Origin of the sequence: Aerococcus viridans, assembly GCF_002083135.2 — a bacterium.
GTDB lineage: Bacteria > Bacillota > Bacilli > Lactobacillales > Aerococcaceae > Aerococcus > Aerococcus viridans_C.
The window spans coordinates 519,041-634,383 of the sequence record NZ_NBTM02000001.1 but is presented as its reverse complement, the minus strand read 5'-3'; the positions used below and the strand labels follow the sequence as shown (position 1 = coordinate 634,383).

The 115,343-nt window shown below is 41.2% G+C and carries 106 protein-coding genes, 6 rRNA genes, 2 pseudogenes and 1 riboswitch (2 of these 115 running past the window's edge); of the genes and pseudogenes, 98 read left to right on the top strand and 16 right to left on the bottom strand.

All coding sequences use genetic code 11. The features are described 5' to 3' along the window. The 10 genes from A6J77_RS03195 to A6J77_RS03150 all read left to right on the top strand — a co-directional run. Positions 1–883, top strand: partial view of a UDP-N-acetylmuramoyl-tripeptide--D-alanyl-D-alanine ligase gene (locus A6J77_RS03195; protein WP_083068155.1) — the 3' portion only. Its footprint begins 518 nt before the window's first position; 883 of the gene's 1,401 nt are visible here — the last part of the coding sequence; the start codon falls outside the window, past its left edge; it ends in the stop codon at positions 881–883. A 259-nt stretch (positions 884–1,142) separates the two neighbouring features. Then, positions 1,143–2,672: a DEAD/DEAH box helicase gene (locus A6J77_RS03190; protein WP_083068153.1), complete on the top strand. Its 1,530-nt coding sequence runs from the start codon at positions 1,143–1,145 to the stop codon at positions 2,670–2,672. A 302-nt stretch (positions 2,673–2,974) separates the two neighbouring features. Continuing rightward, entirely contained in the window at positions 2,975–3,331 is a 357-nt protein-coding gene (gene acpS, locus A6J77_RS03185; protein ID WP_083068151.1) for a holo-ACP synthase, read from the top strand. A gap of 302 nt (positions 3,332–3,633) precedes the next feature. After that, positions 3,634–4,854, top strand: coding sequence for an ABC transporter ATP-binding protein (locus A6J77_RS03180; RefSeq protein ID WP_083068149.1), 1,221 nt, complete (start codon positions 3,634–3,636; stop codon positions 4,852–4,854). Further along, positions 4,854–5,504, top strand: a complete 651-nt coding sequence (locus A6J77_RS03175; protein ID WP_083068147.1) for an ABC transporter permease — start codon at positions 4,854–4,856, stop codon at positions 5,502–5,504. The genes A6J77_RS03180 and A6J77_RS03175 overlap by 1 nt, the downstream gene beginning before the upstream one ends. Next, on the top strand, positions 5,488–6,471 hold the full coding sequence (locus A6J77_RS03170; RefSeq protein WP_083068146.1) for an osmoprotectant ABC transporter substrate-binding protein: 984 nt from the start codon (positions 5,488–5,490) through the stop codon (positions 6,469–6,471). The genes A6J77_RS03175 and A6J77_RS03170 overlap by 17 nt, the downstream gene beginning before the upstream one ends. Further along, positions 6,471–7,136, top strand: a complete 666-nt coding sequence (locus A6J77_RS03165) for an ABC transporter permease (RefSeq protein ID WP_083068144.1) — start codon at positions 6,471–6,473, stop codon at positions 7,134–7,136. The genes A6J77_RS03170 and A6J77_RS03165 overlap by 1 nt, the downstream gene beginning before the upstream one ends. Positions 7,137–7,163: 27 nt before the next feature. After that, positions 7,164–7,793, top strand: coding sequence for a DUF2179 domain-containing protein (locus A6J77_RS03160; protein ID WP_227645109.1), 630 nt, complete (start codon positions 7,164–7,166; stop codon positions 7,791–7,793). A gap of 223 nt (positions 7,794–8,016) precedes the next feature. Continuing rightward, positions 8,017–8,511: a QueT transporter family protein gene (locus tag A6J77_RS03155; RefSeq protein WP_083068142.1), complete on the top strand. Its 495-nt coding sequence runs from the start codon at positions 8,017–8,019 to the stop codon at positions 8,509–8,511. Positions 8,512–8,595: 84 nt separating this feature from the next. Next, positions 8,596–9,201: an MBL fold metallo-hydrolase gene (locus A6J77_RS03150; RefSeq protein ID WP_083068141.1), complete on the top strand. Its 606-nt coding sequence runs from the start codon at positions 8,596–8,598 to the stop codon at positions 9,199–9,201. 97 nt (positions 9,202–9,298) lie between these two features. Here the strand turns inward: A6J77_RS03150 and cbpA are convergent, their stop codons facing one another. Continuing rightward, on the bottom strand, positions 9,299–9,946 hold the full coding sequence (cbpA, locus tag A6J77_RS03145) for a cyclic di-AMP binding protein CbpA (RefSeq protein ID WP_083068139.1): 648 nt from the start codon (positions 9,944–9,946) through the stop codon (positions 9,299–9,301). Positions 9,947–10,586: 640 nt separating this feature from the next. Between cbpA and A6J77_RS03140 the strand changes: the two genes are divergently transcribed. From A6J77_RS03140 to rrf (A6J77_RS03105), 8 genes are all read left to right on the top strand, one after another. Continuing rightward, a complete protein-coding gene (locus A6J77_RS03140; RefSeq protein ID WP_083068137.1) occupies positions 10,587–11,930 on the top strand; it encodes a hemolysin family protein in 1,344 nt (447 codons plus the stop codon). Between the two features lie 52 nt (positions 11,931–11,982). Next, the gene (locus tag A6J77_RS03135; RefSeq protein WP_083068135.1) at positions 11,983–12,726 is read left to right on the top strand and encodes an O-methyltransferase; all 744 of its coding nucleotides are present in this window, start codon (positions 11,983–11,985) and stop codon (positions 12,724–12,726) included. Positions 12,727–13,286: 560 nt separating this feature from the next. Continuing rightward, a 16S ribosomal RNA gene (locus A6J77_RS03130) occupies positions 13,287–14,836 on the top strand. A 236-nt stretch (positions 14,837–15,072) separates the two neighbouring features. After that, positions 15,073–17,976, top strand: a 23S ribosomal RNA gene (locus A6J77_RS03125). An 80-nt stretch (positions 17,977–18,056) separates the two neighbouring features. After that, positions 18,057–18,172, top strand: a 5S ribosomal RNA gene (gene rrf, locus A6J77_RS03120). Between the two features lie 803 nt (positions 18,173–18,975). Then, positions 18,976–20,525, top strand: a 16S ribosomal RNA gene (locus tag A6J77_RS03115). A gap of 236 nt (positions 20,526–20,761) precedes the next feature. Continuing rightward, a 23S ribosomal RNA gene (locus tag A6J77_RS03110) occupies positions 20,762–23,665 on the top strand. An 80-nt stretch (positions 23,666–23,745) separates the two neighbouring features. After that, positions 23,746–23,861 (top strand): 5S ribosomal RNA (gene rrf / locus A6J77_RS03105). Together the 16S, 23S and 5S rRNA genes form the textbook arrangement of a ribosomal RNA operon. 66 nt (positions 23,862–23,927) lie before the next feature. Here the strand turns inward: rrf (A6J77_RS03105) and A6J77_RS03100 are convergent. Beyond that, a complete protein-coding gene (locus A6J77_RS03100; protein ID WP_083068133.1) occupies positions 23,928–24,752 on the bottom strand; it encodes a metallophosphoesterase in 825 nt (274 codons plus the stop codon). 125 nt (positions 24,753–24,877) lie between these two features. Between A6J77_RS03100 and A6J77_RS03095 the strand changes: the two genes are divergently transcribed. Further along, the gene (locus A6J77_RS03095; protein ID WP_083068132.1) at positions 24,878–25,258 is read left to right on the top strand and encodes a bacterocin transport accessory protein; all 381 of its coding nucleotides are present in this window, start codon (positions 24,878–24,880) and stop codon (positions 25,256–25,258) included. 130 nt (positions 25,259–25,388) lie between these two features. After that, positions 25,389–26,027, top strand: coding sequence for a hypothetical protein (locus A6J77_RS03090; protein WP_083068130.1), 639 nt, complete (start codon positions 25,389–25,391; stop codon positions 26,025–26,027). A gap of 83 nt (positions 26,028–26,110) precedes the next feature. On the opposite strand, the gene A6J77_RS03085 is transcribed toward A6J77_RS03090, so the two are convergent. Next, a complete protein-coding gene (locus A6J77_RS03085; protein WP_083068128.1) occupies positions 26,111–27,574 on the bottom strand; it encodes a phosphate:AMP phosphotransferase in 1,464 nt (487 codons plus the stop codon). 195 nt (positions 27,575–27,769) lie between these two features. On the opposite strand from A6J77_RS03085, the gene A6J77_RS03080 reads away from it, so the two are divergent. The 8 genes from A6J77_RS03080 (at position 27,770) to A6J77_RS03045 (ending at position 34,657) form a co-directional block, all read left to right on the top strand. Next, on the top strand, positions 27,770–28,393 hold the full coding sequence (locus tag A6J77_RS03080) for a carbonic anhydrase (RefSeq protein WP_083068127.1): 624 nt from the start codon (positions 27,770–27,772) through the stop codon (positions 28,391–28,393). 75 nt (positions 28,394–28,468) lie between these two features. Continuing rightward, complete coding sequence (locus tag A6J77_RS03075) at positions 28,469–29,047, top strand: ribonuclease domain-containing protein (protein WP_083068125.1); 579 nt, start codon at positions 28,469–28,471, stop codon at positions 29,045–29,047. Between the two features lie 18 nt (positions 29,048–29,065). Further along, positions 29,066–29,335: a barstar family protein gene (locus A6J77_RS03070; RefSeq protein WP_083068123.1), complete on the top strand. Its 270-nt coding sequence runs from the start codon at positions 29,066–29,068 to the stop codon at positions 29,333–29,335. 55 nt (positions 29,336–29,390) lie between these two features. After that, on the top strand, positions 29,391–30,203 hold the full coding sequence (locus A6J77_RS03065; RefSeq protein WP_083068121.1) for a hypothetical protein: 813 nt from the start codon (positions 29,391–29,393) through the stop codon (positions 30,201–30,203). Between the two features lie 303 nt (positions 30,204–30,506). Further along, entirely contained in the window at positions 30,507–31,256 is a 750-nt protein-coding gene (locus A6J77_RS03060; protein ID WP_083068119.1) for a TIGR02206 family membrane protein, read from the top strand. A 173-nt stretch (positions 31,257–31,429) separates the two neighbouring features. Then, positions 31,430–32,629, top strand: a complete 1,200-nt coding sequence (locus A6J77_RS03055; RefSeq protein WP_083068116.1) for an alpha/beta hydrolase — start codon at positions 31,430–31,432, stop codon at positions 32,627–32,629. Between the two features lie 122 nt (positions 32,630–32,751). Then, complete coding sequence (locus A6J77_RS03050) at positions 32,752–34,464, top strand: DUF975 family protein (protein ID WP_083068114.1); 1,713 nt, start codon at positions 32,752–32,754, stop codon at positions 34,462–34,464. A gap of 64 nt (positions 34,465–34,528) precedes the next feature. Next, positions 34,529–34,657, top strand: a complete 129-nt coding sequence (locus A6J77_RS03045; protein ID WP_003143129.1) for a YvrJ family protein — start codon at positions 34,529–34,531, stop codon at positions 34,655–34,657. 52 nt (positions 34,658–34,709) lie between these two features. Here the strand turns inward: A6J77_RS03045 and uvrC are convergent, their stop codons facing one another. Then, a complete protein-coding gene (gene uvrC / locus A6J77_RS03040) occupies positions 34,710–36,605 on the bottom strand; it encodes an excinuclease ABC subunit UvrC (protein WP_083068113.1) in 1,896 nt (631 codons plus the stop codon). A 694-nt stretch (positions 36,606–37,299) separates the two neighbouring features. Between uvrC and A6J77_RS03035 the strand changes: the two genes are divergently transcribed. The 5 genes from A6J77_RS03035 (at position 37,300) to A6J77_RS03015 (ending at position 43,888) form a co-directional block, all read left to right on the top strand. Further along, positions 37,300–38,664 carry a metallophosphoesterase gene (locus A6J77_RS03035; protein WP_083068111.1) on the top strand — a complete coding sequence of 455 codons (1,365 nt, stop codon included), beginning with the start codon at positions 37,300–37,302 and terminating at the stop codon, positions 38,662–38,664. Between the two features lie 102 nt (positions 38,665–38,766). Next, complete coding sequence (locus tag A6J77_RS03030) at positions 38,767–40,128, top strand: DEAD/DEAH box helicase (RefSeq protein WP_083068109.1); 1,362 nt, start codon at positions 38,767–38,769, stop codon at positions 40,126–40,128. 102 nt (positions 40,129–40,230) lie between these two features. Next, positions 40,231–41,610 (top strand): bifunctional UDP-N-acetylglucosamine diphosphorylase/glucosamine-1-phosphate N-acetyltransferase GlmU, encoded by a 1,380-nt coding sequence (gene glmU / locus A6J77_RS03025; RefSeq protein ID WP_083068107.1) that lies wholly within the window; start codon positions 40,231–40,233, stop codon positions 41,608–41,610. 125 nt (positions 41,611–41,735) lie between these two features. Beyond that, positions 41,736–42,731: a ribose-phosphate diphosphokinase gene (locus tag A6J77_RS03020; protein WP_083068106.1), complete on the top strand. Its 996-nt coding sequence runs from the start codon at positions 41,736–41,738 to the stop codon at positions 42,729–42,731. Positions 42,732–42,946: 215 nt separating this feature from the next. Further along, entirely contained in the window at positions 42,947–43,888 is a 942-nt protein-coding gene (locus tag A6J77_RS03015; protein ID WP_083068104.1) for an AEC family transporter, read from the top strand. Between the two features lie 88 nt (positions 43,889–43,976). Here the strand turns inward: A6J77_RS03015 and A6J77_RS03010 are convergent, their stop codons facing one another. After that, positions 43,977–44,933: an L-lactate dehydrogenase gene (locus A6J77_RS03010; RefSeq protein ID WP_083068103.1), complete on the bottom strand. Its 957-nt coding sequence runs from the start codon at positions 44,931–44,933 to the stop codon at positions 43,977–43,979. 1,039 nt (positions 44,934–45,972) lie between these two features. On the opposite strand from A6J77_RS03010, the gene pth reads away from it, so the two are divergent. The 21 genes from pth to A6J77_RS02905 all read left to right on the top strand — a co-directional run bounded on the left by pth (position 45,973) and on the right by A6J77_RS02905 (position 71,051). Next, on the top strand, positions 45,973–46,536 hold the full coding sequence (pth, locus tag A6J77_RS03005; RefSeq protein ID WP_083068098.1) for an aminoacyl-tRNA hydrolase: 564 nt from the start codon (positions 45,973–45,975) through the stop codon (positions 46,534–46,536). A gap of 22 nt (positions 46,537–46,558) precedes the next feature. Continuing rightward, entirely contained in the window at positions 46,559–50,260 is a 3,702-nt protein-coding gene (mfd, locus tag A6J77_RS03000) for a transcription-repair coupling factor (RefSeq protein ID WP_083068096.1), read from the top strand. After that, complete coding sequence (locus tag A6J77_RS02995; RefSeq protein ID WP_083068094.1) at positions 50,261–51,925, top strand: polysaccharide biosynthesis protein; 1,665 nt, start codon at positions 50,261–50,263, stop codon at positions 51,923–51,925. A 317-nt stretch (positions 51,926–52,242) separates the two neighbouring features. Beyond that, positions 52,243–52,521: an RNA-binding S4 domain-containing protein gene (locus A6J77_RS02990; protein ID WP_083068089.1), complete on the top strand. Its 279-nt coding sequence runs from the start codon at positions 52,243–52,245 to the stop codon at positions 52,519–52,521. Between the two features lie 95 nt (positions 52,522–52,616). Continuing rightward, positions 52,617–53,060, top strand: a complete 444-nt coding sequence (locus A6J77_RS02985) for an FtsB family cell division protein (RefSeq protein WP_050774109.1) — start codon at positions 52,617–52,619, stop codon at positions 53,058–53,060. 95 nt (positions 53,061–53,155) lie between these two features. Beyond that, complete coding sequence (locus A6J77_RS02980) at positions 53,156–53,716, top strand: S1 domain-containing RNA-binding protein (RefSeq protein ID WP_083068088.1); 561 nt, start codon at positions 53,156–53,158, stop codon at positions 53,714–53,716. A 179-nt stretch (positions 53,717–53,895) separates the two neighbouring features. Further along, complete coding sequence (gene tilS / locus A6J77_RS02975; protein ID WP_227645108.1) at positions 53,896–55,347, top strand: tRNA lysidine(34) synthetase TilS; 1,452 nt, start codon at positions 53,896–53,898, stop codon at positions 55,345–55,347. A 196-nt stretch (positions 55,348–55,543) separates the two neighbouring features. After that, positions 55,544–56,095: a hypoxanthine phosphoribosyltransferase gene (hpt, locus tag A6J77_RS02970; protein WP_083068086.1), complete on the top strand. Its 552-nt coding sequence runs from the start codon at positions 55,544–55,546 to the stop codon at positions 56,093–56,095. Positions 56,096–56,176: 81 nt separating this feature from the next. Then, on the top strand, positions 56,177–58,342 hold the full coding sequence (gene ftsH / locus A6J77_RS02965; RefSeq protein ID WP_083068085.1) for an ATP-dependent zinc metalloprotease FtsH: 2,166 nt from the start codon (positions 56,177–56,179) through the stop codon (positions 58,340–58,342). 342 nt (positions 58,343–58,684) lie between these two features. Then, positions 58,685–59,560: an Hsp33 family molecular chaperone HslO gene (hslO, locus tag A6J77_RS02960; RefSeq protein WP_083068083.1), complete on the top strand. Its 876-nt coding sequence runs from the start codon at positions 58,685–58,687 to the stop codon at positions 59,558–59,560. A 93-nt stretch (positions 59,561–59,653) separates the two neighbouring features. Then, positions 59,654–60,565, top strand: a complete 912-nt coding sequence (locus A6J77_RS02955) for a PLP-dependent cysteine synthase family protein (protein ID WP_227645107.1) — start codon at positions 59,654–59,656, stop codon at positions 60,563–60,565. Between the two features lie 49 nt (positions 60,566–60,614). Beyond that, positions 60,615–60,950 carry an ArsR/SmtB family transcription factor gene (locus A6J77_RS02950; protein WP_083068080.1) on the top strand — a complete coding sequence of 112 codons (336 nt, stop codon included), beginning with the start codon at positions 60,615–60,617 and terminating at the stop codon, positions 60,948–60,950. Positions 60,951–61,177: 227 nt separating this feature from the next. Then, entirely contained in the window at positions 61,178–62,704 is a 1,527-nt protein-coding gene (lysS, locus tag A6J77_RS02945) for a lysine--tRNA ligase (RefSeq protein WP_083068079.1), read from the top strand. A 312-nt stretch (positions 62,705–63,016) separates the two neighbouring features. Continuing rightward, the gene (gene rpsL, locus A6J77_RS02940; RefSeq protein WP_059135282.1) at positions 63,017–63,427 is read left to right on the top strand and encodes a 30S ribosomal protein S12; all 411 of its coding nucleotides are present in this window, start codon (positions 63,017–63,019) and stop codon (positions 63,425–63,427) included. A 25-nt stretch (positions 63,428–63,452) separates the two neighbouring features. Beyond that, the gene (rpsG, locus tag A6J77_RS02935) at positions 63,453–63,923 is read left to right on the top strand and encodes a 30S ribosomal protein S7 (RefSeq protein ID WP_016896550.1); all 471 of its coding nucleotides are present in this window, start codon (positions 63,453–63,455) and stop codon (positions 63,921–63,923) included. 110 nt (positions 63,924–64,033) lie between these two features. Next, positions 64,034–66,127 carry an elongation factor G gene (gene fusA / locus A6J77_RS02930; RefSeq protein WP_083068078.1) on the top strand — a complete coding sequence of 698 codons (2,094 nt, stop codon included), beginning with the start codon at positions 64,034–64,036 and terminating at the stop codon, positions 66,125–66,127. 168 nt (positions 66,128–66,295) lie between these two features. Then, positions 66,296–67,483 carry an elongation factor Tu gene (gene tuf, locus A6J77_RS02925; RefSeq protein WP_016896552.1) on the top strand — a complete coding sequence of 396 codons (1,188 nt, stop codon included), beginning with the start codon at positions 66,296–66,298 and terminating at the stop codon, positions 67,481–67,483. 221 nt (positions 67,484–67,704) lie between these two features. Continuing rightward, positions 67,705–68,535 carry a hypothetical protein gene (locus A6J77_RS02920; protein ID WP_083068077.1) on the top strand — a complete coding sequence of 277 codons (831 nt, stop codon included), beginning with the start codon at positions 67,705–67,707 and terminating at the stop codon, positions 68,533–68,535. 550 nt (positions 68,536–69,085) lie between these two features. Then, positions 69,086–69,649, top strand: a complete 564-nt coding sequence (locus A6J77_RS02915) for a HEAT repeat domain-containing protein (RefSeq protein ID WP_083068076.1) — start codon at positions 69,086–69,088, stop codon at positions 69,647–69,649. Beyond that, positions 69,639–70,697, top strand: coding sequence for a glycosyltransferase family 2 protein (locus A6J77_RS02910; protein WP_083068074.1), 1,059 nt, complete (start codon positions 69,639–69,641; stop codon positions 70,695–70,697). The genes A6J77_RS02915 and A6J77_RS02910 overlap by 11 nt, the downstream gene beginning before the upstream one ends. A gap of 87 nt (positions 70,698–70,784) precedes the next feature. Then, positions 70,785–71,051: a hypothetical protein gene (locus A6J77_RS02905; RefSeq protein WP_127885812.1), complete on the top strand. Its 267-nt coding sequence runs from the start codon at positions 70,785–70,787 to the stop codon at positions 71,049–71,051. Positions 71,052–71,139: 88 nt separating this feature from the next. Here the strand turns inward: A6J77_RS02905 and A6J77_RS02900 are convergent, their stop codons facing one another. From A6J77_RS02900 to A6J77_RS02885, 4 genes are all read right to left on the bottom strand, one after another. Further along, a complete protein-coding gene (locus tag A6J77_RS02900; protein WP_083068071.1) occupies positions 71,140–71,979 on the bottom strand; it encodes an energy-coupling factor transporter transmembrane component T family protein in 840 nt (279 codons plus the stop codon). Further along, a complete protein-coding gene (locus tag A6J77_RS02895) occupies positions 71,969–73,768 on the bottom strand; it encodes an ABC transporter ATP-binding protein (RefSeq protein ID WP_083068068.1) in 1,800 nt (599 codons plus the stop codon). Before A6J77_RS02895 ends, A6J77_RS02900 begins: the two co-directional genes overlap by 11 nt. 14 nt (positions 73,769–73,782) lie before the next feature. Next, entirely contained in the window at positions 73,783–74,337 is a 555-nt protein-coding gene (locus A6J77_RS02890; protein ID WP_083068065.1) for an ECF-type riboflavin transporter substrate-binding protein, read from the bottom strand. A gap of 70 nt (positions 74,338–74,407) precedes the next feature. After that, complete coding sequence (locus A6J77_RS02885; RefSeq protein WP_083068063.1) at positions 74,408–75,250, bottom strand: S-adenosyl-l-methionine hydroxide adenosyltransferase family protein; 843 nt, start codon at positions 75,248–75,250, stop codon at positions 74,408–74,410. Positions 75,251–75,611: 361 nt separating this feature from the next. On the opposite strand from A6J77_RS02885, the gene A6J77_RS02880 reads away from it, so the two are divergent. The 38 genes from A6J77_RS02880 (at position 75,612) to fabV (ending at position 99,350) form a co-directional block, all read left to right on the top strand. Beyond that, complete coding sequence (locus tag A6J77_RS02880; RefSeq protein WP_083068059.1) at positions 75,612–76,019, top strand: SseB family protein; 408 nt, start codon at positions 75,612–75,614, stop codon at positions 76,017–76,019. Between the two features lie 369 nt (positions 76,020–76,388). Then, complete coding sequence (gene rpsJ, locus A6J77_RS02875) at positions 76,389–76,697, top strand: 30S ribosomal protein S10 (RefSeq protein ID WP_016896561.1); 309 nt, start codon at positions 76,389–76,391, stop codon at positions 76,695–76,697. A 67-nt stretch (positions 76,698–76,764) separates the two neighbouring features. Next, entirely contained in the window at positions 76,765–77,400 is a 636-nt protein-coding gene (gene rplC, locus A6J77_RS02870; RefSeq protein ID WP_083068057.1) for a 50S ribosomal protein L3, read from the top strand. A gap of 23 nt (positions 77,401–77,423) precedes the next feature. Next, a complete protein-coding gene (rplD, locus tag A6J77_RS02865; protein ID WP_083068054.1) occupies positions 77,424–78,047 on the top strand; it encodes a 50S ribosomal protein L4 in 624 nt (207 codons plus the stop codon). Next, complete coding sequence (gene rplW / locus A6J77_RS02860; RefSeq protein ID WP_004262545.1) at positions 78,047–78,337, top strand: 50S ribosomal protein L23; 291 nt, start codon at positions 78,047–78,049, stop codon at positions 78,335–78,337. The genes rplD and rplW overlap by 1 nt, the downstream gene beginning before the upstream one ends. A 21-nt stretch (positions 78,338–78,358) precedes the next feature. Beyond that, complete coding sequence (rplB, locus tag A6J77_RS02855; protein WP_083068052.1) at positions 78,359–79,192, top strand: 50S ribosomal protein L2; 834 nt, start codon at positions 78,359–78,361, stop codon at positions 79,190–79,192. A 37-nt stretch (positions 79,193–79,229) separates the two neighbouring features. After that, the gene (rpsS, locus tag A6J77_RS02850) at positions 79,230–79,508 is read left to right on the top strand and encodes a 30S ribosomal protein S19 (protein WP_004262557.1); all 279 of its coding nucleotides are present in this window, start codon (positions 79,230–79,232) and stop codon (positions 79,506–79,508) included. Between the two features lie 21 nt (positions 79,509–79,529). After that, entirely contained in the window at positions 79,530–79,886 is a 357-nt protein-coding gene (rplV, locus tag A6J77_RS02845) for a 50S ribosomal protein L22 (protein WP_004262560.1), read from the top strand. Between the two features lie 3 nt (positions 79,887–79,889). After that, positions 79,890–80,540, top strand: a complete 651-nt coding sequence (rpsC, locus tag A6J77_RS02840) for a 30S ribosomal protein S3 (protein WP_004262563.1) — start codon at positions 79,890–79,892, stop codon at positions 80,538–80,540. Between the two features lie 3 nt (positions 80,541–80,543). Further along, entirely contained in the window at positions 80,544–80,972 is a 429-nt protein-coding gene (gene rplP / locus A6J77_RS02835) for a 50S ribosomal protein L16 (protein ID WP_004262566.1), read from the top strand. After that, positions 80,965–81,156, top strand: a complete 192-nt coding sequence (rpmC, locus tag A6J77_RS02830; RefSeq protein ID WP_004262569.1) for a 50S ribosomal protein L29 — start codon at positions 80,965–80,967, stop codon at positions 81,154–81,156. Before rplP ends, rpmC begins: the two co-directional genes overlap by 8 nt. 29 nt (positions 81,157–81,185) lie before the next feature. Continuing rightward, a complete protein-coding gene (rpsQ, locus tag A6J77_RS02825; protein WP_004262572.1) occupies positions 81,186–81,449 on the top strand; it encodes a 30S ribosomal protein S17 in 264 nt (87 codons plus the stop codon). A gap of 27 nt (positions 81,450–81,476) precedes the next feature. Continuing rightward, positions 81,477–81,845 carry a 50S ribosomal protein L14 gene (gene rplN, locus A6J77_RS02820; protein ID WP_004262575.1) on the top strand — a complete coding sequence of 123 codons (369 nt, stop codon included), beginning with the start codon at positions 81,477–81,479 and terminating at the stop codon, positions 81,843–81,845. 32 nt (positions 81,846–81,877) lie between these two features. Beyond that, entirely contained in the window at positions 81,878–82,216 is a 339-nt protein-coding gene (rplX, locus tag A6J77_RS02815) for a 50S ribosomal protein L24 (RefSeq protein WP_004262586.1), read from the top strand. Then, entirely contained in the window at positions 82,216–82,758 is a 543-nt protein-coding gene (rplE, locus tag A6J77_RS02810; RefSeq protein ID WP_004262589.1) for a 50S ribosomal protein L5, read from the top strand. The genes rplX and rplE overlap by 1 nt, the downstream gene beginning before the upstream one ends. A 27-nt stretch (positions 82,759–82,785) precedes the next feature. After that, on the top strand, positions 82,786–82,971 hold the full coding sequence (locus A6J77_RS02805; RefSeq protein WP_004262592.1) for a type Z 30S ribosomal protein S14: 186 nt from the start codon (positions 82,786–82,788) through the stop codon (positions 82,969–82,971). Between the two features lie 36 nt (positions 82,972–83,007). Continuing rightward, a complete protein-coding gene (gene rpsH, locus A6J77_RS02800; RefSeq protein WP_016896566.1) occupies positions 83,008–83,406 on the top strand; it encodes a 30S ribosomal protein S8 in 399 nt (132 codons plus the stop codon). A 49-nt stretch (positions 83,407–83,455) separates the two neighbouring features. Next, positions 83,456–83,992, top strand: a complete 537-nt coding sequence (rplF, locus tag A6J77_RS02795) for a 50S ribosomal protein L6 (protein WP_083068050.1) — start codon at positions 83,456–83,458, stop codon at positions 83,990–83,992. 92 nt (positions 83,993–84,084) lie between these two features. Then, on the top strand, positions 84,085–84,450 hold the full coding sequence (gene rplR, locus A6J77_RS02790; protein ID WP_004262598.1) for a 50S ribosomal protein L18: 366 nt from the start codon (positions 84,085–84,087) through the stop codon (positions 84,448–84,450). 21 nt (positions 84,451–84,471) lie between these two features. Continuing rightward, entirely contained in the window at positions 84,472–84,984 is a 513-nt protein-coding gene (gene rpsE / locus A6J77_RS02785; RefSeq protein ID WP_016896569.1) for a 30S ribosomal protein S5, read from the top strand. A gap of 13 nt (positions 84,985–84,997) precedes the next feature. Continuing rightward, positions 84,998–85,177 (top strand): 50S ribosomal protein L30, encoded by a 180-nt coding sequence (gene rpmD, locus A6J77_RS02780; protein ID WP_004262600.1) that lies wholly within the window; start codon positions 84,998–85,000, stop codon positions 85,175–85,177. A 25-nt stretch (positions 85,178–85,202) separates the two neighbouring features. Then, positions 85,203–85,643 carry a 50S ribosomal protein L15 gene (gene rplO, locus A6J77_RS02775; RefSeq protein WP_004262601.1) on the top strand — a complete coding sequence of 147 codons (441 nt, stop codon included), beginning with the start codon at positions 85,203–85,205 and terminating at the stop codon, positions 85,641–85,643. Next, the gene (gene secY, locus A6J77_RS02770; protein WP_083068049.1) at positions 85,643–86,950 is read left to right on the top strand and encodes a preprotein translocase subunit SecY; all 1,308 of its coding nucleotides are present in this window, start codon (positions 85,643–85,645) and stop codon (positions 86,948–86,950) included. The genes rplO and secY overlap by 1 nt, the downstream gene beginning before the upstream one ends. Before the next feature lie 27 nt (positions 86,951–86,977). Further along, entirely contained in the window at positions 86,978–87,625 is a 648-nt protein-coding gene (locus tag A6J77_RS02765; RefSeq protein ID WP_083068047.1) for an adenylate kinase, read from the top strand. Positions 87,626–87,744: 119 nt separating this feature from the next. Next, complete coding sequence (infA, locus tag A6J77_RS02760; RefSeq protein ID WP_004262604.1) at positions 87,745–87,963, top strand: translation initiation factor IF-1; 219 nt, start codon at positions 87,745–87,747, stop codon at positions 87,961–87,963. A 31-nt stretch (positions 87,964–87,994) separates the two neighbouring features. Continuing rightward, the gene (gene rpmJ / locus A6J77_RS02755; protein ID WP_004262605.1) at positions 87,995–88,108 is read left to right on the top strand and encodes a 50S ribosomal protein L36; all 114 of its coding nucleotides are present in this window, start codon (positions 87,995–87,997) and stop codon (positions 88,106–88,108) included. 32 nt (positions 88,109–88,140) lie between these two features. Then, a complete protein-coding gene (gene rpsM, locus A6J77_RS02750) occupies positions 88,141–88,506 on the top strand; it encodes a 30S ribosomal protein S13 (protein ID WP_004262607.1) in 366 nt (121 codons plus the stop codon). Positions 88,507–88,529: 23 nt separating this feature from the next. After that, entirely contained in the window at positions 88,530–88,919 is a 390-nt protein-coding gene (rpsK, locus tag A6J77_RS02745) for a 30S ribosomal protein S11 (protein ID WP_004262610.1), read from the top strand. A gap of 66 nt (positions 88,920–88,985) precedes the next feature. Beyond that, complete coding sequence (locus A6J77_RS02740) at positions 88,986–89,930, top strand: DNA-directed RNA polymerase subunit alpha (protein ID WP_004262612.1); 945 nt, start codon at positions 88,986–88,988, stop codon at positions 89,928–89,930. Positions 89,931–89,955: 25 nt separating this feature from the next. Next, positions 89,956–90,336 (top strand): 50S ribosomal protein L17, encoded by a 381-nt coding sequence (gene rplQ / locus A6J77_RS02735; protein ID WP_004262615.1) that lies wholly within the window; start codon positions 89,956–89,958, stop codon positions 90,334–90,336. Between the two features lie 420 nt (positions 90,337–90,756). Beyond that, positions 90,757–92,667, top strand: coding sequence for an acyltransferase family protein (locus A6J77_RS02730; RefSeq protein WP_227645106.1), 1,911 nt, complete (start codon positions 90,757–90,759; stop codon positions 92,665–92,667). 115 nt (positions 92,668–92,782) lie between these two features. Further along, a complete protein-coding gene (locus A6J77_RS09400; RefSeq protein WP_227645105.1) occupies positions 92,783–92,959 on the top strand; it encodes a hypothetical protein in 177 nt (58 codons plus the stop codon). A gap of 354 nt (positions 92,960–93,313) precedes the next feature. Next, positions 93,314–93,439: riboswitch (FMN riboswitch) on the top strand. Between the two features lie 121 nt (positions 93,440–93,560). After that, entirely contained in the window at positions 93,561–94,403 is an 843-nt protein-coding gene (locus A6J77_RS02720; RefSeq protein ID WP_083068043.1) for an energy-coupling factor ABC transporter ATP-binding protein, read from the top strand. Then, positions 94,379–95,308: an energy-coupling factor ABC transporter ATP-binding protein gene (locus tag A6J77_RS02715; RefSeq protein ID WP_083070234.1), complete on the top strand. Its 930-nt coding sequence runs from the start codon at positions 94,379–94,381 to the stop codon at positions 95,306–95,308. The genes A6J77_RS02720 and A6J77_RS02715 overlap by 25 nt, the downstream gene beginning before the upstream one ends. 3 nt (positions 95,309–95,311) lie before the next feature. After that, complete coding sequence (locus tag A6J77_RS02710; protein WP_083068041.1) at positions 95,312–96,100, top strand: energy-coupling factor transporter transmembrane component T family protein; 789 nt, start codon at positions 95,312–95,314, stop codon at positions 96,098–96,100. 21 nt (positions 96,101–96,121) lie between these two features. Then, positions 96,122–96,979 carry a tRNA pseudouridine(38-40) synthase TruA gene (gene truA / locus A6J77_RS02705; protein ID WP_083068038.1) on the top strand — a complete coding sequence of 286 codons (858 nt, stop codon included), beginning with the start codon at positions 96,122–96,124 and terminating at the stop codon, positions 96,977–96,979. Between the two features lie 158 nt (positions 96,980–97,137). Continuing rightward, positions 97,138–97,920 carry a type I 3-dehydroquinate dehydratase gene (aroD, locus tag A6J77_RS02700; protein WP_083068036.1) on the top strand — a complete coding sequence of 261 codons (783 nt, stop codon included), beginning with the start codon at positions 97,138–97,140 and terminating at the stop codon, positions 97,918–97,920. A gap of 230 nt (positions 97,921–98,150) precedes the next feature. Then, a complete protein-coding gene (fabV, locus tag A6J77_RS02695; RefSeq protein WP_083068034.1) occupies positions 98,151–99,350 on the top strand; it encodes an enoyl-ACP reductase FabV in 1,200 nt (399 codons plus the stop codon). Between the two features lie 124 nt (positions 99,351–99,474). On the opposite strand, the gene A6J77_RS02690 is transcribed toward fabV, so the two are convergent. After that, the gene (locus A6J77_RS02690; protein ID WP_083070233.1) at positions 99,475–100,365 is read right to left on the bottom strand and encodes a fructose bisphosphate aldolase; all 891 of its coding nucleotides are present in this window, start codon (positions 100,363–100,365) and stop codon (positions 99,475–99,477) included. A gap of 199 nt (positions 100,366–100,564) precedes the next feature. Here A6J77_RS02690 and pepF point away from each other — a divergent pair, with 199 nt between their 5' ends. Further along, a complete protein-coding gene (gene pepF, locus A6J77_RS02685; RefSeq protein WP_083068032.1) occupies positions 100,565–102,376 on the top strand; it encodes an oligoendopeptidase F in 1,812 nt (603 codons plus the stop codon). Positions 102,377–103,052: 676 nt separating this feature from the next. On the opposite strand, the gene A6J77_RS02675 is transcribed toward pepF, so the two are convergent. Next, on the bottom strand, positions 103,053–104,231 hold the full coding sequence (locus A6J77_RS02675; RefSeq protein WP_083068029.1) for a 5-methyltetrahydropteroyltriglutamate--homocysteine methyltransferase: 1,179 nt from the start codon (positions 104,229–104,231) through the stop codon (positions 103,053–103,055). Positions 104,232–104,359: 128 nt separating this feature from the next. Here A6J77_RS02675 and A6J77_RS02670 point away from each other — a divergent pair, with 128 nt between their 5' ends. Further along, positions 104,360–104,812, top strand: a complete 453-nt coding sequence (locus tag A6J77_RS02670; RefSeq protein ID WP_227645104.1) for a LysR family transcriptional regulator — start codon at positions 104,360–104,362, stop codon at positions 104,810–104,812. A 159-nt stretch (positions 104,813–104,971) separates the two neighbouring features. Here A6J77_RS02670 and metF read toward each other — a convergent pair whose 3' ends face one another. Beyond that, positions 104,972–105,853: a methylenetetrahydrofolate reductase [NAD(P)H] gene (metF, locus tag A6J77_RS02665; protein WP_083068022.1), complete on the bottom strand. Its 882-nt coding sequence runs from the start codon at positions 105,851–105,853 to the stop codon at positions 104,972–104,974. Positions 105,854–105,856: 3 nt separating this feature from the next. Next, positions 105,857–108,109, bottom strand: a complete 2,253-nt coding sequence (gene metE, locus A6J77_RS02660) for a 5-methyltetrahydropteroyltriglutamate--homocysteine S-methyltransferase (RefSeq protein WP_083068021.1) — start codon at positions 108,107–108,109, stop codon at positions 105,857–105,859. Positions 108,110–108,593: 484 nt separating this feature from the next. On the opposite strand from metE, the pseudogene A6J77_RS02655 reads away from it, so the two are divergent. From A6J77_RS02655 to rpsI, 3 genes and pseudogenes are all read left to right on the top strand, one after another. Continuing rightward, positions 108,594–109,512 (top strand): annotated as a pseudogene (locus tag A6J77_RS02655) (LysR family transcriptional regulator). A gap of 152 nt (positions 109,513–109,664) precedes the next feature. Beyond that, the gene (gene rplM / locus A6J77_RS02650) at positions 109,665–110,108 is read left to right on the top strand and encodes a 50S ribosomal protein L13 (RefSeq protein ID WP_004262667.1); all 444 of its coding nucleotides are present in this window, start codon (positions 109,665–109,667) and stop codon (positions 110,106–110,108) included. Positions 110,109–110,122: 14 nt separating this feature from the next. Beyond that, on the top strand, positions 110,123–110,515 hold the full coding sequence (rpsI, locus tag A6J77_RS02645; RefSeq protein WP_004262670.1) for a 30S ribosomal protein S9: 393 nt from the start codon (positions 110,123–110,125) through the stop codon (positions 110,513–110,515). Positions 110,516–110,537: 22 nt separating this feature from the next. Here the strand turns inward: rpsI and xerC are convergent, their stop codons facing one another. The 3 genes and pseudogenes from xerC to A6J77_RS02630 all read right to left on the bottom strand — a co-directional run bounded on the left by xerC (position 110,538) and on the right by A6J77_RS02630 (position 113,050). Continuing rightward, the gene (xerC, locus tag A6J77_RS02640; RefSeq protein ID WP_083068019.1) at positions 110,538–111,833 is read right to left on the bottom strand and encodes a tyrosine recombinase XerC; all 1,296 of its coding nucleotides are present in this window, start codon (positions 111,831–111,833) and stop codon (positions 110,538–110,540) included. A gap of 158 nt (positions 111,834–111,991) precedes the next feature. Beyond that, positions 111,992–112,174, bottom strand: a complete 183-nt coding sequence (locus A6J77_RS02635) for a hypothetical protein (protein WP_396122150.1) — start codon at positions 112,172–112,174, stop codon at positions 111,992–111,994. Between the two features lie 34 nt (positions 112,175–112,208). Next, positions 112,209–113,050, bottom strand: a pseudogene (locus tag A6J77_RS02630) (Rep protein). A gap of 581 nt (positions 113,051–113,631) precedes the next feature. Between A6J77_RS02630 and A6J77_RS02620 the strand changes: the two are divergent. After that, positions 113,632–115,343, top strand: partial view of an AAA family ATPase gene (locus tag A6J77_RS02620; protein WP_083068018.1) — the 5' portion only. 823 nt of this gene lie beyond the right edge of the window; only the first 1,712 of its 2,535 coding nucleotides appear in the window; its start codon is at positions 113,632–113,634; the stop codon falls past the right edge of the window.

The window sequence follows — 115,343 nt, the reverse complement described above, 5'->3', positions numbered from 1 at the left end:
CTTCTTGAGTAAATTGGCGGAACCGGATGTTGTGGTTATTACCATGATTGGGGAAAACCACATCGAATTCCTAGGGTCACGGGAAAATATCGCCAAGGCTAAATTGGAAATTTTAGATGGCTTGAAAGAAGAAGGGACCTTTATTTACCCAGGCGACGAGCCTTTAATTGTCGACCAAATGCCGGCCGATTTATCGCAATCGACCTTAACAATTGGCTTAAATGAGGATCAAGATATCTTTGCCTTTGACGTAATGATGGACCAGTTCCAATCGACTTTCTTCACCAATTTATCACCAGAATTGAAGATGGAAATTCCTTTATCAGGTGGTTATAACGTACAAAACGCCTTATATGCCTTAGGCGTTGCCTACTCATTTGGTTTATCCATGGAGCAAGTCCAACCTCATTTAGCTGAGTTTTCAATTACAGCCGACCGGGGTTCATGGGAACGTGGGATTTTAGATACGCAGATTTTGAACGATACCTATAATGCCAGTCCTTCAGCCATGAAAGCTGTCATCCGTAACTTCTCAGCTATTTCCTCAAAAGGCATGTCGCAAAAGATTTTAGTCTTGGGAGATATGTTGGAGTTGGGTGCTTTCTCTGATGAATTGCATAAAGAGATTGCTACCGTTATTGGCCTGAATACCTTTAAGCATGTCTTTTTATACGGACCGCGCATCCACCCACTAGTAGATGCTTTAGTTGATAAAGGGATGCATCCAGATTTAATTACTTATATTGAGTCAGACAAGGAAGCCTTGATTGAAGAAGTTAAAGCCATTTTACAACCGGAAGACAAGGTATTGGTGAAGGCAAGTAATGGGATGGGATTAATTGAGGTAGTAGAAGCGTTAAGAATCGCTTCACCGGAAGAATAGTAGGCCTTGAATCCTGTTAGTGTTTGAATTAAACTCTAGCGAGATTTGTGCTTTTCGTTTGTATCTCGCCTTTAGATGTGCTATATTATATTAGCTTGAGTATGTTTAGAGGAGTAGCGGAAATTCTGCTACTAAAGTAATCAATATCAGTTGGAAATAGTCGAGCCTGATGCATTTGGCATACTCGGCTATTTTTGTTATGTGAAAAGCTTTTTCACAGAGATAAATAGTTCACTCAAGTAGAAAAAGGAGAGACTAGATGAAATTTAATGAAATGAATCTATCAAAGCCACTGCTTCGCGCGATCGAAGAGATGGGTTTTGAGGAAGCAACACCCATCCAAGCACAAACAATCCCGATGGCACTTGAGGGGAAAGATGTCTTTGGACAAGCCCAAACAGGTACCGGTAAAACAGCCGCTTTTGGTTTGCCGTTACTAGAAAAAGTACATGAAACTGGTGGCGTACAAGCCCTAATTATTGAACCAACTCGTGAATTAGCTGTGCAAACAGGTGAAGAATTATACCGCCTTGGTAAATTCAAAGGTATCCATACCACAACCGTATATGGTGGTGCATCAATTGGACACCAAATCAAATTATTGAAGAAGAACCCACCAGTTGTGATTGGTACACCAGGTCGCATCTTAGACTTAATTAAACGTGGTGTGTTGAAATTAAATGCTGTGGAAACATTAGTATTAGATGAAGCAGATGAAATGTTGAAGATGGGCTTTGTTGAAGATATCGAATCAATTATTCGTGAATTACCAACAGAGCGTCAAACACTACTTTTCTCTGCAACAGTACCGCAAGAAATCAAACGTATTGCAGATAACTTCATGAAAGACCCAGTAACTGTTCATATCAAAACAAAACAAATGACTGCGGACTTAATTGATCAATACTATACACGTTGTAAAGACTACGAAAAATTTGATTTATTAACACGTTTTGTTGACGTACATAATCCTGAATTGTCAATCGTTTTCGCCCGTACAAAACGTCGCGTTGATGAAGTGGCACGTGGATTAATTGAACGTGGCTATTCAGCTGAAGGTATCCACGGTGACTTAAGTCAAGAAAAACGTTTAGGCGTTTTACGTAACTTTAAAAACGGTAAATTAGATATCTTAGTAGCAACAGATGTTGCTGCACGTGGTTTGGATATTTCAGGTGTAACACATGTTTACAACTTCGATATTCCACAAGACCCTGAATCATACGTTCACCGTATTGGTCGTACGGGACGTGCTGGTAAAGAAGGTATGTCAGTAACATTTGTTACAGGTAACGAAATGTCATACCTACGTACGATTGAAGACTTAACCAAGAAGCAAATGTCTGCCCTACGTCCACCTACGACACAAGAAGCCTTCCGTGGCCAGTTAGCTAACGTAGTTGAAGTAGTAAAAGAGTTAACTGAAGTTGAAAATACAGATATGTATCAAGACGCTATCACTTACTTGTCAGAAAACTACACAGAAGACGAAATTGCATTAGCATTAGTTCGTTCATTAGTGAAAGATCCATCTTCTGTAAAAGTAGAAATCACACCGGAACGTCCATTACCTAACCGTAACAAACGTAACTTCCACCGTAATGCGTCAAACCGCAATGCTGGCGGAAACCGTGATCGTAACGGTAAAGGCGGCGGCTACAAAGGCGACCGTAAAGGTGGCTACAAAGGTAACGCTAAAGACAAAAACCGCAACAACTACGACCGTAAAAAGTCAAACGGTGGTAACAAACAATCAAAAGGCAAATCAGCAGAATTTAAAATTCGTTAGTAAGGTGTAACAATAGTCGTTTAGACTTGTACCGCGCTGCAACAAGAGTCGAATAAACACTATAAGCGTTTAGCGTATTTTGCGAAGTGTCGGCCAAGTCTGGCTTTTGAAGCCCTATTACAGTGCAAAGTTTAAAAGGCTAACATCCAAACCCTTATAGACTTTCGACCCAATCAAACAGGTAAGTGAGGTAAAGTACTTCATTTGCCTGTTTTTTTGCGTAGGCATAAAGGTGCAGATTTGAAATAAATGCGTTAAAATATATATAAACAATATCGTAATAGATGATAGGAAGAGGCCCCATGATTATTGGTTTAGGAACAGATTTAGTTGAAACAGCACGAATTAAGGAGGCGATTGCCGGGAATTCACGCTTCGTCGGTAAATTACTCACAGATAAAGAACTCAGCACTTATCAAGAGATTTATAATGAAAAACGGCAGATAGAGTTTGTTGCTGGTCGTTGGGCTGCCAAAGAAGCCTTCGCCAAAGCTTATGGAACAGGTATTTCAAGTCAGCTACATTTTCACGATATTGAAGTCTCTAACGATGACCAACGTAAACCCATCATTATTTGCAATAAGATCACAAGTCCGATTCATATCACCATCAGTCACACTGACCATTATGCTACTGCAACGGTTATTATTGAGGACTAAGAGTTTAATTAAGAGTAACTAGTCTAGCTTTGATATTATAAATCTTGTAGCTATCAGTTTTCAAAGTTTTTACATTTAAAGTGTACAATTATTGTATATTCAAAAATTTAAATTTTAGCCATAAAAAGGCGACCAATTCCTTATAACTTATACAATGTTAATTGCTAAGTTAATTTCTTTAAAAAGCGGATTTGTCGCCTTTTTAGCTAAATCAACTGTTATAAATTTGGTCATTTTTTCAAATTTTGATAGAGTTATAAGAGACTTTTTCTATAAAAGGCAAAAATTAGGAGGACTAAGTAATGATAGAGTTCAAGAATGTCGAAAAGGTATATCCAGGGGGAACTGCCGCTGTTAAAGACGCCTCTTTGACAATTGATGATGGTGAGTTTGTATGTTTTATTGGGACATCCGGTTCTGGTAAAACAACAGCGCTTCGGATGATTAACCGCATGCATGATCCATCAAGAGGTGAAATTCTGATTGATGGTGAACCAACAACATCAAAAGATCCGGTCGCATTACGTCGCGGTATTGGGTATGTAATCCAACAAACAGGCTTAATGCCACATATGACCGTATATGATAACATTGTAACAGTACCTCGCTTACTAAAGTGGGATGAAAAGAAAAATAGAGAAACTGCAGAACGTTTAATGGAACGCGTGGAGTTACCACTTGAATATTTAGACCGCTATCCAAGTGAGTTATCAGGCGGGCAACAACAACGTATCGGTGTTATTCGGGCCTTAGCAGCCAATCCAAAAATCGTTTTGATGGATGAGCCATTTGGTGCCTTAGACCCTATTACACGTGATGCTTTACAAGAATTAGTAAAAGAACTACAAGTGGAATTTGGTTCAACCTTTGTGTTCGTAACCCATGATATGGATGAGGCTTTAAACTTAGCTGACCGTATCGCAGTATGGCATGAAGGTGACTTAATCCAATATGATACGCCAAACGAAATTTTACGTAATCCAGCTAACGAGCATGTACGTGGTTTCTTAGGTGAAGAACGCTTAATGCAAGCGCAAACTGATTTCATTACAGTAAAAGAGATCATGTTAACCACACCATTAACTGCCACCTTAGGGATGTCTTTAGCTAAGGCGATTACAATCATGCGTGATAACCATGTCGATTCGCTATTCGTTATCGATGATGACAACCATCTAAAAGGGCTATTGACCTTAAATGATGTGGCTTCACGTACAGCAAACTCAAGTTTATCTGTTGCAGATGTGATGCATACGAAAATTCGTCCTGTATTTGAGGATGCTTTAGTACAAGACACAACTACGCAAATACTAAAAGGACGTATTCCTAATATGCCAGTGGTTGACCGTGAAGGCCGTTTAACTGGTCTGGTTACCCGTTCAGCATTGGTAAACCTTGTTTACAACTCAATTTGGGGTGACGAGGAAGAAATTGACAAATTAACTGATGAACCCCTATTCGAGAATGCAGAAACAACAGCAGTTCACCCAATTGAAGCGCCTACTGAAGGAGCTGATAAATAATGCAAGAGTTTATTGCCAGCCAAGGTAGTGAGGTTATTCGCCTACTTTGGGAGCATATCTATGTGTCACTAATCTCCCTAGGTCTCGGGGTTATTGTGGCTGTGCCACTAGGAATCTTATTGTCACAAGTACCCAAAGTAGCCAATGTCGTGATTTCTATCGTATCAGTGTTACAAACAATTCCAACGTTAGCACTTTTAGCTTTAATGATTCCCTTCCTAGGCGTTGGTAAGGTGCCGGCAATTGTCGCCTTATTTATCTACTCGCTATTACCGATTCTCCGTAATACTTACTTAGGGATGTCGAACGTAAACCCAGATTTACTTGACGCTGCTAAGGGGATGGGGTTGAAACGGATGCAAATTATTCGCCAAGTACAACTACCACTCGCAGTACCAGTTATTATGGCGGGTATTCGTCTTTCAACAGTCTATGTTATCGCCTGGACAACACTTGCCTCATATATCGGTGGTGGTGGCCTAGGGGATATGATCTTTAACGGATTGAACCTATTTAGACCAGACTTAATTTTAGGTGGTACGATTCCTGTAACCATCCTTGCGGTCATTGTTGACTTGGTGATGGCGCGTATAGAGGATTGGGTTACACCAACAACCTCTTCTAAGAAAGGAGATGAATCACTTGCGTAAAATGAAATATCTTAAGACATCGATTGTTGCTGTCTTATCGACAATTATTTTAACAGCTTGTTCATTACCTGGATTAGGGGGATCATCTGAAAATGGTATTTCCATTGTTTCCGGATCAACAACTGAACGACAAATCTTAGGGCATATTGTTGAGGGGATGGTGCAACATTACATTGATGCACCAACAAACATTATTCCAAACTTGGGCTCATCAACCATGAACCACCAGGCCTTAGAAACAGGGGACGCCAACGTATCAGCAGTAAACTATACCGGGACTTCACTAACAGGTGAGTTGGGTATGGAAGCTGAAACAGATCCAGAAGTGGCCTTAGAAACAGTTATTTCAGAATTTGATTCGCAATATGATATGCATTGGTACACACCAGGTTATGGTTTTGCCAACACTTATGCCTTCATGGTTCGCCGTGAAGATGCAGAAGAATATGGTTTAGAAACAGTATCTGACTTAGAAGAATACGCTGACGAATTTTCAGTTGGTGTAGATAATACTTGGTTAAATCGTGAAGGTGATGGTTACGATGCTTTTAAAGAAGTTTACGGTTTTGAATTCTCTGAATTGTACCCAATGACGATCGGTTTGGTTTATTCAGCCGTATCATCTGGTGAAGTGGATGTTGTATTAGGTTATTCAACAGATGGTCGTATCATTTCTGAGGACTTAGTTGTCCTTGAAGATGATAAACGTCTTTTCCCACCATATGATGGGGCTGCAGTTGTTACAAATGAAGCACGCGAACAGTATCCTGAATTGGATGGCATTTTCCAAAAATTAGCTAGTACAATTTCTGACGAAACCATGCAAGAATTAAACTTCCAAAGTGACCAATACTTACTGGAACCACAAGTCGTTGCAGAACGCTTTTTAGAAGAAAATAACTATTTCGAAGATGCAGAACCCTTTATTGAACCAGTGTCGCAAGATAATTTAGGAGGTGAAGAATAATGGTTGACGTTACACAATTAGACTTATTTGAGCAAATCGTGTATTACTTCCAGCAAAATGGGATGTACCTATTATCACAATTCTTCCGCCAACTATTGATGACCTCTTACGGGGTAGTCTTTGCGATTATTGTGGCCGTACCCTTAGGTTTCTTTATTGCCCACAAGCGTAAAACATCTAGCTTTATCATAGGTTTAGCCAACATTATTCAAACTGTGCCGAACTTAGCCTTACTTTCAGTAGTTATGTTAGTGATGGGTCTAGGACCTAACTTGGTTGTATTCACCATCTTCCTATATTCAATCTTACCAATTCTAAGAAATACTTATACCGGTGTTATCAGTGTAGATGATACAATGGTAGATGTTGGTAAAGGGATGGGGATGACCCCTTGGCAAGTGATTTATAAAGTTGAATTACCACTAGCGCTTTCAGTTATTATGGGTGGTATCCGTAATGCCTTCATTACAGGTATCGGGATTTCCACAATCGGTACATTCGTTGGTGCCGGTGGACTTGGTGACGTGTTGCAACGCGGTGTAAATGCATCAGATGGTACTTCTATCATCATCGCAGCTGTGATTCCAATCTCACTTATGTCAATCCTAGCTGACTGGTTGTTAGGACTAATTGAAAAACGACTAGACCCTTCATCAACCAAATAATCTAGCAATAAATGAAAGGATGAGTTAATGGACTGGAGTTTATTACTGCAAATCTTTCTCATCAACCTGATATATATCATGTTGAATACCATACGAACTCTATTAGCCATACGTGGTTACCAAAGAATTGCACCGGTAATTGCTGTTGTAGAGGTGACGATTTACACTCTAGGATTATCTATGGTAATGCAATATTTATCTAATCCGATTTACCTAATTGCCTATGCCCTAGGTTTCGGTGTTGGGATTTATTGTGGGATGCTAATTGAAACCAAACTTGCTCTGGGCTACTCAGTAGTCGAAGTTTATGTGCAAAATGACGACCATACCCTAGCTAACGCCTTACGTGAGCGTGGCTACGGGGTAACCATTCAAGTGGGTTACGGCCGTGACGGTGACCGGTTAATCTTGACGATCCTGACACCGCGGTCAAATGAAGTCTATTTACACCGGACAATCGATGAAATTGATCCCAAAGCATTCTACCTATCTTATGATGCCAAATATATCCATGGCGGTTTCTGGTCTAAACGGGTAAACCCGCGTTTGATCAAACGGTCGAAAGCCAAAGACCAACAAACCGACAATATTGTGGTTGAAGAAGTAGAATCAAGAGAAGAGTACGTGGAAGAAACAGGTCACTTATTCGAAGAATAGGTCAACCAAGCAACAAAAGACCCTTCAACTAAGCAAGATACAGATGAAAACTCAGGTAAAGAATAGGTAGTACAACAAAAAGCAGTGATTGACAACAAAGTCAGTCACTGCTTTTTTATAGGCAAAATAACGCTATTCCTATCTTGTATTATTGTCAAAGTTACTGTATTTTTATAACTGTTGTTCGCAACCATCCAACAGAAAAAAACTAGGAGGCATTTTTATGAAAACAAGAAAATTGGTGAACTCAGCTATGATCACCGCGATTTACATCGTTTTAATGTATTTCGTCCAACCTTTAGGATTCGGCGCCATTCAATTCCGCGTATCAGAGGGCTTGAACCACTTAGCCGTTTTCCACAAAGACTACAAATGGGGCGTCGTACTGGGGGTATTCCTATCTAACCTGATGTTCTCAGCAACTTTAGGCATTTATGACATCGTATTTGGGACACTGCATACATTGCTATCATTCTTAGTGGCCGAGTACCTATTCAGATTCGCTAAAGACACCAAACAACGCATGTTCATCATCAGTATGGTATTCTCAGTCATGATCTTCATCATCGCGCTAGAATTATTCTGGGTGATCCAACTCCCATTCTGGTTGACATACTTCACTACATTCTTAAGTGAAATCATCATCATGGGAATCACCGCACCACTATTCTATTACTTAGACAAACGCCTAAACTTCAGAAAATTGATGGAAGGGTAATTGCTTGTCCTTTAGAGGGTTGATTGCTAAAATACGTGAGGAAAGACACATTATAACCGTCTAATAAAGGTGGAGGGATAACGCATGCGTGTATATCAATTAACAGTAGGACCTATCCAAGAACATCCTTACTTTATCGTCAAAGACAACAAGGACACACTGATTATTGATCCTGGTGACCAGGCAGAAACAATCGAAGAACTAATCGCAGAAAACCAGTTAAATCCAGTAGCAATTCTCTTGACCCACGCCCATTTCGACCACATCGGTGCTGTAGAAGACATCCGTGAGCGCTACAACATCGATGTTTGGCAGCACATTATTGAAGCCGACTGGTTGAAAGACAAGCAAACCAGAATTCCTAAAACCCGTACCCGTTATTGGAACAAAATGGGGCAACACTCCATTGCTGGCTTCACTTTTAAAACCGCACATGTACCAGGGCATTCCCCAGGATCCGTTGTATATATTTTTGAAGAAGACGGCTTCGTCGTTGCTGGCGATACCTTATTCAAAGGGACTATTGGCCGAACCGACTTAGACCACGGTGACCAAGATGCCTTGATCTCAGGCATTAAACGTCATTTGTTGACCCTACCGGATGAAACCCAAGTTCTACCGGGACACGGCGGGATTACGACAATCGGTCAGGAAAAGGCGACCAATCCATTTTTACAAGGCAATCTCTAAAAAAGAAATGGATATTTATAAATATAGAAAAAACCTAGTCCAATGAAGCCATTACGGTAGTCAAAGGTCTAGGTTTTTTTGTATATAAATGTACACCTTAGCTCAAGGCAATTGATTTTGTATTACCAACTGAAATAATCTTATAATTCTTCCGTTCAATCCTTGAGATAATTTTCTCAAGCGACTGATGAGAACAATCACCTTTTAATGAAATGATGATATTTGATAAGTCAGTTTTCGGATCAACAGTTGTGACGACTGTATTGATAGAAGCGAAGCGACCGATAATGCGAGAAATTACTGCCAAGGCACCCCGGTCTTCCTGGTTTGCTTCGATAGTCAGGACAAAGCCGTCCTCATCCAATGACCAAGCCTTGAACAAACCGCGTTCAAAAGCACGGTGAGTTAGGATGCCATAGAAGGTATGGTCTTCGTTTAAGACACTGATATAAGGCAGGTCCCGAATGGCAAAGATAGTTTGGAATAGGGTTGAATTGGTATAGATGTATTTCGTCGCATTCTTTAGATGGTGGGTAACCGATACATCTAAAGACTCGTCATTTGATAGTCTCTTGTAAATATGTTGTCGGTAAATGTTTCCGCGATACATCGTTCCGGACTGGCTTAAAATCGGCAAGGACCGGAAATTATTTTCTTTCATAATGTCTAAGGCTTCTTGTAATGTATTAGCCTCGGTGACATATTTGATGTCCTCCCGCTTGATACTTAATTCGCGGATGTTCATATGTATGACCTCACTCTTTCGTTATATTCGACCTCATTATAACATAAAAATGGCAAAATCATGCTAAAGATTATAGCAAGGTTAGAAGGTTGCAAAAATGGCTGCAGGTACTCTACAACGTGTTGCATGGCCAGCATCTAGAGGTACTCCGGATATTCCATTCTACGTCAACGAAATCCCAACAATTTAGGTAGCAGTGAACCAACCAGTTGCTTTAGCTGATGTACCTCAAGTACAAACTTAGATCAACGCTTATGATGATAAAGACTTCAACCTAGAAATCTTATTAGAAAAATTAGCGCAAGGTCCTGAAGCGTTCAAAGATGTTGACTCAGTTGATTCATTCACTAGTTTCGAAGATACTCATTACTCCTCAGCTGACGTATACGCTGACCGTGTTAACCTAGCTAAAACTAAATTAGAATCTGTAGAAATGAGGGATATTTGTTTTCTATACAACTCCTTTAGTTTGTTGGGTTTTGTCTCTTTGCAAAACAGTTAGTCAAAAATTTTTAAAACAGGATGAGATCCGCAATCTTTACCCATACTTATAAGTTGAATCTTGCCTTTTAAACCTAGTGGTTGTATACTAAAATCAGATTATTGTACATACATATAATAAAGGAGAGAATTCGACATTATGGGAGATCCTGGGGCCTCAAACGTAGGTGGACAGATATTATTAATTATTGTTTTAACATTGGTGAATGCCTTCCTGGCAGGGGCTGAAATGGCCTTTGTATCTGTGAACCATTCAAAATTAGAAACTATGGCAGAAGAAGGAGATATAAAATCTCAAAAAGTACTAAAACTTCTTGAAAACTCTGATGATTTCTTATCAACGATTCAAGTAGGAATTACTTTTGCTGGTTTCTTCTCGTCTGCAGCAGCGTCTACCACCTTCGTTTCTTATTTAGAACCGTATCTATCTGGTATTCCAGCAGGTGAGACAATTGCTACGGCAGCTGTAACCTTAATCTTGTCATACTTTACATTGGTATTAGGTGAGCTATATCCAAAACAATTAGCTTTACAAGTGCCTGAATCGTATGCACGACAATCAGCTGGTATTATTTCTGTGTTAAAAACATTCTTCAAACCTTTCGTATGGTTGCTAACAGCGTCAACAAATATATTGAAGAAAATCACTCCACTCGAGTTTTCTGAAGATAGCCAACAATTTACTCGTGAAGAAATTCAAGGGATTATTAATTCCTCACGTCGTGAAGGTGTAATTGATAGTGACGAGTTCCAGATGATGCAAGGTGTATTATCCTTGGATACTAAATTGGCTAGAGAGGTAATGACACCTCGTACAGATACCTTTATGGTAGATATTGAAGATGACAACCAAGAAATCGTAAATGAAATCTTAAGCTCGCAATATTCTCGTGTGCCAGTCTTTAAAGATGACAAAGATAACATTGTTGGGATTATCCATACAAAAGATATTTTACGTGAAGCGCGTAAAGTAGGGTTTGAAAATATCGAAATCACCAACGTTCTTAAACCAGCTTTCTTTGCACCGGAAACCAGCTTTATTGATGATTTACTATTCGACTTTAAGAAAAATCACCAACATCTCGCCATCATCAAAGATGAGTATAATGGTGTAGTTGGTTTAGTTACCCTAGAAGACTTAATCGAAGAAATCGTCGGCGATATTGAAGATGAATATGATGAAATTTCACATCTTTACAAACGCATCAATGATACCACCTACATCATCAATGGAATCATGCCAATCGATAAGTTTAACCAATTATTTAAAACAAGTGTAGAATCCGATGAATCAGATACCATCGCAGGTTACATGATTGAAATTCTAGGTTACTTCCCTGAAGACCGAGCAGAAGAAGTAATCCGAATCGAAAATTATAAACTAATGACTACTGCAGTAGAAAATGGACGTATCCGTGGTATCCAAGTTAAGAAGTTAGATATCGATGAATTAGCTGAAGAAGAAGTAGAAGAAAATAAATAGCATTAAAAAGTTCGGAATCTTTCCGGACTTTTTTCAACTAAAAGGAGTAAATATGACTCAAGCAAACGAAGTAAACAAGACTAAAGAAAAAGTAGTGCAAAATGAAATGATGGACCGCCCAGTAGTAGAAGCAGGTGTATTGAACTTCATGCGTACTGGACAGAACGACTTTCCAGCACCACTAAAAGAATTAGAAGATTACGCCCATGAAAACCGCGTACCAGTAATTCCTCATGAAACAGCAGTTTTCTTAGACTTTTTATTAAGTATTAAACAACCAAAGAAAATTCTAGAAATCGGTATGGCCATCGGATTCTCTGGATCACTAATGGTTTACGACCACCCTGAAAGAACCTTAGATACCATCGATCGTTATGACAAAATGATTGCTGCTGCTAAAGTCAACTTTGAAAAATTAGGTGTAGCAGACCAAGTGAGTATCCATGAAGGTGACGCCAAAGATGTATTGCCAACTCTAGAAACTAAATATGACTTTGCCTTATTAGATTCAGCGAAAGCAAAATACTTCGACTTCTTCCCGTTAATCATGGACCGACTAGAAGTTGGCGGGATTTTGATGATTGATGATATCTTCCAAGGTGGTACAGTCTTTAATAAATTAGATACCATTCCAAAACGTGTGCGGAAAATTCATAAAAAATTAAATCTACTTTTAGAAGAAGTGGTGGGGCATCCAAACTTAAAAACCTCTGTCCTACCCTTAGGTGATGGAGTCTTACTTGTAGAGAAAATTGATGATACAGATTTCTCCTACATGTTAGAGAAAAATTTCTAGGGAAAATATAGATAGAAATCAAGCCGTGTAGGGAACTTCACGGCTTTTTTCTTAACCTGAAATTTGAGAAGGGAAAATCTGTCAAATATTTTTAATTCGAAACCATTGACTTTGATAGAATAGGGTGCTAATATAAATATCCAATAGCGGAGACGACAACGTGCGTTAAATACTATTGGAAAATACTTGTTGACTTGGTTCTAAACTTGAGTTAATATACAAAAGTTGCTTGTTAAGGGTGACAATGAGATGCAAAAGAAATTTTAAATTCTTGTTGGTAATAGCTCAAGGCAAGTGATATGATATTCAAGTCGTCAACACGACATCGTTTGTATAAAATAGCAAAAAAACTTTTTAAAACTTTTTGTTGACAAACGCCGAATGAAGATGATATGATATATGAGTTGCTAATAAAGCAACGAGATAGACCTTTGAAAACTGAACAAAGAAGACAAACCAAAAATTGTGTATGGAATCATTCGATTCCAACAATCAAAAGTAGTGAGAACTACTATAAATAAGTCAGCAAACTTTAATGAGCAATCAAGCTCATGAAAATCTTTCATGAGAGTTTGATCCTGGCTCAGGACGAACGCTGGCGGCATGCCTAATACATGCAAGTCGAGCGAACAGATGAAGTGCTTGCACTTCTGACGTTAGCGGCGAACGGGTGAGTAACACGTAAGGAATCTACCTATAAGCGGGGGATAACATTCGGAAACGGGTGCTAATACCGCATAATATCTTCTTCCGCATGGAAGAAGATTGAAAGACGGCTCTGCTGTCACTTATGGATGACCTTGCGGTGCATTAGTTAGTTGGTGGGGTAATGGCCTACCAAGACGATGATGCATAGCCGACCTGAGAGGGTGATCGGCCACATTGGGACTGAGACACGGCCCAAACTCCTACGGGAGGCAGCAGTAGGGAATCTTCCGCAATGGGCGAAAGCCTGACGGAGCAATGCCGCGTGAGTGAAGAAGGCCTTCGGGTCGTAAAACTCTGTTATAAGAGAAGAACAAATTGTAGAGTAACTGCTACAGTCTTGACGGTATCTTATCAGAAAGCCACGGCTAACTACGTGCCAGCAGCCGCGGTAATACGTAGGTGGCAAGCGTTGTCCGGATTTATTGGGCGTAAAGGGAGCGCAGGTGGTTTCTTAAGTCTGATGTGAAAGCCCACGGCTTAACCGTGGAGGGTCATTGGAAACTGGGAAACTTGAGTACAGAAGAGGAATGTGGAACTCCATGTGTAGCGGTGGAATGCGTAGATATATGGAAGAACACCAGTGGCGAAGGCGACATTCTGGTCTGTTACTGACACTGAGGCTCGAAAGCGTGGGGAGCAAACAGGATTAGATACCCTGGTAGTCCACGCCGTAAACGATGAGTGCTAGGTGTTGGAGGGTTTCCGCCCTTCAGTGCCGCAGTTAACGCATTAAGCACTCCGCCTGGGGAGTACGACCGCAAGGTTGAAACTCAAAGGAATTGACGGGGACCCGCACAAGCGGTGGAGCATGTGGTTTAATTCGAAGCAACGCGAAGAACCTTACCAAGTCTTGACATCCTTTGACCACCCTAGAGATAGGGCTTTCCCTTCGGGGACAAAGTGACAGGTGGTGCATGGTTGTCGTCAGCTCGTGTCGTGAGATGTTGGGTTAAGTCCCGCAACGAGCGCAACCCCTATTATTAGTTGCCAGCATTTAGTTGGGCACTCTAATGAGACTGCCGGTGACAAACCGGAGGAAGGTGGGGATGACGTCAAATCAGCATGCCCCTTATGACTTGGGCTACACACGTGCTACAATGGATGGTACAACGAGTCGCAAACCCGCGAGGGCAAGCAAATCTCTTAAAGCCATTCTCAGTTCGGATTGCAGGCTGCAACTCGCCTGCATGAAGCCGGAATCGCTAGTAATCGTGGATCAGCACGCCACGGTGAATACGTTCCCGGGTCTTGTACACACCGCCCGTCACACCACGAGAGTTTGTAACACCCGAAGTCGGTGAGGTAACCTTTATGGAGCCAGCCGCCGAAGGTGGGACAGATGATTGGGGTGAAGTCGTAACAAGGTAGCCGTATCGGAAGGTGCGGCTGGATCACCTCCTTTCTAAGGAATATAACGGAATACACAATAGGTTCAACTCTTCTTTGTTTAGTTTTGAGAGATTTATCTCTCTTGTATATATTTTGTTCTTTGAAAACTGAATACTGTAAGTAATAAACCTCTTATTTAATTATTTTCTACCAGGAGATAATTAATATAAGAAATTCCAATTTTACCAAGAGTAAAAAACCAATAAAAGTAAGCAAATTACTTTTCGCGAATCATACAACTTAACCAATGGTTAAGTGAATAAGGGCGCACGGTGGATGCCTTGGCACTAGGAGCCGATGAAGGACGGGACTAACACCGATATGCTTCGGGGAGCTGTAAGTAAGCTTTGATCCGGAGATTTCCGAATGGGGGAACCCAATTGCTTTGATAGGCAATTACTCAGCTACGAATACATAGTAGTTTGAGAGGAAGACGCAGGGAACTGAAACATCTCATTACCTGTAGGAAGAGAAAGAAAATTCGATTTCCTGAGTAGCGGCGAGCGAAACGGAAAGAGCCCAAACCAAAGAGCTTGCTCTTTGGGGTTGTAGGACAGACGATATGTAGTTAAAGATTTAGTCGAATGGCATGGGAAGGCCAATCACAGAGGGTGACAATCCCGTAGACGAAAGATCAATAACGCTAGTCTGTATCCTGAGTACGGCGGAACACGTGTAATTCCGTCGGAATCCGGGAGGACCATCTCCCAAGGCTAAATACTCCCTAGTGACCGATAGTGAACCAGTACCGTGAGGGAAAGGTGAAAAGCACCCCGAGAGGGGAGTGAAATAGTACCTGAAACCGTGCGCTTACAAGCAGTCAGAGCCCGTTAATGGGTGATGGCGTACTTTTTGTAGAACGGACCGGCGAGTTACGATTGCATGCAAGGTTAAGTTGAAGAAACGGAGCCATAGCGAAAGCGAGTCTGAATAGGGCGTCGAGTATGTAGTCGTATACCCGAAACCAAGTGACCTACCCATGTGCAGGGTGAAGGTGCGGTAAAACGCACTGGAGGCCCGAACCCACGTCTGTTGAAAAAGGCGGGGATGACGTGTGGGTAGCGGAGAAATTCCAATCGAACTTGGAGATAGCTGGTTCTCTCCGAAATAGCTTTAGGGCTAGCCTCGGATGATGAATATTGGAGGTAGAGCACTGTTTGATCTAGGGGTCCATCTAGGATTACCGAAATCTGATAAACTCCGAATGCCAAATATTTTAATCCGGGAGTCAAACTGCGAGTGATAAGATCCGTAGTTGAAAGGGAAACAGCCCAGACCACCAGCTAAGGTCCCAAAGTTTCAGTTAAGTGGAAAAGGATGTGGGGTTGCTTAGACAACTAGGATGTTGGCTTAGAAGCAGCCATCATTTAAAGAGTGCGTAATAGCTCACTAGTCGAGTGACCCTGCGCCGAAAATGTACCGGGGCTAAACTGAACACCGAAGCTGTGGATATCCGCATGGATATGGTAGGAGAGCGTTCTAAGGGCAGAGAAGCAAGATCGAGAGGACTTGTGGAGCGCTTAGAAGTGAGAATGCCGGTATGAGTAGCGAAAGACGGGTGAGAATCCCGTCCACCGTATGACTAAGGTTTCCTGGGGAAGGCTCGTCCTCCCAGGGTTAGTCGGGACCTAAGCCGAGACCGAAAGGTGTAGGCGATGGACAACAGGTTGAGATTCCTGTACTTGTTTGTATTGTTTGACCAAAGGAAGGACGCAGGAGGCTAAGCAGAGCACGTTATTGGATTCGTGTTCAAGCAGTGAGTCTGACACAGAGTGAAATGCTTCGTGTTAAAGACAAGCTGTGATGAGGAGGGAAATATAGTACCGAAGCTGCTGACGTCACACTGCCAAGAAAAGTTTCTAGTTAGATACAAACAACCCGTACCGCAAACCGACACAGGTAGTCGAGGAGAGCATCCTAAGGTGAGCGAGCGAACTCTCGTTAAGGAACTCGGCAAAATAACCCCGTAACTTCGGGAGAAGGGGTGCTGACCATTTGGTCAGCCGCAGTGAATAGGCCCAAGCGACTGTTTATCAAAAACACAGGTCTCTGCAAAATCGAAAGATGACGTATAGGGGCTGACGCCTGCCCGGTGCTGGAAGGTTAAGAGGAGTGCTTAGCATTAGCGAAGGTACGAATTGAAGCCCCAGTAAACGGCGGCCGTAACTATAACGGTCCTAAGGTAGCGAAATTCCTTGTCAGGTAAGTTCTGACCCGCACGAAAGGCGTAACGATTTGGGCACTGTCTCAACGAGAGACTCGGTGAAATTGTAGTACCAGTGAAGATGCTGGTTACCCGCGACAGGACGGAAAGACCCCATGGAGCTTTACTGCAGGTTGATATTGAGTGTCTGTGTGACATGTACAGGATAGGTAGGAGCCATTGAAGCCGGAACGCTAGTTTCGGTGGAGGCGCTGGTGGGATACTACCCTTGTGACATGGCCACTCTAACCCGCGACCGTAATCCGGTCGGGAGACAGTGTCAGTCGGGCAGTTTGACTGGGGCGGTCGCCTCCTAAAATGTAACGGAGGCGCCCAAAGGTTCCCTCAGAATGGTTGGAAATCATTCGTAGAGTGTAAAGGCAGAAGGGAGCTTGACTGCGAGACCTACAAGTCGAGCAGGGACGAAAGTCGGGCTTAGTGATCCGGTGGTTCCGCATGGAAGGGCCATCGCTCAACGGATAAAAGCTACCCTGGGGATAACAGGCTTATCTCCCCCAAGAGTTCACATCGACGGGGAGGTTTGGCACCTCGATGTCGGCTCATCGCATCCTGGGGCTGAAGTCGGTCCCAAGGGTTGGGCTGTTCGCCCATTAAAGCGGTACGCGAGCTGGGTTCAGAACGTCGTGAGACAGTTCGGTCCCTATCCGTCGCGGGCGTTGGAAATTTGAGAGGAGCTGTCCTTAGTACGAGAGGACCGGGATGGACACACCGCTGGTGTACCAGTTGTTCTGCCAAGAGCATCGCTGGGTAGCTATGTGTGGATGGGATAAACGCTGAAAGCATCTAAGCGTGAAGCCCTCCTCAAGATGAGATTTCCCATATCTTTAAGATAGTAAGACCCCTGAGAGACGATCAGGTAGATAGGCTAGAAGTGGAAGTGCAGCGATGTATGGAGCGGACTAGTACTAATCGGTCGAGGACTTATCCAATGGATAATAAGATTGTATGATGGAATGGTAGACGACTTACAGATTCAGTTTTGAGCGAACAAAAGCTCATATAAATATTGTGTGGTAATGATGGCAAGAAGGACACACCTGTTCCCATCTCGAACACAGAAGTTAAGCTTCTTAGCGCCGAATGTAGTTGGGGGTTGCCCCCTGTGAGACTAGGACGTTGCCATGCAAGATGAAAAAACCAGTAGCTTTGGCTGCTGGTTTTTTTGTGGTTGTTTTTCAAAATCTGATTGATCTACAAGTGTTGGAATCCGAAGGATGCAAATATTGTTCAATAGCAATGCTAAAATTATATTGATATTTAGCTGCTATAAAGTTTTTCCAAAAAATGGAGAATATTTGTAAGTAATTTGACAGCTGACGAATGAAAAATGGAGGAGTAATTCTCTGAAAATAAATCAAAACTAAAAACTCATAGACATTCTCTAATGGCAAAATTTACAGCAAATAATAATCATTCTATATGAGATGGTATATAAGCGTTGCTAGGGATATAACTAAAAATGCAAGGTGACGATCAAATACATACCCGTAGAAATGCCGGCAAATCAACTTTTCAATAAATATCTGTAAAAATATTGAAAAATATATTGGAATACCGTTGACATGGCTTCCTATAGGGGGTAATATAAACAGGTTGCTTGTTGAGGGCGACAATGAGATACAAAAGAAATTTTAAATTCTTGTTGACAATAGCTCAAGCCAAGTGATATGATATTCAAGTCGTCAACACGACATCGTTTGTATAAAACAGCAAAAAAACTTTTTAAATTTTTTTGTTGACAAACGCCGAATGAAGATGATATGATATATGAGTTGCTAATAAAGCAACGAGATAGACCTTTGAAAACTGAACAAAGAAGACAAACCAAAAATTGTGTATGGAATCATTCGATTCCAACAATCAAAAGTAGTGAGAACTACTATAAATAAGTCAGCAAACTTTAATGAGCAATCAAGCTCATGAAAATCTTTCATGAGAGTTTGATCCTGGCTCAGGACGAACGCTGGCGGCATGCCTAATACATGCAAGTCGAGCGAACAGATGAAGTGCTTGCACTTCTGACGTTAGCGGCGAACGGGTGAGTAACACGTAAGGAATCTACCTATAAGCGGGGGATAACATTCGGAAACGGGTGCTAATACCGCATAATATCTTCTTCCGCATGGAAGAAGATTGAAAGACGGCTCTGCTGTCACTTATAGATGACCTTGCGGTGCATTAGTTAGTTGGTGGGGTAACGGCCTACCAAGACGATGATGCATAGCCGACCTGAGAGGGTGATCGGCCACATTGGGACTGAGACACGGCCCAAACTCCTACGGGAGGCAGCAGTAGGGAATCTTCCGCAATGGGCGAAAGCCTGACGGAGCAATGCCGCGTGAGTGAAGAAGGCCTTCGGGTCGTAAAACTCTGTTATAAGAGAAGAACAAATTGTAGAGTAACTGCTACAGTCTTGACGGTATCTTATCAGAAAGCCACGGCTAACTACGTGCCAGCAGCCGCGGTAATACGTAGGTGGCAAGCGTTGTCCGGATTTATTGGGCGTAAAGGGAGCGCAGGTGGTTTCTTAAGTCTGATGTGAAAGCCCACGGCTTAACCGTGGAGGGTCATTGGAAACTGGGAAACTTGAGTACAGAAGAGGAATGTGGAACTCCATGTGTAGCGGTGGAATGCGTAGATATATGGAAGAACACCAGTGGCGAAGGCGACATTCTGGTCTGTTACTGACACTGAGGCTCGAAAGCGTGGGGAGCAAACAGGATTAGATACCCTGGTAGTCCACGCCGTAAACGATGAGTGCTAGGTGTTGGAGGGTTTCCGCCCTTCAGTGCCGCAGTTAACGCATTAAGCACTCCGCCTGGGGAGTACGACCGCAAGGTTGAAACTCAAAGGAATTGACGGGGACCCGCACAAGCGGTGGAGCATGTGGTTTAATTCGAAGCAACGCGAAGAACCTTACCAAGTCTTGACATCCTTTGACCACCCTAGAGATAGGGCTTTCCCTTCGGGGACAAAGTGACAGGTGGTGCATGGTTGTCGTCAGCTCGTGTCGTGAGATGTTGGGTTAAGTCCCGCAACGAGCGCAACCCCTATTATTAGTTGCCAGCATTTAGTTGGGCACTCTAATGAGACTGCCGGTGACAAACCGGAGGAAGGTGGGGATGACGTCAAATCAGCATGCCCCTTATGACTTGGGCTACACACGTGCTACAATGGATGGTACAACGAGTCGCAAACCCGCGAGGGCAAGCAAATCTCTTAAAGCCATTCTCAGTTCGGATTGCAGGCTGCAACTCGCCTGCATGAAGCCGGAATCGCTAGTAATCGTGGATCAGCACGCCACGGTGAATACGTTCCCGGGTCTTGTACACACCGCCCGTCACACCACGAGAGTTTGTAACACCCGAAGTCGGTGAGGTAACCTTTATGGAGCCAGCCGCCGAAGGTGGGACAGATGATTGGGGTGAAGTCGTAACAAGGTAGCCGTATCGGAAGGTGCGGCTGGATCACCTCCTTTCTAAGGAATATAACGGAATACACAATAGGTTCAACTCTTCTTTGTTTAGTTTTGAGAGATTTATCTCTCTTGTATATATTTTGTTCTTTGAAAACTGAATACTGTAAGTAATAAACCTCTTATTTAATTATTTTCTACCAGGAGATAATTAATATAAGAAATTCCAATTTTACCAAGAGTAAAAAACCAATAAAAGTAAGCAAATTACTTTTCGCGAATCATACAACTTAACCAATGGTTAAGTGAATAAGGGCGCACGGTGGATGCCTTGGCACTAGGAGCCGATGAAGGACGGGACTAACACCGATATGCTTCGGGGAGCTGTAAGTAAGCTTTGATCCGGAGATTTCCGAATGGGGGAACCCAATTGCTTTGATAGGCAATTACTCAGCTACGAATACATAGTAGTTTGAGAGGAAGACGCAGGGAACTGAAACATCTCATTACCTGTAGGAAGAGAAAGAAAATTCGATTTCCTGAGTAGCGGCGAGCGAAACGGAAAGAGCCCAAACCAAAGAGCTTGCTCTTTGGGGTTGTAGGACAGACGATATGTAGTTAAAGATTTAGTCGAATGGCATGGGAAGGCCAATCACAGAGGGTGACAATCCCGTAGACGAAAGATCAATAACGCTAGTCTGTATCCTGAGTACGGCGGAACACGTGTAATTCCGTCGGAATCCGGGAGGACCATCTCCCAAGGCTAAATACTCCCTAGTGACCGATAGTGAACCAGTACCGTGAGGGAAAGGTGAAAAGCACCCCGAGAGGGGAGTGAAATAGTACCTGAAACCGTGCGCTTACAAGCAGTCAGAGCCCGTTAATGGGTGATGGCGTACTTTTTGTAGAACGGACCGGCGAGTTACGATTGCATGCAAGGTTAAGTTGAAGAAACGGAGCCATAGCGAAAGCGAGTCTGAATAGGGCGTCGAGTATGTAGTCGTATACCCGAAACCAAGTGACCTACCCATGTGCAGGGTGAAGGTGCGGTAAAACGCACTGGAGGCCCGAACCCACGTCTGTTGAAAAAGGCGGGGATGACGTGTGGGTAGCGGAGAAATTCCAATCGAACTTGGAGATAGCTGGTTCTCTCCGAAATAGCTTTAGGGCTAGCCTCGGATGATGAATATTGGAGGTAGAGCACTGTTTGATCTAGGGGTCCATCTAGGATTACCGAAATCTGATAAACTCCGAATGCCAAATATTTTAATCCGGGAGTCAAACTGCGAGTGATAAGATCCGTAGTTGAAAGGGAAACAGCCCAGACCACCAGCTAAGGTCCCAAAGTTTCAGTTAAGTGGAAAAGGATGTGGGGTTGCTTAGACAACTAGGATGTTGGCTTAGAAGCAGCCATCATTTAAAGAGTGCGTAATAGCTCACTAGTCGAGTGACCCTGCGCCGAAAATGTACCGGGGCTAAACTGAACACCGAAGCTGTGGATATCCGCATGGATATGGTAGGAGAGCGTTCTAAGGGCAGAGAAGCAAGATCGAGAGGACTTGTGGAGCGCTTAGAAGTGAGAATGCCGGTATGAGTAGCGAAAGACGGGTGAGAATCCCGTCCACCGTATGACTAAGGTTTCCTGGGGAAGGCTCGTCCTCCCAGGGTTAGTCGGGACCTAAGCCGAGACCGAAAGGTGTAGGCGATGGACAACAGGTTGAGATTCCTGTACTTGTTTGTATTGTTTGACCAAAGGAAGGACGCAGGAGGCTAAGCAGAGCACGTTATTGGATTCGTGTTCAAGCAGTGAGTCTGACACAGAGTGAAATGCTTCGTGTTAAAGACAAGCTGTGATGAGGAGGGAAATATAGTACCGAAGCTGCTGACGTCACACTGCCAAGAAAAGTTTCTAGTTAGATACAAACAACCCGTACCGCAAACCGACACAGGTAGTCGAGGAGAGCATCCTAAGGTGAGCGAGCGAACTCTCGTTAAGGAACTCGGCAAAATAACCCCGTAACTTCGGGAGAAGGGGTGCTGACCATTTGGTCAGCCGCAGTGAATAGGCCCAAGCGACTGTTTATCAAAAACACAGGTCTCTGCAAAATCGAAAGATGACGTATAGGGGCTGACGCCTGCCCGGTGCTGGAAGGTTAAGAGGAGTGCTTAGCATTAGCGAAGGTACGAATTGAAGCCCCAGTAAACGGCGGCCGTAACTATAACGGTCCTAAGGTAGCGAAATTCCTTGTCAGGTAAGTTCTGACCCGCACGAAAGGCGTAACGATTTGGGCACTGTCTCAACGAGAGACTCGGTGAAATTGTAGTACCAGTGAAGATGCTGGTTACCCGCGACAGGACGGAAAGACCCCATGGAGCTTTACTGCAGGTTGATATTGAGTGTCTGTGTGACATGTACAGGATAGGTAGGAGCCATTGAAGCCGGAACGCTAGTTTCGGTGGAGGCGCTGGTGGGATACTACCCTTGTGACATGGCCACTCTAACCCGCGACCGTAATCCGGTCGGGAGACAGTGTCAGTCGGGCAGTTTGACTGGGGCGGTCGCCTCCTAAAATGTAACGGAGGCGCCCAAAGGTTCCCTCAGAATGGTTGGAAATCATTCGTAGAGTGTAAAGGCAGAAGGGAGCTTGACTGCGAGACCTACAAGTCGAGCAGGGACGAAAGTCGGGCTTAGTGATCCGGTGGTTCCGCATGGAAGGGCCATCGCTCAACGGATAAAAGCTACCCTGGGGATAACAGGCTTATCTCCCCCAAGAGTTCACATCGACGGGGAGGTTTGGCACCTCGATGTCGGCTCATCGCATCCTGGGGCTGAAGTCGGTCCCAAGGGTTGGGCTGTTCGCCCATTAAAGCGGTACGCGAGCTGGGTTCAGAACGTCGTGAGACAGTTCGGTCCCTATCCGTCGCGGGCGTTGGAAATTTGAGAGGAGCTGTCCTTAGTACGAGAGGACCGGGATGGACACACCGCTGGTGTACCAGTTGTTCTGCCAAGAGCATCGCTGGGTAGCTATGTGTGGATGGGATAAACGCTGAAAGCATCTAAGCGTGAAGCCCTCCTCAAGATGAGATTTCCCATATCTTTAAGATAGTAAGACCCCTGAGAGACGATCAGGTAGATAGGCTAGAAGTGGAAGTGCAGCGATGTATGGAGCGGACTAGTACTAATCGGTCGAGGACTTATCCAATGGATAATAAGATTGTATGATGGAATGGTAGACGACTTACAGATTCAGTTTTGAGCGAACAAAAGCTCATATAAATATTGTGTGGTAATGATGGCAAGAAGGACACACCTGTTCCCATCTCGAACACAGAAGTTAAGCTTCTTAGCGCCGAATGTAGTTGGGGGTTGCCCCCTGTGAGACTAGGACGTTGCCATGCAAGATGAAAAAACCAGTAGCTTTGGCTGCTGGTTTTTTTGTGGTTGTTTTTCAAAAATAGAAATGGTTAGATTTCTATACTATACATGGCATGATCGATTTCTCGGTAGAGGTCGTTATGGCGCCATTCGCGTTCATAGGCGAGACTATTACTGATAAAATGTTGGTTGCCTTGCTGTATTTGATGTCTGATATGGACGTGGCCCATAATTGATTGCTTGATTGGATAGTCTTGATAGAAGGGTAAGTAGTCGTCGGTTGCGATATAGGCATTGAAGAAGTCGAACACTCGGTGTGGCATGGGAATAGTAAACTCAGGAATGGTAATGATATGGGTCAGAAGAATGATGTTTTTGGGTTGATGGTCTGCCATGACTTGGTCTAAGGTATCTTTGGTTTCTTGGGCGAATTGCTTAGAGACTTCTTTGTCAGTTGCTTGCCAATCTAGCCGGACTTTGTCTTGCCAAGTGACGAGTTTGTGACGGCCGGTCTCTAACTTTTCTTCTGTAAAGGCTGGATCGTGGTAGGCATGGTTGTACCAACCTGTATGACCGACAACCGCAGTATCCTTGCTCACCATTAATACTTTGTTTAACATGCTTTGTGGGTGACTTTTAAAGGTGTCGTGGATAGTCAGTGTATGCTTTTTGGACGACTTTGCTTCCCAGTAATCATGGTTACCTGGTATAAAATAAATCTTAGCACCGGAATAGGCTTGTAATTTTTCCACAAATGCAATGGTCTTCTCGTAATAGTTAGAGATATCGCCACCGATAAAGACTTGGTCCAGTGCTTGGTCTTTGATGTAGGCGGAAAGGGTATGAAGAAAGTCTGTTTCTTTCTTGGTCTTACCGCGGTCGATATGTATATCTGATATAAATCCTAGTTTCATTTGTTTCACCTTTATTCTTGGACTCAACTCTATTCTACCATATAGCTTAAGAATGCATATTAATTGAATTTCCGCGGTCGAAAGCATACCATGAGTTTATACACAAAAACTAGGAGGTATTATATATGGTAGACAATATTCAACCATTCACACAAGATGAATTTGAGGAAGAGATTAAGGATTTTCAAGAGATTACCGCGAATGTGGCGCAAGGGTTCTTAGAAGAAGACGAAGCAAAATTGGTATTTATCGGTCGTCCTACTTGTCCTTTCTGTCGTAAATATTTACCAAAATTAATCCAAGCCTTAGGCGACGATGTAAGCAATACATACTATTTAAATTCTGAAGAAACAGCAACTGATGAGGCTTTATCTAACTTCCGTTTTGAAGTGGGCGCTAAAACTGTTCCTTCATTAGTATACGTTGGTGGCGACGGTAAATTTAAAAACTTAAATGCGGATTCTTCAAATTCCGTAGCGGAAATTGCGCAATCTATTCAAGGGTAATGCCAGCTTAAAGGCAAGATTAGTAAATATATCTTTGTTAAACCCTTAAGAAAGGTTTAAAGCGCATGAAATCGTTTGAATATATCTATATTTTTCTTTAGACTTATAGGTATAGAAAGGTGTGATATTAATGAAAACGCCAAAAGTAGTGATGGGACTCCTAGCCGCCGGAGTATTAGCAGCTGGATACACTATTACACAAGTTCAAGCAGATGAAAATGCACAAGATTTATATACAAGTAATGTGGCAACATCTCAAGTTGAATCAGCTACAACAAGTAGTGAATCAACTAGTCAATCGGAAGAAGCGAGCACAAGTACAGAGGAAGTAGCCACTAGTGAGATAGCTTCAGATACGTCTGGAACTGTAGCTACTAGTGAGGTAACAGATACTGAGGAAGCAAGTAGTCCTGTAGTGGAAACCACTACAAGTGAAGAAGCGACAAACAAAACTGCTACAGAAACACCAGCTGCAGAGCCTGCAGTTGCTGAAGAAACAGATGTGGAAGAAGCTGCATCAGCTGACGAAGCAGCAATAGAAGTTGCACCAGCAGCTAGTGAAGAAGCTATTAGGGTGCCTGACCAAACTGAAAACCGTCAAATTATTATTGAGCGTGTAGGTTTAGCAAATGATGCACTGGATGGTTATAGTGATGAGCAAATTGCACAATCACGTGTAGAAGCAGAAAACTTAGGTTCTGACCCCGGCTACTCTTACTCATGGTTATTGCAACAAACGCCAGCTAACGTTGTAACACAATCGATGTAAGAAATAAAATTAAAGAACCACTTCCCTTAAATCAATTGAAGATTTGGGAAGTGGTTCTTTTTGTCATTCATTTGATACTTCTTTTAGTCGCCTAAGAAGGCCTTCATCCGCTCGATGAAGTCTTTTAATACAGTAATACGGGCGTAACGTTTGTCGACACCAGAAATGACTTTCCATGGGGCTTCTTTAGTTGAAGTGGCAGCAACCATTTCATTCATGGCGTTGTTATAGATGTCAAATTTATCCCGGTTTCGCCAGTCTTCATCAGTGATTTTGTATTGCTTGTCAGGGTCTTTTTCTCGGCCCATAAACCGGTCATATTGGGTGTCTTTATCAATGATAATAAGGTATTTCAATAGGAGGTAGTCCTGGTCAGTGATGTTGTGTTCCATCTGGTTAATTTCTTCGTAAGCTTCTTGCCAACGGTAAACTGGCGTCAGGTCTTCGATTCGTTCAACTAAGACACGGCCATACCATGTGCGGTCAAAAATCGTCATCCGTCCCAAACTTGGGAAGTCTCGGTAAAAACGCCATAGGTAATGGTGACGCAACTCTTCATCATTTGGGGCAGCGACGGTAGCCACGTCATAACCACGAGGGTCCATCAACCGGGTTAAACGTTGGTAATTCCCACCTTTACCGGCAGCATCTGACCCCTCGTAGGCCACAATAACCCCTTTGTTTTCTTGATAAGCCCTAAACAACAAGTTGGCAGCCTGTTCTTGCAAGTCTTCCTTGATATCATCGTAGACTTCTTTTGAAATTATTGGTGAATGATCAACTTGCCCCACGATATCTGGACTATTACCGATAAAGTCTAAGTCTAATTGCGGACGAGTCAAATCTCTAGACAGCCAATCTTCTAAGCTATCGATACAAGTTTTGAGGGCCAAACGGGATTGATCCTTTTGGTCATCCACATGTAGGATATGCCATGGCGTTTCCTCAAAGTTTGTTTTCTCCAAAATCTCCGTAAAGTGTTTACGGTAAGCCTTGTAGTTTTCCAACTGGTCCTTATCTTGCTTGGCGACTAAGACTTTTCGGTAAGGATCTTCTTTCAAAGCCTCAATCCGGTCCTCCATTTCGTCCTTACTATGGTGGATAAAGAACTTAACCACTAAGGTATCATCGTCGGTGAGGGCTTTTTCAATAAAGGAGATATCGTCTAAAATATGATTAAGTGTTTTCTCCTCCATATCCAACTGGTGGAATAGGTCATAGTAGAACGACCGGTCGAAGAAGACGATCTGACCGCGCTTAGGCGACCGCATGAAGAATCGGCGCAAATATGGGTGCTGTTCATCTTCCAAAGTACTTTCATCAAAGACGGCCACTTCATAATGTTTAGGGTCTAGTTCACGCGTCAAATCCTTGAGCAAGAATCCTTTACCAGAAGACTCCCAACCATCCACAATCACCAGCATACTTTTCTTAGTTTCTTGTAGTTGGCGGTGTAATTCAGCAAATTTCTCACCTAATTCTGACCGTTTCATATCCTGTAATTCGACTGGAATACTTTTTCTATCAGCATTTTTATTGGGTAACATCCGCGTCACTTCTTTCTTTTTGATAAAATGGCAATGAATATTTAAGGTCATTTTCTTGTACATACATTATAAAGCATAAATGCAATAATGCATAAAGATTGTGCTATTTTCGATAAAATAGTAGGTATTTTAATGGAATCCTAGAGTTTTATGATAAAATAATTAGGAACTATAGTAGGAAAGAAGGAAAACTGAATGAGAGATTTTAAACCAGCGGTCGATCACTTCCATGAAACGGCCTATAAAGACAAACAAGCCATCTATGAGTCATTAGCGCGCACCCATTCGCCACACACCTTAGTGATTACCTGTGGGGATTCACGTATTAATGTTGAGAGCTTGTTACAAGCCGATCCCGGCGAAGTTTTCCAAATCCGAAATATCGCAAACATCGTACCAGAGTATAATGACTCAGACCCAATATTATCCTTACAAGCAGGTTTAGATTTCACTGTAACCTCATTAAAAGTCAATAATATTATCTTACTTGGCCATATCAACTGCGGGGGCTGTAACACTTGTTTGAACCCACCAGAAAATTTTGACGAAATGCCTTATTTAAAAGAATGGATTAGCAAATTAAATCCAGTCAAGGAATCTATCGCAGACCAATTAGCAGCCTTAGATGATCCAGTTGCCAAAAGCGACTTGATGGAGAAGACAAATATCATCACCCAATACAACCACTTAATGGAATACCCAATCATTGCTGACCGTGTTGCAGCCGGAAACCTAAAAGTAGAAGGTTGGCATTTCCATACGGATGAAGGTTTTGTTGAAGTTTATCAGCCAGAAACAAAGACATTCAAGCGACTTTAAGTTAAAATAGATATAATTGAAGCGTCCTTAACTAGAAAGGACGTTTTTCTTTTCGATTTGAAGGAGTGACGAGAGATGATGAATCCACGGAAAGATCAGTTAGAAGCAATCCAGCAGCTGATCAAAAAACCGAAAACGGTTATTGGGATAATCTTAGCGGCGTTAGCAATCTATGTCTCGCAAGAACCGTGGAATATGGACGACCAGAACAACAATCAAAGTGACCAAGCACAAGTAGCTGACAGCGAATCAGATTCTTCAACGACTAGTGAATCTGCAACAGAATCCGCTCAAGCAACAGACGGGGACACAGTCCAAGTGGCTGAAGACAGAACTTACACAAGTCCTGAAGAAGTAGCTGCCTACATCGACCAATATGACACACTACCGGAAAACTATATCACCAAATCCGAAGCCGAAGATTTAGGTTGGGAATCTAGCGACGGCAACTTGTGGGAAGTAGCAGAAGGCATGTCAATTGGTGGCGATTATTTTGGAAACTATGAAGGCCTACTGCCAGAAGAAGACGACTACCGAGAAGCAGACGTTAATTATGACGGCGGCTTCCGCGGCGCTGAACGCATTATCTATTCAGACGACGGCGATATTTACTACACGGACGACCACTACGAATCCTTCCAACAACTCTATTAATCTTAAGGAGTGACAGGTATGCAAACACTTATCATTGATGGACAAGACCTTTATGGGCAAAAGGACTTGCACGATTACCTAGCAAAAGCCCTAGATTTCCCTAGCTATTACGGTGCCAATCTAGACGCCCTTTACGACATGCTAACTTCACGGCAAACACCCACGACCATCTACTTAGTCAACCTAGATGCCTTATCAGGCCACCTAGGCGCGACTTACAACAAAAAATTCCTCAAATTATTGTTGGATGTTGAAGAAAAGAATGCATTCTTGACGATTCTTAGGTAAGATGAAGACAAAGCATTTCTAGACGAAGTAATAAAACGAGCGAAGGAGGGAAGAAATGGGCGTAATGTTAACGTTAGCCTACGAGGTTGCGATTAAAGACCAACAAGTGGCCCTTGAAATTATCAATCAGGCCCAAACCATGATTCAAAGCAAATTCCAACCAGCCTTATTGTCTGACAATATTCAATTAGACCATGCCATTCATAAGCAATCCATCCTATTTGCCGATGGTATGTCAGCATTCTTATACTACCGCCTTTTACAACAGGCCATTTACCCCATTCAAATCAATGGGGGGCTAGGTTTATCTGAGGATATTGCCCAGTCATTAACCTATTCAGAACAAGTATTAAAAGAAGCACAGAAATTGGGCGAAGGCTACATTCTATACAATGCGAACTTTTTTGAAGACGGCTTATTAAATATGCAATTGATTAACTGGCAAAAAATTATCCAAGAACAAACGCCGGTTGCCAGGGTGTTGGCATTCCTCTATGAAATCCAAGCCCCTGTCTATGTTGACGGATCTATGTTGACTCAAGATTTCTTAGGGGAAGACTTGATTGCCCTAGACCAAGCCAAACAAGCCCTATATGCGGACGATGAAAAATTATTATCTATGGCAGATATCAACTTTTCAGCCCGTAAAACTAGCAAGTGGCTGGAAGTCTTTGACCAAGTCGATAAAAACAAGTATTTCATCACCGGTTTATTTAAAAAAGGCTATGCCACAGCCGTTGCCAATATGACTTACATGACCCGGCAAAATATTGATTATCATTTCCGCAGTGGCCAGTTCGCGTTTGAGCGAGACATGCTTGCGGCAATTGTCTTACAAATGGACCGCGAAATCGCCGCACTAGGCTAGCCATAGTGGTTAAGTGGATAAGTCGTAAAAGAATACATGAGGAAAGGTTTGAGAATCACCATTTACGGGGAGGTTTTAGGCCTTTTTTCTTTGGGATGGATGGTAAACAATAAGTAAAGATTATGTTTACAAAAACGAAACGCTCCCAAAAGAGTTTTCTACTTGAGCAAGTGCGAAAGTCTTTGGTAATATGAAGAAGAAAAGAGCTCGGAAGAACCGCGCCACACTAAACTGAACGCTAAAGGAAGTATTATTGGGATGATGTTATTTGAATGGGATTGAAAGGAAAATGGTGAACGATTCATGGAATCATGGGATAAACAAGCAAGTCGCCGTAAAGCCAAGCAACAAGGGCTAAAAGAAAAGATTTACTTGAACTGTGTCAATATTGATGCACCCTTTATTAATGCATTTTCACTGGCGCATATCTTATACTTAGCGGCCTTCTTTATGATTTTACTTGCCATGTTTATTTTTAGAGACTTTATCAACAGCCACCAGGTAGTTATTGGTCGTGTCATGTTTACCATTTCCATTTTACAACAAATACTCTTATACTCTTGGTATTATTTCGAGACCAAATTCGACTTAAAACAAGCCTTGCCACTGCACATTTGTCGCCTATCAACCATAATGGGACTGATTTACCTACTAACAGGTAACCAAATGATCATGCAAGTATTATTCTATTTCGGACTTTACGCTTACTTCTCATTCTTTATGCCAAGCCGTATCAACAAAATTTACCACGTATCAGGCCTAAGCTACTTTTTAAACCACGTTATCACGATTTTGATCCCATTCTTCGCTTACTTCACCACAGGATGGACACCCTCAATCCACGGTTTAATCGTGTCACTAGGGGCTTTTGCGGTTTACTGGTTTGTCGCATTAACGGTCAACCGATCAACTGGCGGTAACTATTTCTACATGAAATACCGCCCAGTTCCAACCTTAGATAAAGTCAACTTCCAAACCTATGCAGTAGGAAACTTTATCTTTACAGTAGGGCTATTCTTGATTGGCTACAGCATCTTCAATTTCTTTGTCTAAATATTTTGCTAAAAGAACATACGCACGCTGAGTTGAGCGCTAACTCTACTTGGGGTGCTTTTCTCAATGACAGGCCACTCAGGATACGCTAATAGGGGGATTCTTGTAAGTTGGCGGCAGGTCATCGAACATAAACGATAGACGCGAGACTCAACATTTGAAAGGGGCCAATCATGGGAATCATTTCGACTGTCGGACGGCAGCGACAACCAAAAATACAGCCAGATTTAAGATACTATGAACAAGTCAAATTAATGAAAAATCGCTATACCAGACGGACTTTTCCAAATGGTGAATTTATCTTAAAAAAATTGCCGACCTCAGATGTTGGCGGCCAATTGGACGAGCGCTTGGTTGGGTCGATTAAAATTCACCGGGACCCGACGCCAGTGATTCAATACCTCAACAACATTATCGAGAAACAATATAACCCCTTCCTATTCTTGTATCGACGGGTAGTGGGGACGACTTTAAACCGGGACATTTCAGACGGTCAAGTGACTATTCGCGAGTATGACTTCCCTATTGAAGAACGGTTTATGCATGCCCGGGTCTTCTATCCGGATGAAGTGCAACAAGCAAATGAGCTAGCACCTGTAATCCTTTACCTTCATGGTGGGGGCTTTATTGGGACGACCTTTGATACCATTACCAATACCTGCCGGGGGATTGCCTATAAGGCCGGTGCTGTTGTAGTGGCCTTTCCATATAGCTTGGCACCAGAGAAACCCTTTCCCCACGCCTTAGTGGACGGAATCGCGATGCTTGGTTGGGTCCGTGATAACGCTGAAATGCTAGGTGTAGACCCTGGAAAAATAGCCATCATGGGTGATTCATCGGGTGCTAATATTGCTGCAGCCATGAATATCTATGACATCGAATCGGGTAACCAGTGGATTAAACAGCAAATCCTCCTTTATCCAATTGTTAATATGGCTATGAAAGAGACGCCAGGCTACGAATGGTCATTGGATGAGTATGATATCCATGATAATGACGAGATTATTACCTTTATCGTTAAGTCGCTTGGAATTGGCGTTCATTATATCAACAAGTTATATGCCAAACATGTGGACCTCAAAGATCCACTGGTATCGCCGCTGTTTGCTTCAGATAAAACCATTCAACAAATGCCACCGACCATTATTGTGACGGCGGAATACGATTTCTTGCGGATTGAGTCAGAAGCCTATGCCAAGCGCCTGGTGACAAATGGTGTCCAAACGTCCTTCTTCCGTTATCGGGGTTTAGACCATGGTTTTGTCGATAAAATAGGGATTTTCCCCCAATCAGAAGATGCCTTAAATGAGATTGGTATCCGTTTTAGAGAGACCTTTGGCTTGGGGAAAATGACTGAAACTGAAAGTGTGTGACATTTTCCTTCAGTATATAAATGGTTTTCATGTATAATAAGGTATATAGTATTTTTCGCATTCAGAAGAAAAAATGTAAGTGATCGATTTTAAAAGGGTGAACAAAAAAAGGAGTGTGTAAAATGTCTTATAAAATTTCACGAAAAGCTTCGGAGATAAACAAAGAAGCGAGTGCCATCCAGCAGGGGAATACCCTAGCGATTTTTGGTGCGACTTTAGTTACCGGGATTATTACAGGTTTGATTACTTGGGCAATTGAAATGATTACCGGAACAACTGATACGACAACCGCAGCAGATTCTATGTTGACGGTTGCGGGTATTGCATCGATGATTATTTCTATCTTTATCTCTTTCCCATTAAGTTTAGGGGTTGACTGGTCGGTGTTGCGATTGGTGGATGAGGACCGTTTCCACATTGGGAACATTTTCGAACCCTTCCAACGTCGTTATTTCCGTAATATCTGGAACCAAATTATCTATACTATAGTTATCCTTTTATGGACAATCTTGTTTGCTCTAGTACTTGGTGGTATTGGTGCTGGAATCTTCTACCTAACTGGCCAATCTTTAACGCCACCAACTGACTTAACAGCAGGTGACTATTCAGGGCTAGCCGGTCTTGCAGTAGGCTTAGTGCTTCTTTTTATCATCTTATATGTTATCTTGATGACAATCGTTACCTTGCGTTTAGCGATGAACAGCTACCTACTATTTGACAATGACCGCATTGGTGGCCGTAAGCCACTGAAAGTGTCTAAAGTCATGATGAATGGGAACAAGTGGACTTTATTCTGGATTGGTGTCCAAAATGCCCTGTACCCAGTCTTACTAGGTATTGTGATTTTTGGTGCTTTAGGACTATTAGGTGCCTTCTTAAATAACGGTGGTATCCTAATTGCTATCTTAGCGATTATCGCGACCATAGCCATCATGATCTTCTCAATTAAATATACAATCCGTCAAATGATTGCAACAGCTTTACTATACCGTTTAATTACTGACGAACATGGGGATGACTTAGACCGTCGTTTTCCAGAATTAGACCTAACACCAGACGCACCAGTAAACGACTACCACACCGAGCAACGTCCAGCCTTTACGGAAAACGCAACAGCCATTCATCCAGCTGATGACGTCGCAACAGGTACAGCCGCTAACCAGGCGATTAGTAATACTAAAGCGGAAAAAGAACCAAGTGCCGCTGACCAAGCTGACAAGCATGCTGGTGAAACAGCTGCTGCAGCAGCAGGCGCTGCCGCAGTATTCTCCATAGCTGACGAAGAAAAAGCTGGTCAAGATGACGAAGTGACTGAATCTAGCGAATATGAAGCAGATGCAGTCACTGATAATAATGCAGATGGGTCTTCAGCCATACGTGGTTCATACCAAGTAGGTCAAGACGCATATGTACGTCAACCTTACCAAGCAACTTATACAGCAAGTGAAGGTCCTATTTCAGCAATCCGTAACCACTTTACGGTAGAAGCGTCTGATTACAACGCAGAAAGACCAGCACAAGAAAAGCCAAGCTTTGACTTGAATGCAGGTCCAGCATCAGAATCCGCAGCCGTACGCCACTCATTTGTTGTTGGTGGTCAAGCAAGCTCAGATGATGCAGCAAACAATGAAGACCAAACGCCGGAAAAGAAACCCTATAACATTATGGGCTACAACACACCAGACCGTACGGATTTTGGTAAAGTCGAAAACGCCAAGGATGTTATTCTAGCAGCAGACAAGGCTGACTCAGGTGAAAACGGTATGTTAAACCCTGGGGATTTCGACAAAGATGTAGACTATGATCCTGAAATCGATCCAGATCAGCAAAATTAATTGAATACTTGTCAAAAAACAAACCACCACCGTTCCTTTATATAAGGAGGTGGTGGTTTTGGATATGTTGGATGTTTCCATGCAACTGATTGGCAATGTCGGCTTTCCCATATTTGTGTCGATTTACTTGATGACGCGAACAGAGAAAAAGCTGGATGACCTAATCGCAGCCGTCGAAAAACTAGCACAATAGAAAAAGGCGCCTAGCCCATTCAATTTCGAATGAGGTTAGGTGCCTTTTCTGTTTATTCACTTAAATCTGGATTAATATCTAACAGGATTTCGTCAACTGCCTTCGTTTCGTCAGCAGCAACTGTTTTAATACCATCAACAAGGTCTTCATTTGCATAGGGCGAGTCTTTTTGCCCGTCCCAAGCAGCCTTATGAATTTCAACCGCCACTTTTTCTGGAATAGATAATGCTTGAATATCCGCAATCGTAGCTTCACGAACGGCTTTCATGGTCTTAAAGTGACGCAAGACCTTGGTCCGTGTCTTAGGCCCCACACCGTCAATGCCATCCAGTTTAGAGGTAAAGGATTGTTTACTTCTTGTTTTACGGTGGAAGGTAATAGCAAACCGGTGGACCTCATCTTGAATCCGTTGCAGGAGATGGAAGGCCTGTGACCGGGGATCAAGCGGGATAATCGTTAGCGGGTCACCAAAAATCAGGTTGGCCGTCCTATGCTTATCATCCTTGACCATACCGGCCACTGGGATGTCTAATCCAAGTTCATCCTCTAAAACTTCTTTGGCAGCATTCACTTCGATTGCGCCACCGTCCATTAAGATTAGATCAGGGAAATTCCCATTTTCTTTCAGGAGTCGACCATACCGGCGGCGGATAACCTCTTGTGTTGTCGCAAACTCATTTGAGCCATCAACCGTTTTGATCTTGTACTTCCGGTACATAGATTTGTTTGGCCGTCCGTCCTCATAGGCCACCATCGCCGATACCGGGTTTGTCCCTTGGATGTTTGAATGGTCAAAGCTTTCAATAACTTTCAAATAAGGCAAGTTCAAAGCTTCTGACAATTGGTCAATAGCACCAGTCGTTTTTTGTTCCTTCATGGCCAGCAACCTAAATTTGTCTAGATGGGCAATCTTGGCATTTCGTTCCGCCATCTGCAGCATCTTGTGCTTGTCGCCTCGTTTAGGTGTCGATACCTTCACCTCAACAGTATCCGCAATCAAGTCATTATCCAAGTTTCCAGGTACCAAAATTTCTTTAGGCTTCGTGTGGTTAGCTTCTTGGTAGAATTGGACGATGTAGGAAGTCAACTCCTCTTCAGGGTCAGAATACACTGGGAAAAGGGCTGAGTCCCGCTTAATAATGGAAAACTGTCGTAACAAGAATACTTGGATTGAAATCCAACCTTTGTCAAAGTAAAAGGCAAAGACATCACGGTCATTGTACTGCTTGGACATGATATTTTGCGGTTCAACCGTTTGTTCAATATAGTTGATTTGATCACGATACTCAGCAGCTCGCTCAAACTGCAAATCTTCAGAAGCGGCTGCCATTTTCCCCTTCAAATCATCCTTGATATTCTTCACATCACCATTCAGGAAACGGCGAATCCGTGCCTTCTGCGCCTTATACTCTTCAACAGGCACCTCATGGTCGCAAGGGCCAATACATTGGCCAAGATGGTAGTAGAAGCAAGCCCGCTTCTCATTCTTCCCACACTTACGCAAAGGATAGGTCTTCTGTAGCAAGTCAAGGGTACTGGATGCCGCGTAAATATTCGGATAAGGACCAAAGTACTCACCACCATCATCCTCCACCACAGACGTAATAATCATCTGCGGATCACGCTCATTGGTAATCTTGATATAAGGATACATAGTCCCATGTTTCAAGCGAATATTGTAGTGAGGCTGATGTTTCTTAATCAGATTAATCTCCAGCAGCAAACTCTCTTTATCCGTTTGCGTGACAATATAGTCAAAATGGTCAATCTCACTGACAAGCTGAGCCGTCTTCCCAGTATGGGTCGACTTGAAATAAGAACGGACACGATTTTTTAAATTCTTCGCCTTACCAATATAAATAATCTGGTCATCCGCATTCTTCATAATGTAGCAACCAGGCAAAGCTGGTACAAGGGTCAACAAATTCTCAATTAACTCACTAGCCATCCTTGGCCTCCTTTCGTCAATAATAGGGGCCCTAGCATCAGGCCTCTAAATTTAAAAGAATCATTTCATAAATATAGGTTATCGCTTATATCGCAATTACTATTTACTATGCTAGTGAACTTTCTAGAAGAAGTATCACTCATATTGAAATATGGCCAATCTTGACTATCCGAAATGTAATCAAATTATCGCCACATTAGCTGGGAATGCTTAAAAGCACATGCTAGCAACTAGTACGTTCTAACTTACGCACTAATGCCATATGAAAATAGTGCGATATCTTTCTATAACCACCTTCTTATTCTTATATTGAAACTAAATTTAATATTTTTCAAATATAGTCAATTAAAAGATATACGATTTGGGAATTATCGTGTGCTATCGTGTTAATTCTAGAAGGTTATTAACACACGAAACATGTATGTTTTAAATACTTTTAAAGTCCATTCAATCCAAGATTATACCACGCAGAGGCCGTTTTGGGCAGTAATTTGAATGTGTGAGTGGAATAGTAGCTTAGAATCGGTATATTTCACCTTTGTGTTATAAGGATTGGGTTTGATATGGTAAAATATACAACAAAGCTAGCAAGTACAGGGTGGTCCTTTTTGAAGTGGGCCACATGTAGATAAAGCAAATTTCCTAGGCTGTGTGAGATCTGAGTTTGGGAAATAAAAACCAAGGAGGAATTGTTATGACAAAAAAATCAGCTTTCAACACTTTATTAGGCTTGGGTACCTTAGCGTTAGGTGCTGCTTATGTTAGGTGGCAAAATTATACTGTTGGAACGACAGATTACTTTGTCGAGAATCCTCGTTTTAAGGACAGTTTAAATGGCTTCACCATTGCCCATCTGTCTGACTTACACCTACCTGAACAAAATGTTGACTTGAACGATATTTTAGACCATGTCTATGATATGCAACCAAATATCATCGCGATTACGGGAGATATTGTCCAAACGGATGCGTCTAATTTAGACGAAGCGACTTTGTTTACATTCTTTAAAGCTTTAACAGATATCGCGCCAACTTTTGCGACTTTTGGTAACCATGACGCGGTGTCCTTACAACACAATCTTTTAGTTCGGACTATGGGGGCAGCAGGGGTTGTCCACTTAAATGACCGGGCTATTACTTATACTTATAAGGGTCAACCGCTGACCTTGATGGGCTTAGATGATAAAAAGAATAAATATTTCTTAGTTGGAGATGCCTTGAGAACAGTAGATTTAACAGCTGATCAAATGGCGCAACCAAAAATCTTATTGGCCCACCATCCAGAAGCCTTCTTGCGTTACCATGAAAATATCAATAAATCACCTGATTTGGTTTTATCAGGTCATGCCCATGGTGGTCAAATCCGCGTGCCGGGAATCGGTGGATTATTTGCTCCTAACCAAGGGAAATTTCCCAAGTATACAGCAGGTGTTTTCTACTTACCCGGTAACCCTGACAAGCAAATGGTGGTTTCACGCGGGATTGGGCCATCAAGTTTCCCAATTCGTTTAAACAACCGCCCAGAAGTGATTGCTGTCCATTTAACAACGGATATTGACCGGGCTGTTGACGGCTTGACCAAATCCATTGATTACATCACTGAGCAAGAGGGTGGGGTAACCTTTCAGCAAGTAGAAGCCCAATATCTAGCCCGCAAGCAAGAACGTGCGCAAGCGCAAGGGTACTTTTCAGTAACACCGGATGCCACAAGTAGCCAAGAAATTATTGATGCCATTGATGAAGAAGCAAATGTTGGTGCCTATACATTGGTGCCGAATGAGGAGGAAACGGACATGACAGATCCAAGAAAAAATCCTTTTGTAGACAATAATGACTATGATGATGACGCAGTAGACCGTTCGACAATTGAAGCCCCTAAATATGAGGCTGATGATGAAGAGAAAGTGCCGCATAACCCAAGTATTAAGTCATCTTATATCTTGTTGGACCCAGAAACAAATGAAAGAACTGTCGTAGATGAAAACGTAAATACAGAGAAAATCTTCTCTGATAATTTAAATGAAGATGTATTTATTGTGAAGGACCCTAAGAAAAAATAGGGGTTATTGACATAAAGAAGAGGGCCTAACCATGGCCCTTATCTTTTGTAGCCAATATTGAACCATAAGCAGTAAAATAGAAAAAAGAAATAGAGGACTAAAATGACGGAAAATGATACACAAATAACTGGTTTTGTAAGCCAATTACCTAATGGGCTTCAGGACAAATGGCAGTCAGCTGGCTTTGGCCAAGCAACTGATATTCAAACTGAGACCTTCCAACCGATGTATGATGCCCAAAGTGTGATTGCATCAGCACCAACAGGTTCAGGGAAAACCTTGGCTTATTTACTACCGGTTTTAAGCCGAATGGTGGCTGAACGAGAAGCATCTCAAGGTCAATACAATGGGGGCTTGAAACTAATTGTTTTGGTACCTTCACAAGAATTGGCTTCCCAAGTGGGGGACGTGGTCCAAGCGTGGGCACGAGCTGTTGACTTCAAAGCCATGAAAATTATTGGTGGCGCGAATGTGAAGCGGCAAATTGAGAAAATCAGAGAAAGACCGGATATTATTGTCGGGACTTCGGGCCGGATGATTGAACTGATTGACCAACGTAAGTTGAAGGTTCATGAAGTGGATACCATCATTATTGATGAGGCGGATGCCTTGTTAGATGAGGAACATATTGGCCAAACCAAGCAATTGGTTAAAAAATTACCGGGTAGAGCGCAAGTGGCTTTATTCTCAGCAACAGTACCAGATACTTTGGCTGGTTTAGCTAGTGACTTATTGGCTGAACCTGTGATTGAATTGGCAGCTGAAAAAATAGGCACGGCCTTTGAAAAACAACGACAAGATGGCTATATTAATGTTCCTGTTCGTAAGCGTGACGATATGTTGCGTCGACTTGCTCAAGTTGAGGGGATGCGGGCCTTAGTATTTGTTCGTACGGTAGCTGAAATTGAACAGTTGCAACAAAAATTGCAGTTCAACCATATTCAAACGGCTTATCTGCATTCGAAGATGGCGGCGCAAAACCGCCAGCAAGCCATTGCCAAGTTCACGAAGGGTGAATATACTTACCTATTTACAACGGATGTGGCGGCACGTGGTTTGGATATTGAAGACCTACCTTTGGTTATTCAGTATGATTTACCAGCGACACCTGAGCAATATACCCACCGGGCTGGGCGAACTGGCCGTATGGGGAAAGATGGGGTTGTCTTGACTTTCGTTAACGACCGTTCACTTAGAGATTTGAAGAAGCAGGTTGGTGATGATATTCAGCTGACAGCATTCTATACTTATGGGGGGCAACTGACGGACCAGGTACCGAGTGCGAGCCAGAACGACGAAGATCAACCCCTTTTACAGGAAGAAAAAGAGGGGGCGGCTGTCAAAGCAAAAGCGCGGGTGAAAAAAACAAAACAAGCGAATAAAGCGGCGGCACCGGCGAAGGCACGGAAGAAGAATCGGAAGCGTGATAATAAGAATAAAGGGGCTAGACGGCACAAGGATTAATCTGGACTGGTCGAACGGCTTGGAATTCGATACAATGAATTAGTAATATTGAGATAAATATTGAATAGTGGATAAATGATTTTAGAGGAGTGAATGTACATAATGAGCAACCGTTATGCAGTAATTCTAGCAGCAGGTAAAGGGACTCGTATGAAGTCTAAGTTGTATAAGGTGTTACACCCAGTTGCGGGTAAACCTATGGTAGACCACGTATTGACTAGTGTGAATGACGCTGGGATTGATGAAGTGGTGACAATTGTCGGGCATGGTGCGGAAGCGGTCCAAGAGTTATTGGGCGACCGTACAGCTTATACGACACAAACGGAACAATTGGGTACTGGGCATGCGGTGCAACAAGCAGCGAGTGAGTTGGCTGATAAAGAAGGTACGACTTTAGTCATTTGTGGTGATACCCCTTTATTTACAGCGGATACGATTGCGCGTTTGTTAGATGTGCATGAAGAGGCTGGTTTTAAAGCGACGATTTTAACTGCGCCTGCTGATGATCCCACTGGTTACGGCCGTATTGTCCGTGATAAAGAGGGCCAAGTGGTGAAAATTGTTGAGCAAAAGGATGCTAATGATGCTGAAAAATTAATTACTGAAATTAACACAGGGACTTATGTCTTTGATAATGCTTTATTATTCGACGCTTTGAATAAAGTCGGTAATGACAATGCGCAAGGTGAATACTACTTACCAGATGTGATTGAAATCTTGAAAGAGGCTGGCGAGGCTGTTGGGGCCTTCCAAATGGATAACCTAGATGAGTCACTCGGGGTTAATGACCGTGTGGCCTTAGCACAAGCTAACCAAACCATGTTTAAACGTATTAACGAATTCCATATGCGCAATGGGGTAACGATTGTAGACCCAGATGCGGTTTATATCGAAGCGGGCGTTGAAATTGGTGCAGATACAGTGATTGAACCAAATGTATATCTTAAAGGGAACACTGTGATTGGTGAAGATTGCCATATTTACGCAGGGACAACAATCCGTGATTCTAAGATTGGGGACCGTGTGAAAGTCCGTGCTTCTGAAATTGAAGAAAGCCAAGTGAAAGATGGCGTGGATATTGGGCCAAACGCCCACTTACGTCCGGCATCTGTTATTGATGAAAATGCTCATATCGGAAACTTTGTGGAAATTAAAAAAGCGCATATTGGTGCAGGCACTAAGGTTGGTCATTTAACTTACATTGGTGACGCAACTTTAGGCAAAAATATCAATGTTTCTTGCGGTGTGATTTTTGCAAACTACGACGGTGTGAACAAACACCATTCAACAATCGGGGACAACTCATTTATCGGGTCTGACGTGACTATCATTTCACCTGTAAATGTTGAAGCCAATGCCTTCTTAGCAGCTGGTTCAACTATCACCAAAGATGTCCCAAGCAAGGCTTTAGGGATTGCCCGTTCACGCCAAGAAAATAAAGATGGTTTTTGGGATAGGTTACCAATTGGTAAAAAAGACTAAGACTGCAAATATTTTAACCAAATTCACACTTTTCGATTCGCTATTTAGCTAACAATCGTCGTTTTTCTATGGTAGAATAGATACGATAAGAGTGTCTGAGCATTCAGTATTGTGGAGGGAAAAAAATGTCAGAATCTGTAGTCGATCATGGACTAAAAATCTTTTCATTGAGTTCAAACAAAGAACTTGCTGAAAAAATTGCAACTTCAATGGGCGTAGAATTAGGTCATATGTCGGTATCACACTTTAGTGATGGTGAAATTAAAATTGCAATTGAGGAATCAATTCGTGGGGATAATGTTTATATTATTCAATCAACTTCTGATCCAGTAAATGATAACTTGATGGAATTATTAATAATGATTGATGCTTGTCGTCGAGCAAGTGCCAAAGCAATTAACGTAGTTATTCCTTACTTTGGTTACGCACGCCAAGACCGTAAGGCGCAGCCGCGTGAACCAATTACAGCTAAGTTAGTAGCGCGTATGATGGAAAATGCTGGTGCAACCCGTATTCTTGCATTAGACTTACATGCTGCGCAAATTCAAGGTTTCTTTGAAGCGCCTGTTGATCACCTTTACGGTGCGCCATTACTAGCTGAATACTTCTTAACCAATGAAAGATACACAGATTCAGACATCGTTGTAGTATCGCCTGACCATGGTGGTGTCACACGTGCACGTAAGTTAGCTGAATTCTTGAAAGCACCAATTGCTATTATTGATAAGCGTCGTCCAAAAGCCAATGTGGCTGAAGTGATGAATATTGTTGGGGACGTTGCCAACCGTCACGCCATCATCATTGATGACATGATAGACACAGCAGGTACCATTACCCTAGCTGCATCAGCAATCAAAGAAGCGGGCGCATTATCTGTTGTGGCTTGCTGTACACACCCAGTATTATCTGGCCCAGCAATCCAACGTTTAGAAGACTCAGTATTAGACGAAGTGGTCGTTTCCGATTCAATCTACTTACCAGATGAAAAACGTATCGACAAAATCAAACAAGTAACAGTATCTGAATTAATCGCGGAAGCCATTGTACGTATCCACGAAAACCGTTCAGTATCACCGTTATTCAACGAAAAATTCAAAGGCATGCACCACGTCATTGAATAAGCTCCTTAATGAGTGATAGATAAATTGAAGAAGGGCGGTCCTACCATTGTTGGCTGGACTGCTCTTTTATTATCTTAGCAATTCCCATGTGTAGAAATCTTGGAGTGGTAGGCTACAATGGGTTTATTGTAAATTATTCAGGTGCGAGAAAAGTCGCAGTCTCTTGGTATTCACGCCGAGCGTTTGTCAAAAACATTTTATATTGGAGGAAATTTATGTTTGGTAACTTTATGATCGGGTTTAATGCAGTCATGCCGATGTTAATCTATATGCTTTTTGGACAATTTTTTGCCCAAGCGGGAATGATTAAACAAGATTCCTTCCAAGACTTCAACAAAGCCTTATTTAAAATTTTGCTACCAATCAACTTATTCACCAATATTTATAAGTCTGATTTCAAGCAATCATTCAACGGCTATGCCTTGACTTATATTCTTGTCATCGCTTTAATCCTATACCTTATTCTAGCCTTTATTATTCCAAGGGTATCCAATGACCGGACCCGTTACGGGGTGATGCTGCAGGGGTCAGTCAGAGCGAACGCCATCCTATTTGGTTTACCCTTAGGGACCTCTCTATTGGGTGAAGCAAATATGGGGATGGTGACTATTACCTTGGCCATCATCGTGCCCTTCTGGAATATCATGTCGGTTATCGGTTTTTCCTTGTATTCAGAAGATAAAGTCTCTTTTAAACAGATGGGTAAAAGTATTATCACTAACCCAATGGTGGTTGCCACGTTCATTGGTTTGATTGTTGTCTTACTGGGCCTACAATTTCCAGAAGCCATCAATACTTCTTTAACCAACATTAACCGAATGGTATCACCGCTTGCATTAATGGTCATGGGTGGGACTTTCTCTTTTGCCAAATTGAAAGATGTCGATTTTGCCTTAATCTTTACTGTAGCCAATAAATTGATTATTATTCCATTAAGCGGACTTACCTTAGGTGCTATTCTCGGTTTTAGAGGGGATGCAATCGTGTCTATCCTGATTGCCTTTGCAGGTCCAACGGCTGTATCGTCTTATGCTCAAGCCATTGCTGCTGACGGAGACGGGGATTTAGCCAATCAAACAGTTGTATTCACAACTATGTTATCAATGATTACCTTGGTATTCTTGATTACCTTAATGAAAACATTTAATTTATTCTAATAAAACAGTAAGCAAAAACCCCTAGGTCGTGTGGACTTAGGGGGTTTTATGTATTAATGAGCTTCTTGTAGTAGGATGAATTGGGCAATTAGAAGTCTAATTTTGCCCAAGCAGTTTCTAAGGTGTCGCGTAGTTTAGTTGCTGATAATTCCATTTGTTGTTGTTCGTGGTCGTTTAAGTCAGCTTCGATGATACCACGGATACCTTCACGGTTGATGATAGCTGGGGCACCAATGTAAACATCATTTTGGTTGTATTCGCCATCTAGGTAAACAGATACAGGTAAGATGGCATTTTCGTCATGTAAGATGGCTTTTAAGATGCGGACTAAAGATACACCAATACCGTAGTAAGTTGCGCCTTTTTTCTCGATAATCTTATAAGCCTTGTCACGTACGTGGTAGAACAAGTTCACTAAAGCTTCTTCGTCGATTGCTGAAGTTTGAGATACCCATTCGTAAATTGATTGGCCACCAATGTTTGCGTGTGACCATACGGGGAATTCAGTGTCACCGTGTTCACCCATGATGTAGGCGTGGACGTTTCGTGCGTCAACATCTAATGTAGTGGCTAATTCTTGACGGAAACGGGCTGAGTCTAATGACGTACCAGAACCGATGACGCGGTTAGCGGGTAGGCCAGAGAATTTCCAAGTTGCGTAAGTTAAGATGTCTACTGGGTTTGTTGCTACTAAGAAGATACCGTCAAAGCCTGAAGCCATAACTTGATCAACCATGATCTTGAAGATACGTAAGTTTTTATCCACTAAATCTAAACGTGTTTCACCAGGTTTTTGGGCAGCACCGGCAGTAATGACAACGACATCAGCGTCAGAACAGTCATCGTAAGTTGCCTTGTAGATTTTCTTAGGAGATGTGTAAGCTAGGGCGTCGATAAGGTCTAATACATCACCTTCAACGCGGTCTTCAGCTAAGTCGATAATTCCTAATTCTCTACCAACACCTTGGATTACAGAAGCGTATGCAAATGCAGATCCTACAGCACCATCACCAATTAAAATAACTTTTTGACCATTTTTTGACATAATATATTCTCCTTAACTTTTTGTCTCTTATAGTGTACAAAGCAAACCATATGGTAAATGTTCCATTAACCCGTGCAAAGCTAGTGAACAATCGGTTTAAAAATTAGCTTGTTGATTAGTTAGTGAAATATTTAACATAATCATACCATCCTGTTTAAAAAAATCAATAGGTTTTTGTCAATATTTTTCAAGTATTTTAGTATAATTGTAATTTTATACCATTTGCAAACGGATACAAATGCTTAATATCAAACATTATTAACAGATTAAAAAAACTGTTATATACTCTGTTTGAATCTGTACTAATGGAAATGAGAAATTTTGCGAAAAGTTTGTGAATAAATGTATAAAATGCTTGCGGACGAAACAATATTGTGTCGAATTTCAGGCGATTTCTTGAAAAAATGGGGCGATGATGATGATGGATGACCGCTTTTGAATGGGCCTCCATCCCTATTATGGCAAAAATGCATCCGCTTTCCAACTAAGACCACTCAAAGTCACAAAAATTGACCACTATAACACGTGAACAAACTGAACTAAGTGAGCGGATGGTTGAGTAGGACCATAAGCTTCGTACAAGATAGAAGCGTCATAGAAAATTCGGGGAAAATCCCAAATCACTTTTGAAGCATTAGCGATGCTGGGAATAATATCAGTCCGAAAAAGACCTTGGCCAATGGCCTCCGGTAAATCTGACCACCGGCATCAGAATGGATGATTTGCACAGACGAGGCTTTTGCCTTTCAAGGCCAGGGCCCCTTTGTGGTATAATAGACCTATCGAATATATTAGGGCTGTACGGGATAACTTGTTAGGGACGAGTGGATTCCTGTACAGGTTTTTGCGTGTTAACAAGGATTGATACAATAAAACCAAGCCTTTGTATCGAGATGACCGCGGGCAAATAAAGGGCAATTCACTACTATAGATGAGATGAATTTGAGTTTGACCTCCCGATAACTAGAAAATAAATATACAAAAATGACACCAAGTATTTGAATGAATATTTAGAAACGAAAATAAGGAGCTATCAAGAATGAAATTAATTGTTGGATTGGGTAATCCAGGTAAGAAATATGAGGATACACGACATAATATCGGTTTTATTGCCTTAGATGAATGGGCCTACCAACATAATGAGACCTTCAACAAAACAGGCTTTAAAGGGGAATACTTTGAAACTTTTGTTAACGGAGAGAAAGTGATTTTCCTAAAACCGACTACCTTTATGAACAATTCAGGAGAAGCGGTTGGCGCGATGGCCCACTACTATTCTATTCCAGTTGAGGATATCCTAGTGGTTTATGATGATTTAGATATGGATCCAGGCCGGATTCGTTTACGTCAAAAGGGTTCTGCTGGTGGACATAACGGTGTGAAATCACTGATTGCCCACCTTGGCACCGACAAAATTCGTCGCATTAAATTAGGCATCGGCCATCCGGGTAAGGACGGGACCGTTGTGAACCACGTCCTATCAAGATTTCCAAAAGAAGACCATACCCCAATGCTTACAGCTACGCGTGCAGCTGTTGAAGCTATTGATTACTGGTTAGCGGGTCATTCTTTCGAGGAAACTATGACCAACTACAATAACTAGCCAAGAAAAGGAGGGAGACCGCTTGGATTTACAAACGTTTTTCTTGCAGGAATCTCAAAATGAATCATTTAAACAACAAGCCAAATCAGGTCAATCAGTCCTATATCTGGGCCTTCAAGGGGCTAGTCGGGCTTATATGGCAAAAACCCTACTGAATTTGGCCAGTGAACAAAAAGTAGTCATTGTAACCAACAATCTACTGCAAGCCGACCACTTTTATAATGACCTGCAAAGTGACTTTACTGATGAACAATTGCATCTCTTTAATGTGCCAGAATCTGTGGCTGCTGACTGGGCGATTGCCAGTCCAGAAGCCTTAGCCGATCGGTTGACTGTTTTAAATTGGGCGCGCGACCCTAAAGCGACTGGTGTCTTAATCACGCCTATGTTTGGTTTGAAACGCCTGCTGACCCCAACAGAAATTTGGGACAATACTCGTTTACTAGTCAAATTAGGGGACGAATTAGAGCCAGCTACCCTAGTTCAACGTCTGTTAAACCAGGGTTACCAACGGGCTGAAATTGTCATGACCCCAGGCGAAATGAGTCAACGCGGGGATATCGTAGACTTCTATCCTATAAATGCCGAATATCCGATTCGAGTGTCTTTAGCCTTTGATGAGGTGGAGCGGATTTCAACTTTTGATCCCAACAACCAAAAATCCCTGCAAGACCAACCAAGTATCAATATTCAACCGTCGCAAGAATTCATTGTCTTGCCGCAACAATTGCAGGCCCAAGCTGATGCCTTCCAAAAACTGATGGCCAAGTCGTTGGCTAAGATTAAAGACGACGTGGTTAAAGATCTAGCGACTGCAGTTGTCAATGATGAAGCTCTTGCCTGGAAAAATGGCGAAACCACGGAAAACTCAAAATACTTCCACCGGTATATGTACCCAGAAACGACAACGATTCTTGACTACATTGGCGACCAAGCCTTCTTGATTTTGGACGACTATGCGCGTTTAATTCAAGAAGAGGCTACTTGGATCAGCAATACCGAAATGTATTTACAAACCATGGTTGAAATGGGACAATTACCAGCCCAGGTCCAAGTTTATGCTGACTTTAAGGAAGGTATTCAAGCTTTTAAAGGTCGTAAATTTTACTTTTCTGTATGGCAGCAAGGGCTAGGGTCACTGAAATTCGATGGGCTGTACCAGTATCAAACGCGAATGATTACCCAGTTTTATGACCAAATGGATGCCCTGAAAATTGAGCTAGATGCTTGGGTTCGGACAGGTCGAACAGTGGTTGTCATGTTAAAAGACAAGGACAGAGTGAAAGAAGTCCAAACCATTTTGCAAGAAATAGATGTAAGGGCTGAAGCGACGGACGAAGGGAATATCTTCGCCAACAAGATCAACTTAATTGCGGGTGGCTTATCAGGATCGATTGAATTCGTCCAAGAACGCTTAGTCTTACTGGCTGAAGCAGATATTTTCCATACCCAAAAGAAACGACGCAAGGCTAAGAAACCGCTGATTTCAAATGCGGAACGAATCAAAAACTACCAACAATTAGAAGTTGGGGATTATGTGGTCCACGTGAACCACGGGATTGGTCGGTATACCGGGATTGAAACGATCGAGTTTGCCGGCACTCATCAAGACTACCTGACCATTGTCTTCGCCGACCAAGCAGCTATTCATGTACCGATTGACCAGATCGATTTGGTCCAAAAATATGTGTCTGCTGAGGGGCGTGAGCCTAAATTAAATAAAATGGGCGGTAGCGAATGGGCGAAAACCAAGCAGAAGGTGTCCAGTAAGATTGAAGATATCGCGGATGAACTGATTGACTTATACGCCTCTCGTGAAGCTCAGAAAGGTTTCGCTTTTGGTCCAGATACTGCTGAACAGGCTGAATTTGAGAATGCCTTCCCTTATTCAGAAACCGATGACCAAGTCCGGTCAATCGCGGAAATTAAGAAGGATATGGAAGTAGAGAAACCGATGGACCGATTACTTGTTGGTGATGTCGGTTTTGGGAAAACAGAAGTCGCTATGCGAGCTGTCTTTAAAGCCTTAATGGAGGGTAAACAAGTTGCTTTCCTAGTGCCAACGACTGTTTTAGCCCAACAACACTACGAAACCTTTACAGAACGGTTTGCGGACTGGCCTTTTGAAATTGGCTTACTATCTAGATTTAGAAGTAAGGCCCAACAAAATGAAACCATTGCGGGCTTGAAAAAGGGGCAAGTGGACATTGTGATTGGTACTCACCGCATCCTGTCTAAAGATGTGGAGTTCCTTGATTTAGGCCTATTAGTGGTCGATGAGGAGCAACGGTTTGGGGTGAAGGCCAAAGAAAAACTGAAGGCTTTAAAAGCCAATGTGGATGTGTTGACCCTGACGGCGACACCGATTCCTCGTACTTTAAACATGTCTATGCTAGGGGTTCGGGACTTATCCGTTATTGAAACTCCACCAGCTAACCGATATCCCGTCCAGACTTTTGTAATGGAACAAAATTACGGGGCTGTCAAAGATGCCATTGAACGAGAAATTGCCCGAGACGGCCAAGTTTTCTATCTCTTTAATAATGTGGCCCAAATCGAAGAAAAAGCAGCCTTTATCAATGAGTTAGTACCTGAAGCGAGGGTAGCCATTGCCCATGGTCAAATGACTGTTGTTCAATTGGAAAATGTCATGATGGACTTTGTCCTTGGTGAGTTTGATGTTTTAGTGACTACAACCATTATTGAAACAGGGGTCGACATTCCTAATGCTAACACCTTACTAGTTGAAGGGGCCGACCGGATGGGGCTATCTACCCTTTACCAATTACGGGGCCGGGTTGGGCGGTCAACTCGAATTGCCTATGCCTACTTCATGTATCGGCCAGACAAGATGTTGTCTGAGGTATCTGAAAAACGCTTGATGGCCTTACGTGATTTCACGGAACTAGGGTCTGGTTTTAAGATTGCCATGCGGGACCTGTCCATCCGTGGAGCAGGTAACTTGCTCGGGAAACAGCAACACGGCTTTGTTAACTCAGTCGGTTTCGACCTCTATTCACAAATGCTACGTGAAGCAGTCCAACGTAAACGGGGCATTTTACCGGCTAAGAAAACTGAGCCAGTGGAAATTTCACTATCTATTGATGCTTATATCCCGCAGAACTATATCCGGGATGAGCGACAAAAAGTGGAGATTTATAAACGGGTGCAAGCCATGACCAGCGTGGATGAAATGTGGGACTTGGATGATGAGTTGATGGATCGATACGGTGAACCACCAATTGAAACGCAACTTTTACTGCAAGTAGGTGCTATTAAAGCGGCGGCCGATAAGGTTGGTGTGACAAGCATTAAACGTATTACCGCCAGTAACACCATAGAAGTACTTTTCCACGAAAATCTTGAACAACAAATCATGACACCAGCTATCTTCAAGGCTTTAGAGGACAATCCTTTCCGCTTAGCGATTAAGCAAGTTGGGGCTGCCTTAATGATTAGCCTAGGTTTAAACAAGTTGTCTACTGAAGAATGGTTGGACTACTTGCTGCAATTTACAACCAAGTTAGCTAATGACGAAAATGTGGTCCAAATGAAGGCGGACCAATTGGCCAAGGAGAAAGCTGACTACGAGAAAGCACAAGCCTTAAAAGCTGAACAAGAAGAGGCGGCGGGTAAAGCTGCTGTAGACGCTCAAGTGAAGGCTGCTGAAAATGAAGCTGATCAAACTGGTTTAGATGCAGAAAATGATCAAGTAGGTGACTAGATGGTGAAAAATGATGATTCAAAGGCAAGATCAACGGGTCAAGCGGCCATGCAAGGGGCTGCCGTTCTAACGCTCGCAGCCTTAGTGGCTAAAGTATTGTCTGCTATCTACCGGGTCCCTTTACAGAATATGGTCGGTAACGAGGGTTTTTATGTCTACCAACAGGTTTACCCAATTTACGGAATAGGGATGACCTTCGCTTTAAATGGGTTGCCATCTTTTATTGGTAAACAGGTCGCCCTACAAAATAACCACAAGCAAAGTAAATCTTTGTTGAAGAGATACGCAGTCATTGTGTCGGTTTTTGCACTCGCTTGTTTTGCCCTGGTTTATTTTGGGGCTGATTGGATTGCGGCTATGATGGGTGATAGTTTACTGACGCCTGTTATCAAAAGCGTGTCTTTTATGTTCCTCTTGATGCCAGGTTTACTCCTGTCTAGAGGTTTTATGCAGGGGCGTAATCTTATGACCCCAACCGCTATTTCGCAAGTTACCGAGCAATTCGTTCGGGTGGCAGTCATTTTAACTGTCGCCTTCATCTTTAGCCGGATGGAGGTGACTGACAAGAATCCAGATGTCTACCAGATGGGTTTTTGGACCATGCAGTCAGCTTGGATTGCCGCCGCAGCTGCTTCGATCGTCATGGCTTATTACTTGTTAAATTACCGCGAGAAGGCCATGTACCAAGACTTTTTAGCCGGGCATTACGGGTTAGATCAAGCGAGTGACCCTGATGACGGCGCAGGCTTATCCTGGACTAAATTAACCAAAGACTTTGTCACAGAAGGCTTTGTTATTTGTTTCTTCTCAGTACTATTGGTCTTTTATCAGCTGATTGACGCCTTTACCGTTTATGACCAACTGGTAGATAATGGGATTGCGACGGCTGTAGCCAAGGATATGAAGGGGATTTACGACCGCGGACAGCCCATCGTCCAACTAGGCATGGTTGTGGCCACATCGCTTGCCACTTCATTCTTACCCACCCTTGCTTTAGTGAAAAAGGGTGACCGCAAGGAAGCTGGCGAATTTGAAATCGTCAGCAGACAATACCTACGGGTGACTCTCTTTTTCGCCACCATCATTACGGGCGGTTTGATATCGATCATGCCCCAATTAAACCATTTCCTATTTGCTAGTTCTGCTGGTTCTGAGGTCTTAATGGTTTATGTGGTGATGGTTATCCTCGCCAGTCTCGTATTGGGGCAAAATAATATTCTCCAAGCCCAAGGACAGTGGTATAAAGCAGGTATTGCCTTTATGGTCGGCATGCTAGTTAAGGGGATATTTACAGCGATTTTAGTTGGTTTCCTAGGTACTGTAGGTGCGGCCTGGGCAACTAATTTAGGTTTAGTGGCTATGATCATTTACCTAGATTGGACCTTGCCCAAGGAAGTGCGTCTGTTGAAATGGGAGCGAGTAGCCTTTAAAGCAGGGTTATTAGCTGTTTTAATGGTTGCGGTGAACTTTATCTTAGCTTACTTATGGCACCAAGTCTTAGGGGTAGCGCCGGAACGGTTGATGGATGCCTTGTTGATGGGGATTCAAATCCTTGTAGGCGTTTTGTTGGTGGTTGGTTACTTACGGAAAGACCCGATATTAAACCAAGTCGAATGGGAAACCTTACCAAAGGGCGAGCTGATATGGCGACTATTGCAGGGGTAAAGCGTAGTGAATGAGTGCACGTTCCGGAAATGGGCGAGGTGTCCCGGATACTAAGGGAAAGGCGTCCCAGATCCGTGAATGTTGTTTCTAATATGGGTATAGTCATTTTGCCTAAAGAATCATTAAAGCTTGTAAGGGGATAAAACTCCGGAAAAGCTAGCAAATTCCTAGCCTATTGGTTAAGGACTAGGCGCAAATCATGGTATACTAGGTTTAAGATAAGTATGGAAATGGTTTTTGTGGATTAATTTAGAGAAAATTAAAAGAAGCTAGCCGAATTTTCAAAAAAATACGTATAAAATAAAGGAGAAAGATTTTTGCGATTAGATAAATTTTTAAAAGTATCCAGAATTATTAAAAGAAGAAGTGTTGCTAAAGAAGTTGCGGACAAGGGTCGGATTACCATTAATGGTCGTCCAGCTAAGTCAGGTACAGATGTTAAAATCGGTGACGAACTGGTAATTACATTTGGGAATAAGGACATGACTGTTCGCGTTGAAAACTTGAAAGAAGCAACACGAAAAGATGAAGCGGAAAATATGTTTACCATAGTTGGCGAAAGTTACCACGAGGATCAGGAAAAAGGTAGTATTTAGTCTTGATTTATGATGGCGCTAGCTTTGAATTATTGTTATACTATTTAAGTATATGATTGACGGATTCAAAACAACCACAGAAAGGGGTTTTTGCTATGCGGCCAGAAGATCGTCCCGACCGTGAAAGCAAAAAAGTGACATCATTAGCAAAACACCGTAAAGCAAAAACCAAGAAGTGGTCACGAAAACCAAGGACCACAGCTGATTGGATTACATGGCTTGTCGTTGGTATCTTCGCTGTTGTGACTTTGGGTTGTGTGTCGACTGCTTATGCAGCGCACAAGGACCAACAAGGCGTTGAAGAACAAATCGCTTTAACTGAGGATGAAATTGCCGGTGAACAAAAGGCGATTGACACCTTAAGTCAACAAGCAACCTTACTAAAAGATGATGAATACGTGGCAAAATTAGCGCGGTCACGTTACTACTTAAGTAAAGATGGGGAAATCATCTTCAGTGTGCCTGAAGATAATGCTTCTAAACAAGCTGAAATCTTAAATAAGGCTTACTTACAAAATCAAGAAAATAATGATGAATAAATTGCGCTAACAAGGTAAACTAGAAATAGCTTTACTCGTCCGGATAAAAATCCTTTTACCGGATGCAAGAATTTCAAGGAGGATATTTGGGATACATGGCAATTGAAGTAGGAAATAAAGTTACCGGAAAAGTTACAGGGATTACAAAATTTGGTGCGTTTGTTGATTTAGGAGAAGGCAAAAATGGTTTAGTCCACATCTCTGAAGTAGCTGAAGGATACGTGAAAGATATCAACGATGTCTTATCGGTTGGAGATGAAGTAACTGTTTTAGTGACCAATGTAGCTGATGACGGTAAGATTGCATTGTCAATCCGTCGTTTAAACGCAGATAGCGCAAGCAAACCAGCGTCTTCTAATCGCGGAAACAACGATGGTGGCGGTCGCGACCGTGGCAACCAAAACTTCCGTAAAGATGACAACCGCGACAACCGTGGTGGTGGCTATCAAGGTAAACCAAAATCAAACAACCATTCAGGTGGTCGTTCAAACTTTGGTGGCGGGAATTCATTCAAGTCTAACGCTGGTAACAAAGCGGGGACAAATGATTTCGATAGCCTGATGTCATCATTCTTAAAAGATTCTGATGACCGTTTAACTTCATTAAAACGTAATACAGAAGGTAAACGCGGTGGTCGAGGTGGCCGTCGTTCTTAATAAGATATAGGGGGTTGTGACTAAGGTTACAGGCCCAAAAACTAAGTGTAGACACTTATTGAGAGGGGTCTGTGGCAATTTGTCGCAGACCTCTTTGATGTTTAATCGTGTCTAAGAATAGATAGGGATAAATAGAGAATATTCGGGAAAGTAAAGACTTAGGAAAGGAGCGGTATATGATGGGTGAAAATCTATTAAAGATAGTGGAAGACTGGCTATTAGCTACGAAAGACCGGTTGAAGTCGCAGCTACCGGCTAACTATAGGCCAATTGATGGGCATATCCCTTTTCTATTGGCTGTGTCTGGTGGCGTAGATTCTATGGTTTTGTTAGATTTGTTTCACCGCTTAAGTCATAAATCTTTAGTGACTTTTTCAGTGATCCATATCAACCACCAGCTCCGTCCTGAATCAACGGCTGAGCAAGATATGGTCATCAAATTTTGTGAGGACCGAGATATCCCTATCCAAGTAGTGGCTTGGGACCACGATGACCCGCAGAATCCAAACCGGTCGGAATTAGCGGCACGCGAATTCCGATATGCGGTCTTTGAGCGGATGATGGTCTTGACTAAGTCACCTTTCTTAGTGACAGCCCACCATCAAAATGACCAGGCGGAAACAGTCTTGATGCGGTTGGTTCATGGCGGCCGCTTGAAGAGTATTGCCGGCATTCATCCCTACCGGCCAATTCACTTGGACCAGGGCTTGCAGACGGGTTATGTGCTCCGCCCCTTGTTAAGTGTGGATAAGGCTGATTTATATGACTATGCAACGGCGTGTCAGGTCCCTTTTAGTGAGGACGCGTCTAATCTTGACCTGGCTTATACCAGAAACAGGTTTAGACAGCAGTATCTGCCGGAATTGGAGGCGGAAGATGGCGCCCTTGTTGACCATCTGGGCGACTTTGCCTTGGCTGCTCAAGCGACCAGCCGGTTTGCGGACGCTTATATGGATCAAGTTTTAAGAGATGTCTTGAGGAAAAAAGATGACACTTGGCAAGTTGATTTGGCGGCCATAGCGGACTATGACTTGCCTGAACAAGTTTTGTTGTGGCAGCGATTGTTTGACCGAACGGGGGTTGCCGACTTAGCCGCCTTTACGCAAGACGGCTTTAAGCGGATGGTGGCTTTCTTACAGAGCGAGAATGGGCAAGCTGAGTGGCGGTTGCCGGGAGGCTACCGCCTGGTTAAGGTGTATGATACGGCCTATATTCTGCACGGTGGCCGGTCTGTTTTCTTGGCGGGTGCTAGTGCCGCCGGTAAAAGGACTGAGCAAGTTTTAAGTTGGCAGGAGTGGGTGGTAGTAGGCGACGGGGTCAAGTTTGGTTGGTTTGACGATGACCAAGCGGATGTTTATTTGGACCAGGGGGCTGTCTTGTTGGCTGAGGTGGGTGCTGACGTTAGCTTGACGGTGCGTGATCGCCGTCCCGGAGATTTTATCCGCCTGTCAAATGGTCATCGACAAAAGCTGAATCGCTTTTTAATCAACGAAAAGGTCCCGTCTGGTATCCGGGATGATATTTTTGTGTTAGCGGATAGCCAGCAACAGGTGTGGGGCCTCTTTTTCAATGGAGAGGTCTTGTATGTAAATCGGAGTGGTGCGGGGGCTAAAGTATTGGTAAAATTTTAGGGGTTTTTGACGTATTTGTTGGCGTTTAATGGTAAGATTGATATAATACTTTTCGCTTATTGAATGTTTTTAGGGTGGTTTTTCTGCGCTAAAGGGGTTAGATTTGAATGAGTAGTCTTAATTAATTGCTATTAAATTGGGTTATTTGCTAAAATAACCTAGAATTATGTGAAATGAAATGTGGAGGATTATAGGCATGCATAAAGATGTAGAGGAAATTTTAGTTTCGGCTGAGGAAATTGCGGAACGTATTCAGGTGTTAGGGGAGGAGTTAACGGCGGATTATCAAGATAAGAACCCGATTGTGGTGGCTATTTTGAAAGGCTCTGTCTTATTCATGTCTGACTTGATTCGTGCAATGGATGTTAAATTACAAATTGACTTTATGGATATTTCTAGTTACGGCGGTGGCGTTGAGTCATCAGGTCAGGTGAAGATTTTGAAGGATTTAGATGCTGATGTATCTGGTCGTCACGTGATTATTGTTGAGGATATTGTGGATACGGGGAATACCTTGTCGAAAATCCATGATTTGTTCCAACACCGTAATGCTGCGAGTGTGAAGGTGGTTACTTTACTAAATAAACCTGAACGCCGTACTGCCGAAGTTTCAGTGGATTATATTGGTTTTGAAATCCCTGACAAATTTGTAATTGGTTACGGTATGGACTTTGATGAAGAGTACCGACAATTGCCTTATATCGGTATTTTGAAGCCTAGTGTTTACGCACATTTATTCCATAATTAGTGAGTTAGTTTATTTATATCTATTTTTTTACTATTTATTTACAGGCTACTTTAAGAACAAGAATTAGAATGGGGAAAATGAATGCAACAAAAGAGACCTAATAGACCAAATAGAAACACCTTCATTAGAAGTGGTTTGCTGTGGCTGATTATGTTCTTTGCTTTGATGGCATTAGTCAGATCATTAACGAGTGATTCTACTGGTGGTACCACTGAAGAGTTAACACAATCAGAATTCATTCAAACACTTTCTGATGGGGATGTAGAGCGTTTCTCTATCCAATCCAACGCCGGGGCTTACCAAATCCGCGGTGCTTACAAGGGTTCGGGTGAGGAATCAAGTGAATCGTCATCCTCAACTAGTGACGGGATTCCAATTTTCCAAGATTTACAACAAAGCTCAGCTTCTGAGTTTGTGGTAAACGTATTGCCTAATGACAACACGATTGCAACGATTACGGATGCAGCGAATGCGACCGGTACTGAAATGACTGCCTTAGAAGAAGACCAGTCTGGTATGTGGTTGAGCTTATTATTCACTGCTGTACCGATTATTTTCTTCGTTGTGATTATGTACATGATGTTCAGCCAAAGCCAAGGTGGCGGTCGAAACAACCCAATGTCTATGGGGAAATCGAAGGCTGTTGATCAATCGAAGAAAGAAGTAAAAGTACGATTCTCTGATGTCGCTGGTGCGGATGAAGAGAAACAAGAGTTGGTTGAAGTGGTGGACTTCTTGAAAGATCCACGTAAATTCCAAGCTTTAGGTGCCCGTATTCCAAAAGGTGTTCTTTTAGAGGGTCCTCCAGGTACTGGTAAAACTTTACTTGCTAAAGCAGTGGCCGGTGAAGCTGGCGTGCCTTTCTACTCAATCTCAGGTTCTGAGTTTGTGGAAATGTTCGTTGGTGTCGGTGCTTCTCGTGTACGTGACTTATTCGAAAATGCTAAGAAGAGTGCCCCATCGATCATCTTTATTGATGAGATTGATGCTGTTGGTCGTCGTCGTGGTGCTGGTCCAGGATCGGGTCATGATGAACGTGAGCAAACATTGAACCAATTGTTGGTTGAGATGGATGGTTTCTCTGAAAAAGATAATGTTATCGTGATTGCGGCAACTAACCGTTCTGACGTATTGGACCCAGCTTTACTACGTCCAGGTCGTTTTGACAGACAAGTATTAGTTGGTCGTCCAGATGTTAAGGGTCGTGAAGCAATCTTGAAGGTACATGCCCGTAACAAGCCGTTCGGTCCAGGGGTAGACTTGAAAGTTCTTGCTCAACAAACCCCAGGATTTACTGGTGCTGAACTTGAAAACTTATTAAACGAGGCGGCTTTAGTGGCAGCTCGTGTAGATAAGAAACAAATTGATATGATTGATATTGATGAAGCGCAAGACCGCGTGATTGCTGGTCCGGCCAAGAAAGACCGCGTGATTTCTAAGGTTGAACGTCGTATGGTTGCTTACCACGAGGCTGGTCATACCATTGCTGGTTTAGTCCTAAGCGACGCCCGTGTAGTCCACAAGGTAACAATTGTACCGCGTGGTAAAGCTGGTGGTTATGCGATTATGCTTCCTCGTGAAGACCAAAACCTTTACACAACGAAAGACTTGCGTGAACAAGTGATTGGTTTACTAGGTGGACGTGCCGCTGAACAATTAATCTTCAATACCCAAACCTCTGGGGCTTCTAATGACTTTGAACAAGCGACAGGTATTGTTCGTGCCATGATTACTGAATACGGTATGAGTGAATTACTTGGACCAATTTCATACGAAGGTAACCACTCAATGCGTGGGGCAGATTCTGGTTATGCACAAAACAAATCTTACTCTGAACGCACAGCTGGTCAAATTGATGACGAAGTACGTAAGTTCATGGACGAGTGTTTGGAAGAAGCAGAAAGTATCTTAGCTTCTCACCGTGATCAATTAGATGTGATTGCTGAGAAATTACTAGAACTTGAAACGTTAGATGAACGCACAATTCGCGCCTTATTCGAAACTGGTGAAATGCCAGAACCATTAGATGGCGAACAAGAACGTGAATCAGAAGCTAAATCTTTTGAAGAAGTAAAAAAAGACTTACAACGTGGCGCTGAGCATCGTCAATACCGTAATGGTGAATGGTCTGAAGAAACGACTTCAGAAGATCAAACCGAAGCGGCTGATGATGTTAATGACTCTGATGACGACAACGACGATCATCAAGGTCCACAAGGGCGAAATGCACATATAGATCAAGACTAAGTAAGGTGCGAGCGAACCCGACTAGGATGTAAGAGCCAACTTTTCTTGAATCAATAAAAACCTCCGATGACATTTTATCGGAGGTTTTTCAATGCAATAAAGAAGGGACTTTCCTAGCACCAATAAACGGGTTCAGTAAACCAATAGTGACTGTGTTTCACAAAATCTTTCGATATGTTTCAGATATTGAAAGATTTTGTTCTAACGGTTCATTATTTAGCAGTTTGCTTAACACCTTGCTAACTATTATATTTTCACTGTTCGCCAAATTAGGTTAGAATAGTAGTTGAAGAGCGACAAGCGAATAATGGGTGCCTAGCACCTAATAATGGAGTGAAATAAATGACAGATAAATTAATTAAGGCAGTAGCCTTTGATGGTGAAGTTCGTATTACAGCTGTAGATGCTACGGCTGTTGTCCAAGAGGCACAAAAGAAACATGATACATGGTCTGCTTCTACAGCAGCTCTAGGACGTACGTTAGTGGGTACTTTGATGATGGGGTCTGACATTAAAGATGATGCCAAAATCACTGTCCAAATTAACGGGAATGGCCCAGCTGGTAAGTTAGTAGCTGTTGCGGACGGTCAAGGAAATGTGAAAGGCTACGTTCAAGAGCCACATATCAGCCTAGATCCAAACGACAAAGGCAAGATTGATGTACGTGGCGCGGTCGGAACGGAAGGTCTTTTTACCGTTACAAAAGATTTAGGTTTGAAAGAACCCTTCTCTGGTCAAGTGCCAATAGTTTCAGGTGAAATCGCTGAAGACTTCACGTACTATCTTGCTTACTCTGAGCAAACACCTTCTGCAGTAGGATTAGGTGTATTGGTGGACACAGATGAAACAGTGATTAACGCTGGTGGTTGGATGATCCAATTGATGCCAGGGGTGACTGAACCGTCTATTGAAGCCGTTGAAAAGGCCGTTGCTGAAACACCGCAAGTAACCGAATTATTGTCAGATGGTGCGACAGCCAAAGACATGATCAACCGTTTGTTAGGTGAAGAAAATGTCAAATTCTTAGATGAACGTGATGTGCAATTCGCTTGTGACTGTAACAAAGACCGGTTTGCGGCTGGATTAGCGACTTTACCGAAAGAAGAAATCACAGCTATGATCGAAGAAGATAACGGGGCCGAAGTGGTATGTCAATTCTGTAATAAATGCTATCAATTCACGGCTGAAGATTTAAAAGGCATTGAAGACCAAGCTTAAGGCCAAGGTTTGCTATAATAGGTATAATCAACAAGGCTATGCAATCATTTTACAGAGAAAGGTTTGAGCTATAATATGGAAGTTACAAATTATATGAGTCAATTAATCGGAGAAACACCATTACTGAAATTGCAACGATCAGTCCCATATAAAGCCGCACAGGTATACGTCAAACTCGAAACAGCTAACCCAACCGGATCAATATACGACCGCGTTGCCTTAAACATGATTGAAGTAGCGGAAAATGAGGGTCGCTTACAAGCTGGCCAACAAATTGTGGTCGCAACCACAGCCGAAGTTGCTGCCTCTTTCGCCTTACTAGGAGCGAGCAAGGGTTATGATACAAAAGCCTTTGTCCCAGATACAACCACGCACCATGACTTGACAGTCTTACGCGCATACGGGGCTCAAGTGCAACTGGTAGCCGGTAAACAAGGTGTTGTAGATGCCATGACCCAAGCGCGGGCTTACGCTGAAGCGGGTAACCACCTATTTATTGATGTTTATGATGATGAGAGCAATGCTGCTGTCCATGTAAAAACAACAGGACCAGAAATCATCGAAGCCTTAAACGGCGCGCCAGATGCCTTTGTATCAACCATCGCAACTGGTGGAACGATGACGGGTGTTGGAACAGCCCTTAGACAGGAAAACAAGAATATCCAACTCTATGCGGTAGAAGATAAGGATGCCAAATTCTTGTCAGGTGAAATGGCTAATCCGAGTGTAGCTACTGGGTTTAACCCAGGTTTATTGCCTTTGAATTTGGATACCACTTTATACGACAGTATCGTGGCCATTGATTTGGCCAAGGCTAAGGAAACTAGTCGCTTGTTAGCCATCAATGAAGGATTATTGGTAGGGCCAGCCGGTGGTGGAGCAGTTGCAGCAGCGATTGCGGTGGCTAAAACCCTAGGTCAAAATAAAAAAGTAGTCGTTGTTATTCCAGATGACGGCAGACGATTTGTTGCTGAAGGTGCTTTCGACTTCAATACAAGCAATTAATAGTAGTAATTGAGTGAATGAACATTATTAAAAGTGAAAGAAGGCTTTTATGAAGGAAGCAGAAGAACATCTTGAGGGTCAACACGAGACGGTTGAACCGGAGCAAATTCGACATTTGAGTAAAATGTTTAAGGCTTTGGGGGATCCGACAAGATTACGCATACTATATTTATTGGGTGAAGGCGAAATGAGGGCCACTAAGATTTCTGAAGTATTAGGTTTGGAACAATCAGCAGTGTCCCATCAATTAAAGAAATTGTTTGAATTGCGGCTAGTGAAGAAACGTAAGGAAAGAAATACGGTTATTTACAGCCAGGCAGACAGCCATGTCCTGCAAATTTTAACGGATGCCTTTACGCATATTAAAGAAGAGAATGCCCATTAATTGAAAGCATAAGCAGTTCCTACCATATTAAGGTTTTCTTTAACCTGAAAATTTGGTACAATGCTTGTGTTTTCGTATGCTCAGAGAGATGACAGTTTGTCCGAAAAAAACTGTTCTGATAGAAATTGTCGACAAGGGTCGCTTGCTTTTTTGGCAGAAAGTTGGCAATATAGATAAGTATCGAATTGACTAGAGGATAACGATAGATAAAGTAAGGAGTGTATATAGTGACTGAAGAAAATAATCAACATCAAGCTACTGATGCGACTGAAGGGTTGAACGACCAACTACTTGTCCGTCGTGAAAAAATGGCTGAGTTAGAAGAAAGCGGCTATAACCCATTTGCTTCAGGGTTTGAACGTAACGCAGTAGCAGCTGATTTACACAAAAAATATGAGGCTTATGACAAAGCGCAATTAGCTGCAATGGATGACGTCGTAGCCATTGCCGGCCGTTTAGTAACGAAACGTGGTAAGGGTAAAGCTGGTTTTGGGAACATCCAAGACATGTCAGGCAACATTCAAATCTACGTGCGTCGTGACCACATTGATGAAGAGGATTACGACCACTTATGGAAGAAAGCTGACTTAGGGGATATCGTTGGTGTTGAAGGTACTTTAATGCGTACAAACACTGGTGAATTATCTGTTAAAGCGACGAAATTCGTCCACCTAACAAAAGCTTTACGTCCATTGCCGGATAAATACCATGGTTTAACAGACGTAGAACAAATCTACCGTCACCGTTACCTAGATCTAATTGCCAACCGTGAATCATTTGACCGCTTCACAAAACGTTCGCAAATCATCCGTGAAGTTCGTCACTACTTAGACAGTAACGACTATCTAGAAGTTGAAACACCCGTCTTACATAACATTGCTGGTGGTGCCTCAGCGCGTCCATTCATTACCCACCACAATGCCTTAGACATGGAATTATATCTACGTATCGCCTTAGAATTGCACTTAAAACGTCTAGTTGTTGGTGGTATGGAACGTGTGTACGAAATCGGTCGTGTATTCCGTAACGAAGGGATCGATACAACGCACAACCCTGAATTCACTATGCTTGAAGTTTATACAGCTTATAGCAAAATGACTGACGTGATGGATCTAGTTGAAGGTTTATTCCAATCAGTCGCTGAAAAAGTATTGGGTACAACAAGTATCACTTACGATGGTCAAGCAATCGAATTGGGTGGCAAATGGCGTCGTGTCCACATGGTAGATGCAGTTAAAGAAGCGAGTGGCGTTGATTTCTGGCAAGAAATGACAGATGAAGAAGCTCGCGCAATTGCCAAAGAGCACCATGTACAAGTTGAAAACAACTTTACAGTGGGCCATGTCATTAATGAATTCTTTGAAGAATTTGTCGAAGACACTTTAATTCAACCAACATTCGTTTACGGTCACCCAACAGCGATTTCGCCATTGGCACGTAAAAATGAAGAAGACCCACGCTTTACTGACCGTTTTGAAGTATTCATTGTAGGTTCAGAATCTGGTAACGCCTTTACCGAGTTAACGGATCCAATTGACCAACGTGAAAGATTTGAAGCTCAAGTGAAAGAAAAGGCTGAGGGTAACGACGAAGCGCATCCACTAGATGAAGAATTCCTAGAAGCCTTAGAAACTGGTATGCCGCCTACAGGTGGTTTAGGAATTGGTATCGACCGTATGGTGATGCTATTAACAGACGCACAATCAATCCGTGACGTCTTACTATTCCCAACAATGAGAAACGTAGAACAGTAAGTATAAAAAAGGCCACACTTTCCTTGCTAGCCGAGGGAAAAGTGGTCTTTATTTTTTTGAGATTATTTGTTGACGCGACCTTGCGAATGTGATAAATTATATAAGGTGCTTTTTGTATGCAGATTCCTGTATTTGTATCCAAATCGAACAGTCGTGCTGACTGGTACATTAGCACACAAACATTGAAAAGCTGAAATCGTAGCTGTAAAGCGATTTTTATTTTTTCAAAAAAATTATGACACGCTTGGATGTGTGAGCATAAAGTATATACCAAAAATATCACCCATTAATGGGAAGGAGGAGCTTATAGTTATGCCAACTATTAACCAATTAGTACGCAAATCACGCCAAAGCTCAACTAAAAAATCTGGTTCTCCAGCTTTAGGTCGTGGTTACAACTCAATGAAACGTAAATCTACTTCTACAAACTCTCCTCAAAAACGTGGAGTTTGTACGCGTGTAGGTACTATGACACCGAAAAAACCTAACTCAGCGTTACGTAAATACGCTCGTGTTCGTTTATCAAACATGATCGAGGTAACAGCTTACATCCCAGGTATCGGCCACAACTTACAAGAACATAGTGTTGTTCTTATCCGTGGTGGACGTGTGAAAGACTTACCAGGGGTTCGTTACCACATCGTTCGTGGTGCATTAGATACTGCTGGAGTTAACGACCGTAAACAAAGCCGTTCTAAATACGGTACTAAAAAACCTAAATAATTAAAATTCGAAAGGAGGAGCACAAATGCCTCGTAAAGGACATATTGCAAAACGTGATGTATTACCAGATCCAATTTATAACTCAAAATTAGTTACTCGTTTAATCAACCGTATCATGGTTGATGGTAAACGTGGTAAAGCAGCTACTATTTTATATACTGCCTTCGACAACATTAAAGCTGAAACAGGTAACGACCCAATGGAGGTTTTCGAACAAGCAATCGAAAACATCGCACCAGTTTTAGAAGTTAAAGCTCGTCGTATTGGTGGTTCTAACTACCAAGTGCCAATCGAAGTTCGTCCAGAACGTCGTCAAACTTTGGCATTACGTTGGTTAGTAAACTACGCTCGCCTACGTGGTGAGAACACAATGGAACAACGCTTATCACACGAAATCATGGACGCTGCTAACAATACAGGTGCTTCAGTTCGTAAACGTGAAGAATCACACCGTATGGCAGAAGCTAACAAAGCCTTCGCACATTTCCGTTGGTAAGAGTTTTCTAAAAGTCGATAATTTATATTGTCGACTTTTCTCTAAAAACGTTATAATGATTGTGGAAACCAATTATTAAACGAATCAAAGAAAAAAGGAGTAAAGATAAGATGGCTAAAAGAGAATTTCCTCTTGAAAAGACTCGTAATATCGGTATCATGGCCCACATCGATGCTGGTAAAACGACGACTACTGAACGTATCTTGTTCTACACTGGTAAAATCCATAAAATCGGTGAAACTCACGATGGTGGGGCACAAATGGACTGGATGGAGCAAGAACAAGAACGTGGTATCACTATTACATCTGCTGCAACAACTGCACAATGGAAAGATCACCGTGTAAACATCATTGATACCCCAGGACACGTGGACTTCACTGTTGAAGTTGAACGTTCATTGCGTGTATTAGATGGTTCAGTAGCTTTACTAGATGCCCAATCAGGTGTAGAGCCTCAAACAGAAACTGTTTGGCGTCAAGCAGATACTTATAAAGTACCTCGTATTGTGTTTGTAAATAAAATGGATAAATTGGGTGCAGACTTCTTATACTCTGTAAACACTATCCACGAACGTTTACAAGCAAACGCTCAACCTATCCAATTACCAATTGGTTCTGAAGATGACTTCGAAGGTATCATTGACTTAGTGGAAATGAACGCTGAAGTTTACACCTCTGATGACGGTAGAGAATACGAAGAACGCGAAATTCCAGAAGAATACCGCGAATTAGCTGAAAAATGGCACACAAACCTAATTGAATCAATCGCTGATGTGAATGAAGATATTATGGAAAAATACCTTGAAGGTGAAGAAATTTCTAAAGAAGAGTTGAAAACGGCTATCCGTACAGCAACTACTAACGTTGACTTCTTCCCTGTATTGTGTGGTTCAGCCTTCAAAAATAAAGGTGTTCAATTAATGCTTGATGCAGTTATCGACTACTTACCTGCACCAACTGATGTTCCACCAATCCAAGGTCATGCATTTGACAACCCAGAAGAAGTGATCGAAGTTCGTGCGGACGACGATGCACCTTTCTCAGCATTAGCGTTTAAAGTTATGACTGACCCATTCGTAGGTCGTTTAACTTTCTTCCGTGTATACTCTGGTACTGTTCAATCAGGTTCATACATCCAAAATGCTACTAAAGACAAACGTGAACGTTTAGGTCGTATCTTAATGATGCACGCTAACTCTCGTTCTGAAGTAGATGAAGTATTCTCTGGTGATATCGCTGCTGCCGTAGGTCTTAAAGATACTACAACAGGTGATACATTATGTGACGTTGACAACAAAGTTATCCTTGAGTCAATGGAATTCCCTGAGCCAGTTATCGAAGTTGCAATCGAACCAGAAACCAAAGCTGACCAAGACAAAATGTCTATCGCTTTAGGTAAATTAGCTGAAGAAGATCCAACTTTCCGTGCGTCAACTGACCACGAAACTGGTCAAACAATCATCGCTGGTATGGGTGAGCTTCACCTTGACATCATCGTTGACCGTTTGAAACGTGAATTCAATGTTTCTGCAACAGTAGGTGCGCCTCAAGTATCTTACCGTGAAACATTCACACAACAAACGCAAGTTCAAGGTAAATTCGTTCGTCAATCAGGTGGTAAAGGTCAATACGGTGACGTATGGATCGAATTCACACCTAACGAAGAAGGTGCTGGATTTGAATTTGAAAATGCAATCGTCGGTGGTGTGGTTCCTCGTGAATACATCCCTGCTGTTGAAGCTGGACTTAAAGATGCAATGGAAAACGGTGTATTAGCTGGCTTCCCATTAATCGATGTTAAAGCTAAACTTTACGATGGTTCTTACCATGATGTCGATTCATCTGAAACAGCCTTCAAAGTTGCTGCTTCATTAGCTTTACGTAACGCTATCAAGACAGCCAAACCTGCAATCCTTGAACCAATGATGCGTGTTGACATCCAAGTTCCAGAAGAATACTTAGGGGACGTTATGGGTCACGTGTCAGCTCGTCGTGGACGTATCGAAGGTCAAACACCACGTGGTAACGCGTTGATGATCAACTCACAAGTTCCGTTATCAGAAATGTTTGGTTACGCAACTACTTTACGTTCTGCAACTCAAGGACGTGGTACTTTCACAATGACATTCGATCATTACGAAGCTGTACCAAAATCTATTCAAGAAGACATTATCAAACAATATGGTAAAGGTTCAGAAGAATAATTTTTAAATTAAGACTTTGACCATAGACTTACTCGTGGAAATCAAGTACTTACTAGGTTTTTCATATGCTAGATGCTTGATTTCTGAAGCGAGTTTGACTATAATGAACTTATTGAAAATCTATAAAACTTAGGTTTATATTTTCTATTCTTAGGAGGAATACATAAAATGGCAAAACAAACATATGAACGTACAAAACCCCATGTTAACGTTGGTACTTTAGGACACGTTGACCATGGTAAAACAACTTTATCAGCTGCAATCGCAACTGTATTAGCTAAACACGGTTTCGGTGAAGCCCAAGACTACGCTTCAATCGATAACGCTCCAGAAGAGCAAGAACGTGGTATTACAATCAATACTTCACACATCGAGTACGAAACAGCTAACCGTCACTACGCGCATATCGATGCCCCAGGACATGCTGACTACGTTAAAAACATGATCACTGGTGCTGCTCAAATGGACGGTGCGATCTTAGTAGTATCTGCTGCTGATGGTCCAATGCCACAAACTCGTGAGCACATCCTTTTAGCTGGCCAAATCGGTGTTCCTGCATTCGTAGTATTCTTAAACAAAGTTGACCAAGTTGACGATGAAGAATTACTAGAATTAGTTGAAATGGAAGTTCGTGACTTATTATCTGAGTACAACTACCCAGGTGACGATCTACCTGTAGTTGCTGGTTCTGCTTTATTAGCATTACAAGGCGACGAAGCTCAAGAAGCTAAAATCATGGAATTAATGGAAGCTGTAGACTCTTACATTCCAGAACCAGAACGTGACAACGACAAACCATTCATGATGCCAGTTGAGGATGTATTCTCAATCACTGGTCGTGGTACTGTTGCTACCGGTCGTGTTGAACGTGGTGAAGTTCGTACAGGTGACGAAGTTGACATCGTTGGTATTGCTGAACAAATCGGTAAATCAGTTGTAACTGGTGTTGAAATGTTCCGTAAAAACTTAGACTACGCTCAAGCTGGTGACAACATCGGTGCATTATTACGTGGTGTTCAACGTGAAGACATCCAACGTGGTCAAGTATTGGCTGCTCCTGGTTCAATCACTCCACATACTAAATTTAAAGCGCAAGTTTACGTTTTATCTAAAGAAGAAGGTGGACGTCATACACCATTCTTAACTAACTACCGTCCACAATTCTACTTCCGTACTACTGACATCACTGGTGTTATCACTTTACCAGAAGACGTAGCTATGGTTATGCCTGGTGACAACGTTGATATGGACGTTGAATTGATTCACCCAGTTGCGATCGAAGATGGTACTAAATTCTCTATCCGTGAAGGTGGACGTACTGTAGGTGCGGGTACAATCACTACAATCGAAGCTTAATTAACACAATTAAACTTTAAAAATTAAATTTGCAAATTGGAAAGGCGACCGGGTGACGATTCGGTCGTCTTTTTTTTCATTCTGTCATTAATTTTCAATATTGGTTATTCATTATATGTTATGGATATGGTATTGTATAGAAAATTATAATAAAAATAGGAGCAGTGATTCTATTGGATAATTATAAATTTAAGTGGGGGTTATTAGCTATAGGAGGAATTGTGGCCGCAATGCTATTATTCAATTATTTAAGTAAAGCTAAAAATATCGAAGCGGCCGTCTACTCTTGGTATGATCAACAAGTTGAAAATGTTGACCATACAGTAGAAGCAATGAGTACGCATGACATAGATTCGATTTATCAATTCGTTTCGAGTAAACATTTGTCTGATGACCAGTTTGTTGTCCAATTAAATCAATTTGTGAATCAAGTGAATCTAGCTAATAAACAAGTTTACTTCTTAAATGGAGAAGCCGAATGGGCACTAGTTGAAGAAAAGAATGAATTAATTACATATGTTAAAGAGGTTATTGAATATAAAGAAGCTAACCATCCAGTGCAAGGGGTTGTCTTAGATATTGAACCCCAATCTTTAGAAGAATATCAAGATGATCCCAAAGCTGTTTGGGGAACCTTAGTAGACAACTTGAAAGAAGTTTATGGTCTAACAAAAGCAGCGAATATGGAACTGATTGTTTGCCTACCATATTACCTAGACACAAAAGGGTTTGATGAAGAATTAGAAGCAATTATTTCAGAAGCTTCTGATGAGGTGGCCATTATGAATTATTATCGCGGTAAAGAAATTGATCATATTGCTAAAGAAGTAAGTGTGAGTAAGCAATACGATAAGTCTATTCAAACCGTTTATGAATTACAACAAGTTGGTATTGCTGATTTAACAGCACAAAATACCTACCATGACGAGGGGTTATTAGCGATGATTGAAAACTTTCAGGCTTTAACTAATTATTATGGCAATCAAGAAATTCATTTAGGTATACATGAATTTAATAGCTTGCTAGCGCTAACTTCTTTAGAAGAGGAGTGATTGTTTCATTTGGGAATTTAATTTTCTATTGTTTTACTTATTACTACTGGTAATTACCAGTATATTCACTTATTTTTCGATATCCTTATACCGTCGCTATACTAAATTCTCTGCTAAGAGAAGTAATAAGGAAAAAGAAGTTTTGCGCAAGTGGTTCGTAGAGATTAAGGGTTAAAATTATGACAGCGAGATGTTTTATCGTGATGTGACATCTCCCAAGAAAATGATTGTATTTTTGGAGATTGCTGAGGAATTACTTAGCAGTAGTAACCAGAAAGATAACGACTTGATCAAAGACTTTATTCATAAGTCATACAAAGATTGACTAAGAGTCGGCCAGTACTATTTAAAAAGATCTTCAACCCATAAAGCTTATTATGCCTATGCAACTAGTAAGTTACCTTTTAAGCAAGTGGGTAGGGATACGACCGAGTTGGAATCAATTCTCTTGAAGATTCCTCTACAATCGTCAATATATTCTAGGAATCACGTTTTTGCGGCTTTAACTAGTTTAGGCAATCCTCAATAAGTGGTAGAAGGACTTGAACGGTTGAGCCATGAAGATTTAACAACCTTAAATACAAAATTAATTACGGATAATCTATTGGCTTTTACCGGTGACTTTGATGAGTTACTGCACCTACTAGACACAAATTGGCGTCACTTGTCATCGCATTATCAAACGGCTGTCATTGATTTTGCTCGTATCAAGGGTTCAGCACAATTCCAACAGATTTTGCTGCCATACTTAGATGGTGAAACAGAAGATGTTGATTATATATGTGCTGTACTCAGATATTATGGAAAAATCGAGACCGAAGAAGCTTATCCATATGTCTTATCATGGGCTAATAATGATGATGTGGATTATATGGTATGTACCGCTGTAGCAACGAGTACTTTAATAGCCTATCCTGGTCAAAAAACGATTGAGCAACTAACAAGGAATGTTACATCAAAAGATTGGTATGTACGTCGGAACGCTGCTAAAGCTTTAAGTGAATTAGTAGATCAACCACAACGACTTTCATCAGTATTTGAAGGTGAAGATCAATATGCGATTGATCAATTGACCTATTACTATGGAAAGAGGGGATTAAGTTATGAATATTGATCTGTTATTTCAAATCTCTGAAAAGTTCTTCTTAGGTTACTTAATTTTCTACATTACTTATATCTTAATAGGTAATATCATGGCTATGGTGAAACTTTATAAGCGACGACTAACGAAAGTATTGATGAACCAACTATACCATGACTATTATTACCCAGTATCCATTGTCGTACCTGCTTTTAATGAAAGTGAAACGATAATAACAACAATCGATAACTTACTGCATTTAGACTACAAAATTTATGAGATTATCGTAGTAGACGATGGATCAACTGATGATACTGCTCAGAAGGTAATTGATCGATTTAATATGGTGAAAAACGATGTATCCATCCGCCTACAAGTACCTACCCAACCGATCGAATCTGTTTATGAAATTTCGAAAGGTGGAAAAACCATTAAACTAATCCGAAAAGTTAATGGCGGTAATAAGGCTGATGTGGTAAATGCGGGGATTAATGCGAGTGAATATCCATATTTCGTAGCGATGGATGCAGATGAAGTCTTACAAGCTGATGCTTTAAAGAATGCCATTCAATTATTCTTCGAAAATGATGATACAGTAGCCGTTGGGGGACTGTTGGGTATTGCTAACGATGTCGTCTTTAAAGATGCTTATCCAGTAGAAACACCTTTACCAAAAAAGTTGGTAGCCACAATGCAAACCTTGGAATACGGCCGGGCATTTATGGGGTCGCGTATATCTAGTGATGCCTTTAATGCAAATTTAAATGTATCTGGTGGTTTTGGTTTATTCAAAAAACAAGCTGTAATTGATATCAATGGGTATGACCCTAATAGTGTTGGGGAAGATATGGACTTAGCTTTACGTCTACATCGTCATCATGTCGAGAATGATATTCCTTATAAGATTCGTTTTGCTGAAGATGCAGTATGTTGGACGCGGGCACCTTTCTCAATGGATGATCTTGCGAAACAACGTGCTCGTTGGCATCGTGGTTTGATGCAAACGATGTGGGCCCATAAATCTATTCTTCTAAATCCAAATTATGGCTTACTAGGCTTGTTATCTTACCCCTACTTTTAGATGTATGAACTTTTAGCGCCGTTTATTGAACTACTTGGTTTATTTATCATCATCTTAGGTCTTTACTTAGGGATGATCAATATCCCCATGATGCTATTACTAATGGGCTTATACTTCATATTCAATTTGTTCCAAACTATGGCCTTCTTTGTTGGGCGATACTTTATCCAAGATTACAAACGTTATCCCGGAGAAGTTGCGAAAGCTTTCTTTATAACGACTTTGGATGCCTTCTTCTTCAGACCATACTTATTGTGGGTACGATTATATTCGGCATTCACTTATCGTGCAAAACTACATTCGTGGGCGCCAATTGAACGTGGCACTATTGAAGACCAGAGCGTAAATGACTAGGTCTTAACTTTAAGATAAAAGGTAAATCTTGATATACAAAAAATCCAGGTAAGTTAGTTGCAATTTCTAACTTACCTGGATTTTCATGTTAATGAAATGGGTTATAAAACCGGCCTTGGTTTACTACAAACAACCACAATCCAAGTCCAACTAATAATCCTGTCACAATCAAAGCGATGATATCTGCCTTCATAAAGGGACGGGCCCGGTACCAAGTCCGTTTGTTACCTTTACCAAACCGTCGTAACTCCATGGCTTGGCTGATTACTTCAATCCGATCTAATGAAGAAAAAATGAGGGGCATTATCACTTGTGCTGACCGTTTCACTCTTACAGTCAGTCCAGCCTTATTGGACATCTCAATCCCTCGTGCCTGTTGGCTTTGTCTTACTGCGAAGAATTGGTTCTGGATGTCTGGTATATACCGTAAGGCTAATGAAACTGCATATGAAATTCGGTAGGACACGCCAATTCGGTTTAGGGAAGAGGCGAATTCACTTGGGTTAGTGGTCAACATGAAGATTAATGCTAATGGAATCGTCGAGAAATATTTAATCATCAAGTTGAATTCATAGAAGACTTGCTCCCAAGTGAGAGAATAGCGTCCAATCCCTTCCCAAATGACAGTTCGCGACTGGTATAAATTGACCCCATATTCAGGTTCGAAAATATAAACAGTCACTAAATTCAATAACGAGAAAACTAGAATGAAGTAGACAACTGTAGACACTTCAGCCCATTTAATCTTAGAAATATAGAAGAGAACTAGTGATAAAACAGCTAAGCCTACTAAAAACCGGGTGTCGTAAGACGTCATGGCGATGACAGACAGCAAGATAAAGGCGATTAATTTTGTCGCACCAGATAAGCGATGCAAGGGTGAATCCTTTTTGATATACCCAAAACTTTGACCTTGTTTATTCGCCATCGTTCTCACCTCCAACCCATACACCAGCTTGTTCAACTCGCTTAGTCTGACGTTCGTACTGGATGAACCGGTCGATAAAGTCCGTCTTTTCAATCTTAGCCACCGCTTGTCCTAAATCATACAAGGAAGTAGGGGCTAAATGGGCTTGAGCCATTAAGTTTTCATCCGTTAAGACCGCAGCTGGACGCATATCGCCCACCACCTGACCGTCGTGAAAGACAATCGTCCGGTTGGTATACTCCTGAATCAAATGCATATCATGAGTTATCATTAGAATGGTAATCCCTTGATGTCGGTTCAACCCCTCGATAAACCGCATCATATCAGTATAGTGCTTATAATCTTGACCAGCTGTTGGTTCATCTAAAATCAAGACTTTCGGATCTAATACTAAAATACTTGCAATCGTCGCGCGACGTTTTTGCCCATAAGACAAGGCCGAAATTGGCCAATTCCTGTATGGATATAAGCCACATATTCGCAAGGTGTTAGCCACTTTTTCAGCTAAACGATCTGCATCATCCTCGTATAAGCCGCGGTTGACTAAACCAGAGGCCACCTCGTCGAATAAAATGTTCTTTGAGATCATCAAATTGGGGTTCTGCATCACGTAGCCGACCGAATCCGCAATTTCCTTAATCGATAATCCGTCTAAATTCTCCTGGAAAAGAGTTATCCGTCCTGAATCTGGCCGCTCAAAGCCACAAATCAGTTTAGCCAGGGTAGATTTACCCGCACCGTTTGTTCCGACAATAGAAACCATGTCGCCAGCATTAATGGTCAGATTTAATTCCGATATCAAAGGGGTACTGTCATAAGAAAAGTTGACATGGTCCATGACTAAAATTGGCTTATCCGCCCTAACTGGAGCGGTTACTGCATTGTCAGCCAACCATTTAGACAGATGGTCTTGAACACCAGTAGTGACCATATCTGGTCGAAACCGCCCTAAATGAGGAATGTCTTCGACATTCACACCAGCATAACCCAAGGCATCTAGGTATAGGGGCTGGCGTACACCAATTTGCGCTAATAAGTCAGACCGCAACAAGGTATCAACGGATACGTCAGCGAGTAACCGCCCACTGTCAATAACAAGGACACGGTCAAAGTCGGCGATTAAGGCTTCTTCTAGACGGTGCTCGATGACTACCGTGGTCAATTCTTTTTCCTGGTTTAATTTGGCGATTAATTCCATGGTCGCTAAGCCACTTGCAGGGTCCAGGTTGGCTAAAGGCTCATCGAATAATACGATGGGTGACTCGTCAATTAAGACGCCACCAATGGATACCCGTTGCTTTTGCCCGCCTGATAAAGATTGCGGGGCAAGGTCCAAGAGGTCCACAAGGTCAAGCGTATTGGCCCAAACCGCTACACTAGACACCATGCTAGCTTGGTCCACTTGGTCATTTTCCAAGGCGAAAGCCAGGTCTTCAGCTACGGTTAGGCCGACAAATTGAGCGTCAGTGTCTTGTAGGACGGTGCCGACGCTTAGTGATAAGTCGAAAATGGACTTGCTGGCGGAATCTTCGCCATTGATTAAGACCTGACCGGTTAAATCGCCCTCATAAGTATTGGGGATTTGCCCGTTGATAATCTTACCAATGGTTGATTTACCAGACCCAGATGCACCAATGATGAGGACTTTCTCTCCTTGCTTGATTGAAAAAGAGATGTCTATCAGGTTTAGGTCTGCCTGACTCGCATATTTAAAAGAGATGTTTTTAAATTCAATAGCCGGCGACAGATTGCTGTCCACCGGCTGATTGTGTCTTTCATGATTTATCATAGTAAAACTTCCTATTAATTTTCTTTACGTAAACTTCCTGATTTCGTACGTGTACTTGCATACCCTTTTAATAATAAGGTACCGATGATACCAACCGCAAGTGAATTTAGCACACCTGACACAATCCCTTGAACGAATACTTTAGATGCGGGTTCTGAATATATTAAAATATCTAAAGCAGGCGCTAGTAAGGCCCAAGCCAGTAAATTCACGACAACTTGCCCGACATTGAAAGTAATCATATCTTTCTTTGTAAAAAGGCCTTTGTTTACTTTAAGTTTACGGCCGATTAAACCGTAGCCAAAACCAGTAAAACCAGATGTTAAGACCCAAGACCACCACAAACCATAAGTCAGTAAGTCTTTAATGGCATGACCAATTAAACCAATCAATAAACCTGCGAAAGGACCAAAGACAGTTGCCATCAAGGCCAAGAATGGGTAAGTAGTTTCAATAGAGGTATTTGGCACACCAGTAGGGATTGATAGAAAGCGGCCTAGGATAAAGAAGACAGCTGCTCCAATACCGATAGCCACTAAAGTAGTAATAGATGATTGATTATTCTTCATAATAGATTCTCCTTAGTTGTTTCTACTATATAATAGCACTTGTGCATGCGTTCGAATACAAGCTTAGTAATTAAATTTTAGTGATTTCAATATTCCAATCCACACCAGTACCAACACCGTATGTCTCAGAGAAATTTTGTTGGTTGATGGCTACACCCAAATTCAATAATGAATTGATATAACCCACTGGTTCACCAACAGGTACATCAGCGAATGAATGGCCAAATAAGATATGGTTTTGATAATGTTTAACGCCGTTATGGTAAATAGTAACCGAAATGGTGTCACCGTTTTGAATGCCCGCTTCTTTTAACATAATTGACGGGATATTCGTCCACAGTGAACCAAAGCGGATGTCTAGTATATCGATAGTCCCGTAAATAGTGTCGTCAGCTAAACGCAAGTCGCCAAGTTCGAAGCTAGTCACCGTATCAGCAGGGATATTATTTTTCAATTCGTCATAATAAGATGCGTCTTGTGCTAGTTTAGCACCGTTATAAACGTAAACGTCACGTCCATGGAAGGTATGTGATTCTTCAGAATGTGGTAAGCGGTTTTTAATTTCATCGATTTCTTTCACAGATTCAAGGCCGATGTGTTTAGCCACGTGTGTTAAGGTACCGTTGTCAGGCGTTACGATATAATGACCAGAGTTAGTTTTCGCTACAACAGATTTACGTGCAGAACCAACACCAGGATCGACTACAGAAACGAAGACTGTATTTGCTGGCCAATATTTAATGGTTTGTAATAGGCGGTATGAAGCGGCGAAAATATCGTAAGTAGGGATCTCATGGGTTAAATTGGCAATTGTTAAAGCTGGGTCTACTGTGTAAGCCACTCCATACATTGCCGCTACCGCACCGTCACCTAAACCAAAGTCAGTTTGTAATACTAAGAAATTATTCGTCATATCTGTTTCCTCCAATGATATAAAATCCTTTTATAGGCTTATCATACGCAATTAGTAGGCATTTAACAATCTCTGGCAAAAGAATTACGCAAGGTAAAAGCTATCGCAAGTGATAGGAAAAATTTTTGTTTCCAAGTGATGATATATGATTTTTGAACAGTCATTTGTTACAATAAACACCGCAAGAAGAAATTCACTAAAATATAGAAGAAATCGTTATTTGGAAAAATGTTGGTCCGGATTAACTGACTGCTAACTAAAAGAAGAAAAAGGCGTTGTCCAAGACATCAATAGCCAATAATAAATAACATTGATAATACAGTTATTATATAGAAGAAAAATGAAAGGGAGGCAAGATTTAATGACGAAGCCATTCGGCAAGCAAAGTTTAATAGAAGTATTGACGGCCTATAAGGCAGATCCAAACCCATTAACAACGCTAGCTATGTTGACCACGATGGCGAACGCCAACTTATACGCTATCCAACGAGAGGGGGCCCCGGTCGACAAGAGTATCTGGTTAACTTACGACAAAGAAAAGGGACAACGAGAGCTTGTAACTTTCACGGATAAAGACCAAGCTAGCCAATACGCATCTAAAGCAGATAATGTCTCGGTCCAGCATGTAACTTTTAAGCAGATTGCTTTGATGGTTTTAGCCAAAGACAACCCCGTAGATAGCTTTATCGTCAATCCTTGGACCACCAAAGCAAAATTTAATCAAAATATCATCGAAAAAGTATGGCAGTATGCGATTAAACATGTATAATATACCTGTTGGAAGATGACACAGTAGGGCGCGTTGCTAAGAAATGGCAACCGCCTTGTAAAATGTTTCAAAATGATACACTAGGCAACGTTGGCAATGACCGTCAAAAAAAGGCCTTTCATAAAGAAATGGCGAGAAATAGGGATTTTTTTGAAAAAAAGGCGAGAAAAAGCTTGCACTGCCTAGTTTAATTTTGTATACTAATTGGGTGCCGTTTTATACGGAACCACAGTATTTACGTGAAAACGTTGATACATCAATAAGCAGTGATGTATGAGGTTGCGACACACCCGGTAGCATTGCCATAAGGGTGGCCGGTAATTCATACGGAGCAAGTCAAATTTAAAATATGACGAGGAGGAAAAAGTCATGGCAAAACAAAAAATTCGTATTCGTTTAAAAGCTTACGAACACCGTGCATTAGATCAATCAGCAGCTAAAATTGTTGATACTGCACAACGTACAGGAGCAGAAGTATCAGGTCCAATTCCATTGCCTACTGAACGCTCATTATTCACAGTAATCCGTGCAACACACAAATACAAGGATTCACGTGAACAATTCGAAATGCGTACGCACAAACGTTTAATCGACATCGTTAACCCAACACCAAAAACTGTTGATGCGTTAATGAAATTAGATTTACCATCAGGCGTAGACATCGAAATTAAATTATAATTCCAGAATCATCGCAACAAATTAGTTAACCCAATTATTAAATAAAAAATTATACGGAGGTGTACTCATGACTAAAGGAATCTTAGGAAAAAAAGTAGGTATGACACAATTCTTTACAGAAACTGGTGAATTAGTACCAGTTACAGTTATCGAAGCACAACCAAACGTTGTTTTACAAGCTAAAACAAACGAAACTGATGGCTACGAAGCTATTCAAGTTGGTTTTGACGACAAACGTGAAGTGTTGGCAAACAAACCTCACAAAGGTCATGTAGCAAAAGCAGAAACTACTCCTAAGCGCTTCATTAAAGAATTCAAAGATGTTGAGCTAGGAGATTACGAAGTTGGATCAGAAATCAAGGTTGATATCTTCCAAGCAGGAGACATCGTTGATGTTACGGGTACTTCAAAAGGTAAAGGATTCCAAGGTGCTATCAAGCGTCATGGCCAATCACGTGGACCTATGTCACACGGTTCTCATTACCACCGCAGCCCAGGTTCAATGGGTATGGCGTCGGATGCTTCTAAAGTATTCAAAGGTAAAAACTTACCAGGACAAACTGGTGGTACTCAAATTACTATCCAAAACCTAGAAATCGTTAAAGTAGATGCAGAGCGCAACGTCATCTTAATCAAAGGTAACGTTCCAGGTGCTAAAAAATCTATGGTAACAATCAAATCTGCAGTTAAATCTGCTGAATAATACCAGGAAGGAGGAACAGTTTCATGGCAAACATTACATTATTTAAACAAGACGGTTCTCAAGCTGGCGAAATTACATTAAACGATGAAATCTTCGCAATCGAACCAAATGAAAATGCAATCTACGATGTAGTTATTATGCAACAAGCTTCATTACGTCAAGGTACTCACAAAGTTAAAGGACGTTCAGAAGTTAGCGGTGGTGGACGTAAACCATGGCGTCAAAAAGGTACAGGTCGTGCTCGTCAAGGTTCAATCCGCTCTCCACAATGGGTAGGCGGTGGCCGTGCATTCGGACCAACACCTCGTTCATATGCTTATAAATTACCTCGTAAAGTTCGTCGTTTAGCTTTACGCTCTGCATTATCTACTAAGGTAGCAGAAAACAACTTCATCGTTGTTGATGAATTAGCATTCGAAACACCAAAAACTAAATTATTCCAAGAAGTGTTGAATAACTTACAAGTTGAAAATAAAGTTTTAGTTGTAATCAACAAAGACAACGACAACGCACAATTATCAGCTCGTAACTTACCAAACGTAAAAGTAGTTGATGAAAACAACGTTAACGTATTCGACTTAGTTAACTCTGAAAAAGTCATCATTACAAAAGCAGCACTTTCTAACGTAGAGGAGGTACTAGCATAATGTTGGCACACGACGTAATCATTCGCCCAATCATCACTGAAGAATCAATGTTGAAAATGGACGAAAACAAATACACTTTTGAAGTAGCTGTTAAAGCGAACAAAACAGAAGTTAAACAAGCAATCGAAGAATTGTTCAACGTAGACGTGAAAAACGTAAACATCATGAACGTTCGCGGTAAATTAAAACGTATGGGACGTTTTGCTGGTTATACACGTAAACGCCGTAAAGCAATCGTAACCATCGCTGAAGGTCAATCAATCGAAATCTTCGGAAACGAAGCAGAATAATTAAGATAGGAGGAAATTCACGTGGCGATAAAAACATATAAAGCAACGACTAACGGTCGTCGTAACATGTCAGGTTCAGATTTCTCAGAAATCACTAAAACAACTCCTGAAAAAACATTGTTAGAATCACAAAGCAAACGTGCTGGTCGTAATAACAACGGTCGCATTACAGTTCGTCATCACGGTGGTGGACACAAACAAGCTTACCGTATCATCGACTTCAAACGTAATAAAGACAACGTTGAAGGTGTAGTGAAAGCTATTGAGTACGATCCAAACCGTTCAGCTAATATTGCATTAATCCACTATACAGATGGTATTAAAACTTACATCATCGCACCTAAAGGTTTACAAGTTGGTGCTCGTATTTCTTCTGGTGAAGCAGCAGATATCAAAGTTGGTAATGCATTACCATTGAAAAACATCCCAGTTGGTACTTTAGTACATAACATTGAAACTAAACCTGGTAAAGGTGGACAATTAGTTCGCTCTGCTGGTGCTAGCGCTCAAGTGTTAGGTAAAGAAGACAAATACGTATTGATTAGATTAACTTCTGGTGAAGTTCGTATGATCTTAGGTACTTGTCGTGCAACAATTGGTGCTGTTGGTAACGAACAACACAGCTTAATCAACGTAGGTAAAGCAGGACGCTCTCGTTGGGCAGGAAAACGTCCAACTGTTCGTGGATCTGTAATGAACCCTAACGATCACCCTCACGGTGGTGGTGAAGGTAAAGCTCCAGTCGGACGTCCAAGTCCAATGACTCCATGGGGTAAACCTGCACGTGGTATTAAGACTCGTGATAAGAACGCACGTAGCAATAAATTAATTGTACGTCGTCGTAACTCTAAGTAATCACATTAAATAGGATAGCGAAGGGAGCCAAATAAATATGAGCCGTAGCTTGAAAAAAGGACCTTTTTGTGATGACCATTTAATGAAAAAAGTGGTTGCACAACAAGACGCACAAAAGAAACAAGTAATCAAAACATGGTCACGCCGTTCAACAATTTTCCCTAACTTTGTTGGGTTAACAATTGCTGTATACGATGGCCGCAAACATGTACCAGTTTATATCCAAGAAGATATGGTAGGTCACAAATTAGGTGAATTCGTACCAACTCGTACATATAAAGGACATGGCGCTGACGACAAGACAACTCGTCGTTAATCTGAGAGGAGGAAATAAAGAATGGCAGAACAAATTACATCTGCAAAAGCAACTGCAAACACAGTTCGCGTTTCTGCTCGTAAAGCACGTTTAGTTGTTGACTTAATCCGCAACAAAACTGTCGGTGAAGCTATTGCAATCTTAAAAAACACTCCTCGTTCAGCATCTCCTGCTGTAGAGAAAGTGTTAATGTCTGCAATTGCAAACGCAGAGCACAACTTTGGCTTAGAGCCAGCTAACTTAGTAGTAAGCGAAGCATTCGTAAACGAAGGACCAACGATGAAACGTTTCCGTCCACGTGCGAAAGGTTCAGCTTCTAGAATCAACAAACGTACAAGCCACATTACAGTGGTAGTAAAAACAGCAGAGGAGGCATAATTAATGGGACAAAAGATTAATCCTATCGGTATGCGTATCGGCGTCATCAAAGATTGGGACGCTCGTTGGTATGCAGAAAAAGACTTTGCAGATACTTTACACGAAGACTTACATATCCGCGAATACATCGCTGAAACATTAAAAGATGCTTCTGTATCTCAAGTTGAAATTGAACGTGCTGCAAACAAAGTTAACGTAAACATCCACACTGCTAAACCAGGTATGGTTATCGGTAAAGGTGGTTCTGAAGTTGACGCATTACGTAAAACTTTAAACAACCGTACAGGTAAAAAAGTACACATCAACATTGTAGAAATTAAAAAACCTGAATTAGACGCTAAATTAGTTGGTGAGTCAATCGCTCAACAATTAGAAAACCGTGTAGCTTTCCGTCGTGCGCAAAAACAAGCAATCCAACGCACAATGAAATCAGGAGCTAAAGGTATCAAAGTTCAAATCTCAGGTCGTTTGAATGGTGCCGACATGGCGCGTTCAGAAACTCAAGTAGAAGGAACAGTTCCATTGCATACATTGCGTGCGGACATCGACTACTCATGGGAAGAAGCCGACACTACTTACGGTAAGATCGGTATCAAAACATGGGTATGCCGTGGTGAAATCCTTCCAACAAAAAATATTCAAGGGGAGGCTTAAAACATGTTAGTACCTAAACGTGTAAAACACAGACGTGAATTCCGTGGTAAAATGCGTGGCGAAGCTAAAGGCGGAAAAGAAATTGCATACGGTGAATTCGGTTTGCAAGCATTAGATTCAGCATGGATCACTAACCGTCAAATTGAAGCATCTCGTATTGCCATGACACGTTACATGAAACGTGGTGGGAAAGTATGGATTAAAATCTTCCCACATAAATCTTATACAGCTAAAGCAATTGGTGTTCGTATGGGTTCTGGTAAAGGTGCTCCAGAAGGTTGGGTATCTCCAGTAAAACGCGGTAAAATCTTATTTGAAGTTGCCGGTGTTCCAGAAGAAGTAGCTAAAGAAGCATTGCGTTTAGCATCTCACAAATTACCTATTCGTACTAAAATCGTAAAACGTGAAATTGGTGGTGAATCTAATGACTAAATTTACAGATATTAAAGATCTTTCCACTGCTGAACTTACTGCTAAAGAACAAGAATATCGTCAAGAATTATTCAACTTACGATTCCAATTGGCAACTGGTCAATTAGAAAACACAGCTCGTATTAAAGCTGTTCGTAAAGATATCGCACGTGTTAAAACTGCGTTACGTAATCAAGAAGCGTAAGAAAATTCAGTAAAGGAGGAAACCTGTCCATGGAAGAACGTAATAACCGTAAAGTGTTACAAGGCCGTGTTGTTTCTGACAAAATGGAGAAAACAATCACAGTCCAAGTTGATACTTTCAAATTCCATCCAACATATGGTAAACGTATCAAATATTCTAAGAAATACAAAGCACATGATGAAAACAATTCAGCAAAAATGGGTGACATCGTCCGCATCGCGGAAACTCGTCCATTGTCAAAAGACAAATACTTCCGTCTTGTTGAAATCGTTGAAGAATCAATCATTATCTAATAACAACTGGAAGGAGGTACTCTATAAATGATTCAATCAGAAACTCGTTTAAAAGTAGCAGATAACTCAGGCGCGCGTGAAGTCCTAACAATTAAAGTATTAGGCGGATCTGGCCGTAAAACTGCAAACATTGGTGATGTTATCGTGGCAACTGTTAAAAATGCAACACCAGGTGGAGTTGTCAAAAAAGGTGATGTAGTTAAAGCAGTTATCGTTCGTACTAAGAGCGGCGTTCGTCGTCCAGATGGTTCATACATCAAATTCGACGAAAATGCATGTGTAATTATTCGTGACGATAAATCTCCTCGTGGAACACGTATCTTTGGTCCAGTTGCACGTGAATTACGTGACAACAACTATATGCGTATTATTTCATTAGCTCCAGAAGTAATCTAAAATCTGAAGAAAATAAGGAGGTGCCCGTTTAAATGAAAGTAAAAGCAAATGACACAGTTATCGTTATTGCCGGTAAAGACAAAGGCAAACAAGGTCGTGTAAAACAAGCTTTGCCAAAAGCTGACAAAGTTGTTGTTGAAGGTGTTAACATCGTTAAAAAACATCAACGTCCAACTCAAATGAACCCTCAAGGCGGTATCATCGAAGTTGAAGCACCTATTCATGTATCTAACGTACAACTAGTAGACCCTAAAACAGGCGAAGCAACACGTGTAGGTTACCAAGAACAAGATGGTAAACGTGTTCGCGTAGCGAAAAAATCAGGCGAAGTAATCGCTGAAGCAGTATCAGGAGAGGAGGACGCTGAATAATGGCTAATCGTTTACAAGAAAAATATAAAAATGAAGTAGTACCATCAATGGTTGAAAAATTTAACTATAGCTCAATCATGCAAGCACCTAAATTAGATAAAATCGTTATCAACATGGGTGTTGGTGATGCAGTATCTAACGCGAAAAACTTAGAAAACGCTGTTGAAGAATTAACATTAATTGCTGGTCAAAAACCAGTTGTTACAACTGCTAAGAAATCAATCGCTGGTTTCCGTTTACGTGAAGGTATGCCAATCGGTACTAAAGTTACTTTACGTGGCGAACGTATGTATGAATTCTTCGACAAATTAGTAACAGTTTCACTACCTCGTGTACGTGACTTCCGTGGTATCAGCAACCGCTCATTCGATGGTCGTGGTAACTACACATTAGGTATCCGTGAACAATTGATTTTCCCAGAAATCGACTTTGATAAAGTATCTAAAGTACGTGGTATGGATATCGTAATTGTTACAACTGCTAATTCAGACGAAGAATCATTAGAATTATTAACTCAACTAGGAATGCCATTCCAAAAATAATAAAGTCTTGAAGGAGGCGTGAGTAATTTGGCAAAAAAATCAATGATCGAAAAGAACAAGAAACCAGCTAAATATTCTACTCAAGAATATACTCGTTGTGAACGTTGTGGACGCCCACATTCAGTTTACCGTAAATTTAAATTATGCCGTATTTGCCTTCGTGAACTTGCCTATAAAGGGGAAATTCCTGGAGTCAAAAAAGCAAGCTGGTAAATTTCTGGTAATTAAGTAAAGGAGGGTGTACTCGTAATGGTCATGACTGATCCAATTGCGGACTTTTTAACTCGTATTCGTAACGCCAACATGGTGCGCCACGAATCATTCGAAAGTCCATCATCAAAAATCAAAGAAAATATTGCTGCTATCCTTAAAGAAGAAGGATATATCAAAGATTACGAAATCATCGAAGATGATAAACAAAACGTTATCCGTGTATTCATGAAATACACAAGCGATAACCAACGAGTAATCACAAACTTAAAACGTATCTCTAAACCAGGTTTACGTGTATACGCGAAAAGTGATCAAATTCCTAAAGTTTTAAACGGCTTAGGTACTGCATTAGTTTCAACATCTGAAGGTGTTATCACTGATAAAGCAGCCCGTGCTAAAAACATCGGTGGCGAAGTTTTAGCTTACATTTGGTAATAAATAACAAAAATTAAAAAACAAAATTGAAAGGCAGGTGCAGTCTAGAATGAGTCGTATTGGTAATAAAATTATCGAGATTCCTAGTAACGTAACCGTAGAAAAAGCTGGTTCAACTATCACTGTTAAAGGCCCTAAAGGCGAATTATCACGTGAGTTCAACCCTGTAATTGATATTCAAATCGGGGAGAAAGAAATCACTTTCACTCGTCCGAATGACCACAAAGAAGTACGTTCTATCCACGGAACTACTCGTGCATTAGTAAACAACATGGTTATTGGTGTTTCTGAAGGATTCGAGAAGAAACTTGAAATGACTGGTGTTGGTTACCGTGCACAATTAGCAGGTAACAAATTAACTGTCAATGTTGGTTTATCTCACCCTGTTGAATTTGTAGCACCAGAAGGCATCGAAATCGAAGTGCCAACTAACACTACAATCAACATCAAAGGTATCAACAAAGAAGTTGTTGGTGAATTAGCAGCGAATATCCGTTCAACTCGTTTACCAGAACCATACAAAGGTAAAGGTATTCACTATGTTGGCGAACACATTCGTCGTAAAGAAGGTAAAACTGGTAAATAATTGTAATTCCTTACAATTATTTCCTTTTACTTGTATCCAAATTATCTATAAAATGAGGGTGACGAGGTCATCCTTACAAATCTAACAAAGAGGTGACTATTTTGATCAGCAAACCAGATAAAAATAAATTACGTCAAAAACGCCACGCGCGTGTTCGTAGCAACATTTCTGGAACAGCAGAGTGCCCACGCTTGAACGTATTCCGTTCTAACAAACACATCTACGCTCAATTAATTGATGACGTAGCGGGTGTTACTGTAGCGAGTGCCTCTACAAACGAAGAAACATTATCAGCCGCAACTAAAACCGAAAGTGCAGCATTAGTTGGTAAAGCTATCGCTGAACGCGGTGTAGCAGCAGGCGTTAAAGTTGTAAAATTTGACCGTGGTGGCTACCAATATCACGGACGTGTACAAGCTTTAGCAGATGCAGCTCGTGAAAACGGCTTAGAATTTTAGGAAAAGGAGGAAGCCAAGAACATGACAAACACATTTCAAGAATTAAACATTAACGAAAACGACCTTGAAGAACGCGTTGTTGCCATTAACCGTGTTGCTAAAACCGTTAAAGGTGGACGTCGTATGAACTTCGGTGCCGTTGTTGTTGTCGGTGATAGAAATGGCCATGTTGGTCTAGGTACTGGTAAAGCTGCCGAAGTACCAGAAGCAATCCGCAAAGCGGTTGAAGACGGTAAGAAAAACTTAATTACTATACCTCGTGCAGGATCAACTGTTCCTCATGAAGTTATCGGTAAATTTAACGGTGGTAACGTATTACTTAAACCAGCTCAAGCCGGTTCTGGTATCGCTGCTGGTGGTCCAGTTCGTGCCGTAGTCGAATTAGGTGGTATCGCAGATATTACTTCTAAATCACTAGGTTCTAACTCACCAATCAACATCGTACGTGCTACTTTAGAAGCAATTAAATCATTAAAATCTCCAGAAGATGTAGCTGCATTACGCGGTAAATCTGTGGAAGAATTATTAGGTTAAGGGGGAAATTCGAATGACTGAAGTAAAAATTACTTTAAAACGCAGTTTAATTGGACGTCCTCAAGACCAAATTAAAACAGCTCAAGCACTAGGTTTAACAAAAGTTGGTAAAACAGTTGTTAAAACTCGTAACGAAGCAATTAACGGTATGATTACTAAAATTGCTCACTTAGTAGTTGTTGAAGAAGCATAATCTAGAATAGGAGGTGCCTAACAGGATGAAATTACATGAATTACAACCTTCAGAAGGATCTCGTCACACACGTCACCGTGTAGGTCGTGGTGCAAGTTCTGGTTGGGGTAAACTATCAAAACGTGGACAAAAAGGTCAAAAAGCTCGTTCAGGTGGTGGTGTACGTTTAGGTTTCGAAGGTGGACAAACACCATTGTTCCGTCGTATTCCAAAACGTGGTTTTACAAACATCAACCGTAAAGAGTATGCGATCATCAATCTTGATGACTTAAACGTATTTGAAGATGGTGCTGTTGTAGCCGCTGCTGACTTAATCGAAGCAGGCTTAGTTAAAAAAGAAAAATCTGGTATCAAAGTTTTAGGTAATGGTGAATTAGAACGCAAACTAACCGTTAAAGCAGCTAAATTCTCAGCATCAGCTAAAGAAGCTATTGAGGCCGCTGGGGGTTCAATCGAGGTGATCTAATGTTTCAAATACTGAAAAATGGATTTCAGGATAAGGATATTAGAAGCCGCGTGGCATTTACAGCAATCATGTTGATTGTATTCCGTATCGGGGCTAGCATAACTGTCCCGGGCGTGAATGCTGCAGGAATTCAAGGGTTAGCTGAATCTGGTTTATTCAGCCTACTAAACACTCTTGGTGGAGGAGCACTTTCGAGCTACTCCATCTTTTCATTGGGTGTTTCACCGTATATAACCGCATCAATTATTATTCAACTTTTGCAGATGGAGATTATACCTTCATTTACAGAGTGGTCTAAACAGGGTGAAGTTGGTCGGCGTAAGTTAAATCGATGGACTAGATACTTTGCAGTAGCAATTGGCTTTTTTCAAGCTTTAGCTATTTCAATAGGATTTAATTCATTGTCATCGCTAGGATTAATTAATAATCCAGGTTTTGTAACTTACTTATTGATTGCTTTATTCATGACTGCTGGATCTATGTTTGTTATCTGGATTGGTGAGCAAATCACTGAATATGGAATTGGTAATGGTACTTCAATCGTTATCTTCGCTGGTATTCTAGCGCAAATCCCTTCAGAGTTAACGTCTTACTATCAAAATAACATTGTAGATGCTACTAGCAGTGAATTAAATCGACAAATGATTTATGCAGGACTATTTGTTCTTGTATTTATCCTATTAATTATGTTCGTCATTTTCATGAGTCAAGCGGAACGTCAAATTCCCGTACGGTATTCCAAACGTGCGAATTCGGCATCGCAAAAGTCTCATCTACCATTAAAGATTAACTCAGCAGGTGTTATTCCCGTTATCTTCGCGTCATCATTAATCATGGTGCCACAAACGTTACTCGGATTATTTGCCGCTGATTATAGTGATGTTTCTTGGTATCAAGTATTGTCAACAATCTTTAATTTGGAAGAACCAGCGGGTATTGCTATTTACGCAATTGTCATTATTTTGTTCACATTCTTCTATGCACATATTCAGATTAACCCTGAACGTGCTGCAGAAAACTTGCAGAAGGCTGGTGGTTATATTCCAAGTATCCGTCCAGGCTTAGCAACTAAAGAATATTTACAAAAAATGTTAAATCGTTTAAGTGCAGTTGGCTCACTATTCTTGATGGGTGTAGCAGTTCTACCTTTACTAGGGGCATACTTCTTTGATATGCCACAATCAATTGCTTTAGGTGGTACAAGCTTACTAATCGTTGTTGGTGTTGCTTTAGATACAGCAAAACAAATTGAAGGACGTACAATTAAACGTCAATACGTTGGCTTTATTCATGATAAAAAAGACTAATGCGTAACGTGCTTGGGGAGGACAATTATGAATATTATTTTAATGGGCTTGCCTGGTGCCGGTAAAGGTACTCAAGCAGCTAAAATCGTTGAAGATTACAAATTTCCACATATTTCTACTGGAGATATGTTTAGATCAGCAATCGCTGAAGGAACTGAATTAGGAAAAAAAGCTAAATCATTCATGGATGATGGTGCATTAGTTCCTGATGAAGTAACGAATGGTATTGTTGAAGAAAGACTTCAAAAAGAAGATACACAAGCTGGCTTTATGCTAGACGGTTTTCCAAGAACTGAAGCGCAAGCTAAAGAACTTGGCGGTATCATGACTCGCTTAGATCGCGACATTGATGCAGTTATCTACTTAGACGTGCCAGCTGAAACGTTGAAAGAACGTTTATCAGGACGAATCATTTGTCGTAACTGTGGCGCAACCTACCACAAAGTTTTGAACAAACCAAAAGTAGACGGCGTATGCGATGTTTGCGGAAGCCATGATTTCTACCAACGTGAAGACGATAAACCTGAAGTTGTTGAAAATAGATTAAAAGTTAATCAAGAACAACAACAACCAATCTTAGACTTCTATGAAGGTCAAGGTAAGCTTTATCGCATTCCTGGTGATATCGGTATTGACAATGTTTACGCTGAGATCCAAAAGATTTTAGATAAATAAATTTTGTTGCTTTAAGTCGCTAATTATGGTAAGATATTCGGGTTGACTGAACATTTCGTATTTCTATCCTATAATCAATTAGTGATTAAACGAAACAACCACCATTAGGAGGAAAAACTTTGTCAAAAGAAGATATGATCGAAATTGAAGGTACTGTGACTGAAACATTACCTAATGCTATGTTTAAGGTCCAATTGGAAAATGGTTATGAAGTTTTAGCGCATATTTCAGGAAAAATGCGTGTAAACTACATTCGTATTTTGCCAGGCGACCGTGTAAAAGTTGAGATGTCTCCATATGACTTGACGAAAGGTCGTATCACCTACCGATTCAAGTAATGTAGAGATATATAATCGAGGAGGTATAACTGTGAAAGTAAGAGCATCTGTTAAACCAATGTGCGAACATTGTAAAGTTATTCGCCGTAACGGTAAAGTTATGGTTATTTGTTCTAATCCAAAACATAAACAACGCCAAGGCTAATTAAAGATAAATAAAAAGGAGGGTTTTCATATATGGCTCGTATAGCAGGAGTAGATATTCCACGTGAGAAACGTATCGTTATTGCCTTAACATACATCTATGGTATCGGTAAAACGACTTCTCAAAAAATCTTAGCGCAAGCTGAAATTTCAGAAGATACTCGTGTACGTGACTTAACTAACGATGAGTTAGATCGTTTACGTGCAGCAGTAGATACAATTAAAGTTGAAGGTGACTTACGTCGTGAACGTGCTTTAGACATCAAACGTCTACAAGAAATCGGTTCATACCGTGGTATCCGTCACCGTCGTGGTTTACCAGTTCGTGGTCAAAACACTAAGAACAACGCACGTACGCGTAAAGGTAAAGCTGTCGCAATTCAAGGTAAGAAAAAATAATCTAAAAGGAGGTTAATTACACTATGGCTAAACGTCCAGTTTCACGCAAACGTCGTGTGAAGAAAAATGTCGAAACAGGTGTGGCGCACATCCACTCTACATTTAACAATACTATCGTTATGATTACTGATGAGCATGGTAATGCAATTTCTTGGTCATCTGCAGGTGCTTTAGGATTTAAAGGTTCTCGTAAATCTACTCCTTATGCTGCACAAATGGCTTCAGAAACAGCTACAAAAGCTGCTATGGATCACGGTATGAAATCTGTTGAAGTTTCAGTAAAAGGTCCTGGTTCAGGTCGTGAATCAGCTATCCGTGCTTTACAAGCAGCAGGTTTAGAAGTTACTGCTATTCGCGATGTAACACCTATTCCTCATAATGGTTGCCGTCCTCCAAAACGTCGTCGTGTTTAATCGATTGATGAACTTGGATATGCGATGATACATTTTCTCACGTTTTGAAAGGGGTAATTTGTCGATATGATCGAAATTGAAAAGCCAAATATTGAGACAATTGAAATTAACGACGATAGTAAATTTGGTAAATTCGTTGTAGAACCATTAGAACGCGGCTATGGAACAACCCTAGGTAATTCATTACGTCGTATCTTGTTGTCCTCACTACCAGGTACAGCAGTTACATCAATCCAAATTGACGATGTTTTGCATGAATACTCAACAGTCCCAGGTGTACGTGAAGACGTTACTGAGATTGTGTTGAACGTAAAACAATTATCATTGAAATTGTATGACGTAGAGGAAAAACAAGTAGAAATTGACATCACAGGTCCAGCTGACGTAACAGCTGCTGATATTATTGCCGATGCTGATTTCGATGTTATGAATCCAGACTTACATATCTGTACGCTTGCAGAAGGCGCTCGTTTCCACATGATTATGAATGTTAAAAACGGTCGTGGTTTTGTTCGCTCAGAAAATAATAAAGTGGATTCAATGCCAATTGGCGAAATCCCAGTGGATTCTATCTACACGCCAATTTCCAAAGTAAACTATCAAGTTGAAAATACTCGTATCGGAGAAATCAACGAATACGATAAATTAACTATGGATATTTGGACTGATGGTACAATTTCACCCGAAGAAGCATTAAGCTTAGCGGCAAAAATCATGACAGAACACTTGGAAGTATTCGTTAACTTAACAGACGAAGCTCGTCAAGTTGAAGTTATGGTCGAAAAAGAAGAAACACAAAAAGAAAAAATGCTTGAAATGACTATTGAAGAACTAGACTTATCAGTTCGTTCATACAACTGTCTAAAACGTGCAGGCATCAATACTGTTGAAGAATTGACTAACAAGTCTGAACCAGAAATGATGAAAGTACGTAACTTAGGTCGTAAGTCTCTTGAAGAAGTTAAAAACAAGCTAGCTGCTCTTGACTTATCTTTACGTCAAGAAGATTAATAAATCATAAAGGAGGATACTGACAATGGGTTACCGTAAATTAGGTCGTACTAGCTCTCAACGTAAAGCTATGTTACGTGACTTAACTACTGATTTAATTATCAATGAACGTATTACTACAACAGAAACTCGTGCGAAAGAGATCCGTCGTACAGCTGAAAAAATGATTACTTTAGGTAAACGTGGAGATTTAGCTGCTCGTCGTCAAGCGAACCAATTCGTTCGTAACGAAATCGCCGATGTTCGCGCTGAAGGTGAAGACATCGTTATCGAGTCTGCTTTACAAAAATTATTCAACGATCTTGGTCCTCGTTACGCTGAACGTCAAGGTGGATACACTCGTATCTTAAAAACTGAACCTCGTCGTGGCGATGCTGCACCAATGGTTATTCTTGAATTAGTTTAATAAAAACTTTTAGTGATGTATAAAACGGAGTGTCATGATGTTGGTTATACCTAGTATGGCCGAGTCTAGCTCTATCTACTCCTAGCGTGATGAAGTTCGCTAGGAGTGGAATATATCCATTAGTCTTTTGAATAAATCAAGGCCAATTCATTTAAGTGAATAATTGGTTCGGCATATGTGTTGTTTTATCCAACAGGTGTTTGGTAGCATATATGCTTTTTTATTTTCTGAAGTGGTTGAGGCTAGGGCTCAACCACTTTTTTTGGTCTTTTGGGAGGCAGTTGTCGTAAGGACTTTGGGAAATCTCAAAATTGATGTTCTCATTTTCCCATACTATCGATATAATATATCTATTATAATTGCGTAAACTGTCTCAAGCATTGGCAATGGCGTGCTTGGCAATATAGAGAGGCGAGGGTAATGAAGAAAAACTACTTTACACAGTTTGATACAATTCGATTCTTAGCGATGCTGGGTATTATTTTATACCACTATCTAACTCACCGTGTTTCAGGTGGTTTCTTAGGGGTGGACATCTTTTTAGTCCTTTCAGGTTACCTAGTGACGAGTCAGATGGAAAGTAAATACCAAGCGGGCATTGATGAAGGATCCTATTTTAAGAAAACGTGGGGGCGTATGCGCAAGGTATGGTGGCCCATGGTCATTATTACCATGGTTGGCCTTACCTATCTACTCTTATTTAGACAGCAACTCCTAGTAAATATTGGGATTAACCTAACCACCTCCCTATTATTCGTGAATAACTGGCATCAGATTCTGTCTGGTTCGTCCTATTTCGCCAATATGTTACACCCATCCTTGACCACGCATTATTGGTATATAGCTGTTTACATGCAGTTTATGGTGATTTGGCCTTTATTCTTTAATGCTAGTCGACGTTATACTAAAACTAAATGGCAATCAGGATTGGTCATGCTTGGTGCCGCGCTTTTGTCAGGAATTTTGATGGCGATAATCTTCACACCTGGTGAAGACCCATCAAGAGTTTACTACGGCACGGATACTAGATTCTTCTCTATCGCTCTTGGTGGGGCTGCTGCCCAATTGTTGGATATGGACCAGCTGGCTACTTGGTTGAAGAATCGTATTGGTCGCTTTCACCACTTTATTGTTGATGTGGTGTTGTTAGGCTTATTGGCTATACTCACTTACGGGATGCTCCACATGCTTGATGCAGCGACATTCACCTACTATGGCGGAATGTTTGGCTTTAATTTATTAGCTGCCGTAATGATTGCCTTGTTAACTTATAAAGGCTCTTGGGTTGGTTTTCTATTGAAATTTAAACCCTTGCGGTGGTTAGGCCAACGTACATTCCATATGTATTTATGGTATTACCCAATCAATGTGCTGTTTCATATGGTACCAACCAGTCAGAATTGGTTTACCAACAGTATTTGGCCTCAAGTCATTTTAATCATCACCCTGTCTTGTTTATCTTATGCCTTGCTAGAGGAAAAAAGATGGCCGGTGCCAATTTTTAATGAAGTCCGAAATAATCAACCCGTCCGTCTATTTACCAAGGTACGTAACTTGTTTAAAGAGCCGGCACCCTGGTTGACCCGCATTTTATTCTTAATGTTTACCTTCATATTCCTTGGTGGTGCTAGTGCTGTTGCAATTTCTAAACCAGCAGATAATGTGACTGTAGAAGAGCAGCAAGCAGCTGAGCAGGCAAAAAAAATTGAAGAACTGAATAAACAAAGGGCTGAGCAAGAAAAACAAGCAGATGCGAGTCTTTCAACTTATAAAAAGAACTTAAGTGAGGCATCATTAGGATTTTACCAAGGTATTCCTGATGAGCAGGCTCGGTTTGCGTATCAGCTATCTGTGACTTTCATCGGTGATTCCTTAATGGTGGGCGAATCAGAAGGTTTGTATACCTTGTATCCTAATGCTATTGTTGACGCTGCGGTTGGTCGTCAGTTATATACCTTAATTGGCTATCCAGCTAGCTTGGCCGCGCAAGGTATGCTAGAAGATGTCGTTTTGGTTGACCTCGGTGCGAATGGTGGCTTTACATCAGCACAACTAAGTGATTTCTTAGATGAGATTGGTCGAGAGAAAACGATTTTCCTAGTGAATACGCATGTTGATCGACCTTGGGCAAATGATGTAAATAAAACTTTAGCTCAGGCAGCTAGTGACGATAGTGATTCAGTCTACCTACTGGATTGGTATGATTATTATGCGAACCATGCTGAGGCGCCTACTTGGCTAAGTCAGGATGGGGTACACTTTAATCCTGAAGGTGGGCAAGTTTGGTTACAATTTGTGACAAATGGCATGTATCAAGTCTTGAAAAAATAATATTGAATTGAAAGGCAATTGCAAGATTTATATGCAATTGCCTTTTTTGCTAGGAGTATTAGGGGTATAATGCCCCATAATAGAGCATAACCAAGAGGACGGAGGCAATGCGCATATGGCTGAGGATAAATTGTTATACACAACACGAGTGCATAATGACCAAGGACTTAAAGGAACGGCTTGGGTTGAAGGGGAAAAGGAGTTTCGAGTGGCGACTTCAAGCCCATTGAAACCACAAGAAGCGGGCACAAACCCCGAGCAATTGATTGCCTTATCTTGGACCATTGCTTGAATGCGACAATAGAAATGGCCTTAAAACGTCATGGTATCAAAAATGTAGCTAGTGAAGTGGCTATTCAGGTAGATTATAGATTAAATCAGGAAACATCTATTACATATTTCGGGTTTAAGGTGGATATATATAGACTTAGCTCGAAATGAAGCGGATGAAATTATTTATGAAGCAGAAAGCCGGTGTCCGGTATCGCAAATTATTGGTAATTACCAGCATGTTGAACTAGTCGTTCATGCTAAAGGTGAGTGATGTATTGGGTGACATTTAATTGGGCTATAATAGGTGTCTTGACATCTAATGATTGCTTTTAATGGGGGATTTTAGTAGACTAAACTAAGTAAAGAACAAATGAAATGTCTTCAGGGCAGGGTGCGAGTCCCGACCGGCGGTAGAGTCCGCGAATTACCAGGTGTATTAGGTGATTGAACTAGTGGAATTCTAGTACCGACTGTTACAGTCAGGATGGAAGAAGCGTATAGCAGGATGAACGAGACGGCGATGCAAGTGGCTAGCTGGGCTTCGGCTTCTTTGACAAACTCTTCCAAGTAACGTTGGAGGAGTTTTTTTCTTAAATATATAAAGTGAGCGAGGGAACAAGATGGCGAAACCGATTATTCAGGTTCAGGATTTGTCTTTTCAATATAGTCAATCAGATGAGAAATTAGCTATAGATGGCCTATCAACGACTATCTACGAAGGTGAATGGCTAGCGATTATTGGTCATAATGGGTCAGGGAAATCGACCTTTTCAAAATTATTAGTGGGTTTACTAGAAGCCAAGTCAGGAATCATTGAGGTGGACGATAAGGTCCTTTCTATGGAAACCTTATGGGATATCCGTAGCCAAGTAGGCTTAGTCTTTCAAAATCCAGACAACCAATTTGTTGGCGCAACTGTTGAAGATGATGTGGCTTTTGCCTTGGAAAATATGGGCATGCCGGTTGATGAGATGCATGCGCGGGTGGAGTCTGCCCTAAAACGAGTTAAAATGTGGGACTACCGTGACAAGGAACCTGCAGCCTTATCTGGCGGTCAAAAGCAACGGGTTGCCATTGCGGGCGTGATTGCTATAGCACCAAAGATTATTATTCTCGATGAATCGACTTCAATGTTAGATCCTGAAGGGCGGGACGAGTTGATGGCCGTTGTGGCGGATATCAAACAAGATAATGACTTGACTGTTATCTCAATTACCCATGACTTAAATGAGGCGGCAGAAGCTGACCGTATGCTTGTTTTTAAAGAGGGGCAAATTATTAAAGAGGGGACGCCAGCTGAAATCTTTACTTATGGTCATGAGTTGACTGAAGTTGGGTTGGATGTGCCTTTTTCCGAGCAACTAAAAAGTGCCCTAGCAAAACGTGGGGTTGCTGTGCCGGATGCGTATTTTGATGAAGAAGGGTTGGGTGAATGGTTATGCAAATCGTATTTGAACAAGTAGGCTTTACTTACGGGGCTGGGACACCGTTTGCCAGTTTAGCCTTGCATGATATTAACGTAACGATTCCTGACGGGTCATATACGGCGATTATTGGCCATACAGGGTCAGGGAAGTCTACCATTACCCAACACCTTAACGCCTTGGTACAACCCACTGTGGGCCAAGTACGGATTGGTGAGGCGGTGGTGTCAGCTGACGCTAAACCAAAAGACTTGAAGAAAATCCGTCAACGAGTAGGGATGGTCTTTCAATTTCCTGAAGGACAACTATTTGAAGAAACTGTCATTAAAGATGTTATGTTCGGGCCCATGAACTTTGGCGACGATGAAGCAACGGCCCGCGAGAAAGCTGAAGCGGCTTTAGCTGCAGTTGGGATTGCTCCGACTTTATTTGAGCGGTCACCTTTTGAGTTATCTGGTGGGCAAATGCGCCGGGTAGCTATTGCTGGGGTAATTGCCATGAAACCGGAAGTACTGGTTTTAGATGAACCAACTGCTGGATTGGATCCAAAAGGTCGGATGGAAATGATGTCTATGTTCGACCGCTTGTACCGAGACCAAGGGTTGACGATTGTTTTAGTGACCCATCAAATGGAAGATGTGGCGGCTTATGCCAACCACGTGATTGTGATGGATGGTGGGACTTGTGTGAAAGAAGGGACGCCAGCTGACGTCTTTTCGGACCCAGCTTGGTTAGCCAGCCACCAATTGGCTTTACCGGACGCAGCTGATTTTGCCTTTAATTTACAAGACAAATTAGACCGCCAGTTATGGGATTCAGCGACTGAAGTGCCATTAACGGTGGATGCTTTAGCTGACTTAATTGTTGATAAATTGGCTTTAGCGACGTGGCAAAATGACGATGACAAGTTAAGCGGATTTATTACAGGGGAAGGGGGCCAATGATAGATGAAAGATAAATTGATTATTGGTCGGTACATTCCCGGTAATTCCTTGATGCACAAACTGGACCCAAGGGTGAAATTGGTGGGCTTGATTGTCATGATGCTATTGGTGTTTGCGGCAACTAATGTCACGACCAATATCGTCATGATTGCAGTAGTTACGAGTTTGGTCTTTTTAACTGGGATTTCTTTAGGGATATTTTTACGTGGTTTGAAACCCATGATAGCTATTATTATTTTTACGGTAGCCCTACAAATCCTCTTTACGCATACCGGGGACGTTCTGTGGTCATTTGGCCCACTAGCCTTAACAACTGGTGGCTTGTCTAATGCAACCTATATTTTTATCCGCTTCCTATTGATTATTTTCCTATCGACGATTTTGACTTTGACCACTCAACCCCTGGCTATTACCGATGCTATGGAAGCCTTGTTGAAGCCTGTCCGCAATATTTTACCAGTCCATGAGATCGCCTTGATGCTATCGATTGCCTTACGCTTTGTGCCAACCTTACTAGAAGAGGCAGATAAAATTATGAATGCACAGCGGGCACGTGGTGTGGACTTTTCAGAAGGGCGTATCCTTGAGCGGGTGAAAGCCTTTATTCCGGTTCTCATTCCCTTGTTCATTTCAGCCTTTAACCGGGCTTATGACCTAGCCACTGCCATGGAAGCGCGTGGTTACAAGGGTGGTGAAGGCCGGACCAAGTACCGTCAATTGCATTGGGGTAAGATGGATACCCTTGCCAGTATCGGTCTTGCTGTTTTGACCATTGTCATGATTATCTTATAGCCACTAGAAGGAGGGCGCATTTTGCCTAGATTTAAAGTAACCTTGCAATACGACGGGACCCCCTTTGTCGGCTTTCAAGTACAACCAAATGGCCACACTGTACAAGAAGCCCTTGAAAAAGCCTTAAAGCTCATGTCAAAAGGCCATGATATTCAAGTGGTTGGGTCAGGCCGGACTGATTCAGGTGTACATGCCCTTGGCCAAGTCATTCATTTTGACTATCCAGCGGAAATTGGTGAGGAAGCGGTCTTAAGGGCAATGAATTCAATCCTTGATGATGCTATTCGTATTACTAAGGTAGAACGGGTGGAAGATGATTTCCATGCCCGGTTCCATACTAACGGTAAGAAGTATATTTACAAGGTAGATACGTCCAAATTTCCGTCACCATTTACTAGACAATATATGTACCACCATCCCTACCGAACGGATATTAAGCGTATGCAGGAGGCCTTAAAGGACATTATCGGCGTTCATGATTTTAAGTCCTTTTGTTCGACTAAAACGGATAAAACCAACTTTGTCCGAGAAATTTACCGGGCCGAAGTGACGGCTGACCCGGATGAAGAAACCTTGACCTTTGTCTTTGAAGGATCAGGATTCTTGTACAATATGGTCCGGATTTTGGTGGGCACAACGCTTCAAATTGGGGACGGGTTAAGACCAGTTGATGAGATGAAACGGTTAATCGCAGCCGAAGACCGGAATGAAGCAGGACCCACAGCAGCCGCACATGGCTTATATTTAGCGGAGGTTTATTACTTAGGACTAGAAGACCGCCGGCAGGTTTCCAAGGCTTATAGCGACTATAAAGCTGGTTTAGGGACTCCTGTGGATGCAAGTGTGGGCTTAGATGCAAATTCAGATGAAGACTTTTAGAGACGGTCGACAAATTTGATAATGATATTAATAAGAATAAGTTCTTCAATCTTTGGTCACAAATTTTATATAGCTTAAAAGGCAAAAACTCGATACAATATACATATCAAATGGTATCGAGTTTTTTTATTTTGCCTTGATGTCAGAAGGAGTCCAACATGAAGAGTGTAAAAATTGCTTCCTTGAAGTTCGGGGAGGATAGACCAAAAATTATTATTCCCTTAGCCGAGGATAATGCGGTAGATATTATCAACTGTGCCAATTTCTACCGCCGTCAACCAGGCGATATGGTGGAATGGCGGATTGATTACTTTGACGATTTCGACGAGCTGGAAGAGTTGGCTGAATTGAGTAAACGGGTGAAAACCTCTATTCAAAAACCCTTACTTGCCACCTTTAGAACCTTGAGCGAAGGCGGGGAGTCAGCTATTGGCAAGAGCCAGTATGTTGAAATGTATCGGTATTTAATCCAAGCTAAGGCTGTCGACGCTATTGATATCGAGTTTGAGCGCGGCCAGGACATCTTAGACAACCTGATTCCTTTCGCTCACAAACACCAAGTCAAAGTCATCGTTTCCTACCATGATTTTGTGAAAACCCCGTTGGAAAATGATATGGTCAAACGTCTACAAAAGATGGGTCAGTCAGAGGCGGATATTGTGAAAATGGCCGTCATGCCCCACGATGAAGCGGATGTATTGGCTTTGATGAGTGCGACCCACCAAGCGTCCACATTAATCGACCAACCCTTGATTACCATGTCGATGGGCCGTTTAGGTAAGATTACCCGAATTGCCGGGGAAATCTTCAAATCATCGGCTAGCTTTGCCACTGTAGAAGGGATGTCGTCTGCCCCTGGGCAAATGGACGTTGAAGATGTGGAAGAGTGCATGAACTTGTTGAATTTACGTGTAGATGACCTGGATGATGACGATTTCTAGGATAATTTGTCTCTAGGGGTGGAGAACGGCCATTAAGTAAGGAAAATGCGCATATGACAAGAGAGGATTGTAGGGTAAAACCGCAGTCCTTTTTGCTTTCAAAAAAATTTTCATTAAAGCTTTGATTTTTGATATAATCATGTAAAACTTTACTACTAGTTTCCTTAACTATATAATGTAAAGATGAATTATCAAAAAATTGAGAAATTAGTAAATATTAGGAGACTTATATGACTTTAGAATTTAAGGCAAAAATGCGTGGAAATGTCCTTGTTGGTGTGAATCCGATGGGGTTGAAGCAAGAAGTAAACAATCAAATTCAATATGTAAAAAACCAAGGGACCTTTGAAGGGCCAAAGAAAGTTTTAGTATTAGGCGGCTCATCTTCTTATGGATTGGCTAGTCGGATTAACCTAGCTTTTGGTGCGGGGGCAGATACGATTTCAGTTTCCCATGGTGGGGGACCACGATCTGAGAAAAACCTTGGTAAGCCAGGTTGGTATAACAATATCTTTTTCCGGCAAGCAGCGGAAGCTGAAGGGTTAATCGCCAAAAATATCATGGCAGATGCCTTCTCTAACGAAGCGAAGGACCAAGTGATTGACTTCATCAAGAATGAATTCGGCGGAAAAGTGGACTTTGTGGTCTACTCATTGGCTTCAGGACGCCGTACAGACCCAAATACCGGGGAAACTTACAATTCAGTGATCAAATCAATTGGTCAAGAGGTTGTGGGACCAAACGTCAACCTACAAAAAGAAACTTTCTTTGAACAGGTGCTTGAACCTGCAACTGAGCAAGAAATCGCAAATACTGTGAAAGTAATGGGCGGTGAGGACTGGCGGATGTGGATGAATGCCTTACAGGAAGCGGACGCGCTAGCTGAAGGCGTTGAGACCGTTGTTTATTCTTATTTAGGGGCTGAATTAAACGAGTCATACTACGATAAGGGAACTTTGGGTCGCGCTAAAGCGGACTGTGATAAGGCTGCAGCTTTAATTAATGAAGATTTAAAAGACATCAACGGAAAAGCGACTGTCGTTGTAGCAACAGCAGTGACGACAAAAGCATCATCAGTTATTCCATTCTTCCCAGTTTATTGTCTAGGGTTGTATAAGGTAATGGAAACACGCGGCCAACATGAAACACCAATTATGCATATCGACCGGATTTTCCGTGACATGTTGTTTGGTGATAAGCCAGAGTTTGATGAAGAGGGCCGTTTACGCCCAGATTCATGGGAATTAGACCCAGAAGTGCAAGCTGAAGCCAAAACCTTGATTGAACAAATCAACCAAGATAACTTCAATACAGACTTCACAGCTTGGGATACCTTCATGAAAGAGTTCTTGAATTTAAACGGCTTTGAAGTGGATGGTTATGAAGAAACACCGGTTACTTACGAGGAATTGGCTAGCCTAGAGCCATAATAATAGCATAGTTAGATAGGACACGGTGAGTTGATAAGAAGTTCAACTTATCGTGTTGTTTACAGAAAAAGCTCAGAGGCCGTTTCATTCCTCTGAGCTTTCTTTATTTTATTTACTGCTTTTTTTATTTTTTGTTTACAGATGCGTCGTAAATGGTGTCGATAGCCTTTTCTAATAATTCGTTAAACTCATCATCTGCTTGGCTTGCTCGTAAATCGGACGCGAGGGCACGTGAGAACGACGCAATCATGTCGTGGTTTTCCGCTAATAGTTCATTGGCTTCTTCACGGGTATAACCACCTGATAAGGCCACTACACGAACAACGTTAGGGTGGCTGGCTAGTTCACGGTAAGTATCTGGTACTGTAGGGATTGTCAGCTTCAACATGACTAAGTCATTTTCCCCTAATTGATCTAAGTGTAATCTAATTTCTTCAGCTAATAATTCTTCGATGGCTGATTTGTCTTCTGCCTTGATATTCACTTCAGGTTCAATAATCGGTACTAAACCTGCATCAATAACCTGTTTAGCGACTTCAAACTGTTGGTCGACAACTTCTTTGATGCCTACAGGGTTGAAGGCTAGGATATTTGACCGTTCTTTGGTACCGAAAATACCGCGGTCATTTGCACGTGCTAATAGGTCGTCAAGGTCTGGCATATCTTTCATCAATTGTACGCCATTGGCTTCTTCGGCAAGTCCTTTATCGATTTTAAGGAAGGGTACGATCCCTTTGTCAGCTAAGTATTCTGCGGTGTATTTGCCGTCTACTTGGCGGTCCATGGTATTTTCAAATAAGATAGCAGCTAGAATTTTATCGCTAGTAAAAGCTTTACTGGTCATGATTCGCGTCCGCATTTCATGGACTTTCGCAAACATTTCGTCTTCATTGCTGTAGGTATCTTCGGCTACACCATAGGCTAATAGGGCTTTTGGTGTTGAACCACCTGATTGGTCTAGGGCAGCGATAAATCCAGGGGCATTTGACATGCGTTCTAATTGTGCTTGATTAATTGACATATTGAAAATTCCTCCTTAAAAATTAGCGGTGGTATTATTTCGTCACTTATTATTATGAACCTAATATTTTAAAAATTCAAAGAAAGACACTTATGAAGTAGGATAGCCAACCTATTTCTGGTAAGTTTTGGGGTTTTAGTGGTAAACTTATTTAAGAAAATTACCATTAAGCTAGGAAAGAAGGATATGCCGGATGACAACAGAGAATACATTCCCAACCCGCGACCAAGTAGATGTAGCAACCACTTGGGACCTCAGCCAAATTTTTGAAGATGAAGCAACTTTTGAATCGAAATTAGCTGAATTTAAAGATCTAGGACAAGCTTTCAAGGAAAAATATGAAGGCAAATTAAGTGACGCGAGTGATATTGCTAATGCAGTTTTAGCGGCTTCTGACGTGCAAGTTTTAGGGTCACAATTGATGCACTATACCTTTTTAGCGGTTGAAGCCGACCGTACAAATTCACAAGCAGCATTGAAATTACATAAGGTATCGGCAGCGAGCAAAAATGTTCAAGAAGCGATGCTATTTTTCCAAAATGCATTACTAGAAAAATCAGCAACTGAACTGGAAAAAGTAAAGGCCATTGCTCCAGAAACAGCAGATTATATTGCTGAAGTTGAACGTCAACAAGCGATATATCTGGGTGCTAAAGTGGAAGATGTACTATTCCAATTCGAACAAGCACATGATCAAAATTATGAAGTGTATAACAACGCTAAATTAGCCGATTTAACTTTTCCTGATTTTGAAGTAGATGGTACTACTTACCCTTTAAGCTTTGTTTTATATGAAGATAAATATATGTTTGAAGAGGATACAGCCGTTCGTCGGGCAGCCTTTGATGCTTTCTCAAAAGAATTGGCAAAATACCAAAATACCTTTGCAACAACTTATTATGGCCACGTCTTGCAGGAAAAAGCTCAAGCTAACATCCGTGGCTACGAGTCAGTAATTGACTACCTACTCTTTAGTCAAGACGTTGACCGGGACCTTTATGACCGCCAAATCAATGTGATTATGGAGAAATTAGCGCCCGTTATGCGTAAATATATCAACCACGTTAAAGAAGTACGTGGCTTAGATAAAATGACTTACGCTGACTTAAAAATTAGTTTAGATCCAACTTTTTCAAAACCCGTTTCTTTTGAAGAATCAGAAGCCTACGTGAAAGAAGCTACAGCTATTATGGGTGAGGACTACTTCAAGGAAATTGCCCCAGCCTATACAAACCGCTGGGTAGATTACGCTCAAAATATTGGTAAATCAACTGGTGGATTTGCGACCATCGCTCCTGGTGTTCATCCATATATCTTAATGAGCTGGACAGAACAATTGTCTGATGTCTACACCTTAATCCATGAGTTAGGGCATGCAGGGCAAATGAGCCGGGCAGAAGCCAACAACTTGTTTATTTCAAGTGAACCCAGCTTGTATGTGATTGAAGCGCCGTCAACTTTTAATGAGTTACTATTAACTGGCTACTTACAAGCCAATGGTGAAGACGACCGTACCCAACGCTTTGCCTTAGCCAATATGCTAACCAATACATACTTCCATAATTTCATTACACACTTGTTAGAAGCAGCCTACCAACGTGAAGTTTACCGACTAATTGACCGCGGGGAAGCCTTCACAGCTGAAACCCTTTCAGACTTGAAAAAAGGGGTATTAGAAGCTTTCTGGGGTGATGCTGTAGAGATTAATCCGGGTGCTGAATTAACTTGGATGCGTCAACCACATTACTACATGGGGCTTTACTCATACACGTACTCAGCAGGTTTAACCATTGCAACCCAAGCCTTCTTGAATATCCGTTCAGGTGAAGATAAGCAAGCGGTTGACAATTGGATCAACTTCTTGAAATTAGGGCGTATTAACCCTGTTGATGCAGCCAAGGTTGCGGGTGTGGATATTACGACTGCACAACCTTTAGAAAATACAATTGACTTCTTAAATGAAACGGTAGATGCGATTATTGATTACTCAGCGAAACTGGCTTAGTTTGGGCCGGATGGTGAGCCGAGTAAGTAGCGGAAAGTTTGGTGACTAGATGATTTGGGTATTTTTTGTAGCAGCTTTTTTGCTACTAATAACCAGTAACTATATGTATAGAAAAGAGCAGAAGCGTATCTACATCGTCTTCGGTGTCCTCGCGGTTGTGCTATTAATCTTCTTTATGGCTTTCTTTGTACTTTACAATATGCAAGGGGCTTAAAGCTTGAATTGCTATCTAAGTAGAATCCTATTTTTTGGATTCTACTTTTTTATTTATCACAAAAATCTGTAGACTTTTGCTTTCTCTATCATTGCCGTAAAAGCAGAGGGACCGTTCCCAGCCATGGTCTATGAACTTGCATGACGATTCAGACTGTAAGGGGGTTATCCCGAACATTCCGATATGAGTCAGTCATCCTAGATTCACTGCTAAGGCATGCTAGGAAAGCTTTCGCCTCGGTTAATACATATTAAATTAAGCTAGTCCAAATTATTTATGCGTCAGCATGTGAATATTTATGCCCTTAATAGGCGAGGGCTACAACAAAGTAAAGCTCAAAGGATTCACTTTAACTTCTCGCATTGATTGAAGTGATTGCTGATATAAGAATAAAGACATAAAAAAGAGGTTGGCGTGGGGAGCCAACCTCTTTTGAAGGATGATAGTTTTTTTGATTAGGGATTATTCACCAAAGTATTTGAATGCGATTGCTTGTCCTTGCTTGATTTTGTCCCATTGGTTTTCGTGGGTTAATTCGTTACCACCGTCACATGAGGCAAAGCCACATTGGTGAGATAGGTATAATCGATCTTTTGATACATATTTGCTAGCTTCTTCTAAGCCGTTTAGGGCGCGTTCTTCATCGTCTAAGTCAGCTGTTTTTGAAGATAGTAAACCTAATACAACTTCTACTTGGTCGTTGTCTTTAAAAGCTTCTAATGCGTCGATTGAACCAGCACGCTCGTCGTCCCACTCTAAGTAGAAACGGTCGTAACGTTGGTTTTTCAAGAAATAATGAGCAATTTTCTCATACGAACCGTCAGCTAGGTGTCTAGAAGCATAGTTACCACGACAGTTGTGGGTATATACTTTTAAACCTAATTCATGACCGTAATCAATAATTGCATTGTTAATAGCTACATAAGCTTCTGCACTGGCTTTAGCTGCCTCAGCGTCCCAACTACCATCTTCATTTCTAAATGGTGAATTTGATGCATCTTCTGCATGGATAGTCCATAAACAGTCATCTAATTGGATGATCTTACCGCCTTCTTGTACATATTCATCTAAAAATTCTTTGTAGGCCTTGATTAATCCATCTTTTAATTCTTCTTGTGATTTGTATACCTCGTTGTATGTTTGTAGGTTTAAACCTAAATCAACATACATATGACCTGGTGAAGGGATACAAACTTTCACATCAGCATCTGAATCATTTAAGGCTACTAAACGTTTGTAGTGGTCGATGAAGGGATGGTTTTTACCTGATAGTGGTTTGAAGATTTCAATCCCGATGTCTTTACGTGTTTCAAATGGGGTTTCGTCGTCATGATCAACAAAGATATACCCTTTGTCAGCAATGAAACGACGTACGCCGTCAAATCCCCAAACGAAGTCTAGATGCCATAATGATTTTGAGTATTCGCCATCTGTAATTTCAGGGAAGTCTAATTCGATTTCTTTTTTTACGATATCAGCAACTGCCTCGTCTTCTACTTTTTCATAGTTATCGAAATCTTGGTAGAATGGATATTGGATATCGTCGCGTTCCTCGATTTGACGTTTGTAGGCTAATAAGTCTTCTGGACGTAAGAATGAACCAACTGTAAGGAATCGTTTTGAAGTTTGTGTTTGTGTCATAATAATGTTCTCCTTTTTCGATAAAATATTTTTGAACTTGTTATGAGTATATGGGTCTGGCATAATAATTACAAATAACTATTATATGTCGGTTTTCATAGCTTGAAACTATGGTAAGGAGTGAGCGTATGCGGATTGAAGATTTGCAGTATTTTATGAAGGTTGTTGAAGTGGGGAATATGACGCAGGCGGCCAAGGACTTGTTTATTGCCCAGCCGTCTTTGTCGAAAGCCATAGCCAATTTGGAGTCTGAGATTGGGGTAACTTTGTTTCAGCGGACGGCTAAGGGGACGGTTCTGACGGTGCAAGGGGAGGAATTCCTCCAGTATGCACGGCAAGTCTTGGAGCAGATTGACTTGATGAACCACCGCTACAAAGAAGGCATTACGGCCAATCGAATATTCTCCATTTCCGCTCAACATTATGCCCTTGTAGTAGATGACTTCGTAAAGCTTCTTAGCGAAATGGACGCTGATCAATATGAAGCAACCCTAAAAGAAGAGTGGACCTTCGAAGTCTTGGACGACGTAGCCAATTTGAAATCAGAAATTGGTGTTATCTATGCTTCTCAATTACTCTAAGAACAGCTGCGACTCTTTCATCTAACGTATGATTAGTCCCTCTTTTAGACATAAAAATGCCCCCTTTACAGTAGTAGAGAACTTTTATTATTTCTCTGTCTACTATATTGGGAGCATAGCAAATCACGCTGGAGGCTGTTGCTTTATATAATTTGCTCTTTATACGCCTAAGAGTTCCGTAGTTTGAAACAATGATTTTGTTGCTTGATGAATTTGCCGAGCGGTATCGGATTGATTCATGGTATATAAATGAATGCCATCCACGCCTTGTGTGACTAAGTCGACAATCTGATCAATGGCGTAGGCAAGCCCCGCTTCACGCAATGCGACAGGATTGTGTTCATATTTTTCTAAAATTGCTAAAAATTTCTTCGGCAGTTGAGAAGAGCTGACTTTAATTAGACGTAAAGCCTGTTTACGATTTACGATAGGCATGATCCCAGCCAAAATGGGGGCATCAATCCCTGCCAGTGAGCATCCTTCTTTGAACTGATAAAATTGTTCATTGTCAAAGAAAAGCTGTGTAATCAACTGACTGCAGCCAGCTTCTACTTTTTTCCTTAGATGCTTGATATCAGAAATCCGGTTGTCTGAATCTGGATGAATTTCAGGGTAGCAAGCACCTGAAATGTCAAAGTAGGGTGCTTGTTCCTGAATAAAACTAACCAAATCACTCGCATAAGAAAAATCTCTTTTAGGTGGAATTCCTTCAACAATATCGCCTCTAAGAGCTAAAACATGCCGGATTCCTAGTTTTTCAAGCTGTCCAAGGATGGTAGATACTTGTTGCTTGGATAAATAAGCTGCCGGTAAGTGTGCAATGGTAGGAATTCTCAATGTGTTTGTTACATAATCAGCAATTTTGACGGTTGTTTCTTCAATATTAGCTTTGTTATTACTGCAAGTTACGCTAATAAAATTCGGCTGTAAATCCTGTAGTTCATTCAAGGTCTGAATCAATTTTTTTGTACCAACTTGGGTATTCGCTGGAAAAACTTCAAAAGATAGGGAAGTGCCATTTCCTCTTTGAAAATCGGTCATTGCCTACAGCTCCTTTCGAATCGTCTTCACTGCTTGCGTCATGTTTTCCAGGCTCGCTTTTGTTTCACGTTCCCCACGAGTCTTCAAACCACAATCCGGATTAATCCAAACTTTCTCTTTTGGAACCTTTGCTAAAATTGCTCGAATGGTTTCGGTAATTTCTTCCACTGAAGGAATTCGTGGTGAGTGGATATCATAAACACCGGGGCCAACTTGAATTTTAAAGTTTTGTTTTTGTAATTCATCTATAATTTCCAAATTAGAACGAGACGCTTCAAAGGAAATGACATCCGCATCCATATTCTCAATCGCAGGGATAATATCGGTAAACTCGCTATAGCACATATGGGTGTGGATTTGCGTTTGGGGTTTCACTTTGCTGTGAACCAATCGAAAGGCAGGGATTGCCCAATCCAAATATTCTGAATTCCAATCACTTCTTCTTAATGGCAACTTTTCCCTCAAAGCAGCTTCATCGATTTGAATCACGCGAATACCGTTTGCTTCTAAGTCCAATACTTCTTCCTGAATCGCCAGAGCAATTTGTAAAGTAGATTCACGCAATGAAAGATCCTCTCGAGGGAATGACCAATTTAAAATGGTCACCGGACCCGTTAACATTCCTTTTACGATTTTATCTGTTTGTGACTGCGCATAAGCAGACCATTCCACCGTAATCGGTGCTGCTCTTGAAACATCTCCCCATATGATAGGCGGTTTCACACCACGAGTGCCGTAAGATTGTACCCAGCCATTTTTACTAAATAGATAACCTTCCAAGTTTTGTCCGAAATATTCGACCATGTCGTTTCGCTCAAATTCACCGTGAACCAAAACATCTAACCCAATTTCTTCCTGCCAAGCTAACCAATCATTCGTTCGGTTTGCGATAAATTCTTTATAGTAATCTTGACTGATTTCTTTTCGTTTGAAAAGAGCACGCGTCTTTTTGACATCTTTCGTTTGTGGGAAAGAACCAATCGTTGTAGTCGGTAGTAACGGAAAATTAAAAATGTCCTTTTGCAAAGCTTCTCTTTTTGAAAAATCTGGTTTCCTTGTAAAGGCATCTTGGGACAATTGATTGATTTTTTCCCCTAGAGCAGTATTTACCGCAATTCTTTCTGATGCAAACAAGTCTTTATTTTCAGCCAGAGCAGCGCTGCTTTCTCCATCAAGAATTTCTTTTAATTCAACGAGCTCCTGTAACTTTTCTTTAGCAAAAGAGAAATGCCGCTTGATTTCTTCAGGAAAACTTTCCTTTTCTACTGTGAATGGTACGTGGAGCAAGGAGCAAGAAGTAGACAGGACATAATTTTTCACCCTCAAACTCTCTAATAGGGCCAAGCTTTTCGAATAGTCATTTCGCCAAATGTTTTTTCCGTTAACGACTCCTGCATACAGAAATTTGTCTTCTGGAAAGGCAGTTTGAACCAACTCGATATTTTTAGTACCTTCCACAAAGTCCAAGCCGATTCCTTCTACTGCTAAGGCAGTCAATTCATGATACACGTCACGTACATCACCAAAGTAAGTTTGAATGAGGATTTTCAAGCCAGCTTTATCTGTAAGCAAGGAATCATAAAGATCTACAAATAATTTCTTTTCCGCTTCATCAACATCTTTTACCAAAGCAGGTTCATCTAATTGAATCCATTCTGCACCGATTTCATTCAATTTGTGAAACACTTCTTGGTATCCTTTCACCAAGTCAGCGACAAAGTCACGAGCAGCTAATCCATCTTCAAACTCGCTTAGTTGAAGCAAAGTAAAAGGCCCAACTAAAACAGGGCGGCTATCAATTCCCAAATCCTTGGCTTCTAAGAACTCATCAAAAATTTTGCTCGTACTAATTTGAATAGCGGTGTCTTTTTCAAATTTTGGTACGAGATAATGATAATTCGTATTGAACCATTTTTTCATCGGGAGAGCTTTAATATCGCCTTTTTCTCCTTGGTAACCATGTGCTAAAGTAAAATACTTATCTAGGGAAGATAAGTCACTTTTTTCGACTTCTTTTGGAAGAATATTGAATAGAAATGCAGTATCCAAGGTCTGATCGTAAAAGGAAAAGTCATTACTTGGAATAGAATCAATTCCTGCTTTTTTTAATAGTGTAAAATGCTTGCGCCGGATTTCTTTTCCAATTCGGAATAATTCTTCTTCATTGATTTCGTTTCGGAAATACTTCTCCGTCGCAAATTTTAATTCACGGTTTTCGCCCAACCTGGGGAAACCAATAATGGATGTTTGAGTCATAGTGAATCCTCCTTTGTTGTTATCACCTGAATAATTCATACCTCTAATATCAAAGGCTGTTTTATCTATATTGTTATATTTTCTTTATCGTTTATCATCTTCTATCCTAATTGATTAATTTTTTTGGCCCTTATAATTATTTTGAGTTTTTTCACTTTTCAAACTCAAATTTTGGACGCACTGCTCCTTGGGCCATTTTAAAATTTTAAAAAATCTGGTTATTAAATGTACTGCCGAATCCTTTGGTTTTGCCTGAATACGGTATAAAATTCTCGCTGATAAAGGGGTTCTTTTTCATCACCTAATGGGTGATGAAGCAGATTACTTTAAAGACTAATAAATCAATGTTAGGAAAGACTATTAGTAAAACTATGAATTATTCAGGTTTTGAACTTGTTATGAGTATATGGGTCTGGCATAATAATTACAAATAACTATTATATGTCGGTTTTCATAGCTTGAAACTATGGTAAGGAGTGAGCGTATGCGGATTGAAGATTTGCAGTATTTTATGAAAGTTGTTGAAGTGGGGAATATGACGCAGGCGGCCAAGGACTTGTTTATTGCCCAGCCGTCTTTGTCGAAAGCCATGGCCAATTTGGAGTCTGAGATGGGGGTAACTTTATTTCAGCGGACGGCTAAGGGGACTATATTGACTGTACAAGGGGAGGAATTTCTCCAATATGCAAGGCAGGTTTTGGAGCAGATTGACTTGATGAACCACCGCTATAAGGAAGGAAGTCAGGCCAACCGGATATTTTCAGTATCCGGCCAGCATTATGCCTTTGTAGTGGATGCTTTTGTGAAGTTACTTAGAGAGATGGATGCAGACCAGTATGAGGCGACATTAAAAGAAGAACGAACATTTGAGGTCTTGGATGACATTGCTAATTTTACCTCTGAGGTGGGCGTTATTTACCGGTCTAATTATAATCAGAAGGTATTAGAAGGGGCTTTTCAAGAGAAGCAACTGACTTTTACGCCATTGTTTAAGACTGCACCACATGTGTTCATTGATAAAGGTCATCCTTTAGCGAAACAAGCGACCATTAGTTTAGATGACTTAACCGCTTATCCTCTATCCTCGTTTATCATATGAACAAGGTACTCACAACTCTTTCTACTATTGGGAAGAGATTTTAGCAGATATCCCTGTCCCAAAACGGATTATCGTATCTGACCGGGCAACTTTATTTAATTTACTAATTGGTTTAGATGGCTATACGATTTCTTCAGGGATCATTAATGATGATTTGAACAGTCCGGATATATTAGCAATCCCCCTCGAGTCAGACGAGGTGATTGAGCTAGGTTACCTAACCGCTAACCGTCACCAGCTGTCTTCTATTGCCAAGCGCTATTTAGGCTTACTTGAAGAATCAATTCAACAATATGCTAAATAAGAAATCTATGATAAGTGATTTTTTTCGTGGAAAAAGATTGACGTAGTGAATTCCAAAGTGGTACAATATAAGACGGTATTGTTTGCCCCATGATAGGCCCCGGAAACCAATTATGAATCGAACAATCAGACAAGATAAACGGAGGAAATATAATGCGTACAACATATATGGCGAAAGCAAATGAAGTTGAACGTAACTGGGTTGTCCTAGACGCAACAGATGTTCCATTGGGACGTCTATCAACAGTTGTGGCAAGCATGTTACGTGGTAAAAATAAACCAACATTCACACCAAACGTTGATACAGGTGATCAAGTTATCATCATCAACGCTGAAAAAGTGAAATTAACTGGTAAAAAAGCAACAGATAAAAAATACTACCGTCACTCAGGTTACCCAGGTGGTATCTATGAAACAACTGCAGGTACATTACGTGATGAAAAACCAGCACGTTTAATCGAAACTTCAGTTAAAGGTATGTTACCAAAAAACCGTTTAGGTCGTGCTCAATTTACACACCTACACGTATACGCTGGTGCGGAACACCCACATGCAGCGCAACAACCTAAACAATTAGACATTAACGAATTAATCTAAGGAGGGAAAAGCAAATGGCACAAGCTCAATACATCGCAACAGGCCGTCGTAAAAACTCAACAGCCCGTGTACGCTTAGTACCTGGTACAGGTAAAATCGTTTTTAACGGTAAAGAAATGGCAGAATACCTACCATACGAATCATTATTCGTAATCGTTAAACAACCTTTAGCAGTTACACAAACTGAAGGCCAATATGACATCTTCATCAACGTTAACGGTGGTGGATATGCTGGTCAATCAGGTGCAGCTCGTCACGGTATCTCTCGTGCGTTATTAGAAGTAGATCCTGACTTCCGTAAACCACTAAAAGATGCTGGTCTTTTAACACGTGACCCACGTATGAAAGAACGTAAGAAACCAGGTCTTAAAAAAGCACGTAAAGCACCTCAATTCTCTAAGCGTTAAGAACAGCTTTATATCAACATTTTCAGGCGTTTCGCAATTCATTTTGCGAAGCGTCTTTTTTTGAGTTGACACCATTGTTGACACCATTCCGGTCTGCAATATTTTGAGAGAGTTTGCGATAGGCGATCTCACCAACAGGCATTTGGATGACGTTTGGTGTATTCACATAGGTTCTAGTTACATTGGTATCGCTATGAGTCAGCGCTTCTGAAATCTGTTCAAGTCCAATCCCAGACTTTTTAGCCAGAGTCGCACCAGTATGGCGCAGCTTATGCGGTGTGGCGTGAGCCAGATTTTTATGGCGCCGCTCGATCGAGTTCATACGGTAGTTTAAGTAATCCGTATGCAGTCGTTGGTTGACATTGCCCTTGTCATCGAAAAATGTGAAAACGAGCTGTTCATCGGTTTGCTCGATTTCAAATTGTGCTAAATCTTCTTGCTGTTGCACTTTCCATTGTTGAAGCAGGAGTTTTAGCTCATTGGGAATATGGAAAATCGTTGTTTTATTTCCCTTCGTACTCTTTTCATTCCCGAATTTATCTAAGGCAGAGCCGATCGTGATTTGAGCTTTTTCAAAATCAACATTTTTCCATTTAATGGCGTAAGTCTCAGATTTTCGGTCAGATAAGAAAAAAGTCGTTTGGAAGAGAGCATAGTCTTGCAAAGTAAGCAGTCCATTTTCGTAATCCTCTTGAGCCGCTTGCAACCATTCTTGCAACTGCTCAAAAGATAAATACAAGTCTTCCTCTTTTCTAGCTGCTTTTAACTGATTCTTCTTAGTTGCTTTGGTCCGTTTCAACGATTTTCCCAACTTATTTCGTTCGATATATTCGAGTTCTTCCGCCCAATCAAAAATGGAATTTACATAGCTTCTCAATGTTTTGAAGTTGGCGCACTCCGCTGCTTTCTTCGTCATCACCTTTAAAACAAACGCTTTGTTGTGATTAAGATGGTTTAGCGTGTACTTGCCAAACATCGGAATGATATGCAAACGGAAAACATCTTTTGTGTTAGCTACAGTGACTGCTGTTGGTGGATTTGTATTTGTAGAAGTCAATCCAGCAACATAAGCATCCAGCCAGACTTCCTCGTAGAAATCCTTGAATAATGCTTCTCCGCCTAATTCTAAAGCCGTCTTATCCTTACTTTCTCGAGTTTCTTTGATTGAGGCATAAAAATCAATTTCTGCGTCTTTTGCCTCCTTATTGGTTTTGAATGTCTTAGAGTAAAGCTTGCCTACCCCCAAGCGTTCCTGAATATCTTGAGGGTAGTAGAGCCGTACTCGATAGGTATTGTTCTTCGTTTTGCTAATTGCCACAGTATTTACCTCCGAGTTTGCGAGCCGAAATCAAATACTATAAATGAATTATAGCAATGCCGGAATTATTTTGCCATGCCTTGTAACCACTGATCGATAGCGACACGATCGAATCGGTTTGATCCATGGATCTTGATTTGCGGCAGATCTTCTTTAATCTAACTATCCAGCGTATTATTTGAGATTTGAAGATACTTGCAGGTTTGCTCTTTGTTCATATAGCGATATTGCAGATTTTCCTGATTCTTGATTTGTTCGATTTGAGAGACGATAACGCTATTTAGTTGGTTAGAGATCGTCCCTAGCTGTTCGTCACTCAGTAAAATGGTCATTTCTGTCATAGGATTCACTTCCTTAGAAAATATTTTGATTTGCTCAGGCAGAATTATTTTTTATCTTGGTGTATCGTACAATGCTTTCTTGAAAATCCATACATTTCTCGCCGCTATCCTTATCATTGAAGAAAATAGGGCGTTTCACGAGATAGTCGTTCGTATAGATGATTTATTAATCACTTGTGTCGAATGGTTTATCTACCAGTCGTTTTGTGACCTTTGGATCTTTCAAATTACGTGATTTGAAAAAGGCCTTCTTTTTGTGTTCCTTTAGTTCTAAATCTTTGTCGAAATATTTGCTGACGTATCGTCCGCGGTTTTCGATGCTATCCACGTCGATCTTGTTGATTGTGATAAATCCATGTCCCCAAACTTCGCTTAGCTGCTCAAAAGGCATATAAGGAAAGGTAAAGAGGATGATATGGTAGTGGATGGCACCACGTTGCTGTTTTTCCCACGTGGCTAAGTATTTTAGTTTCGCTTTTTTCGTATGATAGGTTTGGTAGTTTAACCGTTTGATAAATTTTTTGAATTCATTATTCGCATCATCAATATCTTGAATATTTTCCTTAAAAGTGAGCGTTAAAAATTTCGTTTGATCGTCAAAATTCATATCTATCAGTCGGGCGATCTCAAAACGTTTATTTTTATAGTACTTCTGTTTGCGTTTCAAGCTGTCGTATTGTCCCTGAGCAGATAATTCATCAAATTCTTTTCTCTTATCAAGTTCCTCGTTATCTTCATAGATCCATTCAAGCTCTTGTCTTCGTTCAGCATCAATAACCATTTCTTTTACTTTTTGTTTAGGGTAATAATTGCTTCGTATTCATAAATTTCAGTGTACGTGGGAGTTTCAATGATTTTTTGATTGTAGGCTTTCAAAAATCATCACTCCTTGGTTACTATTCAGTTGATCAATGATCTGTCTGAAGAATTGACGGATAAACCATTTACGGGAATGTTTGGCGGTGAAGAGTTGGTGGAGACGATTCAGACGCTGCGACCGACGTTGATTAAGTTGTATGGGGAAGTGAGTGCTGATCAGGTGGAGGATTGGTTTGGGAAATAGATCACGAGTTAAAACAAAATTTTGATTGTGAGTAAAATCAATGCAGAAAACTGTAATAGATATTTTGAATACTATTTCCTTTTTATTTGTTTATAACAATCATAATTGAGGTATAATTTCTTTGAGTGTGAAAAATGATTACTTATTGATATTTGTGAAATTGTGGATAAAGTATACGGAAGCTTAATGTATTAGTTTTATTGGGTAAGCCATTATTGATAGAATAGCAAATCTCGGATGTAAAATTCTGACTAATCATTTATTTAGTCGAAAAATTTTCTGTGATGCAGTTGCCTTGATTAAATAAAAATAGATCATAAACAGTTTTGGTGGCATATGAGTGTAGTAAATATGTATGTTAAGCGATTATTGTTTTAAGAAAGGAAAGTTTAGGATGCTCAATGAAATTGTTGAATGGATTAAGAATCAGCCTTATTGGCAACAATATTTAGGAAACCTAATATTCGCGAATGGAGATTTAGATGATGCTAGACTAGAAACAGTATATTTACTATTCAAGCAAGAATTTGATTTAGTGGAGCAACCTCTTCAAAAAGAAGATTTGCCTTTCTTAATAAAAAACGATATAAGTGAATCTGCTGAATATTATACATGGGATGGAGTATCAAACATAACTGGCGTAAACGCGCTTAGTTCAAAGGAATCCTTAAGTATAGGTAGCCAAATCACTTTAATCTATGGAGAAAATGGAACAGGTAAGTCAGGATATACTAGGCTACTAAATAATGCTTTTTTATCTAGAGGAGATAAAAATATAATCTCTAATATTTATAGTGATGCAAATGAAGAGATTGGTGCCAATTTTCATTTTACTGACCTAGCTGGAAAACAGTCCGTTATAAATTTTCCAAAAGAAAAAAATAAAAGTTTGTTCAATAGTGTGGCAGTTTTTGACACAGTCAGTGCTATGAACGATTTGACAAAAGAAAATGAAATTAGTTTTGCACCTATAGAGTTTAGATTTTTTGAGGATTTAATGGCCGGTTTTGTATATGTCAAGAATAGTTTGGAAACGGCTATAAAAAAACTCCAAGTTGAAAATCCGTTTATTATTTATTTTAAAGAAAACACGTCGATAAGAGATTTAGTGCTATCTTTGAACAAAGATACAGACTTAAATAATTTGGAACAAAGAATAACACTATCGGAAAAACTAGAAGTAGATTATAAAGAAAAAATGAAAAGAAAAGCAATTTTATTAGGCTTGAATGTCAATAAGAAAGTGGCCGAATACAATCATTACAAAACAAACTTGAAGCAACTTGAAGAAAAAATTAAAAGATTAAATGAGAAGTTTTCCTCGAATAGATTGCAAAAAACAAAGGATTTATTGGTATCAAAAGAGGAATTAGAGCAAATATGTGATAAGGAAGGTTTGAAGCAATTTAAGGATGATAATATATATTTGCTTGGATCAAGTGAGTGGAAAAATTTTATTCAGGTAGCTGACACATATTACAAAGCTATTGATCGAGAAATTGATCATTGTATTTTCTGTGGTCAATCATTAGAACATGTACACTTAATTGATAAGTATTGGAAGTTTTTATCTAGTGCAGCAGAAAAAAATTTAAGTATGGCAAACAAAAACATCAACAAAATAACGGGTGAGTTTTTATCTCTAGATACAAAGCTAATTGTCAATGATTCAAAATTAGAAGAATGGTTGAAGGAAGAATATCCAGGTCATTTACAAATAATTTTTGATGCAGAACTAAAATTTGAAGAGATGAAAAAAAATATTGTGGAAAATCTGGGTTCTAATAATTTAGACTTTCGAATTGAGAATAAAGCTATCAGTACAGATAGTTTTAATGAGATATACAAACAACTTGATAAAAAGATTACGGAATTAAATCAGGAGGAAGTTGCTTTTGAATTGAAGGAAATAAAGAAATTTGAAGAAGAGTATGATGATATTAAAAAGTTAAAGGGTTTGTTACCTCAAATTAATAGTTACATTCTAAATTTGAGATGGATCGATAAAGCACAGAGAGTAAATCCCTCAACAAACAGAATCACAACATTTCAAAATCAGTTATTTAAAAAATATGTTACTCAAGAATATGTTGATAATTTTAAAGT

Excerpts from the sequence above, each read along its gene's own strand:
- A6J77_RS03190 (WP_083068153.1), top strand. The coding sequence starts at position 1,143 with ATGAAATTTAATGAAATGAATCTATCAAAGCCACTGCTTCGCGCGATC.
- acpS (WP_083068151.1), top strand. The coding sequence starts at position 2,975 with ATGATTATTGGTTTAGGAACAGATTTAGTTGAAACAGCACGAATTAAG.
- A6J77_RS03180 (WP_083068149.1), top strand. The coding sequence starts at position 3,634 with ATGATAGAGTTCAAGAATGTCGAAAAGGTATATCCAGGGGGAACTGCC.
- A6J77_RS03175 (WP_083068147.1), top strand. The coding sequence starts at position 4,854 with ATGCAAGAGTTTATTGCCAGCCAAGGTAGTGAGGTTATTCGCCTACTT.
- A6J77_RS03170 (WP_083068146.1), top strand. The coding sequence starts at position 5,488 with ATGAATCACTTGCGTAAAATGAAATATCTTAAGACATCGATTGTTGCT.
- A6J77_RS03165 (WP_083068144.1), top strand. The coding sequence starts at position 6,471 with ATGGTTGACGTTACACAATTAGACTTATTTGAGCAAATCGTGTATTAC.
- A6J77_RS03160 (WP_227645109.1), top strand. The coding sequence starts at position 7,164 with ATGGACTGGAGTTTATTACTGCAAATCTTTCTCATCAACCTGATATAT.
- A6J77_RS03155 (WP_083068142.1), top strand. The coding sequence starts at position 8,017 with ATGAAAACAAGAAAATTGGTGAACTCAGCTATGATCACCGCGATTTAC.
- A6J77_RS03150 (WP_083068141.1), top strand. The coding sequence starts at position 8,596 with ATGCGTGTATATCAATTAACAGTAGGACCTATCCAAGAACATCCTTAC.
- cbpA (WP_083068139.1), bottom strand. The coding sequence starts at position 9,946 with ATGAACATCCGCGAATTAAGTATCAAGCGGGAGGACATCAAATATGTC.
- A6J77_RS03140 (WP_083068137.1), top strand. The coding sequence starts at position 10,587 with ATGGGAGATCCTGGGGCCTCAAACGTAGGTGGACAGATATTATTAATT.
- A6J77_RS03135 (WP_083068135.1), top strand. The coding sequence starts at position 11,983 with ATGACTCAAGCAAACGAAGTAAACAAGACTAAAGAAAAAGTAGTGCAA.
- A6J77_RS03100 (WP_083068133.1), bottom strand. The coding sequence starts at position 24,752 with ATGAAACTAGGATTTATATCAGATATACATATCGACCGCGGTAAGACC.
- A6J77_RS03095 (WP_083068132.1), top strand. The coding sequence starts at position 24,878 with ATGGTAGACAATATTCAACCATTCACACAAGATGAATTTGAGGAAGAG.
- A6J77_RS03090 (WP_083068130.1), top strand. The coding sequence starts at position 25,389 with ATGAAAACGCCAAAAGTAGTGATGGGACTCCTAGCCGCCGGAGTATTA.
- A6J77_RS03085 (WP_083068128.1), bottom strand. The coding sequence starts at position 27,574 with ATGTTACCCAATAAAAATGCTGATAGAAAAAGTATTCCAGTCGAATTA.
- A6J77_RS03080 (WP_083068127.1), top strand. The coding sequence starts at position 27,770 with ATGAGAGATTTTAAACCAGCGGTCGATCACTTCCATGAAACGGCCTAT.
- A6J77_RS03075 (WP_083068125.1), top strand. The coding sequence starts at position 28,469 with ATGATGAATCCACGGAAAGATCAGTTAGAAGCAATCCAGCAGCTGATC.
- A6J77_RS03070 (WP_083068123.1), top strand. The coding sequence starts at position 29,066 with ATGCAAACACTTATCATTGATGGACAAGACCTTTATGGGCAAAAGGAC.
- A6J77_RS03065 (WP_083068121.1), top strand. The coding sequence starts at position 29,391 with ATGGGCGTAATGTTAACGTTAGCCTACGAGGTTGCGATTAAAGACCAA.
- A6J77_RS03060 (WP_083068119.1), top strand. The coding sequence starts at position 30,507 with ATGGAATCATGGGATAAACAAGCAAGTCGCCGTAAAGCCAAGCAACAA.
- A6J77_RS03055 (WP_083068116.1), top strand. The coding sequence starts at position 31,430 with ATGGGAATCATTTCGACTGTCGGACGGCAGCGACAACCAAAAATACAG.
- A6J77_RS03050 (WP_083068114.1), top strand. The coding sequence starts at position 32,752 with ATGTCTTATAAAATTTCACGAAAAGCTTCGGAGATAAACAAAGAAGCG.
- A6J77_RS03045 (WP_003143129.1), top strand. The coding sequence starts at position 34,529 with ATGTTGGATGTTTCCATGCAACTGATTGGCAATGTCGGCTTTCCCATA.
- uvrC (WP_083068113.1), bottom strand. The coding sequence starts at position 36,605 with ATGGCTAGTGAGTTAATTGAGAATTTGTTGACCCTTGTACCAGCTTTG.
- A6J77_RS03035 (WP_083068111.1), top strand. The coding sequence starts at position 37,300 with ATGACAAAAAAATCAGCTTTCAACACTTTATTAGGCTTGGGTACCTTA.
- A6J77_RS03030 (WP_083068109.1), top strand. The coding sequence starts at position 38,767 with ATGACGGAAAATGATACACAAATAACTGGTTTTGTAAGCCAATTACCT.
- glmU (WP_083068107.1), top strand. The coding sequence starts at position 40,231 with ATGAGCAACCGTTATGCAGTAATTCTAGCAGCAGGTAAAGGGACTCGT.
- A6J77_RS03020 (WP_083068106.1), top strand. The coding sequence starts at position 41,736 with ATGTCAGAATCTGTAGTCGATCATGGACTAAAAATCTTTTCATTGAGT.
- A6J77_RS03015 (WP_083068104.1), top strand. The coding sequence starts at position 42,947 with ATGTTTGGTAACTTTATGATCGGGTTTAATGCAGTCATGCCGATGTTA.
- A6J77_RS03010 (WP_083068103.1), bottom strand. The coding sequence starts at position 44,933 with ATGTCAAAAAATGGTCAAAAAGTTATTTTAATTGGTGATGGTGCTGTA.
- pth (WP_083068098.1), top strand. The coding sequence starts at position 45,973 with ATGAAATTAATTGTTGGATTGGGTAATCCAGGTAAGAAATATGAGGAT.
- A6J77_RS02995 (WP_083068094.1), top strand. The coding sequence starts at position 50,261 with ATGGTGAAAAATGATGATTCAAAGGCAAGATCAACGGGTCAAGCGGCC.
- A6J77_RS02985 (WP_050774109.1), top strand. The coding sequence starts at position 52,617 with ATGCGGCCAGAAGATCGTCCCGACCGTGAAAGCAAAAAAGTGACATCA.
- A6J77_RS02980 (WP_083068088.1), top strand. The coding sequence starts at position 53,156 with ATGGCAATTGAAGTAGGAAATAAAGTTACCGGAAAAGTTACAGGGATT.
- tilS (WP_227645108.1), top strand. The coding sequence starts at position 53,896 with ATGGGTGAAAATCTATTAAAGATAGTGGAAGACTGGCTATTAGCTACG.
- hpt (WP_083068086.1), top strand. The coding sequence starts at position 55,544 with ATGCATAAAGATGTAGAGGAAATTTTAGTTTCGGCTGAGGAAATTGCG.
- ftsH (WP_083068085.1), top strand. The coding sequence starts at position 56,177 with ATGCAACAAAAGAGACCTAATAGACCAAATAGAAACACCTTCATTAGA.
- hslO (WP_083068083.1), top strand. The coding sequence starts at position 58,685 with ATGACAGATAAATTAATTAAGGCAGTAGCCTTTGATGGTGAAGTTCGT.
- A6J77_RS02955 (WP_227645107.1), top strand. The coding sequence starts at position 59,654 with ATGAGTCAATTAATCGGAGAAACACCATTACTGAAATTGCAACGATCA.
- A6J77_RS02950 (WP_083068080.1), top strand. The coding sequence starts at position 60,615 with ATGAAGGAAGCAGAAGAACATCTTGAGGGTCAACACGAGACGGTTGAA.
- rpsL (WP_059135282.1), top strand. The coding sequence starts at position 63,017 with ATGCCAACTATTAACCAATTAGTACGCAAATCACGCCAAAGCTCAACT.
- rpsG (WP_016896550.1), top strand. The coding sequence starts at position 63,453 with ATGCCTCGTAAAGGACATATTGCAAAACGTGATGTATTACCAGATCCA.
- fusA (WP_083068078.1), top strand. The coding sequence starts at position 64,034 with ATGGCTAAAAGAGAATTTCCTCTTGAAAAGACTCGTAATATCGGTATC.
- tuf (WP_016896552.1), top strand. The coding sequence starts at position 66,296 with ATGGCAAAACAAACATATGAACGTACAAAACCCCATGTTAACGTTGGT.
- A6J77_RS02910 (WP_083068074.1), top strand. The coding sequence starts at position 69,639 with ATGAATATTGATCTGTTATTTCAAATCTCTGAAAAGTTCTTCTTAGGT.
- A6J77_RS02905 (WP_127885812.1), top strand. The coding sequence starts at position 70,785 with ATGATGCTATTACTAATGGGCTTATACTTCATATTCAATTTGTTCCAA.
- A6J77_RS02900 (WP_083068071.1), bottom strand. The coding sequence starts at position 71,979 with ATGGCGAATAAACAAGGTCAAAGTTTTGGGTATATCAAAAAGGATTCA.
- A6J77_RS02895 (WP_083068068.1), bottom strand. The coding sequence starts at position 73,768 with ATGATAAATCATGAAAGACACAATCAGCCGGTGGACAGCAATCTGTCG.
- A6J77_RS02890 (WP_083068065.1), bottom strand. The coding sequence starts at position 74,337 with ATGAAGAATAATCAATCATCTATTACTACTTTAGTGGCTATCGGTATT.
- A6J77_RS02885 (WP_083068063.1), bottom strand. The coding sequence starts at position 75,250 with ATGACGAATAATTTCTTAGTATTACAAACTGACTTTGGTTTAGGTGAC.
- A6J77_RS02880 (WP_083068059.1), top strand. The coding sequence starts at position 75,612 with ATGACGAAGCCATTCGGCAAGCAAAGTTTAATAGAAGTATTGACGGCC.
- rpsJ (WP_016896561.1), top strand. The coding sequence starts at position 76,389 with ATGGCAAAACAAAAAATTCGTATTCGTTTAAAAGCTTACGAACACCGT.
- rplC (WP_083068057.1), top strand. The coding sequence starts at position 76,765 with ATGACTAAAGGAATCTTAGGAAAAAAAGTAGGTATGACACAATTCTTT.
- rplD (WP_083068054.1), top strand. The coding sequence starts at position 77,424 with ATGGCAAACATTACATTATTTAAACAAGACGGTTCTCAAGCTGGCGAA.
- rplW (WP_004262545.1), top strand. The coding sequence starts at position 78,047 with ATGTTGGCACACGACGTAATCATTCGCCCAATCATCACTGAAGAATCA.
- rpsS (WP_004262557.1), top strand. The coding sequence starts at position 79,230 with ATGAGCCGTAGCTTGAAAAAAGGACCTTTTTGTGATGACCATTTAATG.
- rplV (WP_004262560.1), top strand. The coding sequence starts at position 79,530 with ATGGCAGAACAAATTACATCTGCAAAAGCAACTGCAAACACAGTTCGC.
- rpsC (WP_004262563.1), top strand. The coding sequence starts at position 79,890 with ATGGGACAAAAGATTAATCCTATCGGTATGCGTATCGGCGTCATCAAA.
- rplP (WP_004262566.1), top strand. The coding sequence starts at position 80,544 with ATGTTAGTACCTAAACGTGTAAAACACAGACGTGAATTCCGTGGTAAA.
- rpmC (WP_004262569.1), top strand. The coding sequence starts at position 80,965 with ATGACTAAATTTACAGATATTAAAGATCTTTCCACTGCTGAACTTACT.
- rpsQ (WP_004262572.1), top strand. The coding sequence starts at position 81,186 with ATGGAAGAACGTAATAACCGTAAAGTGTTACAAGGCCGTGTTGTTTCT.
- rplN (WP_004262575.1), top strand. The coding sequence starts at position 81,477 with ATGATTCAATCAGAAACTCGTTTAAAAGTAGCAGATAACTCAGGCGCG.
- rplX (WP_004262586.1), top strand. The coding sequence starts at position 81,878 with ATGAAAGTAAAAGCAAATGACACAGTTATCGTTATTGCCGGTAAAGAC.
- rplE (WP_004262589.1), top strand. The coding sequence starts at position 82,216 with ATGGCTAATCGTTTACAAGAAAAATATAAAAATGAAGTAGTACCATCA.
- rpsH (WP_016896566.1), top strand. The coding sequence starts at position 83,008 with ATGGTCATGACTGATCCAATTGCGGACTTTTTAACTCGTATTCGTAAC.
- rplF (WP_083068050.1), top strand. The coding sequence starts at position 83,456 with ATGAGTCGTATTGGTAATAAAATTATCGAGATTCCTAGTAACGTAACC.
- rpsE (WP_016896569.1), top strand. The coding sequence starts at position 84,472 with ATGACAAACACATTTCAAGAATTAAACATTAACGAAAACGACCTTGAA.
- rpmD (WP_004262600.1), top strand. The coding sequence starts at position 84,998 with ATGACTGAAGTAAAAATTACTTTAAAACGCAGTTTAATTGGACGTCCT.
- rplO (WP_004262601.1), top strand. The coding sequence starts at position 85,203 with ATGAAATTACATGAATTACAACCTTCAGAAGGATCTCGTCACACACGT.
- secY (WP_083068049.1), top strand. The coding sequence starts at position 85,643 with ATGTTTCAAATACTGAAAAATGGATTTCAGGATAAGGATATTAGAAGC.
- A6J77_RS02765 (WP_083068047.1), top strand. The coding sequence starts at position 86,978 with ATGAATATTATTTTAATGGGCTTGCCTGGTGCCGGTAAAGGTACTCAA.
- rpsM (WP_004262607.1), top strand. The coding sequence starts at position 88,141 with ATGGCTCGTATAGCAGGAGTAGATATTCCACGTGAGAAACGTATCGTT.
- rpsK (WP_004262610.1), top strand. The coding sequence starts at position 88,530 with ATGGCTAAACGTCCAGTTTCACGCAAACGTCGTGTGAAGAAAAATGTC.
- A6J77_RS02740 (WP_004262612.1), top strand. The coding sequence starts at position 88,986 with ATGATCGAAATTGAAAAGCCAAATATTGAGACAATTGAAATTAACGAC.
- rplQ (WP_004262615.1), top strand. The coding sequence starts at position 89,956 with ATGGGTTACCGTAAATTAGGTCGTACTAGCTCTCAACGTAAAGCTATG.
- A6J77_RS02730 (WP_227645106.1), top strand. The coding sequence starts at position 90,757 with ATGAAGAAAAACTACTTTACACAGTTTGATACAATTCGATTCTTAGCG.
- A6J77_RS09400 (WP_227645105.1), top strand. The coding sequence starts at position 92,783 with ATGGCTGAGGATAAATTGTTATACACAACACGAGTGCATAATGACCAA.
- A6J77_RS02720 (WP_083068043.1), top strand. The coding sequence starts at position 93,561 with ATGGCGAAACCGATTATTCAGGTTCAGGATTTGTCTTTTCAATATAGT.
- A6J77_RS02715 (WP_083070234.1), top strand. The coding sequence starts at position 94,379 with ATGCAAATCGTATTTGAACAAGTAGGCTTTACTTACGGGGCTGGGACA.
- A6J77_RS02710 (WP_083068041.1), top strand. The coding sequence starts at position 95,312 with ATGAAAGATAAATTGATTATTGGTCGGTACATTCCCGGTAATTCCTTG.
- aroD (WP_083068036.1), top strand. The coding sequence starts at position 97,138 with ATGAAGAGTGTAAAAATTGCTTCCTTGAAGTTCGGGGAGGATAGACCA.
- fabV (WP_083068034.1), top strand. The coding sequence starts at position 98,151 with ATGACTTTAGAATTTAAGGCAAAAATGCGTGGAAATGTCCTTGTTGGT.
- pepF (WP_083068032.1), top strand. The coding sequence starts at position 100,565 with ATGACAACAGAGAATACATTCCCAACCCGCGACCAAGTAGATGTAGCA.
- A6J77_RS02675 (WP_083068029.1), bottom strand. The coding sequence starts at position 104,231 with ATGACACAAACACAAACTTCAAAACGATTCCTTACAGTTGGTTCATTC.
- A6J77_RS02670 (WP_227645104.1), top strand. The coding sequence starts at position 104,360 with ATGCGGATTGAAGATTTGCAGTATTTTATGAAGGTTGTTGAAGTGGGG.
- metF (WP_083068022.1), bottom strand. The coding sequence starts at position 105,853 with ATGACCGATTTTCAAAGAGGAAATGGCACTTCCCTATCTTTTGAAGTT.
- metE (WP_083068021.1), bottom strand. The coding sequence starts at position 108,109 with ATGACTCAAACATCCATTATTGGTTTCCCCAGGTTGGGCGAAAACCGT.
- rplM (WP_004262667.1), top strand. The coding sequence starts at position 109,665 with ATGCGTACAACATATATGGCGAAAGCAAATGAAGTTGAACGTAACTGG.
- rpsI (WP_004262670.1), top strand. The coding sequence starts at position 110,123 with ATGGCACAAGCTCAATACATCGCAACAGGCCGTCGTAAAAACTCAACA.
- A6J77_RS02635 (WP_396122150.1), bottom strand. The coding sequence starts at position 112,174 with ATGACAGAAATGACCATTTTACTGAGTGACGAACAGCTAGGGACGATC.